The 94777-nt window shown below is 66.5% G+C and carries 90 protein-coding genes, 1 other RNA gene and 1 riboswitch; of the genes, 50 read left to right on the forward strand and 41 right to left on the reverse strand.

The window, feature by feature from the left end; translation table 11 throughout:
- The first annotated feature begins 168 nt into the window (after nt 1-168).
- Complete coding sequence (locus ACQR1D_RS20920; protein ID WP_315802178.1) at nt 169-342, forward strand: DUF1328 domain-containing protein; 174 nt, start codon at nt 169-171, stop codon at nt 340-342.
- Between the two features lie 83 nt (nt 343-425).
- On the opposite strand, the gene ACQR1D_RS20925 is transcribed toward ACQR1D_RS20920, so the two are convergent.
- The 4 genes from ACQR1D_RS20925 to ACQR1D_RS20940 all read right to left on the reverse strand — a co-directional run bounded on the left by ACQR1D_RS20925 (nt 426) and on the right by ACQR1D_RS20940 (nt 3494).
- On the reverse strand, nt 426-1070 hold the full coding sequence (locus tag ACQR1D_RS20925; RefSeq protein ID WP_315713402.1) for a hypothetical protein: 645 nt from the start codon (nt 1068-1070) through the stop codon (nt 426-428).
- The gene (locus tag ACQR1D_RS20930; RefSeq protein ID WP_316181751.1) at nt 1067-1768 is read right to left on the reverse strand and encodes an OmpA family protein; all 702 of its coding nucleotides are present in this window, start codon (nt 1766-1768) and stop codon (nt 1067-1069) included. Before ACQR1D_RS20930 ends, ACQR1D_RS20925 begins: the two co-directional genes overlap by 4 nt.
- 64 nt (nt 1769-1832) lie before the next feature.
- On the reverse strand, nt 1833-2594 hold the full coding sequence (locus ACQR1D_RS20935; protein ID WP_315802147.1) for an MBL fold metallo-hydrolase: 762 nt from the start codon (nt 2592-2594) through the stop codon (nt 1833-1835).
- 60 nt (nt 2595-2654) lie between these two features.
- Nucleotides 2655-3494 carry a roadblock/LC7 domain-containing protein gene (locus ACQR1D_RS20940; protein WP_315802148.1) on the reverse strand — a complete coding sequence of 280 codons (840 nt, stop codon included), beginning with the start codon at nt 3492-3494 and terminating at the stop codon, nt 2655-2657.
- Nucleotides 3495-3754: 260 nt separating this feature from the next.
- Here ACQR1D_RS20940 and ACQR1D_RS20945 point away from each other — a divergent pair, with 260 nt between their 5' ends.
- Nucleotides 3755-5254 carry an amidase gene (locus ACQR1D_RS20945; RefSeq protein WP_434873164.1) on the forward strand — a complete coding sequence of 500 codons (1500 nt, stop codon included), beginning with the start codon at nt 3755-3757 and terminating at the stop codon, nt 5252-5254.
- Nucleotides 5255-5535: 281 nt separating this feature from the next.
- The gene (locus ACQR1D_RS20950; protein ID WP_434839297.1) at nt 5536-6753 is read left to right on the forward strand and encodes an alpha/beta hydrolase; all 1218 of its coding nucleotides are present in this window, start codon (nt 5536-5538) and stop codon (nt 6751-6753) included.
- 37 nt (nt 6754-6790) lie between these two features.
- Here the strand turns inward: ACQR1D_RS20950 and ACQR1D_RS20955 are convergent, their stop codons facing one another.
- Nucleotides 6791-7297, reverse strand: a complete 507-nt coding sequence (locus ACQR1D_RS20955; RefSeq protein ID WP_434839296.1) for a thioesterase family protein — start codon at nt 7295-7297, stop codon at nt 6791-6793.
- Between the two features lie 72 nt (nt 7298-7369).
- Here ACQR1D_RS20955 and ACQR1D_RS20960 point away from each other — a divergent pair, with 72 nt between their 5' ends.
- Nucleotides 7370-8788 carry an FAD-binding oxidoreductase gene (locus tag ACQR1D_RS20960; protein WP_316217705.1) on the forward strand — a complete coding sequence of 473 codons (1419 nt, stop codon included), beginning with the start codon at nt 7370-7372 and terminating at the stop codon, nt 8786-8788.
- A gap of 345 nt (nt 8789-9133) precedes the next feature.
- Here the strand turns inward: ACQR1D_RS20960 and ACQR1D_RS20965 are convergent, their stop codons facing one another.
- The 3 genes from ACQR1D_RS20965 to ACQR1D_RS20975 form a co-directional block, all read right to left on the reverse strand.
- On the reverse strand, nt 9134-9406 hold the full coding sequence (locus ACQR1D_RS20965) for a GCG_CRPN prefix-to-repeats domain-containing protein (protein WP_315802153.1): 273 nt from the start codon (nt 9404-9406) through the stop codon (nt 9134-9136).
- A 267-nt stretch (nt 9407-9673) separates the two neighbouring features.
- The gene (locus tag ACQR1D_RS20970; protein WP_315802154.1) at nt 9674-9904 is read right to left on the reverse strand and encodes a hypothetical protein; all 231 of its coding nucleotides are present in this window, start codon (nt 9902-9904) and stop codon (nt 9674-9676) included.
- A 187-nt stretch (nt 9905-10091) separates the two neighbouring features.
- Nucleotides 10092-11789 carry a SulP family inorganic anion transporter gene (locus ACQR1D_RS20975; RefSeq protein WP_434839295.1) on the reverse strand — a complete coding sequence of 566 codons (1698 nt, stop codon included), beginning with the start codon at nt 11787-11789 and terminating at the stop codon, nt 10092-10094.
- A gap of 253 nt (nt 11790-12042) precedes the next feature.
- On the opposite strand from ACQR1D_RS20975, the gene ACQR1D_RS20980 reads away from it, so the two are divergent.
- From ACQR1D_RS20980 to groL, 3 genes are read left to right on the forward strand one after another with little or no spacing between them, the layout of a single operon-like run.
- On the forward strand, nt 12043-12768 hold the full coding sequence (locus ACQR1D_RS20980) for a hypothetical protein (protein ID WP_315802156.1): 726 nt from the start codon (nt 12043-12045) through the stop codon (nt 12766-12768).
- A 1-nt stretch (nt 12769) separates the two neighbouring features.
- A complete protein-coding gene (locus ACQR1D_RS20985; RefSeq protein ID WP_315802157.1) occupies nt 12770-13306 on the forward strand; it encodes a hypothetical protein in 537 nt (178 codons plus the stop codon).
- 13 nt (nt 13307-13319) lie between these two features.
- Nucleotides 13320-15281 (forward strand): chaperonin GroEL, encoded by a 1962-nt coding sequence (gene groL / locus ACQR1D_RS20990; RefSeq protein ID WP_434839294.1) that lies wholly within the window; start codon nt 13320-13322, stop codon nt 15279-15281.
- 54 nt (nt 15282-15335) lie between these two features.
- Here groL and ACQR1D_RS20995 read toward each other — a convergent pair whose 3' ends face one another.
- Complete coding sequence (locus tag ACQR1D_RS20995; RefSeq protein ID WP_434839293.1) at nt 15336-16253, reverse strand: LysR family transcriptional regulator; 918 nt, start codon at nt 16251-16253, stop codon at nt 15336-15338.
- A gap of 102 nt (nt 16254-16355) precedes the next feature.
- On the opposite strand from ACQR1D_RS20995, the gene ACQR1D_RS21000 reads away from it, so the two are divergent.
- The 13 genes from ACQR1D_RS21000 to ACQR1D_RS21060 all read left to right on the forward strand — a co-directional run bounded on the left by ACQR1D_RS21000 (nt 16356) and on the right by ACQR1D_RS21060 (nt 33843).
- A complete protein-coding gene (locus ACQR1D_RS21000) occupies nt 16356-16790 on the forward strand; it encodes a DoxX family protein (RefSeq protein ID WP_315805528.1) in 435 nt (144 codons plus the stop codon).
- A gap of 220 nt (nt 16791-17010) precedes the next feature.
- The gene (locus ACQR1D_RS21005) at nt 17011-17823 is read left to right on the forward strand and encodes a DODA-type extradiol aromatic ring-opening family dioxygenase (protein ID WP_434839292.1); all 813 of its coding nucleotides are present in this window, start codon (nt 17011-17013) and stop codon (nt 17821-17823) included.
- A gap of 971 nt (nt 17824-18794) precedes the next feature.
- Nucleotides 18795-20096 (forward strand): MFS transporter, encoded by a 1302-nt coding sequence (locus ACQR1D_RS21010; RefSeq protein WP_434839438.1) that lies wholly within the window; start codon nt 18795-18797, stop codon nt 20094-20096.
- A gap of 70 nt (nt 20097-20166) precedes the next feature.
- On the forward strand, nt 20167-21399 hold the full coding sequence (locus ACQR1D_RS21015) for a cytochrome P450 (RefSeq protein WP_315805531.1): 1233 nt from the start codon (nt 20167-20169) through the stop codon (nt 21397-21399).
- A gap of 169 nt (nt 21400-21568) precedes the next feature.
- Nucleotides 21569-25342 carry an AsmA family protein gene (locus tag ACQR1D_RS21020; protein WP_434839291.1) on the forward strand — a complete coding sequence of 1258 codons (3774 nt, stop codon included), beginning with the start codon at nt 21569-21571 and terminating at the stop codon, nt 25340-25342.
- Between the two features lie 31 nt (nt 25343-25373).
- A complete protein-coding gene (locus tag ACQR1D_RS21025; protein ID WP_316183616.1) occupies nt 25374-26315 on the forward strand; it encodes a LysR family transcriptional regulator in 942 nt (313 codons plus the stop codon).
- Between the two features lie 122 nt (nt 26316-26437).
- A complete protein-coding gene (locus tag ACQR1D_RS21030; protein ID WP_316183615.1) occupies nt 26438-27319 on the forward strand; it encodes a shikimate dehydrogenase in 882 nt (293 codons plus the stop codon).
- Between the two features lie 79 nt (nt 27320-27398).
- Nucleotides 27399-28538 (forward strand): ABC transporter substrate-binding protein, encoded by a 1140-nt coding sequence (locus ACQR1D_RS21035; protein WP_315805535.1) that lies wholly within the window; start codon nt 27399-27401, stop codon nt 28536-28538.
- Between the two features lie 74 nt (nt 28539-28612).
- Nucleotides 28613-29488, forward strand: a complete 876-nt coding sequence (locus tag ACQR1D_RS21040; protein ID WP_315805536.1) for a branched-chain amino acid ABC transporter permease — start codon at nt 28613-28615, stop codon at nt 29486-29488.
- Nucleotides 29485-30483, forward strand: coding sequence for a branched-chain amino acid ABC transporter permease (locus ACQR1D_RS21045; protein WP_434839289.1), 999 nt, complete (start codon nt 29485-29487; stop codon nt 30481-30483). The genes ACQR1D_RS21040 and ACQR1D_RS21045 overlap by 4 nt, the downstream gene beginning before the upstream one ends.
- Nucleotides 30480-31223, forward strand: a complete 744-nt coding sequence (locus ACQR1D_RS21050; protein ID WP_315805538.1) for an ABC transporter ATP-binding protein — start codon at nt 30480-30482, stop codon at nt 31221-31223. The genes ACQR1D_RS21045 and ACQR1D_RS21050 overlap by 4 nt, the downstream gene beginning before the upstream one ends.
- An 11-nt stretch (nt 31224-31234) precedes the next feature.
- Nucleotides 31235-31972 carry an ABC transporter ATP-binding protein gene (locus ACQR1D_RS21055; protein ID WP_316183611.1) on the forward strand — a complete coding sequence of 246 codons (738 nt, stop codon included), beginning with the start codon at nt 31235-31237 and terminating at the stop codon, nt 31970-31972.
- On the forward strand, nt 31969-33843 hold the full coding sequence (locus tag ACQR1D_RS21060) for a bifunctional sugar phosphate isomerase/epimerase/4-hydroxyphenylpyruvate dioxygenase family protein (RefSeq protein ID WP_434839288.1): 1875 nt from the start codon (nt 31969-31971) through the stop codon (nt 33841-33843). The genes ACQR1D_RS21055 and ACQR1D_RS21060 overlap by 4 nt, the downstream gene beginning before the upstream one ends.
- A gap of 1 nt (nt 33844) precedes the next feature.
- On the opposite strand, the gene ACQR1D_RS21065 is transcribed toward ACQR1D_RS21060, so the two are convergent.
- Complete coding sequence (locus ACQR1D_RS21065; protein WP_434839287.1) at nt 33845-34768, reverse strand: LysR family transcriptional regulator; 924 nt, start codon at nt 34766-34768, stop codon at nt 33845-33847.
- 89 nt (nt 34769-34857) lie between these two features.
- Between ACQR1D_RS21065 and ACQR1D_RS21070 the strand changes: the two genes are divergently transcribed.
- Nucleotides 34858-35646, forward strand: coding sequence for an NAD(P)H-dependent oxidoreductase (locus tag ACQR1D_RS21070; RefSeq protein WP_434839286.1), 789 nt, complete (start codon nt 34858-34860; stop codon nt 35644-35646).
- 17 nt (nt 35647-35663) lie between these two features.
- On the opposite strand, the gene feoB is transcribed toward ACQR1D_RS21070, so the two are convergent.
- From feoB to ssrA, 7 genes are all read right to left on the reverse strand, one after another.
- Nucleotides 35664-37541 carry a ferrous iron transporter B gene (feoB, locus tag ACQR1D_RS21075; RefSeq protein WP_434839285.1) on the reverse strand — a complete coding sequence of 626 codons (1878 nt, stop codon included), beginning with the start codon at nt 37539-37541 and terminating at the stop codon, nt 35664-35666.
- 20 nt (nt 37542-37561) lie between these two features.
- Nucleotides 37562-37837, reverse strand: coding sequence for a FeoA family protein (locus ACQR1D_RS21080; RefSeq protein ID WP_315713372.1), 276 nt, complete (start codon nt 37835-37837; stop codon nt 37562-37564).
- Nucleotides 37838-37944: 107 nt separating this feature from the next.
- Entirely contained in the window at nt 37945-38232 is a 288-nt protein-coding gene (locus ACQR1D_RS21085) for a ribbon-helix-helix domain-containing protein (protein WP_315713371.1), read from the reverse strand.
- Nucleotides 38232-38417 carry a DUF4169 family protein gene (locus ACQR1D_RS21090; protein ID WP_315805546.1) on the reverse strand — a complete coding sequence of 62 codons (186 nt, stop codon included), beginning with the start codon at nt 38415-38417 and terminating at the stop codon, nt 38232-38234. Before ACQR1D_RS21090 ends, ACQR1D_RS21085 begins: the two co-directional genes overlap by 1 nt.
- 238 nt (nt 38418-38655) lie before the next feature.
- A complete protein-coding gene (fumC, locus tag ACQR1D_RS21095) occupies nt 38656-40080 on the reverse strand; it encodes a class II fumarate hydratase (RefSeq protein ID WP_434839284.1) in 1425 nt (474 codons plus the stop codon).
- A gap of 96 nt (nt 40081-40176) precedes the next feature.
- Entirely contained in the window at nt 40177-40707 is a 531-nt protein-coding gene (locus ACQR1D_RS21100; RefSeq protein WP_315805548.1) for an SspB family protein, read from the reverse strand.
- Nucleotides 40708-40968: 261 nt separating this feature from the next.
- Nucleotides 40969-41323: a transfer-messenger RNA gene (gene ssrA, locus ACQR1D_RS21105) on the reverse strand.
- Nucleotides 41324-41417: 94 nt separating this feature from the next.
- Between ssrA and ACQR1D_RS21110 the strand changes: the two genes are divergently transcribed.
- From ACQR1D_RS21110 to ACQR1D_RS21160, 11 genes are all read left to right on the forward strand, one after another.
- The gene (locus tag ACQR1D_RS21110) at nt 41418-42014 is read left to right on the forward strand and encodes a chromate transporter (RefSeq protein ID WP_315805595.1); all 597 of its coding nucleotides are present in this window, start codon (nt 41418-41420) and stop codon (nt 42012-42014) included.
- Nucleotides 42011-42544 (forward strand): chromate transporter, encoded by a 534-nt coding sequence (locus tag ACQR1D_RS21115; protein ID WP_315805596.1) that lies wholly within the window; start codon nt 42011-42013, stop codon nt 42542-42544. The genes ACQR1D_RS21110 and ACQR1D_RS21115 overlap by 4 nt, the downstream gene beginning before the upstream one ends.
- A gap of 96 nt (nt 42545-42640) precedes the next feature.
- Nucleotides 42641-43420: a tripartite tricarboxylate transporter TctB family protein gene (locus ACQR1D_RS21120; RefSeq protein WP_315805549.1), complete on the forward strand. Its 780-nt coding sequence runs from the start codon at nt 42641-42643 to the stop codon at nt 43418-43420.
- A gap of 7 nt (nt 43421-43427) precedes the next feature.
- A complete protein-coding gene (locus ACQR1D_RS21125) occupies nt 43428-44942 on the forward strand; it encodes a tripartite tricarboxylate transporter permease (protein ID WP_315805550.1) in 1515 nt (504 codons plus the stop codon).
- A 269-nt stretch (nt 44943-45211) separates the two neighbouring features.
- On the forward strand, nt 45212-46006 hold the full coding sequence (locus tag ACQR1D_RS21130) for a thymidylate synthase (protein ID WP_434839283.1): 795 nt from the start codon (nt 45212-45214) through the stop codon (nt 46004-46006).
- 3 nt (nt 46007-46009) lie between these two features.
- Nucleotides 46010-46495 (forward strand): GNAT family N-acetyltransferase, encoded by a 486-nt coding sequence (locus ACQR1D_RS21135; protein ID WP_315805552.1) that lies wholly within the window; start codon nt 46010-46012, stop codon nt 46493-46495.
- Nucleotides 46492-47004: a dihydrofolate reductase gene (locus tag ACQR1D_RS21140; RefSeq protein ID WP_434839282.1), complete on the forward strand. Its 513-nt coding sequence runs from the start codon at nt 46492-46494 to the stop codon at nt 47002-47004. The genes ACQR1D_RS21135 and ACQR1D_RS21140 overlap by 4 nt, the downstream gene beginning before the upstream one ends.
- Before the next feature lie 250 nt (nt 47005-47254).
- The gene (gene hflK / locus ACQR1D_RS21145) at nt 47255-48382 is read left to right on the forward strand and encodes an FtsH protease activity modulator HflK (protein WP_315805554.1); all 1128 of its coding nucleotides are present in this window, start codon (nt 47255-47257) and stop codon (nt 48380-48382) included.
- On the forward strand, nt 48379-49320 hold the full coding sequence (gene hflC, locus ACQR1D_RS21150) for a protease modulator HflC (protein ID WP_316183602.1): 942 nt from the start codon (nt 48379-48381) through the stop codon (nt 49318-49320). Before hflK ends, hflC begins: the two co-directional genes overlap by 4 nt.
- A gap of 120 nt (nt 49321-49440) precedes the next feature.
- A complete protein-coding gene (locus ACQR1D_RS21155) occupies nt 49441-49647 on the forward strand; it encodes a DUF2065 domain-containing protein (protein ID WP_315713359.1) in 207 nt (68 codons plus the stop codon).
- Between the two features lie 231 nt (nt 49648-49878).
- Nucleotides 49879-51381, forward strand: coding sequence for a Do family serine endopeptidase (locus ACQR1D_RS21160; RefSeq protein ID WP_434839281.1), 1503 nt, complete (start codon nt 49879-49881; stop codon nt 51379-51381).
- A 1185-nt stretch (nt 51382-52566) separates the two neighbouring features.
- On the opposite strand, the gene arsH is transcribed toward ACQR1D_RS21160, so the two are convergent.
- The 7 genes from arsH to ACQR1D_RS21195 form a co-directional block, all read right to left on the reverse strand.
- Complete coding sequence (gene arsH / locus ACQR1D_RS21165) at nt 52567-53268, reverse strand: arsenical resistance protein ArsH (protein WP_434839437.1); 702 nt, start codon at nt 53266-53268, stop codon at nt 52567-52569.
- Between the two features lie 111 nt (nt 53269-53379).
- Nucleotides 53380-53892: a GlcG/HbpS family heme-binding protein gene (locus ACQR1D_RS21170; RefSeq protein ID WP_316239569.1), complete on the reverse strand. Its 513-nt coding sequence runs from the start codon at nt 53890-53892 to the stop codon at nt 53380-53382.
- The gene (locus ACQR1D_RS21175; RefSeq protein ID WP_316239570.1) at nt 53877-54113 is read right to left on the reverse strand and encodes a thioredoxin family protein; all 237 of its coding nucleotides are present in this window, start codon (nt 54111-54113) and stop codon (nt 53877-53879) included. Before ACQR1D_RS21175 ends, ACQR1D_RS21170 begins: the two co-directional genes overlap by 16 nt.
- Nucleotides 54114-54129: 16 nt before the next feature.
- Entirely contained in the window at nt 54130-55182 is a 1053-nt protein-coding gene (locus ACQR1D_RS21180; protein WP_316239571.1) for a permease, read from the reverse strand.
- Nucleotides 55179-55475, reverse strand: a complete 297-nt coding sequence (locus ACQR1D_RS21185; protein ID WP_316239572.1) for an ArsR/SmtB family transcription factor — start codon at nt 55473-55475, stop codon at nt 55179-55181. The genes ACQR1D_RS21180 and ACQR1D_RS21185 overlap by 4 nt, the downstream gene beginning before the upstream one ends.
- Before the next feature lie 167 nt (nt 55476-55642).
- On the reverse strand, nt 55643-56173 hold the full coding sequence (locus ACQR1D_RS21190) for a GNAT family N-acetyltransferase (RefSeq protein ID WP_434839280.1): 531 nt from the start codon (nt 56171-56173) through the stop codon (nt 55643-55645).
- A gap of 28 nt (nt 56174-56201) precedes the next feature.
- Nucleotides 56202-57182, reverse strand: a complete 981-nt coding sequence (locus ACQR1D_RS21195) for a LysR substrate-binding domain-containing protein (RefSeq protein WP_434894001.1) — start codon at nt 57180-57182, stop codon at nt 56202-56204.
- Between the two features lie 38 nt (nt 57183-57220).
- Here ACQR1D_RS21195 and ACQR1D_RS21200 point away from each other — a divergent pair, with 38 nt between their 5' ends.
- Nucleotides 57221-58642, forward strand: a complete 1422-nt coding sequence (locus ACQR1D_RS21200) for an MFS transporter (protein WP_434896498.1) — start codon at nt 57221-57223, stop codon at nt 58640-58642.
- A gap of 20 nt (nt 58643-58662) precedes the next feature.
- Here the strand turns inward: ACQR1D_RS21200 and ACQR1D_RS21205 are convergent, their stop codons facing one another.
- Together ACQR1D_RS21205 and serB are read right to left on the reverse strand one after the other, a co-directional pair.
- Nucleotides 58663-58932 carry a hypothetical protein gene (locus tag ACQR1D_RS21205; protein ID WP_316217063.1) on the reverse strand — a complete coding sequence of 90 codons (270 nt, stop codon included), beginning with the start codon at nt 58930-58932 and terminating at the stop codon, nt 58663-58665.
- 392 nt (nt 58933-59324) lie between these two features.
- Nucleotides 59325-60215: a phosphoserine phosphatase SerB gene (gene serB, locus ACQR1D_RS21210; RefSeq protein WP_315805565.1), complete on the reverse strand. Its 891-nt coding sequence runs from the start codon at nt 60213-60215 to the stop codon at nt 59325-59327.
- 3 nt (nt 60216-60218) lie between these two features.
- On the opposite strand from serB, the gene miaA reads away from it, so the two are divergent.
- From miaA to ilvC, 7 genes are all read left to right on the forward strand, one after another.
- A complete protein-coding gene (miaA, locus tag ACQR1D_RS21215; RefSeq protein ID WP_434839278.1) occupies nt 60219-61136 on the forward strand; it encodes a tRNA (adenosine(37)-N6)-dimethylallyltransferase MiaA in 918 nt (305 codons plus the stop codon).
- Nucleotides 61137-61578: 442 nt separating this feature from the next.
- A complete protein-coding gene (locus ACQR1D_RS21220) occupies nt 61579-63348 on the forward strand; it encodes an acetolactate synthase 3 large subunit (RefSeq protein WP_315805567.1) in 1770 nt (589 codons plus the stop codon).
- A gap of 266 nt (nt 63349-63614) precedes the next feature.
- Nucleotides 63615-64598: a threonine dehydratase gene (locus ACQR1D_RS21225; protein WP_434894002.1), complete on the forward strand. Its 984-nt coding sequence runs from the start codon at nt 63615-63617 to the stop codon at nt 64596-64598.
- Nucleotides 64599-64774: 176 nt separating this feature from the next.
- Complete coding sequence (gene ilvN, locus ACQR1D_RS21230) at nt 64775-65317, forward strand: acetolactate synthase small subunit (protein WP_315805569.1); 543 nt, start codon at nt 64775-64777, stop codon at nt 65315-65317.
- 3 nt (nt 65318-65320) lie between these two features.
- Nucleotides 65321-66010 carry a class I SAM-dependent methyltransferase gene (locus tag ACQR1D_RS21235; protein ID WP_315805570.1) on the forward strand — a complete coding sequence of 230 codons (690 nt, stop codon included), beginning with the start codon at nt 65321-65323 and terminating at the stop codon, nt 66008-66010.
- Between the two features lie 271 nt (nt 66011-66281).
- On the forward strand, nt 66282-66884 hold the full coding sequence (locus ACQR1D_RS21240) for a LysE family translocator (protein ID WP_315805571.1): 603 nt from the start codon (nt 66282-66284) through the stop codon (nt 66882-66884).
- Between the two features lie 150 nt (nt 66885-67034).
- Nucleotides 67035-68054 carry a ketol-acid reductoisomerase gene (gene ilvC / locus ACQR1D_RS21245; protein ID WP_315713342.1) on the forward strand — a complete coding sequence of 340 codons (1020 nt, stop codon included), beginning with the start codon at nt 67035-67037 and terminating at the stop codon, nt 68052-68054.
- Between the two features lie 316 nt (nt 68055-68370).
- Here the strand turns inward: ilvC and ACQR1D_RS21250 are convergent, their stop codons facing one another.
- The 3 genes from ACQR1D_RS21250 to ACQR1D_RS21260 all read right to left on the reverse strand — a co-directional run bounded on the left by ACQR1D_RS21250 (nt 68371) and on the right by ACQR1D_RS21260 (nt 72733).
- A complete protein-coding gene (locus ACQR1D_RS21250; protein WP_434894003.1) occupies nt 68371-68949 on the reverse strand; it encodes a hypothetical protein in 579 nt (192 codons plus the stop codon).
- Between the two features lie 75 nt (nt 68950-69024).
- Nucleotides 69025-71085 carry a TonB-dependent receptor domain-containing protein gene (locus ACQR1D_RS21255; RefSeq protein ID WP_434894004.1) on the reverse strand — a complete coding sequence of 687 codons (2061 nt, stop codon included), beginning with the start codon at nt 71083-71085 and terminating at the stop codon, nt 69025-69027.
- Between the two features lie 111 nt (nt 71086-71196).
- A riboswitch (cobalamin riboswitch) is annotated at nt 71197-71414 on the reverse strand.
- Between the two features lie 206 nt (nt 71415-71620).
- Nucleotides 71621-72733, reverse strand: coding sequence for a DUF2336 domain-containing protein (locus tag ACQR1D_RS21260; protein WP_316183560.1), 1113 nt, complete (start codon nt 72731-72733; stop codon nt 71621-71623).
- A gap of 542 nt (nt 72734-73275) precedes the next feature.
- Here ACQR1D_RS21260 and ACQR1D_RS21265 point away from each other — a divergent pair.
- Nucleotides 73276-74133 carry an SDR family oxidoreductase gene (locus ACQR1D_RS21265; protein ID WP_316183559.1) on the forward strand — a complete coding sequence of 286 codons (858 nt, stop codon included), beginning with the start codon at nt 73276-73278 and terminating at the stop codon, nt 74131-74133.
- A complete protein-coding gene (locus ACQR1D_RS21270; protein WP_315805576.1) occupies nt 74133-74426 on the forward strand; it encodes a hypothetical protein in 294 nt (97 codons plus the stop codon). Before ACQR1D_RS21265 ends, ACQR1D_RS21270 begins: the two co-directional genes overlap by 1 nt.
- A gap of 31 nt (nt 74427-74457) precedes the next feature.
- On the opposite strand, the gene ACQR1D_RS21275 is transcribed toward ACQR1D_RS21270, so the two are convergent.
- Together ACQR1D_RS21275 and ACQR1D_RS21280 are read right to left on the reverse strand one after the other, a co-directional pair.
- Nucleotides 74458-75099 (reverse strand): response regulator transcription factor, encoded by a 642-nt coding sequence (locus tag ACQR1D_RS21275; protein WP_316183558.1) that lies wholly within the window; start codon nt 75097-75099, stop codon nt 74458-74460.
- Nucleotides 75096-76511 carry a HAMP domain-containing sensor histidine kinase gene (locus ACQR1D_RS21280; protein WP_434894008.1) on the reverse strand — a complete coding sequence of 472 codons (1416 nt, stop codon included), beginning with the start codon at nt 76509-76511 and terminating at the stop codon, nt 75096-75098. Before ACQR1D_RS21280 ends, ACQR1D_RS21275 begins: the two co-directional genes overlap by 4 nt.
- 189 nt (nt 76512-76700) lie before the next feature.
- On the opposite strand from ACQR1D_RS21280, the gene ACQR1D_RS21285 reads away from it, so the two are divergent.
- Nucleotides 76701-77633: a DUF2380 domain-containing protein gene (locus ACQR1D_RS21285; RefSeq protein WP_315805578.1), complete on the forward strand. Its 933-nt coding sequence runs from the start codon at nt 76701-76703 to the stop codon at nt 77631-77633.
- A 199-nt stretch (nt 77634-77832) separates the two neighbouring features.
- Nucleotides 77833-79542: a sulfatase-like hydrolase/transferase gene (locus ACQR1D_RS21290; RefSeq protein WP_434839273.1), complete on the forward strand. Its 1710-nt coding sequence runs from the start codon at nt 77833-77835 to the stop codon at nt 79540-79542.
- A 45-nt stretch (nt 79543-79587) separates the two neighbouring features.
- On the opposite strand, the gene ACQR1D_RS21295 is transcribed toward ACQR1D_RS21290, so the two are convergent.
- The 4 genes from ACQR1D_RS21295 to ACQR1D_RS21310 all read right to left on the reverse strand — a co-directional run bounded on the left by ACQR1D_RS21295 (nt 79588) and on the right by ACQR1D_RS21310 (nt 84012).
- Nucleotides 79588-80805: an ABC transporter substrate-binding protein gene (locus ACQR1D_RS21295; RefSeq protein ID WP_315805580.1), complete on the reverse strand. Its 1218-nt coding sequence runs from the start codon at nt 80803-80805 to the stop codon at nt 79588-79590.
- A gap of 32 nt (nt 80806-80837) precedes the next feature.
- Nucleotides 80838-81824: a Bug family tripartite tricarboxylate transporter substrate binding protein gene (locus ACQR1D_RS21300; protein ID WP_315805581.1), complete on the reverse strand. Its 987-nt coding sequence runs from the start codon at nt 81822-81824 to the stop codon at nt 80838-80840.
- An 86-nt stretch (nt 81825-81910) separates the two neighbouring features.
- On the reverse strand, nt 81911-83107 hold the full coding sequence (locus tag ACQR1D_RS21305; protein ID WP_316183555.1) for a CaiB/BaiF CoA transferase family protein: 1197 nt from the start codon (nt 83105-83107) through the stop codon (nt 81911-81913).
- 17 nt (nt 83108-83124) lie between these two features.
- Entirely contained in the window at nt 83125-84012 is an 888-nt protein-coding gene (locus ACQR1D_RS21310; protein WP_434839272.1) for an IclR family transcriptional regulator, read from the reverse strand.
- Nucleotides 84013-84202: 190 nt separating this feature from the next.
- Here ACQR1D_RS21310 and ACQR1D_RS21315 point away from each other — a divergent pair, with 190 nt between their 5' ends.
- Entirely contained in the window at nt 84203-84598 is a 396-nt protein-coding gene (locus ACQR1D_RS21315; protein WP_315805584.1) for a rhodanese-like domain-containing protein, read from the forward strand.
- Between the two features lie 2 nt (nt 84599-84600).
- Here ACQR1D_RS21315 and ACQR1D_RS21320 read toward each other — a convergent pair whose 3' ends face one another.
- From ACQR1D_RS21320 to ACQR1D_RS21345, 6 genes are all read right to left on the reverse strand, one after another.
- Entirely contained in the window at nt 84601-85830 is a 1230-nt protein-coding gene (locus tag ACQR1D_RS21320; RefSeq protein WP_316183552.1) for an MFS transporter, read from the reverse strand.
- Entirely contained in the window at nt 85827-86156 is a 330-nt protein-coding gene (locus ACQR1D_RS21325) for a hypothetical protein (protein ID WP_315805586.1), read from the reverse strand. Before ACQR1D_RS21325 ends, ACQR1D_RS21320 begins: the two co-directional genes overlap by 4 nt.
- Nucleotides 86153-86725, reverse strand: a complete 573-nt coding sequence (locus ACQR1D_RS21330) for an isochorismatase family protein (RefSeq protein ID WP_434839271.1) — start codon at nt 86723-86725, stop codon at nt 86153-86155. The genes ACQR1D_RS21325 and ACQR1D_RS21330 overlap by 4 nt, the downstream gene beginning before the upstream one ends.
- Nucleotides 86726-86775: 50 nt before the next feature.
- The gene (locus ACQR1D_RS21335; protein WP_316183550.1) at nt 86776-87231 is read right to left on the reverse strand and encodes a MarR family winged helix-turn-helix transcriptional regulator; all 456 of its coding nucleotides are present in this window, start codon (nt 87229-87231) and stop codon (nt 86776-86778) included.
- A gap of 212 nt (nt 87232-87443) precedes the next feature.
- A complete protein-coding gene (locus tag ACQR1D_RS21340) occupies nt 87444-89000 on the reverse strand; it encodes an ABC transporter permease/substrate-binding protein (protein WP_434839270.1) in 1557 nt (518 codons plus the stop codon).
- On the reverse strand, nt 88997-89791 hold the full coding sequence (locus tag ACQR1D_RS21345; RefSeq protein WP_434894005.1) for an ATP-binding cassette domain-containing protein: 795 nt from the start codon (nt 89789-89791) through the stop codon (nt 88997-88999). Before ACQR1D_RS21345 ends, ACQR1D_RS21340 begins: the two co-directional genes overlap by 4 nt.
- 154 nt (nt 89792-89945) lie before the next feature.
- Here ACQR1D_RS21345 and ACQR1D_RS21350 point away from each other — a divergent pair, with 154 nt between their 5' ends.
- The 5 genes from ACQR1D_RS21350 (at nt 89946) to ACQR1D_RS21370 (ending at nt 94628) form a co-directional block, all read left to right on the forward strand.
- A complete protein-coding gene (locus ACQR1D_RS21350) occupies nt 89946-90752 on the forward strand; it encodes an ABC transporter ATP-binding protein (protein ID WP_434839435.1) in 807 nt (268 codons plus the stop codon).
- A 218-nt stretch (nt 90753-90970) separates the two neighbouring features.
- Complete coding sequence (locus ACQR1D_RS21355; RefSeq protein ID WP_434839268.1) at nt 90971-91756, forward strand: ABC transporter permease; 786 nt, start codon at nt 90971-90973, stop codon at nt 91754-91756.
- 221 nt (nt 91757-91977) lie between these two features.
- A complete protein-coding gene (locus ACQR1D_RS21360) occupies nt 91978-92991 on the forward strand; it encodes an ABC transporter substrate-binding protein (RefSeq protein ID WP_434839267.1) in 1014 nt (337 codons plus the stop codon).
- 3 nt (nt 92992-92994) lie between these two features.
- Nucleotides 92995-93711: an NUDIX hydrolase gene (locus ACQR1D_RS21365; protein WP_315805593.1), complete on the forward strand. Its 717-nt coding sequence runs from the start codon at nt 92995-92997 to the stop codon at nt 93709-93711.
- Nucleotides 93708-94628 (forward strand): polyphosphate kinase 2 family protein, encoded by a 921-nt coding sequence (locus tag ACQR1D_RS21370; RefSeq protein WP_315805594.1) that lies wholly within the window; start codon nt 93708-93710, stop codon nt 94626-94628. The genes ACQR1D_RS21365 and ACQR1D_RS21370 overlap by 4 nt, the downstream gene beginning before the upstream one ends.
- Nucleotides 94629-94777: the final 149 nt, after the last annotated feature.

Genomic DNA, 94777 nt, shown 5'->3' on the forward strand with positions numbered 1-94777 from the left:
ATCGGGGCAGACGGACGCCGCTCCAGCCTCGGTGGGCATTTGTTCCGGCAGATCGCGAAATTTTAGCGGCCCGCGCGGCCGGAACCTTTGTTCCGAGCCACGATTGTCCTGGCAACGGCGCAAGCTCCGCGTCGCTTTGAACCGCAATCGAGAGACAGAGGTCGTGTCATGTTAGGCTGGGTTGTCACCTTCCTGGTTATCGCATTGATCGCCGGCATTCTCGGCTTCGGCGGCGTCGCCGGTGCCTCCATCGAGATCGCCAAGATCATCTTCTTCATCGCCGTCGTGCTGTTTCTGGTTTCGGCCGTCGTGGGCCTCGCCCGCGGCCGCAGCCGCGTGTAGTCGGCCTCATCCCTGACAATGAGGTCGGCGAAGGGCGCAGTGCCTCGCAAGAGGTGCTGCGCTCTTTGCGTTTTGAGGAGGTGTCAGGCCGGCGCCGTCAGCGCGACCTGCACCTTGGCGAGCGCCGGATCGAGCGCCACGGAGGCGAGGCGCGTATCGTTGGAGAGCGCGGTCAGAGTGAGCGTCTGGTCCTGCACGCGGAAGATCCGGCACAGCGTCGTCGCCTCGGAGGCGTCGCGCAGCATCACCGACAACGGCGCGATGTGGGTCTCGTCGGCGATCTTCTCCGCCACCAGCGCAAGCCGCGTCGCCGCTGCCGCAAGCTGCTCGGTGCGGTGGGCGGTCGTATTGGCCGCGAGCGGCAGGCCTTCTTCGTTGGTGAGCAGCACGGTCTGGAAGCGGCCGACCTCGGCGATGCGGTCGAGCAGCGGCACCAGCTCGCGGCGCCGGCCCGGCCGGCTCGCGAGCTGCGCCAGATCCAGCGAGATGCGCTCACGCTCGACCAGCGGCGCCAGCACGTCCTCGATCGCGCTGCGCAGGCTGGTCTCGCGCTCGATGGCGTCGTGGCTGCTCTGCTCCTGCAACTGGTCGAGGCTGGCCGCCTGCATCTGCACCTGGCGCCGCAGCAGCTCGCGGGACAGCGCGCCCTGGCGGGCGCCGAACAGATAGCCCGAGGTCAGCAGCAGGATGGCGGCGCCGAGGCCGCTCACGATGGCATAGATCGTCATGGTCGCTTCGTCGCTGTGAGTTGACTGCAATCATCGACGCCCGCAATGCGCAGCACGGCCTTGCGGTCGCCCGCGACCGCCAGGGCATCGCCGCGCGCCTCGCCGGCGCCGGCGGCGCGCACCGACATCCGCTGCGCCGGGAGACCCTCGCGCTTCAATTGGGCCGCGATCTCCTTGGCGCGCGAATAGCTGAGCAGCACGTTCAGATCCTCGGTGCCGCTGGCGTCGGTATGGCCCTCGATGATGATGGTCGCATCGCCGTGGCGCGCGAGCGTGCGTTGCAGGATCGCCAGCGACCGCTTCATGTCGGCAGGGTTCGGTCGGGCGCTGCCGCGCTCGAAGCCGACCGCCAGCGGGGCGAAGCACTCGGCGGAAGGCTTCGCGGGGCTCTGGGGCTCCGGGGGCGCTGCCGGGGCGACCGGCGGAGTCGGTGGCGCGATTACGACGGGAGCGGGCGCGGGCGGCGTCGGCGGCGCCGCGACCGGTGCCGGGTCGACGATCCGCGCCTCCCGTCGCTTGGGCGCCGCGTCGGCAACGCGGTCGTCGCGCTGCGGCACGGCCATCACCGGCATTGCGGCCGTCGCGACCGGCGGCGTAGCGCTGCCTTGCTGCCAGAGCGCTGCCGACATGACGGCGATCAGGGTGCCGGCGACGGCGAAGGCCGCGGCGAGCCAGATCGGCGCCTCCTCGCCGGCCACGGTGCACGCATCGACGCGCATCGCGGGCGAGGGCGGAACGGAGTTCGGGGAAGGCGCCAGCATCTCAGCCCACGGGTACCTTGAACTTCGGCGTGATCAGGTCGATGCCGCATTCGAGCCCCGCGCACCATGCGATGAACTGGCGCGACATTGCAGCATCCGGAAACAGCGCGCCGTGCTGTGGGGCGATGATCTCGATGTCGAGCGTGCTCACCATCTGCGCCCACGCCTTCATGACGCGGTTGGAGACCATGTAGCGGCGGTGAAAGCCTTCCATGAAGCGCGTATGCGCCTTGAAGTCGCGCACGACGGTGTAGTCGACGCCGATCGAAGCGCCGAGGTCGCCGCTGTAGAGGATCTTCGAGATCGGATCGTAGAGCTGGAAATTGCCCTCGCTGTGCAGGAAGTGCGCCGGCAGCGCATACAGCCTGCTGCCGGCGAGATCGAACACCATGCCTTCATCGGGGATCGGCTTCAGCCGGTCGGCGACGATGTGGTCGAAGCCGAAATGCGGCACGAAGCGGGTCCACAGCTCCGAGATGTAGGCGTCGGCGTCGGTCGTCATCAGCCAGCCGTTGATCGCCGCGACGATGTCGGGATCCTGGTGCGACAGGAACAGATATTTCAGCCGCCCGCCCGCGAGCTCGCTGAAGGTCTCGCTGAGCACCCTGGAATAGACCTTGTGGCCGCCCGGATCGAGCAGCATGCCGATGCGGTCGTGGATGATCAGATGCTGGTTCGCCTGCACCGCGAGGTCGCCGGCGCCGAAATCCTCCAGCAGGATGTTCTTGTGAACGCCGTCGTCATAGAGGACGGTATTGGCCATGAAATGACTCCCCGCCGGCGCCGCGCGATCGCCGCGCGCCGGCTCATTGACGACGATGCGCTACAGCACCTTCTGCAGCGACCGGACGGCTTCGCGCATGTCGAAGAAGGTTAAGCCCAGCTTGCTGTTCTCGTTGGTGAGCGCGAGCAGCAGCGCGCCGCGGCCGGCGCTGACCAGCACGGCGTAGCCGGACTCGCCGCGGATGATGACCTCCTGCAGATGGCTGCGGCCGAGCTCCATGGCGGCGCGGCCGCCCAGCGACAGCAAGGTCGCGGTCATGCCGGCGACCCGCGTCTCCTCCATGTCGGCCGCGAGCACGCTCGCGATCATCAGCCCGTCCTCCGAGATCAGCGCGCAGGCCTCGACCCCGAACGAGTCGCTCTGCAGCTTGCGCAGGACGCGGTTGATTTCATCGAGTCGTGACATCGGCTTCTCCTCGACGGCGCGCGGGGCAAACTTGGAATGAAACTGACTTTGAGCCATGGCGGGGTCCTGGTCATCATCTTGAGCTGTTGAAACGGAAGCGGCGGGAATGTCGATCTGTGCAGTAACGGCGGAGGGATACAGCGGGTCATCCGGGACCAGCGTCGTCGTCTGTTCCGGACTGCCGTCCGGTGTCGTCAGCGCGCGCGTCTCGATCGTATCAACCGCGTCGTCGAGCGCGCGCTGCTCGGCCTTGATGCGTGATCGCGAGACCGGCGGATCCATCGCCTGCAACTGGGTCACCAGCGCCTGGCGGGCCGACTGGTAGACTTCGGCTCGGCGTTCGGGGGATGAGTCCGGCAGGTTCTCCATCGCGCGCGACAGCAGGATGAAGTAGTCGGCGGTGGTCACGGGCAGGGCCGCCGCATCCTCATGCGGACCGTGCGCTCGGCTCAGCAGGCTTGCGAGGCGTCCCATCGCTCTCTCGTCAACTCTACGCAACTAACGATGCGTAAGGTTAGGTCGGCACAAGAGACGCGACGAATGATCTGAATCAAATTAACTAAAATCGGGACCAAGCTGCGCAATCCGGCCCTCGAGTCGACCGGGGTTGATCATCATGTCGCCATGATCGCCCCGATGAGGCCGCATTGACGCCGCGTTCGGCGCAACTGCGCCTCGGTTGCAGCCAGAATCAGCTACGATCACGGCAACGAATGCGGTGCGGGGAGGGCGGCGTGAACTTCGGGGACTATGTGCAGCGAGATGCAACGGCGCTTGCCGCCGCGGTGAAGGGCGGCGAGACCCATGCGGCGGAGCTGCTGCAGCTCGCGCTGGTACAGAACGAGCGGGCCCAGCCGCGGACCAACGCCGTCTGCAGGCTGATGGAGGGCGAGGCCCGTGCGCAGCTTGCCAAGCCCGCCGCCGGCCCGTTCACCGGCGTACCGTTCCTGATCAAGGATTGTGCCCAGGACTATGCGGGCCTGCCGACGGCCTATGGCAGCAAGGCGCTGTCCGGCTTCGCGGCCGCCGAGCATGCCTCGGTCGTCAGGCGGTATCTCGAAGCCGGCCTCGTGATCTTCGGCAAGACCAACCTGCCGGAGCTCGCGCTGAAGGGCGTCAGCGACTCCCGCGCTTTCGGCCGCGTCGGCAACCCCTGGAATCCCGCGCATACGCCGGGTGGCTCCAGCGGCGGCGCTGCAGCGGCGGTCGCCTCGGGCGTCGTGCCGATGGCCGCCGGCAATGATGGCGGCGGCTCGATCCGCATTCCCGCCGCCTGCTGCGGCCTGTTCGGGCTGAAGCCGTCGCGCGGCCTGATCTCGTCGGGCCCGGGCTTCGGTGAGTATTGGTTCGGCGCCTCGAGCGAGGGCGTGCTGTCGCGCAGCGTTCGCGACACCGCGCTCGCGCTCGACGTCATCGCGGGCAGCGAGCCCGGCGATCCCTTTCTCACCGCCGAGCCCGGCGTGGTCTATGCCAATGCGGTCGCCCGCGATCCCGGCCGCTTGCGCATCGGCTACACGGCGGCGTCGCCGATCGGGACCGAGGTGCATGCCGAGGCGAAGCTTGCGGTCGACAACGCCGTGAAGCTGCTGCGGGGCCTCGGTCACGAGGTCGAGGAGGCCACCCCCGACATCGACGGCGCCGCGCTCGCGACCTCGTTCCTGCACATCTATTTCGGCCAGGTCGCGGCGCTGGTCGCCGACGCGCGCGGCAAGGGCGCCAGGCGCGAGGAGTTCGAGCTGCTGACGCGGGTGCTGTCGACGCTCGGCGGCGCGATCTCGGCCGGCGCGCTGACGACGCAGCTGCTCAAATGGAACGAGTTCGCTCGCGCGCTCGCGCGCTTCCATGCGCGCTACGACCTGCTGCTGACACCGACGCTCGCACACCCTCCGATCCGGCACGGCGAGGGCGATCCGAGCACGGCCGAACAGACCCTGCTCGACATGCTCGACCGCATCGGCCTGCTCGGGCTGCTGACGCGCTGGGGCCTGCTCGACGGCATGATCGACAAGATCGCCCGCGACAGCCTGCAATATGTCCCGTTCACGCAGCTCGCCAATCTGACGGGAACGCCGGCGATGAGCGTGCCGCTGCACTGGACCGCCGACGGCCTGCCGCTCGGCGTGCAGTTCACAGGCCGGCTCGGCGACGAGACGAGACTGTTGCAGCTCGCCCGCCAGCTCGAGCAGGCGCAGCCCTGGTTCGCGCGCTTGCCCGACTGGGTGATGCAGGGCTGACCAGACGAGATGGGCCGGTTTGCGCAGCGCGGTCGTGCGTCGCAAGACGCCGTGCGCATCCATCGCGATTGCGTGCGCGCTGTTTGTGGTGTTCTATCTGAGGTGGAGCGCGGTTGCGGAAGCCGCGCCGGTTCGGCGACGTTGTTCAGACGGCGACGTTGTTCGGATCCGGCCCATCGCGCGTGACTGCCGTGGTGCGGAAGCCATTTCGCGCCGCTTCCGACGATCCGCTCGTCCGGTGCCGTGCCATGCTTGTGGCGATATTCTCAGAGGGCGGGATCATGAACGTCACGGTCTATTTCGCGACCAACAGGCAACCGATCACGGCTGAAGGCACGAATCAGATTACCGGGTTCAGCTCCGAGCTCGGTCCCGTCAACGGCTTGAACATCAGGTATGGCCGGGCCGAGATCGCCGTCGATCTGCAGGCATCGAGCTATGGCCTGGTGCCTGGATCGCTTCATGTCGAGGACGAGCAACTGATCTTTCCGCAAGGCTCCCGAGCCGTCCTCGGCAGCAATACGATCTTCGGCGCCCTGCGTACCGACATGCTGGCGAAGGCGCGGCCGACGATCGCGTTCATTCACGGCTTCAGCAACAGCTTCGTCGACTCGATCGAACGCGCCGGGTGGATATCGGCGTTCTACGGGATCGACGCCAACATGTTCGTGTTCAGTTGGCCGTCGGTGGCCTCGCCGGTCGGCGTGCCGCTGCCCTTTGTGGACTACCAGCACGATCGCAAGACGGCGGCGGCATCCGGCCCGGCCGTGGCACGCACGCTGCGGCGTCTCTATGATTTCGTCGACGGGCTGCCGGAGAGCGAGCGCTGCAACCAGAGCATTCATCTCATCTGTCACAGCATGGGCGTCTATGTCCTGCGCGGCGCGCTGCAGGCCTTGATGCAGATGCCGGATCCCGCGGCCGGCGCGGCCATGGCTGGCAGCGTGCCGGCGATGGTGCGGATGGACGGCACGCAGCCGGCGCTGACCGGACTGCGCAGGACGTTCGACAAGATCGTGCTCGCGGCAGCCGACGAGGACGCGGATGCGTTCGACGACCCGGCGAAGCTGAAATATCTGCCGCGCACCGCGAGCAGCGTCACGGTCTATCACTCGACCAAGGATTGGGTGCTGAACACGCTGAGCGCGGGCACGAAATTCAACGGTCCGCGGCTCGGCAATGACGGCCCCGACAACATGGGCAGCATCAGCGACAAGGTCACCGCGGTGGATTGCTCTGACGTCACGTCGTTCGCGCAGGACCCGCAGGAGCACCAGTATTATCGCATCTTTCCAGTCGTCCGTGACGACATCGTCCAGGTCCTGAGCGGCGTGCCGCAGAACCAGGTCGGCAACCGCGATCCGACCGGGTCGGGGCGCTACCGCATCCGGCCGCAGGCCCGCTTGCCGGTCAGGGCCACCAGTCCCAAGCCGCGCGCCGCGAAGGCGCGCGTCGCCAAGTCAGGTGCTGCGAAGAAGAGGGCGGCCGGCGGGAGCTGAGCGCGGGACGCCGGCGCGCCCGCATGGCCCGTTGGTCCTACTTGCGCGGCATGCCGATGGCGCGGCCGAGCCCGTTGGGCTGCGGCAGCGCGGCATGCGCCTGCAGCACGCGGGCGATGTTGGCCTGGATGTCCGGCGGAAACGGCGAGACCTTGCGCTTGGTCATGTCGATGTGCACCGACATGTTCTCCGAGGTCGCCGAGACCCAGCCTTCCCCGGCATGGCGCAGTTCCTCGAAGGTGTGCAGCCGCTTCTCGTCGGCTGCGATCAGCCAGACCGCGACCTGGACGGGATCGCCGAGATGGATCTCGCGCAAATAGCGCACGTGGCATTCGGCGGTGAAGGTCGAGCCCTGGCGCTCCGTCATGTAGGCAGGGCCGATGCCGAGCTCGGCCCAGATCTGGTCGATCGCGCGGTCGAACATCACGTTGTAATAGGCCATGTTGAGATGGCCATTGTAGTCGATCCATTGCGGCTCGATCTGCATGACCTGTGACAGGAACGGCCCGGCCTCTTGCGTCGTGGGCACTGCATTATCGCTCATCGGCTCTTCCGTTTGCTCCCTTGACCCCTGTTGCGTCCTTTGCCACGGTCCGCCCAACTTTCGGAGGAAGCAGTGGCGACGACGATCCCCCATCACGATTTGAAGCGGCCCGCGCCGGAGGCGCTGAAAAGCGCGCTCGACGCGCTCGCAGCCCGCTTCGGCAACCGGCTCATCACCTCGCAGGCCGTGCGCGAGCAGCATGGCCATACCACGACCTGGCTGCCGACGCAGCCGCCGGATGGCGTGGTGCTGGCGCAGGAGACCGCCGACATCCAGGACGTCGTCCGCATCTGCGCCCCCCGAGGCGTGCCGATCATTCCGTTCGGCACCGGCACCTCGCTGGAGGGCCAGGTCAACGCCCCCGCGGGCGGCATCTGCATCGACATGCGCGACATGAACAAGGTGCTGGAGGTGCATGCCGAGGACCTCGACTGCGTGATCCAGCCCGGCATCACCCGCAAGACCCTCAACGAATATCTGCGCGACCAGGGTCTGTTCTTCCCGATCGATCCCGGCGCCGACGCTTCGCTCGGCGGGATGGCCTCGACCCGGGCCTCCGGCACCAACGCGGTGCGCTATGGCACCATCCGCGAGAACGTGCTGGCGCTGAAGGTGGTGCGCGGCGACGGCGAGATCATCAAGACCGGCACCCGCGCCAAGAAGTCCGCAGCTGGCTACGATTTGACGCACCTGTTCATCGGCGCCGAGGGCACGCTCGGCATCATCTGCGAGATGACGATCCGTCTGCGCGGCATTCCCGAGACCATCGCGGCGGCGTCGTGCTCGTTCGAGACGGTGCGCGGCGCCTGCCAAGCGACGATCCTCGCGATTCAGACCGGCATTCCGATGGCGCGCATCGAGCTGCTCAATGCGGCGCAGGTGAAGGCCTGCAACGCCTATTCCAAGCTGACCCTGCCGGAGACGCCGCTGCTGCTCCTGGAATTTCATGGCAGTGAGGCCGAGGTCGCCGAGCAGTCGAAGAACTTTGCCGAGATTGCCAGGGAGTGCGGCGGCGGCGACTTCGCCTGGACCACCAAGCCGGAGGACCGCACCAAGCTGTGGCAGGCGCGTCACGACGCCTATTGGTCGGTGAAGGCGATCCGGCCCGGCGTCGGCGTGGTCGCGACCGATGTCTGCGTGCCGATCTCGCGGCTGGCGGACTGCGTCACCGAGACCGAGGAGGATCTCGCGCGTCTGCGGCTGACATCGCCGATCGTCGGCCATGTCGGCGACGGCAACTTCCACTGCTCCTTGATGTGCGACGTCGACGATGCCGACGAGATGGCGCGCGGCGACGAGTTCATGCACCGCCTGGTCGAGCGCGCCCAGGCCATGGACGGCACCTGCACCGGCGAGCACGGCATCGGCCAGGGCAAGCAGAAATACCTCAAGTCCGAGCTCGGCGAGGAAGCGCTGGACGCGATGCGCGCGGTGAAGGCCGCGCTCGATCCGCACAACATCTTCAACCCCGGCAAGATCATCCCGGCCTGAAGCCGCATCAGGCCTCAACTCTCTCCTCGATCACGCTGCGCTCCCTCTCCCCGTTCTTACGGGGAGAGGGTGGGGATGAGTGGCAGCGGCATGGGAAGTATTGGAGAGGGAGCTTGACCGTCTTTCTCGGAACGCACCGACTGCTGCAACGAGGATGAGCGAATTCGAAGGCTCGTCATTGGGACCGCACGCGCGGCTGCGCCTCACCCCAACCCACTACCCGTAAGAACGGGGAGAGGGAGCGCACTACCTGCGCGGCGACACGTCCGATCCAACCTCGTCAGGAGAGCACCAAACAAAAACGCCGCCGCGTTCGACACGCGGCGGCGTTGTAGTCCATTCAAATCAACGGCAGACGCGGCGCGGTCCCCACGGGGTCGGCCGGACCCAGCAGGTGCGCGGGCCGAAGCCGCCATAACCGTAGGGGCGATAGACGCGCGGGGCGGGTCGGCAACGGCCCCAACGGTCGGGGAACCAGCCGGGACCGCAGCCGCCGGCGACGCGCTCGACATTGCCGTCCGGAGCAGCCGGCTGGGCCGGCAGCGTGAAGGCCTGCGCGGCCGACGCGCCCAGCATGACGGTCGCGGCGAGCAGGGCGGAGGTGAACAGATTGCGCATTGCAGTGCGGTCCTCTCGTTGGTTTCGAAGCAGTGCAGTCCTTAGACGTCCTCGGACAGGATTTGGTTTCGCAATTTTTTCGACGCCGCGAAACCTCTTCCTAGTACCATAGAGACCTCCACGACACCGATCGCGCGATGCAGCTCTGCTGATCATGGAGCGCATCGCTACGGCATCGTCGCCATCTTAGGATATTCTAGCAGACATTCGCTGCAAGGAACATGAACGACGAGCGACGTCTGCCGCCGGCTTTCGTCGCAGCCGGCATCATTTGCCGCCCGGCTGCGCCTTCGCGTCCTTCAGCGCCGTCTTGCAGCCGTCGGAGAGCTTATCGAACTTCTCGATCATGCATTGCTTGATGCGGCCGCCGCCCGGCATGATTCCCGTACAAAGCGTGCGCACGTCGTCGCCGCACGCCTGGCGCATCGCGCTCCTGTCCTGAGCCTGGGCGGCAGCGCTGAAGATGACTATCAACAGCAGCGGAAACAGCTTGTGCATGATCGATGATTCCTCTCTTGCCGCGGCCGACGCGCCGGGCCTTGTGAGGCTGCTGTCTCAATTTAGCAGGCATATGTCGAGCGTCGCCGCAACGTGTAACGGTTTGTATCACGAGGTCACCGCGCGCAAGCGTCCGCTTGGTCCCGGAGACGTCGTCGACCACGGCGGTGCTCGTGCCGCCATTCCCTCAAGCGTGCATATCCGAGGCACTGCCGCGCAGCTTCTGCAGCGCGTGATCGACGCTGTGGAACACGCGCTCCCGCGGCAGCACGTCGTACAGGCCGAACCGTTCGAAGGCCGCCTGGGCCCGCAGCGACTCCAGCCGCGCCACCGCGAACACGATGCCGGTCTCGTTGCAGATATGGATCATGTCGCGCAGGGTCTGCGCGGCGGTGAAATCGATCTCGACGATGGCACTGGCCTCGAACACCACCAGCCGCGGCTTGCGGCTGCGCAGCAGGCGCTGCATGTCGGCGCGGAACGTCGCCGCATTGAGGAAGCTGAGCGGGGCCTGGAAGCCGACCACGGCGATGTCGGACAGCTCCTCGCCTCTGATCTGCGGATGCGCCGGCCACCAGATCGTCGTGTCCGGCACGCGTTCGAAGGCGATGAGGTGGGCGCGCGTCGTGCTCCAGATGCCGTGCAGCAGCGACAGCGCGATGCCGATCGCGACGCCCTGCTCGATCGGCAGCGCGATGATCGCCACCGCGGTGGCGAGGATGAGCAGGAACTCGCCCTTCGACGCACGATAGACGCTGGTGATCTGCGCGACGCGGATGATGCGCAGCGCGACGAACAGCAGCACGCCGCCGAGCGCCGCCTCCGGCACATTCGCAAGCAGCCGGGCGCCGAACAGCACGAGCAGCAGCACGATCGCGGCGGCGAGCAGGCCCGCGACCTGCGACCGGCCGCCGGTCTCGACCACGATGCCGGTGCGCGGCGGACTGGCATTGACGGGGAAGGCGCCGAACAATCCGGCCAGCAGGCTGCCGGCGCCGGCGCCGAGGAAGTCGCGGTCGACGTCGGCCGGCCGGTCGGGATCGGAGGGGAACGAGCGCGTCGTCGCCGAGGTCTGCACCATCACCACGACGGCGATCAGGAAGGCGAGGGGGACCAGCTTCGCCCATTGTTCCGGTCCGATCAGCGGCACGGACGGCATCGGCACCGTGCCGGCGATCTCGCCGATGACGGGCACGCCACCGCCCTGCAGCCCGGCCGACATCACGAACAGGGTCGCGGCCGTCAGCGCGATCAGCGCGCCGGGTATGCGGGCGCTGATCCGCTCGCAGACCGTGATGGTCGCGAGCACGCCGAAGCCGATGAGCATCGTGTATGCGTTGGACTTGCCGAGCTCGCCCGCGAGGGTCGCGATCCGCGCCAGCGTCGGCCCGCTCGGTGACGGCAGGCCGAGCACGCCCGGCCATTGTGAGACGATGATATGCACGGCAATGCCGGCGAGGAAGCCCACGGTGACCGGCACCGACAGCAGGTTGGCGATGCCGCCGAGCTTGAAGCCGCCGGCCAGCACCAGCATGACCCCGACCAGCAGCGCCAGCGCCGCGGCCAGGCTGCCGTATTCGGGCGTGCCGCCGGCCGCAAGCAGCGCCAGGCCGCCGGCGAAGATCGGCGTGATCGTGGAATCGGCGCCGCAGGACAGGAAGCGGTTGGCGCCGAACAGCGCAAATCCCAGCGATCCCGCCATGAAGGCGAAGAAGCCGATCTCGGGCGCGAAGCCGCCGAGCTTGGCGGTCGCCATCTGCTCGGGGATCGCGATCGCCGCCAGCGTCAGTCCGGCGGCGAGATCGGCGGGCAGGGCGCTCAACCGGTAGGATTGCAGGGAGCGGAGCAGCGTCCATGGACGCCCGGCCGCAGTCTGGTCTGTCATGAGTTTCTACGTCTCCGGACGTCGCTGCAGGCGGCAGAGCCACAGCCCGATCATCCTCGATGGCACGGCTGGATCGGGCAGCGCAACAGCGCAGGTGCAATTGCCCGCACGGCAGGACGGACTTGCAAGAACGTTGGAGTTGGCATCATTATTCTCTAATTCGGATTGGTTTGGATACTCGATTTGAGGCCCCCGAGGTCTCCATTGCCTGCAGCCTGCGAGACAGGGCTTCGTCTCACGACGGGATACGCCATTGTACAAGGTCGTCTTCCACCGGCTGATCTGGTTTCCGTATCGCCCCGAGCATGCGCTGGTGGGGCCGCTGCTGATGGCGCTGCTGTTCTTGGTGGCCGCAACCGGAGCAATCAAGGCCATCGATATTTTCACCTCGCTCGGCACGCAGGCCGCGGGGCACGAAGCGCGCATCACGGTCGTCGTCTTGCTCCTGTGCCTGGTCGTATGCATCAACGCCGCAAGAGCGGACTACATCTCGGTCGTCGCGGCGATCATTCCCTGCCTCGTCACGGTCTTGGTGGTCACTGTGCTGAGCTTGCTCGGAACCTGGCCCAGATCGGACATGAACGCCGCGCTGATGCAGGCCAGCGTATCAGCATTCGCCGCCCTGTCGCTGATCGGCCGGCTCGTGCAGTCGGGCGGACCGGACCTCGGAAAAATCGGGGTGCTCTGGCGACGGGCAAAGGCCCATGTCCGCCGTCTCAAGGATACGGACGTCCAAAAGACGGATTTCAAGGTGAAGCGGGCGGAGCTGGTCGAAGACGTGGAGTCGCTCGCCAAGGAGCTGAAGGAGGCCGCCTCGCAGCTTGTCGAGCCGGGGTTGCCCAGGGGGGTGGAAAAGAAGCTCCGATCCTTCATTGCCTACAGCAAGATGGCCAGCCATGCCGACTTCATGGCGGCTGCGACGCAAGGTCAGGAGTCGCTCGTCGAAACTCTGACGGTGTTGAATCAGGGGCTTAGATAAGATGCGCGAAGTCATTCCTCTCTATTTCGCCACGCTCGACGGCGAGCAGCCATGTGCCTGGTCCCCCTTCGGCGTTCCGATGCGGCAGATGCAGGATTGCAAGAAGGAGATCATGCAGTCGAAGTACTCCAATTCGAAGCATTTCAGCGTCTCCATCTTGTGCGAGAAGCACGAAGCCATCCCGGACGAAGCGCTGTCGCAGACCATCGGGTGTCTGATCGACGCAAAATACCTGAAGCCGGAGAACAGGCGCTACATCGACGGCCAGTTCGTCGAGTTCAGCAACCGCCTGGACAGGGAGAAAATCGCGATATTGGGATTCGAGATCTACATCGTGGCCTCCGACCAGGAGCCGGAATGCGATCTCGATCGTGCCATGGAGTTCAAGGACAGGCTGATCCTGGCAGGCTTCGATCCTGACCGGCTCAGGGTCGATGTCGTCAGCGACCAGGCTTGCCTGACCAAGATATCCAAGCTGCGTCTCGTCAACATCAGGCATATGCAGAAAGCGATCAGTCTGCCGATGTTGAAGCCCTAGGAGGTCGTCGAGAATGGCAGCCAAGGACATCAAATTCGCCGGTGAAGCCCGCGACCGCATGCTGCGCGGCGTGGACATCCTCGCCAATGCCGTGAAGGTCACGCTCGGTCCGAAGGGCCGCAACGTCGTCCTCGACAAGTCGTTCGGCGCGCCGCGCATCACCAAGGACGGCGTCACCGTCGCCAAGGAGATCGAGCTCGACGACAAGTTCGAGAACATGGGCGCGCAGATGGTGCGCGAGGTCGCCTCGAAGTCCGCTGATGCGGCTGGCGACGGCACCACCACCGCGACCGTGCTGGCCCAGGCCATCGTGCGCGAAGGCGCCAAGGCGGTTGCCGCCGGCATGAACCCGATGGATCTGAAGCGCGGCATCGACCTCGCGGTCGAGGCGGTTGTCGCCGATCTCGTCAAGAACTCCAAGAAGGTCACGTCGAACGACGAGATCGCCCAGGTCGGCACCATCTCCGCCAACGGCGACTCCGAGATCGGCAAGTTCCTCGCCGACGCCATGAAGAAGGTCGGCAACGAGGGCGTCATCACCGTCGAGGAAGCCAAGTCGCTCGAGACCGAGCTCGACGTCGTCGAGGGCATGCAGTTCGACCGCGGCTACATTTCTCCGTACTTCGTGACCAATGCCGACAAGATGCGCGTCGAGATGGACGACGCCTACATCCTCATCAACGAGAAGAAGCTGTCGTCGCTGAACGAGCTGCTGCCGCTGCTCGAGGCCGTGGTGCAGACCGGCAAGCCGCTGGTGATCGTCGCCGAGGACGTCGAGGGCGAGGCTCTGGCTACGCTCGTCGTCAACCGTCTGCGTGGCGGCCTGAAGGTCGCGGCCGTCAAGGCGCCGGGCTTCGGCGACCGCCGCAAGGCCATGCTGCAGGACATCGCGATCCTGACTGGCGGCCAGGCGATCTCGGAAGACCTCGGCATCAAGCTCGAGAACGTCAACCTCTCCATGCTCGGCCGCGCCAAGAAGGTGATGATCGACAAGGAGAACACTACGATCGTCAACGGCGCCGGCAAGAAGGCCGACATCGAGGCGCGCGTTCAGCAGATCAAGGCGCAGATCGAGGAGACCACCTCGGACTACGACCGTGAGAAGCTGCAGGAGCGTCTGGCCAAGCTCGCGGGCGGCGTCGCGGTGATCCGCGTCGGCGGCGCGACCGAGGTCGAGGTCAAGGAGCGCAAGGATCGCGTGGATGACGCGATGCATGCGACGCGTGCGGCCGTCGAGGAAGGCATCCTGCCGGGCGGCGGCATTGCGCTGTTGCGCGCCAGGCAGGCCCTGAGCCGGGTGTTCAGGAGCAAGAGCGAGCCGGACAGCATTTCCGACCTCGCGATGTCTGACACGCACGATCTGGGACGCTTGCTTCGTAAGCAGTCCTTGTTGAACAACAGGCTCTTGAACGAGATCTTCGCATCCATCGAGAAGCTGCTGAATTCCGACAGTCCGTTCGTCTATCCGGATTTCTTCTTTCAGCGTGTCCATCGTTTGCAGCTTCCCGATTCGCTCGAAGCCGAATTGATCGACTATCTGACAGAAATGATTCTCAACCTCAGAGAAAGGCGCGAATCCGCTCGCCGTCATTCGCGGACGCGGGGAGCGGGCTGGCAATCTGCTCGGCAAAATCCGGACATCATGCATGGCTTTGGTATCGTCATGAAGGCGTTGGAAGCACCGGTGCGCCAGATTGCGGCAAATGCCGGAGCCGACGGCTCCGTCATCGTCGGCAGATTGTTGGAGCGGGATCAATATGCTTACGGGTATGACGCACAGTCCGACGACTACGGGAACATGATCAGCAAGGGAATCATCGATCCGACCAAGGTCGTGCGGACCGCCCTGCAGAACGCTGCCTCCGTTGCGGGCCTGCTGATTACGACCGAGGCGATGGTCGCCGAACTCCCCAGAGAGCAGGCGGCGGCTCCGGCCACGCCGTCCGGCGGCAGGATGAGCGGAATGGATTTCTGAGGCTCGCCCGAAACTCAGTTCGTTCGCGACGACGTCACGAAGAACTGACGCCGCTTACGCAAGATCGCGATCCCAGGGCGGCTCCGGCGCGAAGGCCGCCGCGAGGTGGTCGATGAAGGCGCGCACCTTGGCCGAGGGCGTGCGATCCGGCAGGTAGACGGCATGCACCGCCAGCAGGTCCGATGGCGGCACCTCGAGCGTCAGCGGCACCAGCCGTCCCGCGCGGATCTCGTCGCCGACGATGAAGGTCGGCTGGTAGATCACGCCTTGCCCGGCGAGCGCTGCCGCGAGCAGCGCATCGCCATTGTTGGCGCGCAGATTGCCGCTCACGGTGACATCGACCGCGGCCTTGCCACCCATGCGCCAGCGCGACGGGCCGGCCGCCGCCAGCGTGTAGCCGAGGCAGTTATGGCGGCCGAGATCGGCCGTGGTGCGCGGTGTCCCATGCGCGGCGAGATAGGACGGCGCGGCGCAGACCATCATCCGGCACGGCGCCAGCCGCCGCGCCACCAGACTGGAGTCCTTGAGCGTGCCGATCCGGATCGCGAGATCCCAGCCTTCCTCGATCAGGTCGACCAGCCGGTCATTGAGCCCAAGCTCGACGCTGACGCCGGGATAGAGCGCGGCGAAGCCGGCGAGCAGCGGCGCGATCTGGCGCGTGCCGAAGGCGAGCGGGACATTGAGCCGCAACAGCCCGCGCGGCTCGACGCGGTCGGCCGCGATCGCGCTTTCGGCCGCCTCGAAGTCGCCGAGCACGCGCTCGGCGAGGTCGAGATAGCGGCGTCCGGCCTCGGTGATGGTCAGCCGGCGCGTGGTGCGGTGAAACAGCTTGGTGCCGAGCCGCGTCTCCAGCGCCGCGAGGTGCTTTGTCACCATGGTCGGCGACATGCCGAGCAGGCGGGCCGCGCCCGACAGGCTTCCGGAACCGGCCACCTTCGAGAGCACCTCCAGTCCGGTCAGCCGGTCCAACACTGGATCATCTCACTCTTATGGTGTGAACTGAATTTCCATTGTATCGGATTATCGTCTTTCGGGAAATGATCCATATGCTGGGGGTCCCCACCGGAGGTTCCGATGATCGATTCCCGTACCGCGCCCTATGCCGCGCTCCTGCTCCGCCTCACCCTGGGCGGGCTGTTTCTGGCCCATGCCAGCCTCAAGCTGTTCGTGTTCACCCCGGCCGGCACTGCCAAGTTCTTCGGCAGCATCGGCCTGCCGCCCGAGCTGGCCTATCTGGTGATCACGGCCGAGATCCTGGCCGGCATCGCGCTGATCCTCGGCATCTACACCCGCTGGGTGGCGCTCGCCGCCGTGCCGATCCTGCTCGGCGCCATCTTCACCGTGCATGGCTCCGCCGGGTTCTTCTTCAACAATCCGAAGGGCGGCTGGGAGTATCCGGCGTTCTGGGCGGTGACGCTGGTGATCCAGGCGCTGCTTGGCGACGGCGCCTACGCGCTGGGCGGCCTGCGCAGCAGCCTCGCCGGCGGGCAGTTGCGCAGCGCGCATTGACGCTGGCAGTTGGGTTCGCTGACTGTCGCCACACTTCGCTGTCATCCCCGCGAACGCGGGGATCGATAACCACAGGCGGAACTGGTCTGAGCACGACGGTCGATACTCAGCCTGCCTCAAACGTCGATCCCGCGGTATGGGTCCCTGCGTTCGCGGGGACGACAGCTGTGGTTTTGGCGCGCTATCTTGACGACGTGTCAGCAGCCCGAGGAGAGATGACATGACCCTGCCCAGCATCTTCCTGTCGCATGGCTCGCCGATGCTGCCGCTCACGGACTCGGCGGCCCGTGACTTCCTCGTCGGCCTCGGCGGCAGCCTGCCGCGGCCGAAGGCGATCCTGGTGATCTCGGCGCATTGGGAGACCGACATCCCCGCCGTCAATGCGGTCGCCACCAACGAGACCATCTACGATTTCTACGGCTTTCCCCGTGAGCTCTATCAGTTGCGCTATCCCGCGCCGGGGGCGCCCGATCTCGCGCAGGCCGTCGCGGCGCGGTTGCAGGCGGCCGGCTTGCCGGTCGGCATCGACCGCGGGCGCGGGCTCGATCACGGCGCCTGGGTGCCGCTGCTCCTGATGTATCCGCAGGCCGACATTCCGGTGCTGCAGCTCTCGATCCAGACCGAGCGCGGGCCGGCACATCATCTCGCACTCGGCCGCGCGCTGGCGCCACTGCGCGACGAGGGCGTGCTGATCATCGGCAGCGGCAGCTTCACCCATAATCTCGGCGAATTCCGCAAGCGCCGGCTCGATATCGACGACCCCGCGCCGTCCTGGGTGGTCGACTTCGCCGACTGGGTGCACAAGGCCGCGATCGAAGGCCGCGTCGACGACCTCGTCGACTACCGCCGTCTCGCCCCGCATGCGCGCGACAATCATCCGACCGACGAGCACTTCCTGCCGCTGTTCGCTGCACTCGGCGCCGCGGGAGAGGGCGCCCGCGTCGAACGGCTGCACAACAGCGCCAATTACGGCGTGCTGCGCATGGACGTGTATGCGTTCCATGGCGCCGACGAGGCCAAGGCCGCGGCGTAGAACGCAACTTATTAGTTCGCCGTCGCCCCACGACGTCATTCCGGGGCAAGGCCGCAGGCCTTGAACCCGGAATCTCGACATTGGCTTGCATCCGTCTTTCAACAATCTCGAGATTCCGGGTTCGATCGTCCAGACGCAGACGCGGTTGGACGATCGCCCCGGAATGACGACGGAACGCTGTTTGCCCGTCGGGTTACTTTGTCGCAGATCATTTCGCTTGCGTCGTCGGGCAAATCACCGCGATCTTTCCGCGCATCCCGCCTCATCATGGAGGGGCGTTGCGCGCGATCGTCACGACACGCGAGGCGGGGAGCGGTGGCCGCGAGAGCTCGCAGCATGTCCTTGGCAGCATGTCCTGGATGTGCGGACGAACGACGTTCTTGCGGACGTGAAGTTGCAGGGTTCTGATACCTCGACGCTGGTATCACCGCGCAACGCGTGAAAGGCGTTGTCGCGCATGGCGGCCAACAAGCCGAGCGCCAGGAAGCCTGCATATAAGCGTGAAGACCATCGCGCAGGGAGGGCCGGGCGATCTCGGCTGAACCTGTGGTACCTGCCGCCTGCATTTTTTTGAGCAGGCGGGCCACGGGCGCGGCCGGCGCCCGGCCTTCCCTGCGCCCTCCTGTTCGAGGAGGGTGAGTGAGCAAGCAAAGCTCGGGCGCAGATCGCGCTGCGGGGACGTGCAGCCATGATCCGGCGAAGCTCGCCACATACGCGGTGTCGTCCCGGCCTTGAGCCGGGACCCATAACCACCGGCGGGAATGAGACGCGCAACTGTCAGCCATGTCCCTCGTGAGATCGCGCGGTATGGGTCCCGGCGTTCGCCGGGACGACAGCGGGGGGCAGAGGAACAGTGCACCGCACACATGACCTCGGAGGTAACTGACACCGCCGTCGCCCGCGCAGAAAATCCTTGACCCCTTCGCACGCAGATGATGCGAAGGATGCACCAGGGAGTGAAAACAACAACAATGCGCCTGCCGTTCTATTATGGCTGGGTCATCGTCGCCGTGACCTTCGTGACGATGGCGATCGGGGTCAATGCGCGCACCGCGTTCTCGCTGTTCTATCCGCCTGTTCTCGCCGAATTCGGCTGGGACCGCGGCGTCACCGCCGGGGCGTTCTCGTTCGGCTTCGTTGCCTCTGGAATCGTCAGTCCGCTGATCGGACGGCTGATGGACCGCACCGGTCCGCGCGCGGTGATGGAACTCGGCGTCGCCCTGATGGCCGGCGGTCTGCTGCTGGCGCCGCTGACCTCGCAGCCCTGGCATCTCTACGTCACGATTGGCGTGATGGTCGGTGCCGGCAGCGTCTGCCTCGGCTATTCCGGCCAGTCGCTGTTCCTGCCGAACTGGTTCATCCGCCGCCGCGGGCTGGCGATCGGCATCGCCTTCGCGGGCGTCGGCATCGGCTCGATGACGCTGCTCCCGTGGGTGCAGCACATGATCGCACAGACCAACTGGCGCACGGCGTGCACAGCGATGGGGATCGTGGTGCTGGTCGTGCTGGCGCCGATCAATCTGTTGCTGCGCAAGAGGCCGGAGGAGATCGGCCTGCGTCCCGACGGCGACGCCGCGCCGCTCGCCAATGCGGCCAAGCCGGTCTCCAACGTCGTCGACGCCGCCTGGGCCGGCACCGACTGGACGCTCTCGCGCGCGCTGCGCACGGGCCGGTTCTGGTGGCTCGCGCTCGGCTATTTCTTCGGCCTCTACGTCTGGTACGCGGTGCAGGTGCACCAGACGAAATACCTGCTCGAGATCGGTTTCAGCTCGAGCGTCGCGGTGTGGGCGCTCGGCGCGGTCAGCCTGCTCGGGATCCCGGGCCAGATCGCGCTCGGCCATCTGTCGGACCGCCTGGGGCGCGAGGCGGTGTGGGGATTGGGCTGTCTCGGCTTCGCGATCTGCTTCGCCGCGCTGATCGCGCTCAAGGCCGCGCCGTCGCTCATGCTGATCTACATCATGGTGGCGACGCAGGGCGCGCTCGGCTACGGCCTGACCTCGGTGATGGGCGCGGTCGCGCTGGAGATATTCCAGGGCGCGCATTTCGGTAGCATCTTCGGAACGCTGATGCTGATCGGGCTATGCGGCGGCGCAGCAGGGCCGTGGGTGACCGGCGTGCTGTATGACTACACCCTGAGTTATACGCCGGGCTTCGTGATCGCCTTCCTCGGCGCCTTCGTCTCGGCGGCGGCGATCTGGATCGCGGCCCCGCGCCGGGTCCGCCTCGTTGCCGGCCAGTTGCACAGGTTAAAGACGGCGGGGGCTGCGGCATGATGTGTGAACTAGCCGGTTGCCATCGCGGCGCGGGCGTGAGCTAATCGGCCAATCCAGGGAGAGGGACCCCATGAACGAGCATGTTCAGGCCGCCAAGGCCGCGCCGCTGTTCAATCCGCTGTCGCCGGAGTTCATCCGCGATCCCTATCCCTTCTATGCGCAGCTGCGCGACAACGACCCGATGCATGTGACGCCGTTCGGGGCGTTCCTCGCCAGCCGGCATGCGGAATCGAGCCTGGTGCTGCGCGACAAGCGCTTCGGCAAGGACTTCGTCGCGCGTTCGATCCGGCGCTACGGCCCTGACATCATGAACGAGCCGATCTTCCGCAGCATGAGCCATTGGATGCTGCAGCAGGATCCGCCGGATCACACGCGCTTGCGCGGCCTCGTGGTGAAGGCATTCACGGCCCGCCGCGTCGAGGACATGCGGCCACGGATCCAGGCGATCGTCGATTCGACGCTCGACGAGATCATCCCGCGCGGCCGGATGGACCTGATCGAGGACTTCGCGTTCAAGCTGCCGGTCACCGTGATCTGCGACATGCTCGGAATTCCCGAGGAGCACCGCGAAGCGTTCTACAAGAGCTCGCGCGAGGGCGGCCGGCTGCTCGAGCCGGTGCCGCTGTCGAAGGCCGAGATCGCCGAGGGCAATGCCGGCAACGCGGTATCGAAGGCGTATTTCCAGCACCTGTTCGAGCTGCGCCGGAAACATCCCGGCGACGACCTGACGACGCAGCTGCTGCAGGCCGAGGAGGACGGCGCCAAGCTCAGCAATGAGGAGCTCACCGCCAACATCATCCTGCTGTTCGGCGCCGGGCACGAGACCACGGTCAACCTGATCGGCAACGGCCTGCTGGCGCTGCACCGCAATCCGGACCAGCTGGCGCTGTTGAAGGCGCGGCCGGAGCTGATCACCAACGCGATCGAGGAGTTCCTGCGCTACGATTCCTCGGTGCAGCTCACCGGACGGGTGGCGCTCGAGGACATCGAGGATCTCGGCGGCCGCCGGATCCCCGCGGGCGAGAGCGTGCTGTGCCTGCTGGGCTCCGCCAACCGCGATCCTGCGGTCTATCCGGATCATCCGGAGCAGCTCGACATCACCAGGGCCAACGTGAAGCCGCTGTCGTTCGGTGGTGGCATCCACCATTGCCTGGGGGCGCAGCTCGCCCGCATCGAGGCCGAGATCGCGATCGGAACCCTGCTGCGCCGGCTGCCGGAGTTGAAGCTGGACGATCCCGACAACCCGGAATGGCGGCCGACCTTCGTGCTGCGCGGCCTGAAGCGGCTGCCGGCGCACTGGTAACCATCTTCGTTAACGGAATTGTGCAACGCCCCCGGAAATACCGACAGCGCTGTGACTTCGCCATACTTAATCCTATATGATGCAGCGCTCCGGTATCGATGCCAGTGGGCCGCGGCCGTATTGGCTTTAAGGTTGGGACGCCGGAGCGTTGTCCTTTGAGGGAGACCCCGTGCAGACGACCCTGCTCGGCTTGGCGATTGCCTTCATCCTTGCGCTCCTTGCTGCGCTGATCGGCCCGTACTTCGTCGACTGGAACCAGTTCCGGCCGCAGTTCGAGGCTGAGGCGGGCAAGATCATTGGCGTGCCCGTGCGGGTCGCCGGTGCGCTGGACGCACGGCTGTTGCCGACGCCGACCTTGCGGCTGCGCCAGGTCACCTTTGGCGGCGCCAACGACCTCGGCAAGCTGCGCGCCGACAAGCTCGACGTCGAGCTCAGCCTCGGCGATCTGATGCGCGGCGAGTGGCGGGCGAACGAGCTCACCATCGGCGGCATGGCGGCCGATCTCGGGCTGGATGCCAAGGGCCAGGTCGACCTGCCGGCCGCGTCGGGCCGGTTCAATCTGGCGGCGCTCGCGATCGACCGGCTCAACCTCACCGGCCGCGTCGCCCTGCACGACGCCGCCAGCCGCTCGACGCTGGAGCTGACCGACATCGTCTTCTCCGGCGACGTGCGTTCGCTGGCCGGCTCGCTGCGCGGCGACGGCGCGGTGTCGATCCGCGGCGGCCGCTACCCCTTCCGGGTGTCGTCGAGCCAGGACAAGGACTCCAACGGCCTGCGCGTCCACCTCAACATCGACCCGGGCGAGCGTCCCGTGATGGCCGACATCGAAGGCCTCATCAGCTTTCCCAACCGCTCGCCGAAGTTCGAGGGCGCGCTGACCCTGTCGTCGCCCCCGAAGGAGCAGGGCGCCGACAACGACAAGCCCGCCCAGTCTGCGAAGGAGCCATCGGCGAAGCAGGCCCAACAAGCCAAGGCCCGTCCGCTGAGCCAGGCTGGCGCGACGCCTTGGCGCATCGCCACCAAGGTCGTCGGCGACCAGGCGTCGGCCAAGCTCGACCAGATCGAGGTCAGCTTTGGCCAGGAGGATCGCTCGCTGAAATTCGCGGGCAGCGGCGACATCCGTTTCGGCGCCGCCCCCGTGCTGAAAGCCTCACTGTCCGCACGCCAGCTCGATGCCGACAAGCTCCTGGCCGGCGAGGACGACATCAAGGACCGGCGGGCGATCGCGCCCGCGCTGGTGCTGCCGGCGCTGCGCAACTGGATCGCACAACTGCCGACCTTGCCGATGCCGGCCAACGTGCAGTTCGCGACCGAGCAGATCATGCTCTCCGGCCGTCCGGTACAGAACTTCACCGCCGACCTGCACAACGAACCTTCGGCATGGAGTCTCGAGAAGGTCGACCTGCGCGCGCCCGGCTCGACGCGGCTGACGTTCCGGACCATCGGCATCTCGACCTCGGTGACATCGGGCTTCACCGGCGCGCTCGATCTCGAATCGTCGGAGCCCGACACGCTGGTGGCCTGGCTGCAGGGCCGCAGCGACGGCAGCTATCGCACCCAGCGCCCGCTGCGGCTGCGCGGCGACCTCAACGTGGCGCCGGAGCGGGTCGCGATCGACAGCCTCAAGGCCGATATCGACGGCGGCTCCGTCGACGGACGCGTCGCTCTCGTCAACCGGCCAGCGGGGCCGGGCTCGCGTTTCGAGGCGGTGCTGAAGGGCGATCGGCTCGATCTCGACGCCGCGATGGCCGTGACCCGCTCGCTGGTCGGCGTCACCGGCGAGTGGCCGGCGGAGGCCAGCGTGGCGCTCGACGTCGCCCGCGCCAAGCTCAGCGGCCAGGAGCTGCGTCCGCTCACCGCGCGCTTTTCCTATGATCCCAAGACCATCGCCATCGACCAGATCAAGTTCGGCCAGAGCAGCGGCGTGACGAGCGAGGGCTCCGGCCGGTTCGATCGCGCCGACGCAACCGGGCGGCTGGTGGTGACCTCGATGGCCGGCTCGCTCAAGGAGATCACGGCGCTGGTGCAGCCGCTCGCGCCGCAGATCGCCGCCCGCTTCGATGCGCTCAGTATGCCGCCCGGCGCCGCCCGGCTGAAGCTCACGCTCGATCTCGCCAAGGACCCAGCCAACGCCGATCGGAGCCAGGCCAAGGCGGTGCTCGATCTCGACGCGCCACAATTGAAGGGCTCGGCGACGCTGACGGCCAAACCCTCGGCCGCGGCGCTGCGCAGCTTCGAGGTCGATGCGATCGATCGAACGGAGCTTGGAATCGAGAGCCGGGTGTCGTCGGAGCAGGGCAGCGCCGTGCTGGCGCTGCTCGGGCTCGATCGCGTGGCGGCGGCGGGCACAGGTCCGGCCCAGTTCGATGCCAGCGTGACCGGCGGCTGGCGGGCGCCGCTGCGGGTGAATGCCAAGCTCTCCGGCGCCGGTCTCGATGGCGATGCGCAAGGCACTGTCGATCCCTGGGGCGACACCGCAAAGGCCAACGTCAATCTGCGCCTGCGCAGCGCCAACCTGTCGCCCTTGTTTGGATTGAAGCCGCAGGATCCGGGCGCGCAGAACGTCCGCCTGTTCAGCCGTCTCGGTCTTTCCAACAATCGCCTGACGCTCGACGACATCGACAGCACGGTGGGTGGATCGCGGCTGCGCGGCCGGCTCGCGCTGGTGCTCGACGACGACAAGCAGATCGAGGGCGAGCTCGGGCTGGATGCGCTCGACGTGCCGCAAGTGGTATCGGTGCTGATCGGAGCGGCCGGGCGTGAGCCCGCCGAGCCTCTCGGCGCAGGTCTCTTGAAGGGGTGGCGCGGGCGTGTCTCGTTCCAGGCCCTCAGCGGCGCCATTCTGAATGGCATTGATCTGCATCCGCTGGGCGGCGCCATCAAGAGCGACGGCCAGTCGCTGACCATCGAGAACCTCAAGGGCAAGCTCGGCGGCGGCGACGTCGCCGCGACCATCGATGCGCGCTCCAACGCGAATGGTCTCGTCCTGAACGGCCGCGTCGAGCTCGCCGGCATCGACGGCAACGCGCTGCGCTATCACAGCCTGAAGATGCCGGCCGGCAAGGTCTCGGCCCAGATGACGCTCGCCGCCGAAGGACGCAGCGTGCAGGCACTGGTCAATGCGCTCTCGGGCAATGGCACGGTGACGCTCGACAATGCGGCGCTCCCCAATCTCGACCCGCGGGCGTTCGATGCGGCGTTGCGCGCGGCCGACGCCGGCCAGGTGAGCGACGACGGCAAGTTGCGGCAGGTGATCGAGCCGGTGCTGACGTCGGCGACGTTGCCGGTCGCGTCTGCTCAGATCCCCTTCATCATCCGCGACGGCCGGCTGCGGGTCGGCGCCACCACGCTCGACGCGCAAGGCGCCCGCGTCATCGTGTCCGGCGGCTTCGACATTCCGGCGGACAATGCCGACATTCGCGCCAGCCTGAGCGCCAATACGGTCGGCAATGCCAACAGCCGTCCGGAGATCCAGTTGTTCGTGGTCGGGACGTCCGAGGCGCTGACGCGCGCGGTCGACGTCACCTCCCTGTCGTCGTGGCTGGCGGTGCGCGCGATCGATCGCGAAACGCGGCGTCTGGATGCGATCGCGCGCGGCGAGGTGCCGCCGGCCTATCCATCGTCGACGGCGTCGCTGCCCGGTGCACCCGAGGCTGGCCCGGCGGCACCGAGCGCGGCCGACGTGCCGCTGCCCGGTCGTGATCCACGGCGCGAGCCGCGCGCCAAGCTGGGTGGTCCGCGCGCCGTCGTGTCGCCGCTGACACCGCCGCTCTCCGCTCCCGCCCCTGCGCCTCAGCCGGCGGCACCGATGGCATCGAGCCAGCCGCAAGTCGCGCCCTTGCCGCCGCCGGTCGAGATCAAGCCCGCGCCGGGGGCGCTGCCGCCGCGCCCACGGCCGGTGCCGCGCCCGCCGGTCGTGCTGACGCCGCCGGGCAGTCCGTGATTCCGGCCGAAGGCGTGCGGGGACCGCGCCGATGATGACCTTGCGACAGGTCGAGGTCATTCGCGCGGTCATGGTGACGGGCACCATCAACGGCGCCGCGCGCCTGCTGAAAGTGTCGGCGCCGGGTGTCAGCCGTCTGGTGAAATACACCGAGCGCTCGCTCGGCATCCGCTTCTTCCAGCGCCAGAACGGCCGCTACTTTCCGACGCCCGAGGCGCAGAACATCTTCGAGCAGATCAACAGCGTCTACGAGAAGGTCGACGATCTCAGCTACATCATCTCCAACATCGGCCGTGGCGCGCTGTCGGAACTGCGCGTCGGCTCGGTGCCCAGCATCTCCCAGGTGATGGTGCCGCGCGCGATCGAGCGCGTCCGCCGCCGCTATCCTGATTTGGGCATCGACATCAACATCCTCAAGATCGAGGAGGCGATCGACTATCTGATGCTGGGCAAGGGCGAGTGCGTGGCGATGAGCTATCGGCTCGATCATTCCGGGCTCGAATTCCTTCCTCTCGCCTCAGGCGAACTGTTCTGCATCGTCCCGCCCGGCCACGAGCTCGCCGGCCGCAAGCAGGTCTCCGCCGCGGAGATGACTCGCTATCCGTTGATCGGTATCGATCCCAACGACCCCTACGGCCGGATCATGGCCGAGATCTTCGCGCGCAACAAACTCAGCTACAACATCTCGATCAAGGCGCGCTTCGGCACCACGGTCTGCGCGCTGGTGAAGGCGGGGCTCGGCATCGCGGTGATTGACCAGTTCACGGTCGCGCATGGCGGCTATCCCGGCATCGAGCTGCTGAAGATCGCCGAGCCGACGCGGTTCGACACCTACATCGCGGTCAAGCGCGGCACGCCGCTGTCGCTTTACGCGGAGCACTTCATCGACTGTCTGCGTGCCGAGATGCGCGCACTGGAGCCGGGCCGGCGGCAGGTTGCGAGGCCGGGGAAGGCGGCGCTCGTAAAAAAATAACATGATGTTAGGTTCAGCGGATATTTGGGTAATTGTGTTAGCTGGCGGACGCGCTATCGTCCGCGACGCCATTCATCGCTCGTGCGGCGATCGCGCGAGCGGCAGCAGAGACTGAAGCCAACGTGCCCGATCTTTCCGCGCTCAAAGCCCGCAAATTCCTGACCGGCCTGATCGGTGCGCCGATCGCGCATTCGGCCTCTCCTGCCATGCACGAACATGCCGCGGCGGCGCTCGGCGTGCGCTGCCACTACCAGCTCATCGAGGTGGCCGGCGCCGACCGGGCCGGTCTGTCCGCGCTGCTGGAAGGCGTGCGCCGGCTCGGCTTTGCCGGGGTCAACGTGACCTATCCTTACAAGGAAGCCGTGGTCGAGCTGCTCGACGAGCTCGCGCCGAGGGCGGCGGCGATGGGCGCGGTGAATACCGTCGTCGTTCGCGACGGCCGGCTGATCGGCCACAACACCGACACCACCGGGTTCGAGCGAGCCGTCGCGCCGCTCATCAGCCAGACCGATCGCGGCGTCGTCGCGTTGGTCGGGGCCGGCGGGGTTGGCAAGGCGATCGCCTTCGCACTTGCAAACCTCGGAGTCGCCGGCCTGCGCATCTACGACACTGAGCGCACGCGCGCCGAGAAGCTGGCGAGCCTGCTGCCGGTCGGCAACACGGTGACGGTCGCGGACAGCGTCGAAGCGGCACTGCACGGCGCAGTTGGCGTCGTCAACGGCACGCCGATCGGGATGTTGCCGAACCGCGGTACGCCGGTGCCTGATCATTTGTTGCGCGCCGACCTCTGGGTCGCCGACGCGGTCTATTCGCCGCTCTGGACGCCGCTGCTGAAAGCCGCCAAAGCCAGGGGAGCCCGGGTCCTGCTCGGCCGCGAGCTCGCGATCTACCAGGCCGCGGACGCGTTCGAATTGTTCACCGGCCTGGCGCCCTCGACCGAGGCGATGGGGGCTGCGTTCGACAACCACATGGCGGAGAGATATCCGGCGGTTGACGCCGCCTGAGCCGACGGCCAATACGCGCCGGAACAAGTCGTTCAAGCAAGAAACGCAAACAAGCGTTTAAGTCAGAGGAGGAAACAACGTGAGATCGATCATCCTGGCTGGCCTGTGCTCAGCCACGCTGCTGTCCGGTGCCGCCTACGCGCAATCCGGCGCCCCCATCAAGATCGCCGATGTCGCCGAGCTCTCCGGCGGCGGCGCGACCGTCGGCAACAACTGGAAGAACGGCATCGACCTCGCCGTCGAGGAAATCAACGCCAAGGGCGGCATCCTCGGTCGCAAGATCGAGGTGAGCCACGCCGACTCGCAGTCGAACCCCGGCGTTGCGCGTGCGCAGGTGCAGAAGGCGCTCGATGGCGAGCCCTACGTGCTGCTCGGGCCGGGCTATTCCGGCTCGGTGAAGGTGACGGCGCCGCTGGCGGCCGAGGCCGGCATCACCCAGATCATGGGCGGCGAGGCGGCCGAGCTCACGCAGGCTGGCAACAAGTTCCTTTTCCGCACGTCGTTCGGCCAGCAGTCCTCGATGCCGAAGGTCGCCAAGTACATCAACGACGAGCTGAAGGCGAAGTCGGTCGCGGTGGTCTGGGTCAACAATGATTTCGGCCGCGGCGGCCGCGACGTCATCACCAAGGAGTTCAACCGTCTCGGCATCAAGGTCGCGGCCGATCTGTCGACCGAAGCCGGCCAGGCGGATTTCGCGGCCGACGTCAGCAAGATCAAGGCGGCGGCGCCGGATGCCGTTTTCATCTACGTCAACGAGGAAGAGAGCGCGCGCATCCTTAAGGAGATCAAGCGCCAGGGCGTGACTGTGCCGCTGATCGGCGAGACCACGCTGGTCGGCCAGAAGGTGATCGAGCTCGCCGGCGATGCCGCCAACGGCGCTCGCGGCCACGTGGGTCTCACCACCGACGCACCGATCGAGGCCATCAAGGCGTTCCGCGACCGCTTCGTGAAGAAGTACAACTACGTGCCCGATCACAACGGCATCAAGGGCTATCTCGCGATCTACATGGTCAAGGCCACGACCGAGAAGATGGGCAAGGTCGACTCCAAGGCGTTCGCCGACACGCTGCACGGCCTGACCATCAAGACCTCGGCCGAACCGAACATCCTGATGGATGTGACCTTCGACCAGAACGGCGACATCGATCGCCAGGGCTTCCTGGTCGAGGTCGTGGAAGGCAAGCAGGTCGTGAAGCAGGTGTTGCCGAAGCTCAACTGAGGACAACGGTCGATCGGCGGCGCCGGTGTGGTGATGTCCGGCGCCGCCGTCACCCAAGGGCTCACGGGGAAACCATGTCCAATCTGCTCGACCTTATCGTGGCGGGACTCGCCACCGGCGCCATCTACGCGCTGGTCGCCGTCGGCTTCACCTTGCTGTGGCAGACCTCGCAGACCATCAACTTCGCCCAGGGCGAGTTCGTGATGCTGCCCGCCTTCCTGATGCTCGCGGTCATGCATCTCGGCGCGCCGTTCTGGCTCGCGGTGCTCGCCGGCGTGCTACTGTCGGCGCTGCTGCTCGGTCTCGCCTTCAAGATGCTGCTGGTCGATCCGATGCTGCGGCACGGCGTGCTGCCGCTGGCGATCGCCACCATGGCGCTGGCGATCGGGATCAAGGAGGCCGTGAAGCAGTTCTTCAGCGCCGAGGCCTCGCCGTTTCCGTCGATCGTTCCCGCGGGCGATATCAGCGTGCTTGGCCGTGTCATCTCGCTGCAGAGTCTCGGCGTGCTCGCCGTTGCAATCCTGGCCGTCGTCGGCCTGACCACGCTGCTCAATCGCACCTCGCTCGGCCACCAGATGCAGGCGGCGGCACAGAATCCGACGGTGGCGCGCATCATCGGCGTTCCCGTCGAGCGCATGATCCTGCTGACCTTCCTGATCAATGCCGTGCTGGTCGCGCTGGCCTCGCTGCTGATCACGCCGATCTATCTTGCCAAATTCTCGAGCGGCGAAGTGCTCGGGCAGGCGGCGTTCATCGCCGCGATCGTCGGCGGCTTCAACCAGGTGCGCGGCGCGATCGCCGGCGGTCTCCTGATCGGCGTCGTCGACAACCTCGCCGCGGCCTACGTCTCCACCCAGTATCGCGCGGCTGTTCCGATGGTGCTGCTGATCCTTGTCATCCTGTTCCGGCCGCAGGGCCTGCTCGGACGAGCCGAGGAGCGCACGGTATGACCCGCAACGGCAGACTGCTCCTCGCCGCGCTGGCGATCGTCGTCATCGCCGGCCTGATCATCATCCCGATGAACTTCAACCGCTACGGCCTCTATATCCTCAGCCAGTGGGCGGTGATGACCATCGCGGCGATGGGGCTCAACCTCACGCTCGGCTATGCCGGGCAGGTGTCGCTTGCGCAGGGCGCTTTCGTCGGCATCGGCGCCTACGGTGCCGCGATCCTCACTACCCATGGCTGGCCGCTGATATCGGCGCTTGGGCTCGTCATCGTCGTCTGCTTCGTCGTCGGCTGGCTGTTGGGCTATCCGGCGCTGCGCGTGCAGCATCACTATCTCGCCTTCGTCACGCTCGCGTTTTCGACCCTGGCGTTCCTGGTGTTCCGCAACGAGAGCTGGCTCACCAACGGCATCTACGGCATCAGCAACATTCCGCGCCCCGGGATCTTCGGCTTCCCGACCCGCAAGCCGTTGCCGTTCTACTATCTCTGTCTCGGCTCGCTCGGCCTCGTGACGCTGGCGATGTGGTGGCTGATCCGCTCGCCCTGGGGCCGCGCCTTCATGGCGCTACGCGAAAATCCGATCAGGGCGCAATCGCTCGGCATCGACACCAGACGCTACACGCTGATGGCGTTCGCGATCGGCTCGGTGCTCGGCGGCATCGCCGGCGTGCTCTATGCGCCGCTGACGCAATATGTCGATCCCGTGCCGTTCAACCTGCAGCTCTCGCTCGATCTCCTGATGATGGTGATCGTCGGCGGTGCCGGCTTCATGCTCGGGCCGTTCCTCGGCGCCATGATCGCGGTGCTGCTGCCGGAGTGGCTGCGCTTCGCCGAGGGCTATTATCTGATGCTCTACGCGGCCGCCGTGATCGGGCTGCTGATCTATTCGCCGAGCGGCATTCTCGGCATCCTCGACCGCTATCTCAGCTCACGGCGCACCCAGGCCGCATCCGCATTGCGGGCGGCGGCTCAATCCAAGCTGGAGGCCGCGCGATGACCGCAGTCCTCGACGTTCGCGACGTCAAGAAGAGTTTTGGCGGCATCACCGCCGTCAACGGCGTCAGCTTCGACGTGCAGGAGGGCGAGATCCTCGGCCTGATCGGCCCCAACGGCTGTGGCAAGTCGACGCTGTTCAACTGCATTCTCGGCCAGCTCGTGCCGAGCGGGGGCGAGGTGAGGGTGGACGGCAAGCTCGTCACCGGCCAGCGTCCGTCCGAACTGAACCGCCTCGGCGTCAGCCGCACGTTTCAGCTCTTGCAGGTCTTCCCGAAGCTGTCGGTGCGCGACAACCTGATCCTCGCCGGCCAGGAGCATCGCGGCAGCATGCTGTCGCGCCTGTTTGGTCCGTCGGATGCAGGGCTCACCGAGACCGCCGATCAGATGATCGGCTTCTTCAAGCTGGAGCATCTCGCCAACGAGCCGGCCGGCGGCCTGTCCTACGGGCAGCAGAAGCTGCTCGATGCCGCGATGGCGTTCATGGGCGGTCCACGGCTGGTGCTGCTCGACGAGCCCGCCGGCGGCGTCAATCCGACCATGCTCGGCGATCTCAAGGACCGGCTGATCGCGATCAACCGCGAGCGCCGCGCCACTTTCGTCGTGATCGAGCACAACATGGAGTTCGTGATGTCGCTGTGCTCGCGCGTGATGGTGATGGCGGAGGGCAAGGTGCTGGCGATCGGCAAGCCCGACGAGATCAGGGCCAATCCGGCCGTGATCGAAGCCTATCTCGGACACTGACGGAGCCGACGATGAGCGATCCCATTCTCGACGTCCAGAACCTCGTCGGCGGCTACGGCAAGATGACGATCCTCAACGGCACGACGTTCTCGGTGCCGGCGGGATCGATCACCACCGTGATCGGTCCGAACGGTGCCGGCAAGTCGACGGTGTTCAAGGCGATCTTCGGTCTGTTGAAGCTGCGCGAAGGCAAGGTCATCTTCAAGGGCCGCGACGTCACCGGCTTCAGCCAGCGCGCGCTGCTCGGCGCGGGCGTCTGCTACATCCCACAGGGCCGCAACATCTTCGGCGAGCTGTCGGTGCGCCACAATATCGAGCTCGGCGGCGTTGCCGCGCCGCGTGAGATCGATCTTGCTGCGCGCGTCGAGGCGGCGCTCGACGTGTTTCCGGTGCTGCGCAAGAAGGCGGATCGGCAGGCCTCGACGCTGTCCGGCGGCGAGCAGAAGCAGCTCGAGATCGCGCGCGGGCTGCTGCTCGAGCCGCAGCTCGTGCTGATCGACGAGCCGTCGATCGGGCTGTCGCCGTTGATGGTGCAGCAGACCTTCGACATGCTGAAGCAATTGCGCGACCGCGGCGTCTCGGTGCTCCTGATCGAGCAGAATGCACGCTCGGCGCTGGAGATCTCGGACTACGGCATCGTGCTCGAGCTCGGTCGCACCCGCATCATCGACAAGGCCGATCGCGTGCTGGCCGATCCGCGCATCGGCCAGCTGTTCCTGGGCGGCGCGATGGAGGAGACGGCGGCATGAACCAGCGCTCGATCGCAACGGTCTCCATCTCTGGCGCGCTCGACGAGAAGCTCAAGGCGATCGCTGCCGCCGGCTTCGACACGGTCGAGATCTTCGAGAACGATCTGGTCGCGTTCGGGATGCGGCCGCGCGAGATCGGGCAGATGTGCCGCGACCTCGGCCTATCGATCTGCGCCTATCAGCCGTTCCGCGATTTCGAGGGCATGCCGGAGCCGCAGCGCGCGCGCAACTTCATCCGCGCCGAGCGCAAGTTCGACCTGATGCAGGAGCTCGGCACCGACCTGCTGCTGATCTGCAGCAGCGTGTCGCCGGCCGCGCTCGGCGGCATCGACCGCGCCGCCGCGGATTTCCAGGAGCTCGGCGAGCGCGCCGCGAGGCGCGGCTTGCGCGTCGGCTACGAGGCGCTGGCCTGGGGCCGCCATGTGCACGACTATCGCGATGTCTGGGAGATCGTGCGCCGCGCCGATCACAAGGCGATCGGCGTCATCCTCGACAGTTTTCATGCGCTGGCGCCGGCGCTGCCGACCAATGCGATCCGCGCCATTCCCGCCGACAAGATCTTCCTGGTCCAGTTGGCCGACGCACCCAAGCTCGAACTGGACGTGCTGTCCTGGAGCCGGCACTTCCGCAGCTTTCCCGGGCAGGGCGACCTCCCGGTCGGCGAGTTCATGGAGGCGGTCGCCGCGACCGGCTATTCCGGGCCGCTGTCGCTGGAGATCTTCAACGATCAGTTCCGTGCCGGCTCGGCGCCACGCACGGCGCTCGACGGCATGCGTTCGCTGCTGCTGTTGCAGGATGACCTCGCCGGAAAAATCCCCGCGGCGTCGGCAGAGCCCCGCTTCGCGCCTCGCGTGAAGAGCCACGGCATCGGCTTTGTGGAATTCGCGGTCAGCGAGGACAAGGCGGAGTCGCTCGCCGCATTGTTCGGGCAGCTCGGCTTCCGCAAAACCGGGCGGCATCGCAGCAAGGCGGTGCAGCGCTGGTCGCAGGGCGCGATCGAGCTGGTGATCAATTGCGAGCCGGCGAGCTTCGCGCATTCGCACTATATCACGCACGGTTCCGGCGTTTGCGCGTTGGCGTTGGATGTCGACAGTGCGGACCGTGCCATGGCGCGGGCGCAGTCCTTGAAGACGCGCACCTTCACCCAGCCGGTCGGGCCGGGCGAGCTGGAGATCCCGGCGATCCATGGTGTCGGCGGCAGCCTGCTGTATTTCCTCGATACCCACGGCCGTCACTGGGATGTCGACTTCGAACCGGTCGCCAGCGACAAGACGACTGATCGGCTCTTGGCCGTCGATCACATCGCACAGTCGATGCCGCATGAGGAGATGCTGTCCTGGCTGTTGTTCTATGCCGGGATCATCGACTTCTCGCGGCTGCCGCAGATGGAGATCGCCGATCCCAGAGGCCTCGTGCAGAGCCAGGCGATCGTCAACGGCGATCGCAGCCTGCGCTTCATCCTCAACGGCTCGACGGCGACGCGCACGCTGTCGTCGCGTTTCATCTCCGAGTTCTTCGGCTCGGGCGTCCAGCACATCGCCTTCGCCTGCGACGACATCTTTGCAGCCGTGGCCGAAATGCGCGCCCGCGGCGCCGGCTTCCTCGACATTCCCGACAACTACTACGACGATCTCGAAGCGAAATACGATCTAGCGCCCGAGACCATCGCGGCGCTCCGCGCCAACGAGATCCTGTACGACCGCGACGGCGACGCGGAGTTCTTCCAGGTCTACACCCACATTTTCGAGGAGCGCTTCTTCTTCGAGATCGTGCAGCGCCGCAACTACCAGGGCTTCGGCGCCGTGAATGCCCCGATCCGGTTGGCGGCGCAGTCGCGCGAGGTTCGGCCGAATACGATGCCGCGGCTGTAGCTCACGGCTCCGGGCGGATGCCCGGCAGCCGGGCGATCTCCTCGGCAAGATAATCGATCAGCAGCCGCACGCGCGCGATGCCGGCGCGCTCCGGCACGATCAGCATATTGAGCGGCGTCGACGGCAGGCGGTGGTCGGGCAGGATCACCGTCAGCCTGCCGGCCGCGATGAGGTCGTCGACCAGCCAGGCATGGCTGCCGCCGATGCCGCGCCCGGCCAGCACGGCTTCGCGAACCCCGAGCCCGTGATTGGTGCGGAAGCAGCCCCTGAAGGGCACCTCATGGCGCTCGCCGTCGGGTCCGATGACAACGAGCACCTCGCTCCCCGCGACATTGGTCATGCGGATGCCGTCGTGGCCGATCAGCTCCTCCGGCGTCCGCGGCGTGCCGCGTCTTGCCAAATAGTGGGCAGATGCGACCAGCAGCCGGTGCGAGTAGCCGAGCGACCGCAGCTTCAGAGAGCTGTCGGTGAGCGGAGCGAGACGCAGCGCGATGTCCACACCCTCGCGTACGAGGTCGATGCGCTCGTCTGTCAAATTGAGATCGATCGCGATGTCCGGGTAGCGATCCTGGAAGGCGAACACGAGCCGTGTGATGTGGAGGATGCCAAACGCCGCCGTGCAGGAGATCCGGATCGTACCGGCCGCGGCGCCCCGCGCGCCACGCGCCTCGTCGCCAGCCTGCTCGATCAGTCGCAGGATCTGCACGCAGTTCGCGTAATAGCGGCTGCCTTCGTCGGTCAGGGTCACGCGCCGCGTGGTGCGGCTGAGCAGCGGGACACCGATGGCGTCCTCCAGCTCCTGCAGGTGTCTCGAGACGGTGGACTGTCCAATCCCAAGCTCGCGCGCAACCGCAGACAGGCTGCCGCGCTCCGCCACCCGGACGAAGCTGCGCATGTTGGCCAGACTGACGTCAGATTTATCCATTAATCGGCATAATGTTATCAATAATGGCCATATAGTGGATGAGTGAGCAGACGTCTATGTCTTGGCGAGTTCCAGCAGAGGATCCAGCCATGAACATCCTGCTCGTCTTTGCCCATCCCGAACCGCGCTCGCTCAACGGTGCCCTACGGGATGTCGCCGTTGCCGAACTCCAGGCCCAAGGCCATCAGGTGAAGGTCTCGGACCTCTACGCCACGGGTTGGAAGCCGGCCGCCGACCGTGCCGACTTCCCGCAACTGCCGGCGGAAACGCGCCTGAATGTCGCCAGCGCATCGGGAGACGCCTTCAAGACGCACACGCTCACCGACGACGTCCGAGTCGAGCAGGACAAGCTGCTCTGGGCCGACGCGGTCATTCTGCAATTTCCGCTGTGGTGGTTCACGATGCCAGCGATCCTCAAGGGCTGGGTCGACCGGGTCTATTCCTACGGCTTCACCTACGGCGTCGGCGAGCACAGCGACAAGCGCTGGGGCAATCGCTACGGAGAGGGCGTCTTTGCCGGCAAGCGTGCGATGCTGGTCGTGACGACGGGCGGCTGGGAGGAGCATTATTCGGCGCGCGGCATCAACGGGCCGATCGACGACCTGTTGTTTCCGATCAACCACGGCATCCTGTTCTATCCCGGCTTCGACGTGCTGCCGGCTTTCGTGGTGCATAAGGCGAGCCGGATCGACGAGGCCGGTTTCGCTGAGATCGCGGAGCGTCTACGCGGTCGGATGCGGACGCTGTTCACGGATCAGCCGATCCCGTACCGGCGGCAGAACCACGGCGACTATCTGATCCCGTCGATGCAGTTGCGGGCAGAACTCGGCAATCCCGATGCGCGCGGTTTCGCGCTGCACGTCGATGATCAACGCTAACGCCGGTGGGCGTGGGCTCAGCCCGCGCCCATCGCGACCGCGATGTGGTAGGTCGCGAACGCCGCCGCATAGGCGAGCGCGAACATGTAGAAGAACGTCACGGCCATCCAGCGCCAGCTGCCGGTTTCTCGGCGGATGACGGCGAGCGTCGAGGCGCATTGCGGGGCGAAGATGTACCAGGCGAGCAGCGCCAGCGCCGTGGCGAGGCTCCATTTGCTGGCCAGCACCTGGCCGATCTGCTCGGCCGCCTCCTTGCCGCCTTCGATCGCATAGACGGTGCCGAGCGCGGCGACTGCGACCTCGCGGGCGGCCATGCCGGGCACCAGCGCCACCGCGATCTGCCAGTTGAAGCCGACCGGCGAGAGCAGGGGGGCGATCGCCTGGCCGATCATCGCCGCAAGGCTGTAGTTGATCGCCGGCTCGGTCGCGCCTTCCGGCGGTTGCGGGAACGACGCCAGGAACCAGATCAGCACCATCATCGCGAAGATCGTGGTGCCGGCGCGCTGCAGGAACATCTTGGCGCGGGTGTAGACGCCGATCGCGATGCTGCGCAACCGCGGCATCTTGTAGTCCGGCAGCTCCAGCATGAACGGCGCCGGCTGGTAGTCGCGCATCAGGAAGAATTTCACCAGGAACGACACCAGCAGCGCGCTGATGATGCCGGCGGCGTAGAGCCCGAACATTACCAGGCCCTGCAGGTTGACCAGGCCCCACACCTTGGTAGGCGGGATGAAGGCCGAAATGATCAGCGTATAGACCGGGATCCGCGCCGAGCAGGTCATCAGCGGCGCGATCAGGATCGTGGTGAGCCGGTCGCGCCGGTTGTCGATCACGCGCGTCGCCATGATGCCGGGGATGGCGCAGGCAAAGCTCGATAGCAACGGAATGAAGGCGCGGCCATGCAGCCCGGCGCCGCCCATGATGCGGTCCATCAGGAACGCTGCGCGCGCCATATAGCCGAAATCTTCCAAAAGCAGGATGAACAGGAAGATGATGATGATCTGCGGCAGGAAGACGATGACGCTGCCGACGCCGGAGATCACCCCGTTCTGCAGGAAGCTCTGCAGCAGGCCTTCGGGAAGCTCGTCGTGAACGAGCTGGCCGAGCGCATCGAAGGCCGCCGACAGCACCTGCATCAGCGGCTGGGCCCAGGCGAACACCCCCTGAAACATCACGAACAGGATCGCCAGCAGGATCAGCAGGCCGCCGACCGGATGCAGCGCAATGGCATCGATCCGGGCGGTCCAGGTATCGGGCCGCTCGGGCAGGCTGACCGTCTCCGCGATGATACGGTCGGCCTCGCGCTGGGTGGCGCGCAGCTCCGGGACCGTGAGAGGACGCCAGGTATTGGCGCGCTCTCCGGTGGCCGCGGCCGCCTGGGCCAGGAGCTCGTCGGTCAGCCGAAGCAGGTCGTCGGTGCCGCCCTTGCGCACGGCGATCGACGTCACCACCGGCACGCCCAGCGCCTGCGACAGCGCGGGGACGTCGACCGTCACGCCGCGCCGCTTGGCGATGTCGAACATGTTGAGCACGAGCGCCAGTGGCCGGCCGGTGCTCTTGAGCTCGAGCAGCAGCCGGATCGTCAACCTGAGGTTGGTGGAGTCGGCAACGCACAACACCAGATCGGGCAGGACCTCGCCGGTGGCACGTCCCAGCACGAAATCCCTGGTGATTTCCTCGTCAGGGCTGCGACCGCGCAAGGAATACGTGCCGGGCAGGTCGACCAGCGAGACCTGGCGGCCCTGCGGGGTGACGAAGGCGCCCTCTTTGCGCTCCACCGTGACCCCGGGATAGTTCGCGACCTTCTGGCGGCTTCCCGTGAGCGCGTTGAACAGCGAGGTCTTGCCGCTGTTGGGCGTACCCACCAGGGCCAGATGCAGCAGAGGGCTTTCCATGACGACGCTTTCCGCGCGGCCTATGCCACGATGACGGCCATGGCCTCGCGCCGGCGGACCGCGACGGTGATGTTGTCGACACGCACGGCGATCGGGTCGCGCCCGACGATCCCCTCATGCAGGATTTCGACCCGGGCGCCCTCGACGAAGCCCAGTTCGATCAGCCGGCTCTCCAATTCGACGTCCGGCAGGGACGAGCTCGCGCCGCCCGCCGCCAGATGCTGGATCGTTCCGGTATAGCCCCGCCGGGCGAGACCGAGCGGCTGAGGCGGCCGTGTATCGCAGATTTCGCTCATAGCCTGTATTTTCAATCGCGTGCCAAGAGGTCAAGCGCGGCATGTTAAATGCCGCGGCATCTTAGAGCGATTTTAAACAGACCGGGCGGGCCGCCGTCTGATCTGCCTCAAGGAGCGGCAGCGGCTGCCGTGTGCCGGGTGTCCACCGCCGCCTTCGGCTCGAGGCCTGAAGACGCTGCGGCGCGGCTCTTGAAGTGGTCGAGCACGAACAGCCGGATCGCCGACGACAGGTTGCCCTGCTGGCGATTGTTGTCGATCTCCCCGACCAGTTCGGACAGGGTCATGTTACGGAGACCCGAAATCTCCTTCATGCCGTTCCAGAAGGCCTCTTCGAGGCTGACGCTGGTCTTGTGACCTGCGACCACGATAGAACGTTTTACGACGGGCGACTTCATCACGCGTCCTCGCCATTGATACGATGTTGATCGAGTAATTCGTTCGCGCGCTTGTCGCGTTGGGCGTCAGTTGCGCGTTCGGACTTCGTCCTGCCGAAGCGAGCGCGGTTGCCTTCGGCGACCTTTGCTGCCTGATCGCGCTCCACGCGCTTTCTGAAACGCTTCAAGTTGATGATGTCACCCATGCTTGCTCCAATCATCTAAGGCATCGAACATCACGACGAGAGCATGCGCATTGCGCGGATGAGCTCAGGCGTTCTCCAGACAATCACGTCATCGCTCCCTGATAGTTCGATGGCCATTCGCGTCGTTGCGAGCTGGATTTGTTTACTCACCAAACGCAGCAGAACTTGTAGTCGAGAGTATCCTTTAGGGGTTAACAGCGAGAATTGCATCACCCCCCGTAGTACTACGGGACTACCGCTAGGCTCGCCCCGGCCTCGTCATCCTCTCGGGTTGAACGAGGCGGTCGAATTCCTCTTCGGAGACGAGACCGAGCCGCAAAGCTTCCTGTTTCAGCGTGGTGCCGCGCTGATGCGCTGATTTCGCGACTTTGGCGGCGTTGTCGTAGCCGATCTTCGGCGCAAGCGCCGTCACCAGCATCAGCGAGCGCTCCATCAGCTCGCGAATGCGAGCAGTGTCGGCCTGGATTCCGGTCACGCAATGTTCGCTGAATGAACGTGCTGAATCACCTAGTAATTGTATGGACTGCATCATGCAATGTGAGAGCAATGGCTTGTAGACGTTCAGTTCGAAATGACCCTGGCTGCCGGCCATGGTGATCGCCGTGTGATTGCCGAACACCTGGCAGCACACCATCGTGAGCGCTTCGCATTGCGTCGGGTTCACCTTGCCCGGCATGATCGAGGAGCCCGGCTCGTTCTCCGGCAGGATCAGTTCTCCCAATCCGGAGCGGGGGCCTGATCCGAGGAAGCGGATGTCGTTGGCGATCTTGAACAGGCCGGTGGCCGCCGCATTGAGCGCGCCATGGGCGTAAACATAGGCGTCGTTGGACGCAAGCGCCTCGAATTTGTTGGCGGCACTGGTGAAGGGCAGGCCGGTGGCGTCGGCAACATGCTTGGCGAACAGCTTCGCGAACTTCGGATCCGCGTTCAGGCCAGTGCCCACGGCGGTGCCGCCCTGCGCCAGCGGCAACAGATCCCGCGCCGCGATCTCGATTCGTGCGATCGCGTTCTCGACCTGCGTGGCGTAGCCGGAGAACTCCTGGCCGAGCGTGAGCGGCGTGGCGTCCTGGGTGTGGGTGCGGCCGATCTTGACGATGTCCGCGAACGCGTCCTGCTTGGCACGCAGCGCCGCCAGCAGCTCCGACAGCGCCGGCACCAGATGGCCCGAGATCGCGCGCGCCGCGGCGATGTGCATCGCGGTGGGGAACGAGTCGTTGGACGACTGGCTCATGTTGACGTGGTCGTTCGGATGAACGGGCTTCTTGGTGCCGCGCTCGCCGCCGAGCAGCTCGCTGGCGCGATTGGCGATCACCTCGTTGAGGTTCATGTTGCTCTGGGTGCCCGAGCCGGTCTGCCAAACGACCAGCGGGAAATGGTCGTCGAGCTTGCCGTCGATGACCTCCTGCGCCGCCTGGACGATGGCGTCCGCCATGCGTGGCTCGAGCAGGCCGAGCTCGCGGTTGGCCTGGGCCGCGGCCAACTTCACCAGCGCGAGCGCGCGCACGATGCCGATCGGCATGCGGTCGTGGCCGATGCGGAAATTCTGCCGGCTGCGCTCGGTCTGCGCGCCCCAATAGCGGTCGGCGGCGACCTCGATCGGGCCGAAGCTGTCGGTCTCCGTGCGCGTCGATCCGTGCGATGATGAATCAGCTGAATGTGCCATGAAGCATGCCCATGATTGATGGTGAACCGGCGTCGACCGGTTCAAGCATGCTTCAATCTAGTGGTCCAACCGCCGTTCCGCGCGCGGCGAATGGGCCTATTTCTTGCGGAAACGGTCCAGGCGCACGACCTCGGCGCCTTCCCCCGGCGAGGTCGGCGGGAGCGGCTTGTCGTCGCTGGTCTCGGCCGGCGTCGCAGGCAGCGGCCCGGCGATGGCCGATGGCGTCGGTGCGGCCGGCAGCTTCGGCGCGGCCGGCGTCTCGGCAATCGCCTCCGACGGCTCGAACTGCAGTCCGAATTGCACGGACGGATCGAAGAAGCTCTTGATCGCGTGGAACGGCACCACGAGGCGCTCAGGGATGCCGCCGAACGACAGGCCGACCTCGAACCGGTCCTCCGAAACCACCAGATCCCAGAACTGGTGTTGCAGGATGATCGTCATCTCCTCCGGATATTGCGCGAGCAGCCGCGGCGACAGCTTGACGCCCTCGGCCTTGGAGATGAACGTGATGAAGAAATGGTGCTCGCCCGGGAGCCCGTGGGCGGCAGCGTCGGTCAGCACCCGGCGCAGCACCCCGCGCAACGCGTCGCGCGCCAGCACATCGTATCGAATATGATCCGTCGCCATGATCGGTCCTGTGTCGTGAGGGCTGCGCCCGACGTGTCGAGCCGCCGCGCCCGGCAGGCAGCAGCATTCCCGACTCGCGTCAGTCACATCGTACCCGGCATCGGCGCCGAGGTCAGCAGCCATGCCGGTCGATCGCCAGATATGGGAACGGGTAGAAGCTGGCGGAAGTCCGGTCAACGGCGGAATGAACGGGTGCCGCGCCAAAAAACTGGGGACGGCACAGCCCGTGGAAGGAAACCGGTTAACGTGGAGGCAGGTGAAAGTGGAGGCTTCTGTTGCCAGGTGCCTCCGAACCCCGCCTAACGGAGCTTAACCCGTTAGGACTTTAAGGTGGTCTTTCAAACTGCGTTACGCAGCCTGAGCAACCGGAGCAAAGTTGTCGTTGGCAACTATTGCAGTAGCCCGATAACGGCGGAACAATACCGGGAAAAAGCTCGCCCTTTACGCCCTCGTCGATCCTATTTCGCCCCCGCCAAAACCCATCTGTCGGTGGGTTTTGGTGGAGGCGCCGGGTACCGCCCCCGGGTCCGAATGGTTTATTTCGACGGCGATTTATTTCCATAGCCGGCAAGCCGGCCTCCCCTATATAGGCCGCCGGCCGGCGGATGCACAGGGCCGAAACGCCGCGGCGCGCGACAAAAATGTGGGCGGCTGCCGGGAACCTCTGGTTCGACCTTGGCAGCCTGGTTTTCGTCCTCCTACAGTGCGGCATGCCTCCCGAAGTTGCGCAGGTTGCCTCTCCCGCGGCCGACATCGCCAGACACCCGCCCAGCCTCCGCACGCTCTTCTTCGCATTCGCGAAAATGTCGCTGTCGGGCTTCGGCGGCGTGCTGGTGTTCGCGCGGCGTGCGATCGTCGACGAGCATCGCTGGATGACGGCGGAGGAGTTCAACGCGACCTTCGCGCTCTGTCATTTCCTGCCCGGACCGAACATCGTGAATTTCTCCGTGGTGTTCGGCGCGCGATTGCGCGGTGTCGCCGGCGGAATCGCTGCGTTTGCCGGCCTGCTCGGACCCCCGATGCTGCTGATCACCTCTCTCGGCGCCATTTACGGTCATTTTGGACAAGCCGACACGTGGCGACGGGCGCTTGCAGGCGTGTCCTGCGTGGCCGTTGGCCTGCTGGCGTCGGTGGTGTTTCGCATGATCTCGCCGCTCCTCAAGAAGAGCGACGTGGCGGGCGTTGTCGTCGTCGCTGGCGTGTTCGTGGCGATCGGGCTGGCGCGCCTGCCGCTTCAGGAGGTTCTGCTGGTGGCCGTGCCGCTCAGCCTTGCCGTCACCTATGCCAAGACGCGGTGGGCACGATGAGCGGGGACGACAATCCGTTGTTCCAGCTGTTCTGGACCTTTGCGTTGATCTCGCTGTTTGCGGTTGGCGGCGCCGTGGCGGCGATTCCCGAACTGCAACGTGTTGCAGTCGAGGCCCGGCACTGGATGACAGACAAACAGTTCGCCGACCTGTTCGCACTGTCGCAATTGTCGCCCGGGCCCAACGTTCTGATCGTCACCCTGATCGGCTATTCGGTCGCAGGCGTGGCAGGTGCGGCGGTCGCGACGATCGCGATGTGCGGTCCCACTGCCGTGCTCTCCTATTTCGTCAGCCGTTGGCTCTCGAATGCGCGGGATGCGCGCTGGCCCGCCATGCTGCAGGCGGCGCTGGTGCCGTTGTCGATCGGCTTGATGGCGGCGAGCGCATGGATTCTCGGTCAGGCTTCCGACCAGACGTGGCGGGCGTTCGCGCTGACGGTCCTTGCCGCACTCGTTGCATCTATGACGCGACTCAATCCGCTCTGGCTGCTCGCCGCAGGCGGCTGCCTTGGTTTCGCTGGCCTTCTCTAGGGAAAGCCGCTAGCAAAACAGAAGCGCGACCGGTTTGCTCCGGGCCGCCGAACGAAAACAGTGCCGGCCATCAAGGCCGATCGGGGAGGGCGAGGCATGGCCGAGACCACGGGCCAATTGTCGGGCGAAACGGCGGGCATGCCGGCCGCCCGCAGCGTGACCGCCGCATCGATCATTCTGGTCCTTGCCTTCGCGCCACAGATCATCGAGCTGCTGATTGCCTTGGCCGGTCTTGTCGGTCCACTATCCGGACGCGGTCCGCTACAGGTCATTGCGGCCCATGCGTCGGCCTTGTCGATGGCGATCCCGAGCCTGGCGCAGCAATATGCCGCAAGCGGCAAGACCTCGCTGTCTTCCGATGTTCTGCTGGCTCTCATCTACACCTATCCGCTGATCGCGGTCGCAGTGTTCACATTCATGGTCCGTCCGCGCGCGGCGCAGGACTATTTCGGCGGCGTCGTGCTGATGGCGATCGCGCTGTTCGCGTTGTGGGCCTCCAGCGACCTGCAAGGCATGCGCGGCTTCTCGTTCGGTGCCGGAACTGCGCCGCGGATGTTCGGTCTGCTGCTGCTAGGGCTCGGAGCCGCCGTGGCCGTGATCGGCGTCGTGAGTGAAGGCGCGCAGCTTGCGACCTATCACTGGCGCGGACCGCTGTTCGTCTCGCTCGCGATCCTGACCTTCGCCGTCTCCATTCGCCCGCTCGGACTCTTGATCACGGGGCTTGCAAGCTTCCTGATCGCGGCGATCGGCAGCCCGGAGACGCGCTGGCGCGAGGCCCTGATCGTCGGCATCTGCCTGACCGGCGGCTGCGCGCTGCTGTTCCCCTACGTGCTGGGGTTGCCGATGCCGCTGTTGCCGCGTTTCCTTTTGCAGTGAGGGCGTGATGGATCTGTTTGCAAATCTCGCCCACGGTTTCGTCGTCGCGTTGTCGCCAATCAATCTGCTGATGTGCCTGATCGGCGCGCTGGTCGGCACGCTGGTCGGGGTTCTCCCGGGCATCGGGACCATCGCCACGGTGGCGATGTTGCTGCCGATCACCTTCGGCCTGCCGCCGGTCGGCGCGCTGATCATGCTGGCCGGTATCTATTACGGCGCGCAGTATGGCGGCTCGACCACGTCGATCCTGGTCAACATTCCCGGCGAGGCGACGTCGGTGGTGACCGCGCTCGACGGCTTCCAGATGGCGAAGCAGGGCCGTGCCGGTCCGGCGCTGGCGATCGCCGCGATCGGCTCGTTCTTCGCCGGCTGCGTTGCCACCGTGCTGATTGCGATCCTCGGCGCGCCGTTGACCAAGCTCGCGCTGGCGTTCGGCCCGGCCGAGTATTTCTCGCTGATGGTGCTGGGCCTGATCTTCGCGGTCGTGCTGGCGAAGGGCTCGGTGCTGAAGGCGATCGCGATGATCGTGCTCGGCCTGCTGCTGTCGATGGTCGGCTCGGACATCGAGACCGGTGTGTCGCGCATGGCCTTCAACATTCCCGAACTCGCCGACGGCCTCGGCTTCGCCACCGTCGCGATGGGCGTGTTCGGCTTCGCCGAGATCATCCGCAATCTCGATGCCGGCGCGGAGATGGACCGCGACCTCGTGCAGAAGAAGATCACCGGCCTGATGCCGACCAGGAAGGATCTGAAAGACTCCACGCCGGCGATCCTGCGCGGCACGCTGCTCGGTTCGATCCTCGGCATCCTGCCGGGCGGAGGTGCGGTGATCGCCTCGTTCGCGGCCTATACGCTGGAGAAGAAACTCGCGCGAGATCCGTCGCGGTTCGGTCGCGGTGCGATCGAGGGCGTCGCGGCGCCGGAGAGCGCCAACAACGCGGCGGCGCAGACCTCCTTCATTCCGCTGCTGACGCTCGGCATTCCGCCGAATGCGGTGATGGCGCTGATGGTCGGCGCGATGACCATCCACGGCATCGTGCCGGGCCCCCAGGTGATGCAGAAGCAGCCTGATCTGGTCTGGGGCATGATCGCCTCGATGTGGATCGGCAATCTCATGCTGATCATCATCAACCTGCCGCTGGTCGGCATCTGGGTGCGGCTCTTGCGCGTGCCATACCGGCTGATGTTCCCGTCAATCGTGATCTTCTGCGCGATCGGCATCTATTCGGTGAACAACGCGCCGGTCGACGTGGTCCTGGCGGGCGCGTTCGGCCTCGTCGGCTACTGGCTGATCAAGCATGATTTCGAGCCGGCGCCGCTGCTGCTCGGCATGGTGCTGGGCCCGCTGATGGAGGAGAACCTGCGCCGGGCGCTGCTGATCTCGCGCGGCGACTGGTCGGTGTTCCTAACGCGGCCGCTGTCGGCCGTGCTGCTCGCGATCGCGGCGGGGCTGCTCGTGCTGGCGGTGCTGCCGACGCTGCGCCGCAAGCGCGATGAGGTCTTCGTGGAAAGCGAAGGCTGACCAGCGTCGGCGGACCGGACGCCGGAGGCGCTCGGGACCCTGGTCAAGGGCGAGATCGTCAAATGGTCCGCGGTCCTCAAGCCGGCGAGCTGGTACGGAACAGCCATGGATCGGGAGGAGGGCGGAACGTGCGGTCCCGCCCTTGTCAATTGCGGCTGCGGCCGACATTTTTCGGGGTATAATTGGCGACCGGGCCGAGTCGAGGCTAGGGCCGGGCGATCCCTGCCGTTACATTCGCCGCCTTCCGCGAAAGGCCGCCAGCGCGCACCATGCACCAGTATCACGACCTGCTCGAACGCATCCTGTCCGACGGCGCCGAGAAGCACGACCGCACCGGCACCGGCACGCTGTCGGTGTTCGGCCACCAGATGCGCTTCAACCTTGCGGCCGGCTTTCCGCTGGTGACCACCAAGCGGCTGCCGCTGAAGGCGATCGTGCATGAGCTCTTGTGGTTCCTCAAGGGCGACACGAACATCAAATATCTGCACGATCACGGCGTGACGATCTGGGACGAGTGGGCCGATGCCAATGGCGATCTCGGCCCCGTCTACGGCTATCAGTGGCGCTCGTGGCCGACGCCGGACGGCGGCCATATCGACCAGATCGGAGGCGTGATCGACATGATCAGGCGCAATCCGGATTCGCGCCGGCTGATCGTGACGGCCTGGAACCCGGCCGACGTCGAAAAGATGGCGCTGCCGCCGTGCCACTGCCTGTTCCAGTTCTATGTCGTGAACGGCAAATTGTCGTGCCAGCTCTACCAGCGCTCGGCCGACGTCTTTCTCGGCGTGCCCTTCAACATCGCATCCTATGCGCTGCTGACGATGATGGTGGCGCAGGTGACGGATTTGAAGCCCGGTGAATTCGTGCACTCCTTCGGCGACGTGCATCTCTATTCCAATCACATCGAGCAGGCCCGCCTGCAGCTCACCCGTGCGCCCCGTCCGCTGCCGACCATGACGCTCAATCCGGACGTCAAGGACATCTTCGGCTTCCACTACGAGGACTTCGCGCTCGCCGGCTACGATCCGCATCCGCATATCAAGGCCGAGGTCGCGGTCTGACGCATGCCGGTTTCGATCCGTAGCGCCGGGCCTGACGACATCGGAAGCGTATTCGCGCTGATCCGGGAGCTCGCCGACTACGAGAAGCTCTCGCACGAGGTCGGCGCGAGCGAGGCTGACATCGCCGCCGCGCTGTTCTGCGAGCATCCGACGCTGTTCTGCGATCTCGCCGAATGGAACGGCGCGGTGGCGGGCTTCGCGGTCTGGTTCGTCAACTTCTCGACGTTTGCCGGCAAGCCAGGGATCTATCTCGAAGACCTGTTCGTGCGGCCGGCGTTTCGCCGCAACGGCATCGGCCAGGCCTTGCTCGGCCATCTCGCGCGCACCTGCATCGAAAAGGGCTGGGCGCGGCTGCAATGGTCGGTGCTCGACTGGAATGCTCCTTCCATCACTTTCTACAAATCGCTCGGCGCCGAGCTCATGGACGAGTGGACGCTGTGCAAGGTGACCGGCGAGGCTCTGGCTCAGCTGGCGGAGAGGGCGCCGTGATCGAGATCGTGCTGATCGTCGCAGTCGCCGACAACGGCATCATCGGCGCCGCCGGTGCGATCCCGTGGCGGCAGAAGAGCGACATGCAGCGCTTCAAGGCGATGACCATGGGGCGCCCGATCGTGATGGGCCGCAAGACCTTCATCTCGTTTCCGCGCCGGCCGCTGCCGGGCCGCACCAACATCGTCGTCACCCGCAATGCCGAGTTTCGCGCTGATGGCGCGATCGTGACCCATACCGTCGATGAAGCGCTCGTCATCGCGCGTGGTGATGCGCTGCGGCGTTCAGCCGCGGAGATCGCGGTCATCGGAGGCACCGAGCTCTTTGTTGCAACGATGCCGATCGCCGACCGGCTGGAGATCACCGAGGTGCATGCGAGCCCGCCTGGCGATACCGTGTTTCCGGCGATCGACCCGGCCCGATGGGAGGAGGTGGCGCGGCAGCGCCATGCCTCGGGGCCTGACGATCAGGCCGAATTCTCCTACGTCACCTATCGCCGGCGGCGGTGAGCGTTTCGCCGGTGGGATCTGTGCGACCGCCCGTCCAAGACCATCCGTTAATGATGAAGTCGCGCAGTTTGGCCGTGTGGCGGAGCTGAGGCCGCGGCAAACCGGCGCTTCCGGCCCTGTTTACATTGACAAAACCCGGTTCGGGCTTAGCTGGAGCGCTACGTTGTAAGGGGCGGGGCCGTCCCTTATAACCCGGCGACCGTCGGGGCCGGCGTTGGTGTACACTCAGCCTCTCGGAGGAGATCGATCGATGGCGTGGAAGAATCAGGGCGGAGGCCCGTGGGGTCAGGGTCCGAAGGGGCCCTGGGGCTCGGGACCGCAACCGGTCGGTCCAAGGCCGCCCGACCTGGAAGATCTTCTGCGGCGCGGCCAGGACCGGCTGCAGCAGTTCGTGCCGGGCGGCGGCTTCGGCACCGCGGGCGTGCTCCTGATCGTGCTCGGCGCCATCATCATCTGGCTCGCCTCCGGCATCTACCGCGTGCAGTCCGAGGAGCTCGGCGTCGTGCTGCGCTTCGGCAAATATGTCCGCGATGAGCAGCCGGGCCTGCGCTATCACCTGCCTTATCCGATCGAGACCGTGCTGCTGCCCAAGGCGCTGCGCGTCAACTCGATCTCGATCGGCATCACCGCCAATGATGATCCCGGCCGGCGCGGCCGCAGCGGTCGCGATGTCCCGGAGGAGAGCCTGATGCTGACCGGCGACGAGAACATCGTCGACGTCGACGTCACCGTGCTCTGGCGCATCAAGCCGAAGGGCGCGGCCGACTTCCTGTTCAACATCCAGAACCCCGAGGGCACCGTGAAGGCGGTGGCCGAGAGCGCGATGCGCGAGGTGATCGGCCGCTCCAACATCCAGCCGATCCTCACCGGCGCCCGCACCGTGATCGAGCAGAACGTGCAGGAGCTGATGCAGAAGACGCTCGACAATTACGGCTCCGGCATCCAGATCACCCAGGTGCAGATGCAGAAGGTCGATCCGCCGGCCCAGGTGATCGAGGCGTTCCGCGACGTCCAGGCGGCGCGTGCCGACCTCGAGCGTCTCCAGAACGAAGCCCAGACCTACGCCAACAAGGTGGTGCCGGATGCGCGCGGTCGTGCCGCGCAGATCCTGCAGGTCGCCGAAGGCTACAAGGAGCAGGCGATCGCCGAGGCCAAGGGCCAGAGCGCGCGCTTCCTCAAGGTCTATGACGAGTACAAGAAGGCGCCCGACGTGACCCGCGAACGGATCTATCTCGAGACCATGGAGCGCGTGCTCGGTGGCTCGGAGAAGCTCGTGCTCGACTCTGGCGCCACCGGCGGCCCTGTGCCGCTGCTGCCGCTCGGCGATCTCTTGCCGCGCCGTCCGGCGCCGGCCGCTCAGCAGGGAGGCGTCCGATGAGGTCCCCCGTTGCAGGCATCGTCGCGCTCGTCGCCGTGCTCGTGCTCGTCGTCATCGGCTACAGCTCGCTGTTCACCGTGAACCAGACCGAGCAGGCGCTGGTGGTGCGGTTCGGCAAGCCGGTCGACGTCGTCACCGAGCCCGGCCTGAACTTCAAGGCACCGTTCATCGACAACGTGATCTCGATCGACAAGCGCATCCTCGACCTCGAGAACCCCTCGCAGGAGGTGATCGCGTTCGACCAGAAGCGGCTCGTGGTCGACGCCTTCGCGCGCTACAAGATCAAGAACGCGCTGCAGTTCTACCAGAGCGTCGGCTCGATCCAGACCGCCAACGTCCAGCTCGGCACGCTGCTGAACGCCGCGCTGCGCCGCGTGCTCGGCGAGGTCACCTTCACGCAAGTCGTGCGCGACGAGCGCGAGGCGCTGATGCGCAAGATCCGCGATCAGCTCGACAAGGAGGCCGACGCCTATGGCATCCAGGTGGTGGACGTCCGCATCCGCCGCGCCGACCTGCCGGAGGCCAACAGCCAGGCGGTGTACAACCGGATGAAGACCGAGCGGCAGCGTGAGGCCGAGGAGTTCCGGGCGCTCGGCGGCCAGAAGGCCCAGGAGATCAGGTCCAAGGCCGATCGCGAGGCGACCGTGATCGTCGCCGAGGCCAACTCGCAGGCGGAGCAGACCCGCGGCGCCGGCGATGCCGAACGCAACCGGCTGTTCGCCGAGGCCTACAGCAAGGACCGCGACTTCTTCGCCTTCTACCGCTCGATGACGGCGTATGAGAACGGCCTCAAGTCCGGCGACACCCGCTTCCTGCTGCGGCCCGATTCGGAGTTCTTCCGCTACTTCGCCAACCCCTCGGGGAAGCCGGCGGGGGAGACGCCGTCCACCGCCAGCAGCTCGACCGCGGCGGCCGCGGTGCCGGCGCCCAAGCCCTGATGCATCGGCCCCGATGACCAGGGCGGTTGATCCGGGTGAATAAGAGTTGACATGAACGGGGCGAAGCCGTTGCTTCGCCCCGTTACATATCAAGAAGGTCGAACGGGAGGTCCGGGTCCGATGAGGTCCATTGCGTTTTCCGATTTCCTCATCGGATTAGGTATCCTGTTCGTGCTCGAAGGCCTGTTGTTCGCGGCCAGTCCGGAGTGGATGCGGCGGGCCATGAAGACCGCGATGACCACGCCCGACAACGTGCTGCGCGCGGTCGGCATCGGCTCTGCTGTCGCCGGCCTGGTCCTGATCTGGGTGATCCGGCGGCCGATCTGAGGGGCGCATCGGCATCTGCCCGCGCGGCCGCCGCACAGGAACGAGGCCCGGCCGCGGCAATGACCGTCAACCGCCCGGCCAACGCCATTGTGAGGCGATGGCTGCGCCATTTTGCCGTATTAGGTCGCCCTCAATGATGAATCTGCCGTCCGATCCGGCGTGCTTGCGTCGCCCGCCGGTTCCGGCGCACTGTACCGGTTGAATTTGCCGACTTTTCTGGAGATCCGCCCGATGACCGCGACCCTTGCTTTCCGCCGTCCACTGCGTCCGATCCTGACCGCGGCGGTTCTTGCCGCGGGCTGGGCGCTCGCGCCGGTCCCGGCCTCGGCGCGGGGGCCGGAGGGGATCGCCGATGTCGCCGAAAAGGTGATCGACGCCGTCGTCAACATCTCGACCTCGCAGACCGTCGAGCCCAAGGGCGGCTCGTCCGAGAACCGCAACGCCAATCCGCAGGTGCCGCCGGGATCGCCGTTCGAGGAGTTCTTCGACGATTTCTTCAAGAACCGCCGCGGCGGTCCGGGCGGCCGGGGTGGGGCCGACAACTCGCCGCGCCGCACCAACTCGCTGGGCTCCGGCTTCATCGTCGACGAGTCCGGGGTCGTGGTCACCAACAATCACGTCATCGCCGATGCCGACGAGATCAACGTGATCATGAACGACGGCACCAAGATCAAGGCCGAGCTGGTCGGCGTCGACAAGAAGACCGACCTTGCGGTGCTCAAGTTCAAGCCGCCGCGGCCGCTGACGGTGGTCAAGTTCGGCGATTCGGACAAGCTGCGGCTGGGCGACTGGGTGGTCGCGATCGGCAACCCGTTCAGCCTCGGCGGCACCGTGACCGCCGGCATCGTCTCGGCCAAGAACCGCGACATCTCGTCGGGCCCCTATGACAGCTACATCCAGACCGACGCCGCCATCAACCGCGGCAATTCCGGCGGCCCGCTGTTCAACCTCGATGGCGAGGTCATCGGCGTCAACACGCTGATCATCTCGCCGTCCGGCGGCTCGATCGGCATCGGCTTCGCCGTGCCCTCGAAGACCGTGGCCGGCGTCGTCGACCAGTTGCGCCAGTTCGGCGAGCTGCGCCGCGGCTGGCTCGGCGTCCGCATCCAGGGCGTGACCGACGAGATCGCCGAGAGCCTCAACATCAAGCCGGCGCGCGGCGCGCTGGTCGCCGGCGTCGACGACAAGGGACCGGCGAAGCCGGCCGGCATCGAGCCCGGCGACGTCGTCGTCAAGTTCGACGGCCATGACATCAAGGAGCCGAAGGACCTGTCGCGCATCGTCGCCGACACCGCCGTCGGCAAGGAGGTCGACGTCATCGTCATCCGCAAGGGCCAGGAGCAGACGCTCAAGGTCAAGCTCGGTCGGCTCGAGGACAACGAGAAGGTGCAGCAGGCGGCGATCAAGAAGGACGAGCCCGCCGAGAAGCCGGTGACCCAGAAGGCGCTCGGGCTCGATCTTGCCGCGCTGTCGAAGGACCTGCGTACCCGCTACAAGATTAAGGACAGCGTCAAGGGCGTCGTCGTCACCGGCGTCGACCAGGCCTCCGACGCCGCCGAGAAGCGGCTGTCGGCCGGCGACGTCATCGTCGAGGTCGCCCAGGAGGCGGTGACCTCGGGCGCCGACATCAAGAAGCGCGTCGACCAGCTCAAGAAGGACGGCAAGAAGTCGGTGCTGCTGCTGGTGTCGAACGCCGACGGCGAGCTGCGGTTCGTGGCGTTGAGCTTGCAGTAGGGACCTGCTGCGGTCGCAATCGTCAGGCTCCGCACCGTAGCCATGAGCAAGAGCGCGGTGCGCATGAATGCGCCCTCTCCCCTTGTGGGAGAGGGCATGTACGCTGGTGCGTCAAGCTCGGTCGGGTGAGGGGTCTCTTTCAACGAGCGACGTCCGCGGAGAGAGACCCCTCACCCGAGTGCGCACGTGGATAGGACGGCGATGCCCTCTCCCGCAAGGGGAGAGGGCGCTGTATCTGACAGCGCCGATGACCTCGCGTAGTAGCTGTAGGGTGGGCAAAGGCGCGCCCCACCTCGCGCTAGAGATGACGCTCCATCGCGCGCCGTGCCCACCACATCTGGCTCCGAGCTCGCGGCACGACGGTGGGCACGCGACCGCCCTGCGGGCGGCTGCTTTGCCCACCCTGCGGCAGCTACAAACTCCGCTGTCGTCCCGGCCTTGCGCCGGGACCCATAGCCACAGGGAGTGGTTTGAGGCAGGCGAGCCGTTATCAGCTCGCCCATGACCTCCGCCGCGGAGTATAGGTCCCGGATCGGCGCCGTGCCGCGCTGGAGCGCGTCACGGCTTGTCCGGGACGACGGTGGAGAAACATCCGATTTACATCTCAAACAGCGCAGGCGACGCTATCGGCATGAGGACGTAAGATCACATTCCCGCGGCGCATGGCGCCCGAGGTCTGCGATCAGTTCGTCCCTCTCGAAATGCAGAGGGCGCAGGGAATGCCGGGTGAAGGCCTCACCCATGGCCCGCCTGCGAAAAAAATGCAGGCGGCAGGTACCACAGGTGGTGCCGAACACTCCGGCATTCCCTGCGCGACGGTCTTCACGCTTATACGCAGTCTCCCTGGTGCGCCGGGCTTGTTGGCCACCATCACCACGCGGCACATCAGCGCCATCGCGGCTTGATACCAGCGTCGGGGTATCAGGACGCTGCGATTTCACGTCCGCAGCAAAGCCGTTCGTCGGCGTGCCCGAAGACACGCTGCGGCTTCACCGCGGCCATCGCATCCCCACCTCGCGTGTCGTGACGATCGCGCGCAACGCCCCTCCGCAGTGAGGCGGGATGCGGGGAGATAATCATGATTTCAGATAAAGCGCAAGAAGATTATTTTTTTCAGAATCTGCTGCAGCGCCCCCGCCGGCCGGCGACGACGTTCCGGGCAGGGTGGAGCGCGCGGCCGGAGCCTCACAGCGATCGCTGGTTGACCCGCGTCGACAGCGCCTCGGCATTCTCCTTGCGCTCGGAATAGCGGTCGACCAGATACTCAGCCCGGTCGCGCGTCAGCAGCGTGAACTTGACGAGCTCTTCCATCACGTCGACGACGCGATCGTAATAGGGCGACGGCTTCATGTGGTCGGCGTCGTCGAACTCCGCGAAGGCCTTCGGCACCGAGGACTGGTTTGGAATGGTGATCAGGCGCATCCAGCGGCCGAGGACGCGCAGCTGATTGACGGCGTTGAACGACTGCGAGCCGCCGCTGACCTGCATCACGGCCAACGTCTTGCCCTGCGTCGGCCGGACGGCCCCGAGCGACAGTGGGATCCAGTCGATCTGGGTCTTCATCACGCCGGTCATCGCGCCGTGCCGCTCGGGCGAGCACCACACCATGCCTTCGCACCAGGTCACGAGATCGCGCAGCTCGCGGACCTTCGGATGATCCGGCTCGGCGTCGTCGACCAGCGGCAGTCCGCGCGGATCAAAGGTGCGTGTCTCCGCGCCATAGCGCGCGAGGACGCGCGCCGCTTCCTCCGTGAGCAGCCGGCTGAACGAGCGCTGCCGGAGCGATCCGTAGAGCAGCAGGATTCGCGGAGGGTGGGAGGAGAGAGCGGGCTCCAGCAGCTTCGCGCGGTCGATGGGATGGAAGGAGGTTTCGTCCAATTGAGGCATCGTGTCAGACAACGCGGTATCCTCCGGCAAAATGATCGGCGTCGGCCGTCCTCGTTCGAGATCCGCCGGCAGAAGCGCTCGGAACGCCAAGCCGCCCAGAACGCCAAGAGCTCAGAACGCGATGTCCGCGGCGACCGCTTCGATGCCGGCCTTCGCGCAGATGTCGTCGTTGTCGCCTCCGGGCGCGCCGGATACGCCGATCGCTCCGACCTGCTGGCCAGCGGCCTCTATTGGCATGCCGCCGCCGACCATGACAACGCCGGGAACGTTGACGATGGCCCGCTCCGCGGCGTCCGGTCGAGCCAGCCGGGCTGCGAGCGTGCTCGTCGCCTCGCGCCAGCTCGCCGCCGTCCGCGCCTTGCCCGTCGCGGCCTCCAGCGTATGCCAGCCAGCGAAACGGTCGCGCAGGGTGACCAGCGCAAGCCCCGACGGATCGCTCACGGTCACGGCGGCCTGCCAGCCGCGTTTGCGGCACTCGGCGAGCGCCGCCTGTGCCGCCTTGAGCGCCGTGTCCGGCGCGATGATCCGCCGCGTCCATGTGGGCTCGTCGGCGCGCGCAACGACAGCCGGGCCGAGCAGGAGGACGGCTGCGAGCAGCAGACGCAACATCACGTCGACAGCCATTTCGCTATGTCCTCGGCCTTCGGCAGGCCGCCCGCATGAACGACCTTGCCGTCGATCACCACGCCCGGCGTCGAGGCGATGCCGAACCTGGCGATGTCGGCGAAGTCCGTGATCTTTTCCAGCTCGATCTCGATGCCGAGCTTGCTTGCTTCCGCGGAGACCATTGCTGCGGTCTGAACACATCGCTTGCAGCCGGAGCCGAGAATCTTGACGTTCTTCATGGGGCTTGTCCTTTCATCAGAACAGGGCGTTGAAGAGATAGCCGACGGCGACGATGCCGGCGGCGACGACGCCCGCGAAGACGGCGATCAGCCGGAGCGTCAGCACCTTGCGCAGAATGAGCATCTCGGGAAACGAAAGCGCGATGACGCTCATCATGAAGGCGAGCACCGTTCCCAGCGCCGCGCCCTTGCCGAGCAGCGCCTCGACGATCGGAATGATGCCCGCGGCATTGGCGTACATCGGCACGCCGATCAGCACCACGGCCGGCACGGACCACCATTGGTCCTTGCCCATGATCGAGGCGAGCAGGTCGTTCGGGACATAGCCGTGAATGAATGCGCCCGCCGCGATGCCCACGATGATCCAGGCCCAGACGCGGCCGACGATGTCGCGCACCGCCTCGATTCCGGCCCGGATGCGATCGGCCACGTTCTGTGAATCCGGCTGCAGATCCGCCTGTCCGGCGCGCACGTTGCGAACCCATGCCTCGAGCCACCCTTCGAGATGAAGGCGTCCGATGATCCATCCCGCCACGATCGCGACCGCCAGGCCGAAGGCCAGATAGATCGCGGCGATCTTCCAGCCGACCAGTGCGAACAGCAGGCCGAGCGCGACCTCGTTCACCATTGGCGCCGCGATCAGGAACGAGAAGGTCACGCCGAGCGGGACACCAGCGGAGACGAAGCCGACGAACAGCGGCACCGCCGAGCACGAGCAGAAGGGCGTGAATACGCCGAGGATTGCAGCCGCGACATTGCCGAGGCCCTCGCGCCTGCCGGCGAGCAATGCGCGAGTTCGCTCGGCTGAAAAGAAGCTGCGCACGACGCCCATGCCGAACACGACCAGCGTCATCAGCATCAGGACCTTGGGCGCGTCGAACACGAAGAACCGCGCGGCTTCTTCCAGATGGCTGTCGCGGGGCACCGGCAGCGACGACACCAGCCATGCCGAGAACGCTTCCAGCTGCCAGTAGACCGCAAACCACATCGCGACCGCAGCGGCCGTCGCGACGATCCAGATCACAGCCGATGCCGACCCGTCAGGATAGGTTGAAGTTTCGGTTTTCATGCTGCGTTCCTGTTCGGCTCAGCCATGGCCGCCATGACGGTCTCGAGAATGGCGCGCCGGTCAGGCGCCAGGTCGGGGCTCAGCCGATACCGCACCCACTGGGCGTCGCGTCGGTCGATGACAAGACCTGCGGCCTTGAGGGCCGCCATGTGCCGGCTCATGCGCGACGCGCTTGCGCCCAGCTGCCGCATGAGTTCGCAGACGCAATGCTCGCCGCCATCCCACAGGATGCGCAGGGCTGCGAGGCGGGTCGGCTCGGCCAGGGCGGCGAGCAGCGGAACAGGATCGGACATGACGGAGATATATTCGTATTTGCGTATTTGCGCAATAGCGCATATGATATCCTTTGTCTTGGCACGCCGCTGCCGGCGATGACAATTCCCGGACCCGTCGAGGGGATGATGCAAACTGGGCTCAGCGGCTTGCGGGCTGTATGTCTGCGCGCACCGGCGATGCCGGATCAGGCGAGCTGAGTGATGTCAGGCCAATGCACGCGCAGGACGGTCTTTCCGTCAGCCGCGGGAATGCCGGAGGGCTTGGTGTCGACGATGCGGCCGCCAAGCCGCCTGTAGAACCGGAGGCCGGCGACATTGGCCTCGAAGACCCAGAGGTGCAATCCAGAGTGTGACGCGCCTGCCGAAAGCAGGCGAGCCGCGCCGCGAAGCAGCCGCTCTCCAAGCCCCGAGCCTCTGGTCTCGGCCGCGACGTGAAGATTGTCGACCAGATGTCCCCACACCGGGTCGGCGTCGCGATAGCAGCAGATGAAGCCGCGCATCAACCCGGCCGGGTCGCGTGCGACGTTGACGAGTTGATCCACGGCCGGCGTGCCGAGCCGCTGCGTCCAGACCGCGCGCCGGTCGGCGTCGATGGCGCTGCTGAGAAACTCCGGCGCGAGGATGTTGGCATAGGCGTCGCGCCAGCTCGCCGCATGGAGCGCCGCGACGGCCGGCGCGTCTTCGCTGGTCGCGGCGCGGATGATGATGTCACTCAAGAAATCTTCTCCATATCCTGTCTACGCATCACTCACTATCGGAGAGCAGCGCTGCTTCGCTCGCGAGCCAGTTCGTGAAAAACCGGACGCGCGTATCGCTGCTGAGCACGGCCGGCCAGCGCACGACATGCACCTTGCTGGACGGCACGTCCCATTCGGCCGAAACGACGCGCGTCAGGCGGCGCTCGGCCAGTGCGTCATGCACGAGCAGCGATCGTCCCAGCGCCACGCCGGCGCCCTCGATCGCTGCGGCGAGCGCCAGGCTGATCGTATCGACCCGAATGCCGACGGGAGCCTCCGCGCCGAGGCCGAGCCTCTCGAACCATGCGGGCCATGACCATTCAGCGCCGTCGTCGCGGCCGGCGCGCCCCTTGTGAATGATGGGGTAGTTCGCGAGATTGCGGACATCGTGCAAGGCGCGGCCGCGCGGCAACAGGCGCGGCATGGCGACCGGAAAGACGCGCTCTCTGAACAGCAGCCGTTGCGTCGAGCTCGCGCGCGCCGCAGCCTTCGGCAACCACAGCACCTGGAGATCGACATCAGCTGCGCGCGCCTGAGCCTCGCTCTCGGCGACGACGAGTTCGACGCCGACGTCGCCGTGTCTGGACAGAAAGCCGGGCAACCGACGCACCAGCCAGTAGTGCGACAAGGCTGCGCTCACGCCGACCTTCAACACCGCGGGCTGCGCGGCGGCGCGGTAGCGCGCGCGCAGCAGCGCCATCTCGTCGAGCAGACCAACGATCTCCGTGAGCAGCGAGGTGCCGGCCGTCGTCGGCGACAGTCCGGTCCCGCTGCGGTGGTTGAACAGCTTGGCGCCGAGATAAGTCTCGAGCTTGCGCAGCCGGTGGCTGACAGCACTCTGCGTCAGCCCGAGCTCCGTCGCTGCCAAGGTCATGCTACGGTGGCGGGCGGTTGCCTCGAAGGCAACGAGACCGTCGAATGGCGGAAGAGATCGCATCGGCCAAGTATGAACGAGATTCATGCTGACGTGAATGGGTGCGCCGGCCATATCTTTGGCCCGTCCCTCTCCATGACGAAGGCCGCCAAATGCCGACAGCCCGTTCCACGTCATCGTCGGCCGACGTCGCAACGGCGCCGTCCATGTGGCCGGCGCTCGCCCTGAGCCTGGCGGCTTTCCTCACCAATTTCGATGTGACCGCCGTGGTGGTGGCCTTGCCCACCATCGCGGACGAGCTTGGGCTTGGGATCGCCGGCCAGGCCTGGATGATGGACGGCTACAGCCTCGCCTTCACGGCGGCGCTTCTGGTCGCGGGCGCTCTCGCCGACAGCCTGGGCCGTCGCCGAGCGATACTCGGCGGCAACCTCGTTTTTGCCGCCGCATCGGTCGTGTGCGCGCTGTCGGCCGACGGCCTGACCCTCGGGCTCGCGCGGGTGTTGCAGGGACTGGGCGCGGCTTTCGTGATGACCGGCGGTATTGCGTTGATTGCCGCTCTCTATCCGCAGGCCGCCTTGCGCACGCGCGTGTTGGGGGGGCTCGGCGTCGTCTCGGGCGTTGCGATGGCGGTCGGACCGAGCATCGGCGGCGGCATTTCCGCGTGGATCGGTTGGCGCTGGATCTTCGCCGCCAATCTGCCGGCGTGCCTGCTGGCGGCCTGGAGCATTCCCCGGCTCGTTCCCGAAATGCGCAGTTCGGCGCGGCGTCCGCTCGATTATCTCGGGATGGGTCTTCTTAGCGCGGCGCTCTGCATGCTGATTGCAACCCTGCTGCACGGTCACGGCGGACCGGAACTGATCCTGGGGGTCGTGCTGGCGGCGCTTTTTTGGGCGACCTTCCTCTGGCAGCAGCGGCGCCGCACGCAGCCGATCTTCGATCCAGCGATCTTCCTCAACCGCGCGATGGTTGCCGTCGCGCTGCTGTTGAATGCCGTATCGCTCGGCTACTGGGCCGTGCTGGTCTTCCTGCCGGGTTTTCTCCGTGCGACGTTCGGCTGGACTGCCTCCGAATGCGGGTTTGCGATGCTCGCGGCGACGTTGCCGATGCTGGTCTTGCCGCCGCTCGGTGCAAGACTGGTCGTCCGGTGGGGATGGCGGCGGCACTTCACGGTCGCGCTGGCTATCATCGCCCTGGGCAATCTTGTCTTCGTCGGCGCGCTGGCCATGCCCGATCCGGCGCTCCGGTCGTGGCTCGTGCACATCGCAATGGCCGTGATCGGAAGCGGAGCCGCGCTGGCCCATCCGCAATTGTCGGGGGCCGTGGTTGCGCTGGTCCCGGCCGATCAGGCTGGGATGGCCGCGGCTGTGACGGTCGTCATGCGCCAAGCCGGCTTTGCGATCGGCATCGCGGTGCTCGGCGCGGTGTTGGGGAGATCAGGCGAAGTACCGAACTACGCGTGGGTATTCTGGGTCGCTGCGCCGGTCTGCGCGGCGGCGAGCGCATCGGCATTCCTGCTGCTGCCCTCGGCCACGGTCGCGCCGACCTGCGGGGAGAAGCAGCAGCAAGTTGCCTGATGGCGGAGACGGCCTGTCGATCAGTTGCGAACGCTGCCCACGGTCGCCGGCACGGCGAGAGCGGCGCTGCGACGATGCTGGGTGAGCACAGAGAGCTGGACCGGGGTGGCGGTGCTGTCCGCATTGATCGCAACGGTCTGCTGCGCGGCGGATGCACCGACGACGGAGAGCTGGTGCGGGGTGGCCGGCAGCGCGCCGACTTCGTAGCTCGGCAGCTCGCCGGCAACAGCCGCGCCGCTCAGCAGCGCGAGGGCAAGAAGAGAGCCGGGAATGATGTGCTTGATGGTCATCGGGAGGTCCTTCTGTGACGATGATCGATTGCATCACCTGCAATCGCTTTCGCTTCCTTGGACACTCCCTAGCGTTGTCAGCTTTATATGCGCTGCAGCATGATTTGACAATTCATGGATTGGTGATGCGGTTAAAATGGCAGTTCGCGTGCCGCCTTGATGCGGAAGGTGAATGATGTGATTTGCGATCTGAAATGAGATTGGAATGGAGTTGCGTGCGAGTGCGCTGGATTGAAACAAAATCCTGATGATGCGCTGATCGAGAGCCGATGAAGGCAGGGCTTTGGTAACGGCTTTGCTTGGGCGGCGATTCGCCCATGGACAATACGACTGCAATCTTCGAGCGTTCGCAAAACCATTGATTAATGGCCTGCCGCGCGGCCGCAGTCTCGTCAGTCCACGAACTGATCGCGCGTGTAGCCCTGGGCATAGAGCAGGGCGGTGAGGTCGCCGTGGTCGATGCGGGCCGAGGCGGCGGCAGAGACCGCCGGCTTGGCGTGATAGGCGACGCCGAGACCGGCCGCCTCGATCATGCCGAGGTCGTTGGCGCCGTCGCCGACCGCGAGCGTGTCGATCGCGTCGAGATCGAACGACTCGCGCAGCTCGATCAGGGTGGCGAGCTTGGCGTCGCGGCCGATGATCGGCTCGCGCACCTCGCCGGTGAGCTTGCCGCCGTCGACGACGAGCTCGTTGGCGCGGTTCTCCTGGAAGCCGATCTTGGCCGCGATGGCGCTGGTGAACAGCGTGAAGCCGCCGGAGATCAGGCAGGTATAGGCGCCGTTGGCGCGCATGGTCATCACCAGGTGACGGCCGCCCGGCGTCAGCTTGATGCGCTTGGTCAGGACTTCGTCGACGACGCTCACCGGCAGGTCCTTCAGCAATGCGACGCGTTCGCGCAACGCCGGCTCGAATGCGATCTCGCCGCGCATGGCGCGCTCGGTGATGGCGGCGACGCGCGGCTTCAGCCCGGCGAAGTCGGCGAGCTCGTCGATACATTCCTGGCCGATCATGGTCGAGTCCATGTCGGCGAGAAAAAGCTTCTTGCGCCGGACCGCTTCCGCCTGCACGACGATGTCGATCGGCATGTCGCCGCGCAGGTCGCGCAGGCGCGCCTCGAGCTTGTGGACCTCGCCGTCATGGGCGAACGGGATGTCGATCGCGACCTCGTCGAACAGCCAGCGCGGCGTGCCCGGCGACGGCAGCACGGCCAGGAAGGCCTCCACGATCGTGGTATCAAGCGCGGGATCGGCGGGATTGCAGATGAAGGTGGCGACGAGAGACATCGGGTGACTTTGCCAGGGATCAACAAAGCGGTGCTTATCGCAGGGCCGACCGCCAGCGGCAAGTCGGCGCTGGCGATGGAACTTGCGCAAAAAGCGGGCGGGGTCGTCATCAATACCGATTCCATGCAGGTCTACGGCGATCTGAGGGTGCTGACGGCAAGGCCGACCTGCGACGAGGAGGCCGCCGTGCCGCACCGGCTCTACGGCCATGTTGATGCCAGCGTGAACTACTCGGCCGGCCATTTTGTCCGGGATGCCGCCGAGATCCTGGGCGAGGTGCAGCGGGCCGGGCGGCTGCCGATCTTCATCGGCGGCACCGGCTTGTATTTCAAGGCGCTGACATCAGGGCTGTCCGCGGTGCCGCCCGTGCCGGATGAGGTGCGCGACGCGGTGCGCCTCAGGCTCGATCGCGACGGCGTCGAGGCCTTGCATGCCGAGCTGGCGCGACGCGATCCGGCGGCGGCCGCGCGGCTGAACGTCCGCGACCGCACCCGCGTGGCCCGCGCGCTGGAGGTGATCGAGGCCACCGGTCGGCCATTGGCCGACTGGCACGCAGAGACGACGCCACCGCTGCTGCCGGCGGGCAGCACTCGGGCGCTGTTCATCGCTCCCGAGCGCGAGGCGCTATATCAGCGGATCGACGCGCGGTTCGATCTGATGCTGGACCGCGGCGCGTTGGAAGAGGTCGAGCGGCTGGCCGCGCGCGGCCTGGACCCGCTGCTGCCGGCGATGAAGGCCCACGGCGTGCCGGCGCTGATGCGCTATATCAGAGGGGAGATCACGCGGGAGCAGGCGGCCACCATCGGCAAGGCCGACACCCGCCATTACGCCAAGCGGCAGTTCACCTGGTTCCGGCACCAGTTGCCGGAGTTCGAGTGGATGAGCCCCGAGGCGGCGCGGGCGTGGGTGGCATCCCTCTGATCGTCATCGCGAGGAGCGCAGCGACGAAGCGATCCCGAGTTGTCGAGTGGGGCCCCTGGATTGCTTCGCTTCGCTCGCAATGACGGCGTGATGGCCAAATTACCGCTCGCCGAACGGAAAATTCCGCGTTAACATCCATAAATCGCGCAGCAGAGCCGGCTTTGCCTTGACATCGAGGCAACCATGGCTATGTTTCGCGCAACCTTTGGGAAGCTTGCTCGGCATCATGCGCAACTTTATTGCCCTCCTTATCGTAGTCGTACCCAGGCGCATCGCCGGGGATGGCTAGCGGCCATCCATGATCCGAGCGGTGCGCAGGGCCTTCCAGGGCCCTTTTTTATTGCCCGAAGCGACCCGACCACGCTGAACCAACAGAAAACCAGCCGACCGAACCGACCGACCAAAACGACAAGCCGCTGAGATCAGCGATCCGGAGCCCACCATGACCGACAAGAGCCACGATCCGAACCAGATGACCGGCGCCGCGATGATCGTGCGCGCGCTCATCGACCACGGCGTGCAGCACATCTTCGGCTATCCGGGCGGCGCGGTGCTTCCGATCTATGACGAGATTTTCCAGCAGAGCGAGGTCCAGCACATCCTGGTCCGCCACGAGCAGGGCGCCGGCCACGCCGCCGAAGGCTATGCGCGCTCGACCGGCAAGCCGGGCGTCGTGCTGGTGACCTCGGGGCCCGGTGCGACCAACATGGTGACGCCGCTGGCGGACGCACTGATGGATTCGATTCCCCTGGTCTGCATCACCGGCCAGGTGCCGACGCACCTGATCGGCAACGATGCGTTCCAGGAATGCGACACGGTCGGCATCACCCGGCCCTGCACCAAGCACAATTGGCTGGTCCGCGATGTCAACGACCTCGCCAAGGTGCTGCACGAGGCGTTCTACGTCGCCACCACGGGCCGGCCGGGGCCGGTCGTGGTCGACGTGCCGAAGGACGTGCAGTTCGCGACCGGCACCTATCATCCGCCGCGCAAGTCGGACGTCCACGTGTCCTATTCGCCGCGCGTCAAGGGCGACGCGATGCAGATCCGCAAGGCCGTGGCGCTGCTGGCTTCGGCCAAGCGGCCGGTGATCTATTCCGGCGGCGGCGTCGTCAATTCGGGCCCGGAAGCCTCGAAGCTGCTGCGCGAGCTGGTCGAGGTCACGGGCTTTCCGATCACCTCGACCCTGATGGGGCTGGGCGCCTATCCGGCGTCGGGCAAGAACTGGCTGGGCATGCTCGGCATGCACGGCACCTACGAGGCCAACATGGCGATGCATGATTGCGACGTCATGCTGTGCGTCGGCGCGCGCTTCGATGACCGCATCACCGGGCGCACCGATGCGTTCTCGCCCGGCTCGAAGAAGATCCACATCGACATCGATCCGTCCTCGATCAACAAGAACATCCGCGTCGACGTGCCGATCATCGGCGATTGCGGCGATGTGCTCGCCGACATCCTGCAGGTGTTCAGGGCCGAGGCGAAGAAGCCGGACATCAAGTCGTGGTGGCAGGAGATCGCCGTCTGGCGCGCGCGCAACTCGCTGGCCTACAAGCCGAACCGCGACGTGATCATGCCGCAATATGCGATCCAGCGGCTGTTCGAGCTGACGCGCGGGCGCGATACCTACATCACGACCGAGGTCGGCCAGCACCAGATGTGGGCGGCGCAGTTCTACGGCTTCGAGGAGCCGCACCGCTGGATGACCTCGGGCGGCCTCGGCACCATGGGCTACGGCCTGCCGGCGGCGATCGGCGTGCAGGTGGCGCATCCCGACAGCCTGGTCATCGACATCGGCGGCGACGCCTCGGTGCAGATGACGATGCAGGAGATGTCGACGGCCGTGCAGTACGAGCTGCCGGTCAAGATCTTCATCCTCAACAACCAGTACATGGGCATGGTGCGGCAGTGGCAGCAGCTGCTGCACGGCAACCGCCTGTCGCATTCCTACTCGGAGGCGCTGCCGGACTTCGTCAAGCTCGCCGAAGCCTATGGCGGCGTTGGTCTGCAGGTCAGCAAGCCCGGCGACCTCGACGGCGCGATCAAGGAGATGATCTCGGTCAAGAAGCCGGTGCTGTTCGACTGCCGCGTCGCCGCGCTCGAAAACTGTTTCCCGATGATCCCCTCGGGTAAGGCGCACAACGAGATGATCCTGCCGGCCGAGGCATCCGATCCGGCCGCGGCGTTCGCGGGTGGCAAGGCGCTGGTGTGAGTTCGACAGGAGTGATGGTGCGGTGATGGCACGCGCGTTCGGCAGTCTGGCTCTCAACCTCTCCCCGCTTGCGGGGGCGCGACGAGCTTCGCTCGCGCTGAGAGGTCGGATCGCATCGCCAGATGCGATCCGGGTGAGGGGGTACAGGTCTCACCACGCGCAAGTCCCGTGCGTCTGCCCCTCACCCCGACCCTCTCCCCGTAAGAACGGGGAGAGGGAGCGCAGCGGCGCCTGGAGCTGTCCGCTTCTGACAAATGAGCAATTCCATGTTCACGCTCGCTGAGCTCGAAGCCGCCCACGCCATCGTCGCCGCCGCGGTGCCGGCGACGCCCGCGCATGCGTGGCCGTTGCTGGCGCAGCGGCTGGGGACGCACGTCGTCGTCAAGCACGAGAACCACACCCCAGCCGGGGCCTTCAAGGTGCGCGGCGGGCTGGTCTATGTCGACAGCCTCAAGCGCACGCAGCCCGATGTCCGCGGCCTGATCACCGCGACGCGCGGCAATCATGGCCAGAGCATCGCCTTCGCCGGCCGCCGCAACGGCCTGCCGGTGACGATCTACGTGCCCCGGGGCAACTCGGTCGAGAAGAACCGCGCGATGGCGGCGTTCGGCGCTGCGCTGATCGAGCATGGCAGCGACTTCCAGGAGGCGCGCGAGGAAGCCGGGCGTCACGCTGCGCGCGACGGCCTGCACATGGTGCCGTCGTTCCATCGCGATCTCGTGCGCGGTGTCGCCACCTACGCGCTGGAGCTGTTGCGCAGCGCCCCCGATCTCGACGTGCTTTACGTCTCGATCGGGCAGGGCTCCGGCATCTGCGGCTGCATCCTCGCGCGCGATCTCCTGGGCCTGAAGACCGAGATCGTCGGCGTGCAGTCGACCGAGGCGCCGTCCTACGCGCTGTCGTTCGCCGCGCGGACGGTGGTGACGACCAACAGCGCCGACACCCACGCCGATGGTCTCGCCACGCGCAGCCCGGATGCGGATGCGCTCGCGATCATCCTGAAAGGCGCCTCGCGGATCGTGCAGGTCAGCGACGCCGAGATCGCCGAGGCCGTGCGCATCCTGTGGACCGACACGCATAATCTCGCCGAAGGCGCTGGTGCGGCGTCGCTCGCAGCCGCCTTGCAGGAAAAGGGCAGGCTGGCCGGCAAGCGCGTCGGTCTGGTGCTGACCGGCGGCAACATCGATCTCGATTTGTTCAGGCGCTGGGTGCTGCCGGCAGCAACCGAAGAAATGGCGGAGTTGTCGTAATGGGCACTCCGCTCACTCCACATACCGCCGTCATGCCCGGGCTTGACCCGCCTGCGCGGCCGAAGCCGCTTCGGCGCGGCGAAGGCCCGGGCATCCACGATGCCGCACGCGCGACGCTCGACGTGGATGGCCGGGACAAGCCCGGCCATGACGGATGAAATTCTAAGGGGACACCAATGAACCAGCCAGCCTCCGCCTATTTCATCGAAGACCGCCACGATCCGAACGAAACGCACACGCTTGCCGTGCTGGTGCAGAACGAGCCCGGCGTGCTGGCGCGGGTCATCGGCCTGTTCTCGGGGCGCGGCTACAACATCGAGAGCCTCACCGTCTCCGAGACCGAGAGCCAGAAGCACCTGTCGCGCATCACCATCGTCACGACCGGCACGCCGATGGTGATCCAGCAGATCAAGCATCAGCTCGACCGCATGATCCCGGTCTATCGCGTCGTCGACATGACGCTGACGAAACGCGCGATCGAGCGCGAGCTGGCGATGGTCAAGGTGCGCGGCATCGGCGAGCCGCGCGTCGAGGCGCTGCGGCTGGCGGATGCGTTCCGCGCCCGCGTGATCGACGCCACGACCGAGAGCTTCGTGTTCGAGATCACAGGCAACACCGACAAGATCACGCAATTCATCGATCTGATGCGTCCGCTGGGCCTGGTGGAAGTCGCCAGGACCGGCATTGCGGCGATCGGGCGGGGACCGGAAGGGATGTGAGCCATGCTGGCGCGCGACTGGTACTACAACGAACGCAACCGGATCGGTCTCGATCATGCCGTGGCCTCGATCTACGGTTCGGGCGACGATGCCGACGAGCGTGCGCGCGCCGCGTTGAAGATGCTCGGTGTCAAGCCGGGCTGGCGGGTGGCCGACATCGGCTGCGGCAATGGCGTGCTGGCGACGGAAGCGGCGCTGATGGGGGCCGTGGTAGACGCCATCGACATCTCGCCGGCGATGCTGGCGCTGACCAAGATCTACACCCGCGACCGCCGTACCGCGGTGCGGATGCATTCGGCGGGGCTGCTGTCGTTCGCCTATGAGCCTGCCACCTATGACCTGATCGCCAGCGAGTTCACGCTGCACCACCTGCCGGATTTCTGGAAGGCGGTGGCGCTGGCACGGATCTTCGCGGCGCTGAAGCCGGGCGCGCAGTTCTTCCTGCGCGACATCGTCTATGTCTCCATGCCCGACGGCGCGGAGCGCTCGGTTGAGCAATGGGCGGATTTCAACATCAAGAACCACGACCTCGCCCGCGACAGCGTCATCACCCACATGCGCGACGAGAACTCCACCTTCGCCTGGGTGATGGAGCGCATGCTGACCGAGGTCGGCTTCGTCACGGTGTCCGCCGACTATCACGCCCCGATGCACGCGACCTACGTGCTGCAGAAGCCGGCGGGGCAGGGCTAGCTATGAGCGGCAGATTGGTGAGTCTCACTTTCGCGCAGGCGACGGTGCGCTCCCTCTCCCCGTTCTTACGGGGAGAGGGTCGGGGTGAGGGGCAGCCGCACGGGGAGCGTTCGCCGTTAGACCTGTACCCCCTCACCCGGATTGCACCTGGCGATGCAATCCGACCTCTCCCCGCAAGCGGGGCGAGGTTGCACTGCCCGCGCCGCGACAGGCGCGGCCGCCATGCGCAGGTGACCGCAAGTCAGTGCTTGCTTGCGGCGAGAACGTCCTGATGTCCCAGCAGCTCCTCATCGCCTTCGTCACCTTCGCCTTCGTGATGGCGTTCACGCCGGGGCCGAACAACATCATGCTGCTGTCGTCGGGCGTGACCCATGGCTTCCGCCGCACGGTGCCGCACATGATGGGCGTCAGCTTCGGCTTCGCCTTCATGGTCGGCGCGGTCGGCTTCGGGCTGGCCACGGTGTTCATCCGCTACCCGGTCCTGCAAGACGTTCTGAAATATCTCGGCGCGGCCTATCTGATCTACCTGGCGGTTGCGATCGCCTTGTCCGGATCGACCAAGCCTGAGGACACCACGCCGCGCGGCCCGATGTCGTTCTGGGGCGCGGCGCTGTTCCAGTGGGTCAACGCCAAGGGCTGGGTGATGGTGATCAGCACCATCACCGCCTATGCCGCGATTGCCAGCTTTCCGGCCAATGTCGGGCTGCAGGTCGCGATCAGCTTCGTGATGGCGATCGGCTCGACCATCACCTGGACCCTGTTCGGCACCGCACTGCGGCCGCTGCTGAGCTCCGACCGTGCGGTCCGCGCCTTCAACATCCTGATGGCCGCGCTGCTGCTCGCCTCGCTCTATCCCGTCTTCATGGACGCATGAAGGACGCCGCCGCCATGCGAGATCGGGGTTTCCAACGGGACCCAAAATGCTCTAGACACGGGCCGGATTTCGTCCGGGCGCAGCCGCCCGTGCCTCACCCAAGCGTCTGACTTTTCAGCCAATTCCGGCCATCTCAAAGAGGAAACGACAATGCGTGTCTACTACGATCGCGACGCCGATCTGAACCTGATCAAGGGCAAGAAGGTCGTCATCGTCGGCTATGGCAGCCAGGGCCACGCCCACGCGCTCAACCTGAAGGATTCCGGCGTCAAGGACGTCGCGATCGCGCTGCGCAAGGGCTCGGCCTCGGCCAAGAAGGCCGAAGGCGCCGGCTTCAAGGTGATGGAAGTCGCCGAGGCCGCGAAGTGGGCCGACCTCGTGATGATGCTGACCCCGGACGAGCTGCAGGGCGACATCTACCGCGAGCACCTGCACGACAACATGAAGCAGGGCGCCGCACTGGTGTTCGCCCACGGCCTGAACGTCCACTTCAACCTGCTCGACCCGCGCGCCGATCTCGACGTGCTGATGATCGCGCCGAAAGGCCCCGGCCACACCGTCCGCTCCGAGTACCAGCGCGGCGGCGGCGTGCCCTGCCTGATCGCGATCGCCAAGGATTCCTCGGGCAACGCCCATGACCTCGGCCTGTCCTACGCCTCGGCGATCGGCGGCGGCCGCGCCGGCATCATCGAGACCACCTTCAAGGAAGAGTGCGAGACCGACCTGTTCGGCGAGCAGGCGGTGCTGTGCGGCGGCCTGGTCGAACTGATCAAGGCCGGCTACGAGACGCTGACCGAGGCCGGCTACGCGCCGGAGATGGCCTATTTCGAGTGCCTCCACGAGGTCAAGCTGATCGTCGACCTGATCTATGAAGGCGGGATCGCCAACATGAACTACTCGATCTCCAACACCGCCGAGTACGGCGAGTACGTCACCGGCCCGCGCATCATCACGCCGGAGACCAAGGCCGAGATGAAGCGCGTGCTCGACGACATCCAGTCCGGCCGCTTCGCGCGCGACTGGATGCTGGAGAACAAGGTCAACCAGACCTCGTTCAAGGCGACCCGCGCCAAGCTTGCCCAGCACCCGATCGAGGAAGTCGGTGCCCGCCTGCGCGACATGATGCCCTGGATCAAGAAGGGCGCGCTGGTCGACAAGAGCAAGAACTGAGCTGTCATATTCGACGGTTGGGACCGCGGTAGCGCGGTCCCCGCCATCGGCTCAATCAAAAGCCTCCGTCCTTGTCGGGCGGAGGCTTTTTCGTGGCTGCGACGGCGAAGCGTGGTTCAGCCCGGCCGTTTGCAACACCCACAGCTGTCGTCCCTGCGAACGCAGGGACCCATAACCACCGGCTTTTGTTTTGCGAAGGACGATGATCCAGACCGTTTCCGCCAACTCACATCACGCGGTATGGGTCCCCGCGTTCGCGGGGACGACGGCAGTGGGCGGGAAGACGACGAGCGCCTAACCGCTGATGCTGGTTCGGTCAGGACGCCGTGTGCCGCGAAGCCAGCGGCGTGAGCAGGCGGACGATCTCACTGACCGCGACGAGGCCGACCAGCCAGGCGGCGCTGGTCAGGCCGAGGCGGGCGACGATCGGGAGCGTAAAGCTCGCGGCCCCGCCGAGTGCGGGCGTGGCGGCCAGCAGCACCAGCTCATAGGCGGCGTAGGCACTGAGGAGCGCGACGGCAAACGCGAGCGGCGCTGGTGCCGTGCGCAAAGCCGCCAGCGCCATGCGGGCCACGACGGTGGCGCTGAGCGCCGCGACACCGATCATGGCGCCCCAGGCCAGCGTGTTGGCATCGACCGGATAGTGCAGCGCGCCGAAGCCGACGCCCTGGTTGACCAGCCAGGCGCCGAGCATCACCGGCAGCGCCATGCGCAGCGGCAGCATGGCGGCGGCGATCACGGCGAAGGCCGCAAACGGCGTCGCGCAGGCGAACACGAAGCTCGCCAGCGCGCAGGCCGCTGTCAGCAGCGCGAAGCAGAACGCAGCGGCATGCCGTTGCGGAACGGGCGCGAGGCGAGCCCCGGAACCAGATCGGGCGAGAACGTCGAGAGTCATGGAACATCTCCTTCTATTGCGATTGTAGTCCATTTCGGCAGCTTCTGTCAGCCGCCGGGAGGTTGGTCGGCAGCGTCACTGCACACCGGAGCTCGCCACCCGGAGGCCGCCGAACACGCCGAAGCCCGGCGCGAGGAATCCGGTCGGGTTCTGGTAGTGACGGTTGAACAGGTTATCGATCCGGCCGAACAGCTTGACCTGGTCGGACAGCGCGTAGTCGCCGCGCAGGTTGACGATCGTGTAGCCGGGCGCGACGAGGCCCGTGGTCATGCCGTCGCGGCTGACATCGAGCCAGTCGCTGATCCGCAGCACGGTGGCCGACAGGCTCAGCGCGTCGGTCGGCAGCCAGGTCGCGGTGGCGCTCCATTTTTCCTTCGGCCGCCGCAATAGCTGCTGGCCGGTGGCCGCATCGACCGCGCGGGTGAAGGTGTAGTCTGCACGCAGCGAGATCCGGTCGGTGAGATCAGCCGTCACGAAGCTCTCGGTGCCTTCGGTGGTGGCGAGGCCGACATTGGCGTAGGAGGTGAAGGTGGCGTTGAAATTGATCAGGTTGGTGATGCTGTTGTGGAAGTAGGTCGCGCCGAAGCGGATGCGATCCGAAAACAGCGGCTGTTCGAAGCCGGCGTCGTAGCCGGTGCTCTGCTCCGGCTTCAGGTTGGGATTGGCGAAGAAGTTGAAGGCCAGAAAATCCTGGTGCAGCTGGCTCAAGGTCGGCGCCTTGAAGCCGGTGCCGTAGCTCGCCTTCAGCTTGGTCCCGGTGACCGGCAGGATCACCGCCGGCGCGATCCGGAAGGTGCCATGGCCGCCGAATTGCTCGTTGACGTCGTTGCGCAGGCTCGCCACCACGAACCAGCTTTTGGCGAACTCCGTCTGCAACTCGATGAAGCCGGCCTTGTTGCCGTTCTCGGCGGAAAGATCAGTTGTTTTCAGCCGCTCGGTCTGCTGCTCCAGCCCGACGACGAGATTGTTGTGCGGCGCCAGTTCGGTCACCGCGTGCCAGTCATATTTGATGCGTTCCCCCGTGGCGACCGCGGCCACGGGATTGCCGGCCGTCAGATCCGACGACCAGTTGTTCACGTAGTTGACGCCGAAGTAGTTCCTGATGCGGCCGCCGAGCAGCGACCACACGGCCTCTTCGCGTGTTGCCAGCTGGTGGACGGTGTGATTGCTCCTGATAGCATCGGGAACGCTGGGAAAGCCGCTGTCGCCGGTGAACAGCAGTGTGGCGTCGGTGTATCGAATCACCGAGTTCAACGTCCAGGCCTCGTTGAGATCGACGCCGAGCTTGGACGAGGCGGTCACGTTGTCGTAGGCGTTGCCGATCGCCTTCTGCCCGGCCGGGAGCAGTTGCCATGGTGTCACCGGCACGTCACCGGCGTGCAGGTGCGCGACATTGACCGCGTAGTTGACATTGTTTTGTGAGCCGCTGACGCCGGCCGACTGGTTGAAGGTCTTGAACGACCCGCTCTCGACCGAGGCGGTCGCCCGCGCCGGGCCGTCGCCCTTGCGCGTGATCACCGAGATCACGCCGCCGATCGCATCGGAGCCGTACAGCCCGCTCTGCGGCCCGCGCAGCACCTCGAGCTGCTGGATGTCGGCGGCGAGCAGATGCGCGAAATCGAACGCACCGTTGCTGTTGGTGACGTCGCCGACGTCGATGCCGTCGATGATGAGCTTGGTGTGGTTGGCATTGGTGCCGCGCATGAAGACGTTGGTCTGGCCGCCCGGGCCGCCGGCCTGCACGACGTTCAATCCGGGGACGGTGCTCAGGATGTCCGGCACCGTGCGGGCCTGCTGCGCGGCGATGTCCTTGTCGGTCACCACCGTGATCGCATTCGCGACGTTGGCGACCGGCGTCACGATGCCGGCCGGGCTGACCGCGACGGGCGGGCTGGCCGGCGATTCCGGCTTTGCCGCCGGCATCTGTTGATGCGCGGCGTTGCCGGCTCTGCGGGGGATGGCCGGTTTCGGAGCGATCGGCCGGTGCGGCGGGTCGACCTCGACCGGCGGCAGCAGATCGGGCGAGGCGGATTGCTGCGCCGTTGCGGGGGAGGGACCGAGCAGCGCGAACGACGAGAGGAGGCAGAACGACGACAGAAGGGCGCGACGGCGCCTGGCATGGGGAACGGGAGACACGAGTGACCTCGGCATGACGTCAGTGGCACGTCACCGCGAACGAGGTCTCATGCACGCCTTTGCAGGCCTGCCTGAAAACGATGCCAATAACGCCCCGACCGGCATCCTCGCGTGTGACCACGGCTGACGGCAGGTCTCCTGGCTCGCGGGTCGTCACCTCCACGTCGCCTTCCCGGGACCGAGATTTCCCAGTGGCCTCTGACGCGAGATTCGCCGCTTACAGTTGCGGGGGCAGCTGCGGCCTTCGGTCACGTCCCTTGCGAGACGCATCCGGCACCGCATTCCCTATTGAGCCCCGGTCGAGGGGCACCGTCGCCGTCACCGTAGGAGTGCGGGCGCACCAAAGTCAATCCAGCGCCCGGTGATCTCCTGGCGATAACGCGCTGGAGTGGATTGCGTGTGGCGAACTCTCTCGGCCGCCGCGTTCGGCGTGAGATACCCGGCGCCCGCGACGCCCCACAGCTGTCGTTCGCAGGGACGACAGCGGGATGTGAGGCGCGAATCAATTCCGGCGCGGATCGCTTGCGAGCGCCGCTTACTTCTCGACCTTGTTGTGCACCATCCAGAACCGCAGGGTGCGCTGGGCGGTGTCGAGGGACAGGCGGGAATAGTCGCGTTCCGCGAGCTTCAGCGTGTCGCTGTCGATGGCGTGCTTGATCGGCCGGTGGGTCAGGATCTTCGCCACCACCGACCAGGCCAGCCCGGCGGCACGGCAGGGGATCAGCACGATGTCGGTGCGCGGGCCCTCCAGCACCTTGGCCATCATCTCGGTCGGGACGTTGTTGAGCAGGCCGAGTGCGGCGGACACCTCGCCGAAGCGGCGGGTCTCGGCGAAGAAGGCGATGGCGGCATCGTTGAGCTCGTTCAGCCCCTTCATGCGCTTGACGGCCTCTTCGGCCAGCGTGAAGTCGCGCCCGATCAGGCCGCCGTCGCTGCGCGCAACGTCGGCGATCGCCTTGAGGATTTTCTTGATCTCCTGCTGCAACGCCGGCGGCGCCGAGGCCATCAACTTGGCGCGCACGGCTTCGGTTGCGCGGCGCAGGAGGTCGCGCAGATGCTTGGTAGGCAGGTCGATGCGCAGCCCGATGATCTCGGACAATTCGTCGTCGTCCTCGGCATGCGCCATCATCCCGGAATAGCCGGTCTCGGAGAAGCGCGCGGTCTGGTTGTTGGCAAGCTTGCGGATGACCCGGCGCTCGCCGCGGTCGACGATGATGTCGGTCACCGCCTCGGTCAGATGCGGGCGGCTGGAGATCGCCATCAGGTGATCCTGGCCCTTGGTCGCCGCGACCTCCACCAGCGTATGCTCGGTGAGCCGGCTCGAGTGCATCAGCACGTTCTCGGCCACCGAGATTTCGTCGTCGCGGGCGAGCTGCTGGATCAATTCGACGGGCGCATAGTCGACCGGCGCGAGATGCTTGCTGAGCTCGGCCCGCGCGCGGGTCTCGACCCGCGAGACCAGCATGCACAGCACGTTGTCGAACACCTTGATCTGGTCCTCGCTGAGGCGTTCGCCGTCATGCAGGAACAGGTTGGTGACCTGGCGCAGCGTGTTGACGCGCTTCGCCGAGGAGCCGCTGCGGACGGCTTCTTCGAGTTCGGTGATGATGGAGTTTTCTGAAAGCGGAAGCTGTTCTGGCTGTGACACGATCGCGCTCGTTGGTCCGGATTGCCGGAGCGACAGCAACGCGTGTGGGATCCGCTGCAAGGCTTTCGGCCGGGGCAGTTTTCGGCACGGGCGATAACAATGCGTTAGGGGCGGAGGGCGTAGTACTCCGGGGAAACACGGATACGGAAAATTAAGACGATACGCATAGAGGGGAAGACGGGTCGGAGCCCGGCCTTTCGGAGATTCGCCGGACAATCGATGGAATGAGGTGCGATCACCTCCTTGCAGACCCGGCGAAGACAGGCGAGCGAGGCGGAAAGGTTAACGATCTCATAAGGTCACAAACCTTCCTTCATCCAGTTTGGTCGCTGCCCTCGATCTCACGTCAGCTCTCATCCTCTCAAGCATTGAAACTTAAATCCCATTCTTGCCGCGGCCGTTTTGCCGACGCGCCGTGCGTTGCGTGCCGTATTCCGTTGTTCCGGGGCAGGCTCGGCGGGTGATGACCTCACGCGAAAAATCAGCGCCAGCATCTTGCCGCATCCCGTGCGATAATCGCCGCGCAAATCGTTGAGGTCCCCATGAAATCCGTCGTCATCACCGGCGCATCCACCGGCATCGGGTTCGCCTGTTCGAAGCACCTGCTCGCGCGCGGCTTTCGCGTGTTCGGCAGCGTTCGCAAGCAGGCCGATGCAGACCGTCTGCGCAGCGAGCTCGGCGCCAACTTCACGCCGCTGCTGTTCGACGTGACCGACGAGGCGGCGGTGAAGGCGGCCGCGCAGGAGGTGCGGGCGGCTCTCGCCGGCGAGGCGCTCGCCGGCCTGGTCAACAATGCCGGCATCGCCGTCGCGGGGCCGGTGACGGAGCTGCCGATCGCGCAGTTCCGGCATCAGATGGAGGTCAACGTCATCGGCCCGGTGATCGCGACCCAGGCGTTCGCGCCGCTGCTCGGAGCGGATCCCGCCATAAAAGGGGAGCGGGGCCGGATCGTGATGGTCAGCTCGGTGGCCGGGCGCAATGGCAACCCGCTGTTGGCGCCGTATTCGACCTCGAAGCACGCGATCGAAGGGCTGTCCGAGAGCCTGCGCCGTGAGCTGATGCTGTTCGGCATCGACGTGATCGTCATCGCGCCGGGCGCGGTGAAGACGCCGATCTGGGCCAAGGCCGACGAGGTCGACCTGTCGCCGTATCAGGCCTCGCCGTTCTTCCCGGCGTTGCAGAAGATCCGCGCCTTCATGCTGAATCTCGGCAAGTCCGGGCTGCCGGCCGAGACCATCGCCGCGCGGGTCGCCGACGCCTTGACCTTGCCGGCGCCCAAGGTGCGCTACGAGATCGCGCCCGATGCCATGAGGCAATGGATCGTGCGGGTGCTTCCGAAACGGACCGTCGATCGCATCATCGCCAAGCGGCTCGGCCTGATGCCCGCGACCAGGCCCTGATGCCGGCGATGACGACCATCGGCAAGACCCAGGCGGAGCTGACCCGCCTGGTCGAGGAGGACCTTCGCGCGCAGCCGGGCTGCGAGACCGCGCGCGTGCCGGCGGTTCATGCGCTCGACGTGCGCAGCGGCCGCAACTGGGAGATCCCGCACGTCGTTCTCGGCGACAGCCTGATCAGCGACGTCGACCGCGCCGTGATGAGCGTGCAGCGCCGGCTCGGGCGCGCGTTTCACCTGATCGACGATCCGGTCACGGCGTCGGACGCGGCAGCAACGCCGCAGGGCGACTCCTGAGCTTTCTCGCGGGGATGTAAGCCCCGCCGGCTCAGCTCAGCAGGCCCTGCCGCAGCGCCAGCCGCACCAGCTCGATGTCGGTGGCGACGCCGAGCTTGTCCTTGATCAGCGAGTGCAGGTTGGCAACCGTCTTCGGGCTGAGATGCAGTGCCGACGCGATCTCGTCGGTGGTCCGTTCGGCCAGCAGCATCTGCATCACCTCGAACTCGCGCGCGGACAGGATTTCGGCGGCGGCCCGCTCGCCGGAGAGGCGGCTGAGCGCGAGCTCGTGATCGATGTCGGGGCTGATCGCGATGCGGCCTGCCAGCACGTCCATGACGGCGCGCACGAGAGCCTCCGGCGGGCTGCTCTTGGTGACATAGCCGCGGGCGCCGGCGCGGATCGCCTGCACCGCGAAGCCGGCATTCTCATGCATGGTGAACACGAGGATGCGCGCGCCGCGATCCCATTGCCGGATGCGGCGGATGCCCTCGATGCCGCCGACGCCCGGCATCGTCAGGTCCATGATGACGAGATCGGGCCTGACCTCCTTGAACAGCCGGTAGGCTTCGGCGCCATCGGCGGCTTCGGCGACCACGCGCAGCCCCGGCTGCTTCTGCAGCATCGACCTGTAGCCCTCGCGGACCACGGCATGGTCGTCGACCAGCAGGATGGTGCCGGCGGGCGTCGTCATGCCGCGTAGGCCGTTTCCGGCTGCGCAGGCGAGAGGCCGGGCAGGGCCGGGAGCGGAATCTCGACGCGGAGGCGCGCGCCGCCGGACGTGGCCGCAAAACTCATCTGGCCCCCCATGGAGGCGACGCGCTCGCGCATGCCGAGCAGGCCCATGCCCGGCTTGTCGGGCGCATCGCCGGCAGGACCGTCATCTTCGACGGTGAGCACGGTCGTGCTCTCGGGCGCCGACTGGGCCGGCCCGTCCTGAAGCGTCAACTGCAATCGCACGCGCGTCGCGCCGGCGTGCTTGACGGCGTTGGTGAGCGCCTCCTGCGCGATGCGGTAGACGTTGCTGGCGACGATGCCGGGCAGCCGGTCGACGTCGCCCGACAGGCTGATCTCGAACACGGTGCGGCCGTGCTGCCGCCGGTTCCAGCCGGCCACGAGGCCTTCGAGGCTGCCGGCGAGGCCGAGCTCGTCGACATCAGGCGGACGCAGCCGCATCAGCGCGCCGCGCAACTGCTCCATCATGTCGCTCGCGATGCGCGCGATGCCGTCGCATTCGCCGACCAGAGCGGGGCAATCCTGCGCCGCGCTGTGACGGATCGACGCTGCGAGCGCCCGGATCGCCGCCAGCGACTGGCCGAATTCGTCATGCAGCTCGCGGGCGAGGTGGCGGCGTTCGTCGTCTTCCAGGGCAATCAGGCGCCGGGTCAATTCGCCGCGCTGCGCCAGCGCCGTCTCCAGCCCCTCGGCGAGCTGATTGAAGGCATCGCGGATCGCCGAGAGCTCGGCGAGGTCGAACGGTGGCAGCCGCGCCGACAGATCGTTGGCGGCGATCCGCTCCAGCCCGGCGCGGATCAGCCGGGTCGGGCGCAGCGCGCGGGCCAATGCGGCGTAGGCCAGCACGCACAGCAGCAGCAGCGCCGTCCCGAGTACCGGCAGCAGCCGGCCGAGCTCGCGCCAGGCGTCCGCGGTCATGACGCCGGCATCGATCCAGACGACCGCATCGCCGGTCCTCTCGCCGCGAAACCTGACCGGCCGTGCCGCTTCCCGGCCCGGCTCGAACAGCCGCCGATACGGCATCGCGAAGGCGCGGGGCGGATCGTCCGCCTGCGCGTCCGCGCCGCCGCAGATCCGCTGCACGATCACGCCGTCGACGCCGCGATAGGCGATGCACAGCCCCGGTCCCATCGCCGCGGCCGCGACCGCGTCGAGGTCGGGAAAGCCGGCCGGCGGGCTGTTGACCCAATGCATCTTGCTCTGCTGCAGTTGCAGCGTCCGGGCCGTGATCTCGGCGATCCGCGCGTTGCGCGCATGCGCCGAGCGGTCGGTGTCGAACAGCACATAGGCGCAGATCGCCGCGAAGCAGAGCGCCGAGACCGCCGCGATGCGCAGCGTCAGGCGGTATTTGAGGTCGTAGCGGCTCCACATCTTCGGCGCGTCCATGGCAGCCCAGCCCGCCGGCATTTAACGGCAGAACCGCCCGGGCCAAAAGCGCCGCGGCCCGGTGGACAATGCGGTCGTGAAATTTTCCCGTGCCTCGCCGGGATCCTCGCCGCTGCAGCCATGCCGCGCCGGCATCTAGCTTCGGAGCGCCAGACATCGTTGCAGGGGAATCTCATGTCGAACCGCCGCCTCGTCCGTTGCCTCGTTTTCGCGCTTGCTCTCGCGGCCGGCCCGGTCCGCGCCGCCTCTGGTGATGTCCCGGCCGTGCTGGTCGATGATTTCAGCTATCTCGACACGTCCGGCGAGCCGGTCGATCAGACCGCGGCGCATCAGCGGCGGCTGGATGCGTTCATCGCCGCGCTCCGCCGCGATGTCGCCGCGGATGCGCGGCTGCGTCCGGTCAGCCCGTCCTGCGCTCCGTCCTGTCCGACCGATGCGTCGCCGGAGGCACGGTTGCAGATGGCGGCCGCGGCCGGCGCCACCGTCGTGGTCACCGGTGGTGTCCAGAAGCTCTCGACCCTGGTGCAGTGGGCGCGGGCGTCGGCCATCGACGTCACGTCCCATCGGGTGCTGTTCGACAAGGTCTTCACCTTCCGCGGCGACAGCGACGAGGCCTGGCAGCGCGCCGAGATGTTCGTCTCGCGCCAGGTCCGTGACGCGCTGGCGCCGCCGGAGCCGATCCGGCTGGCGCTCTTGCCATTCGAGCTCGACGACACCAGCGCAGGCGCTGCGCTCGGCGCGACGGAGTCCGACCAGAAGGGGCTGCAGGAGGCGACCGACGCGGTGCGGCAGCTGCTGGCGCAGTCCGGGCGTTATCGCCTCGTGGACGCCGCCGGCGAGATCAAGCCGGGGCAGCCGGTGCGTGAGTGCGACGATTGCGAGGCGCGAGTGGCGCGCGCGGTCGGCGCCCAGCAGTCGCTGCTCGGCATCGTCAGGCGGATCGGCCGCACCGAATACATCATCGGTTTTCGCGTCCGCCAGGCCGACAGTGGCGCACTCGTCGTCGCCGGCGACAGCGGGCTGCGCCTCGGCGCCAATTATTCCTGGAGTCGCGGCGCGGTGCGTCTGGTGCGCGAGCGGCTGCTCGAGACCGGCTCGGAGCACTGATCGCGGCCCGGCCATCGCTCCGGTCCCGGAGCCGTCGCCGGGAGCTGCGCCGGTCCGCCATGCCGGACGATCGGCGCGCGGCTCCGTGCAAATCCGGGCTGTTGTGATTTGTGACGATTTCATTACGGTCGAATGACAGGATCGGCTTCCTTGATCTGTCGGCATGCGCCGGCGAAGGGCGCCTGCTTTCGACCGGCTGATGTCACTGACCCCGAACGACCAACCGATCACCACGCTCGCCGCGGCGAGCGCAACACGCTCTGCCGCCGTCCGGCTGTCCGCCGTCGCCGCGCCGCATGTGGCGGCGCTCGCTCTGATGCTGCACACCGAGACCGATTTCGGCTCGCGGCTCGGCTTCGTGCTGGCCTGGGGCATCCTGAACGGCTTCTGGCTGGTGCTGCTGCGGCGGCCCGCGGTGTCGGGCGCGCTGGCGCTGACCATGGTCGTGGTGCTGGTGCTGCTGTCGCAGCTCAAGCACGCCGTGGTCCAGATGACCGCGAACTTCGTCGACGTGATGCTGATCGACCACGACAGCGCGGCATTCCTGTTCACGATCTTTCCGAATCTGAAGTTGTCGGTGCTGGTGGCGGCGGCCGTGGTGCTGCCGTTGATGGGCCTGTTGTGGTGGGCCGACCCGTTCCGCGTCGCCCGGTTGCCGGCGCTCGCCGGCAAGCTCGCCTGCCTCGCGGCGCTGACGCTGTATTCGCTCAACTGGCGCGACGAGGCCTGGCGCGGCTACTATGACGACGGCTATCTGTCGAAATTCGCGCGCTCCGGCGTCACGGCGGTGTCCGACTTCCTCGCCAACGGCTTCATGGAATCCGACGCCACGGCTGATCGAAGTCTGGCTGCCTTCGTCCCGGATTCCTGTCATCCGGCCGCGCGCCGGCCGAACATCGTGCTGATCCACGACGAATCCAGTTTCGACATCCGCTCGGCTGAGGGCATCAAGGTGCCCGATGGCTATGGCAGCCACTTCAAGTCGTTCGACGGCAAGGCGCGGCAGTTCATGGCCGAGAGCAATGGCGGCCCGAGCTGGTTCACCGAGTACAACGTGCTCGCCGGCCTGTCGTCGCGCTCGTTCGGCCGTTTCGCCTATTTCGTGACGCGGATTGCGTCCGGCCGGGTCGAGCGCGGCCTGCCGCTGGCGCTGCGCAATTGCGGCTACGACACGGTGTCGCTGTATCCCGCGCAGGGCGCCTTCATGAGCGCGCGCAGCTTTCAGACCACTGTCGGTGTCGATCGTTTCCTCGACGCGCGCGATCTCGGCGCCAAGGGCGTCGAGCCCGACGGCTTCTTCTACGACGCCGCGCTCGACCTGATGCAGCACCGGCCGCGCGGCAAGCCGCTGTTCATGTTCGTCTATCTCGCCGCCAACCATTTCCCGTGGGAGACGACGTTCCGGCCCGATTTGACGCCGTCCTGGCGTGCGCCCGGCAATCTGCCTTCGATCGACGAATATCTGCGCCGGCAGATGATGAGCGCAGCGGACTATCAGCGCTTTCTTGCGAGCCTGAAGAAGAGGTTCGGCGACCAGCCGTTCCTGATCGTCCGCTATGGCGATCACCAGCCGGAGTTCTCGCCGCACATTCTCGATCCCAAGCTCGACGAGGCCGGCATCGGCGAGAAGCTCGAAAGCTACGATCCGCGCTATTATCGGACGTATTACGCGATCGATGCCGTCAATTTCGAGCCGCGCCAGAGCGCGGTCGTGATGGACCGGATCGACGCCGCCTATCTGCCGCTGGTCACGCTCGAGGCCGCCGGAATTCCGCTCGATCCGTCCTTTGCCGAGCAGAAGGAGATCATGCTCCGCTGCAAGGGCGTGTTCTATGCCTGCGGCGACGGCGCCGAGGCGCGCCGCTTCAACCGCATGCTGATCGACGCCGAGCTGATCCGCGGGCTGTGACCGGCCGACGCCAAGGTCGGCCGGTCTGGGGCGCAGCCGCCGCTGCTAATCCGCGGCCGCGTCGGTGACGATGCCGCCGATGTTCTGCCAGTGGGCGCCGTCGAACTGGATCATCTGCAACTGCTTGTTGACGCGATAATCGGTCGGCGAGGTCGTGATGCTGATGCCCGGCAGCAGCATGCCGAGCTCGACATGGTCGAGATGGGTGGCCTGCTTCAGCACGTTCTCCCGCGTCAGCTCGTCGCCGCACTGCTTCAGCACCTGGACCAGGAGCTCGGCGGTGATGTAGCCATAGACGTTGAAGTTCGAGCCCTTGTCGCCGTCGGGATAGTATTTCTCCATGAAGGCGAGATAGCGCTGCACGCCGGGGTCGTTCTTGAAGCCCTCCTCGAGCGGGTCCTTGACGTAGCCGACGCTGATCAGGCCCTTGGCATTCTCGAGCCCGGCGGGCTTCAGGGTGGCGCCCAGCGAATTGGCATTGATGTCGACGATGTGGACCGGCTTCCAGCCGAGCTCGGCGACCTTCTTGATGGCCTGCGCCGCCTGCTTCGGCGTGGAGGCGCTGAACAGCAGATCGGCGCCGGCGTCCTTCAGCTTCAGGATGTGCGAATCGATCGTCGGCTCGGTGATCTCGTAGGACGATTCGGCCACGATCATCTTGGCGGCCTTGTCGCCCAGCCCGGCCTTGAGGCCGGCGAGATAGTCGCGGCCGAGATCGTCGTTCTGGTAGAGCACGCCGATCTTGGCGTCGGGATGGGTCTTGAGAATGTACTGGCCGTAGATGCGGCCTTCGACGACGTAGCTCGGGTTGAAGCCCATCGTCCAAGGAAAGTTCTTGGGATCGGTGAAGCGCGAGGCGCCGGTGGCCGCGAACAGTTGCGGCACCTTCTTCGAGTTGAGATATTTCTGCACGGCGACGTTCGGCGCGGTGCCGATGATCTGGAACGTCAGGAGCACCTCGTCGCTCTCGACCAGCTTGCGCACCTGCTCGACCGTCTTCGGCGGCGAGTAGGCGTCGTCATACTGGATCAGGTTGATCTTGCGGCCGTTCACGCCGCCCTGGTCGTTGATCATCTTCATATAGGCGGCCTGCGCCTTGCCGATCGTGGCATAGGCCGAGGCCGGGCCGCTCAGCGGCACGGTCTGGCCGACCTTGATCTCGCTGTCGCTGGCCCCGGTGTCGTACTTCTTCTCGGCCGCCGAAGCCGTCGCGGCGAGCGACAGCAGAGCAAGCGCGGCCAGCGCGGTGGTCCCAATCCTCATCACATCCACTCCCTGATCATTTTTTGTGAAGCTCATTCGGCCTTGATGGCGGCGTCGCGGATGACCGCGCTCCATTTTTTGGTTTCGTCGGCGATGAACTGGCCGAACGCCGTGGGGTCGCGCGGCTGCACGTCGAGCCCTTGTGCGAACAGCTTCTGCTTCACCTCGGGAGCGGCGAGATCGGCGATGATCTCGCGCGACAGCCGGTCGACGATGGCTTGCGGCGTCGCGCCCGGCGCCATGAAGCCGTACCAGCCCGACGCGACCACGTTCGGCAGGCCCTGCTCGCGCAGCGTCGGCGCCTGCGGATAGATCGCGCTCGGCTCGGTGGCGGCGACGCCGAGCACGCGAAACTGGCCGGCCTGGATATAGGGCAGCGCCGTGCTGATCGCGGTCAGCGTCGCGTCGACGCGGCCGGCGAGCAGCTCGGTGTAGGCCATCGAGTCACCGCGGAAGGGAATGTTGAGGCCGGTCACCTTGGCGTCGCGGAACAGCAGCTCGGCGGCGAGATGCGGCTGCGAGCCGGCGCCCGGCGAGGCGAAGGTCAGGCCTTCGGGCTTGGACTTGCCGTAGGCGATCAGCTCGGCCAGCGTCTTGTACGGCGCGTTGGCGCTGATCATCAGGAAGATCGGCGCGACGACGGTGCCGGCGACGGGGCGCAGATCCTTGATCGGGTCGTAGGTCAGCTTGCCGAACAGCGCTTCGGCGGTGACGTAGGGCGCAGCGGCGTAGAGCAGGGTGTAGCCGTCGGGTGCGGCGCGGGCGACGACGTCGTTGGCGATGCGGCTGCCGGCGCCCGGCTTGTTCTCGATGATGAACTGCTGACCGAGGTGATGTTCGAACTCCGTCGCCAGAAGGCGCAGTGAGATGTCGCTGGCGCCTCCGGCGCCATAGGGACAGATCAGCCGCACCATGCGGGTCGGCCACTCGCCCTCGGCGCGTGCGGGATGGCTGCGGCCCAGGGCCAGCGCGGCCCCGGCACCGAGCAGGCCACGGCGCGTCATCGTCAACGGTCTCATCGCGCATCTCCCTGTCTGCTGCATCCCTTGTCCGGGCTGCTCCGGCGCGTTCTTCGCTGCGCCTGGTCGTATCTGCTCGCGCCGCGTCAGATCACCTTCCTGCGCGCGAGATCGTCCATCTCCTGGTCTGACAGTCCAAGCCAGCCCTGATAGATCTCCAGGTTGTCCTGGCCGACGTCGCCCGCGGCATGGCGCAGCGCCGCGGGATCGTTGCCAAAGCGCGGTACGACGTTCGACATTGCCACCGAGCCGAAATCGCGGTCGGGCACGCGCGTGATCATCTCGCGCGCGATCGCCTGCGGATCGGCCGCGATCTGGTCGATCGCGTAGATCGGCGCGATCGTTCCCTTGGCCGCGGTGAAGCGCGCGACGACATCATCGAGGTCATGCGCGGCGCACCAGGCGGCAAAGATCGCGTTGAGCTCGGCCGAATGCTTCACCCGCGAGGCATTGTTCGCGAAGCGCGGATCCTCGATCAGGTCAGGACGATCGATCGCGCGACAATTGGCGGCGTAGAGCGCGTTGGTCGAGCCGGCGAGCGTCACCCAGCGATCGTCGCGGGTGCGATAGACTGCGGCCGGCGCCGAGTAGCCGTTGGCATTGCCGATCCGGCTGCGGCTGAAGCCGAGCTGGTCGTGCTCGACGGGCAACACGTCGAGCAAGCGGAAGACAGCCTCGGTCAGCGCCAGATCGATCTCCTCGCCCGGCGCCTCGGGATCGCGCGCCCGCTTCCACAACGCCGCGAGCACGCCGAGTGCGCCGAAGGTGCCGCCGATGGCATCGCCGATCGGATAGCCCGGATGGGTCGGCTCGCCCTCGGCCTCGCCGGTGATGTAGGTGAGCCCGCCCATTGCCTCGAAGATGCGGGCAAAGCCCGGACGGTCCTTGTACGGCCCGTCCTGCCCGAACGCGGTGGCGCGCAGGATGACGAGGCGCGGCTGGATCGACCACAGCACCTCTTTCGTCAGCCCCCAGCGATCGAGCGTGCCGGGGCGGAAGTTCTCGATCAACACGTCGAAGCGCGGCAGCAGCCGCTTGAACAGCGCGAGCCCGTCGGGCGTGCGCAAATCGAGCGTCGCGAAGCTCTTGTTGCGATTGGCGGTCTTCCACCACAGCGGCTTGCCGTCCTTGAACGGCGGAAAGGTGCGGACACCGTCGCCTTGGCCCGGCATCTCGATCTTCAGGACGTCGGCGCCGTAATCGGCGAGCAGCGTGGCCGCGAACGGCGCCGCGATGATCGTGGCGATGTCGAGAACGCGCAAACCCTGGAGTGGCCCGGCCATGTCGTGATGCACCTGTCTCAGCCGGCTTCGGCCGCAAGCGCCGGCTCCGGCGCGCGCCTGATGATCTCGGGCTCGGCTTCGTTGATGAGCGCCCGGATGCTGGCGGCGAGCGCCGTGATGCGCGGGCCGATCTCGGCCTCGAGCTGGCCCGGCTGCAGCCGGAAGGCGGGAATGCCGCAATTGATCGCGAAGGCGCGGCCGGAGCTGGCCGCGTAATGCAGCGGCGCGGCGACGGCGTGAATCGCGGGCATGTATTCGCCGATGCAGGTGCAGAACCCGCGATCGGCACATTGCGTGATGCCGCCGAAATAGAGTGCGGAAAAATTGCTCCATTGTTCGGCGTCGCCGGCGGCGAGCTGCGCGTCGAAACGCGCGGCCGCTCCGGGCGGAAGGATCGCCGACGCGGCGCGCCCCATCGCGGTCGCGACCACCGAGATCGGCATGCCGATGTCCGGTACATGGGGGCCGACGTCGCCGGAGCGCGCGGTCTCGACATAGACCACGGCGCTGCCGTCGAGCAGGCCGATCGACACGGTGCCGCGGACGCTCGCGGCGAGATCCTGCATCAGCGGCCGCGCGATCTGCCGGAACGGCATGTCGGCGAGCAGCGGATGCGCCATCCGCAACGCGCGGATGCCGAGGCGATACTTCGCGAGCGCCTGATCGAACGAGAGATAGCCGAGCTCGGTGAGGGTGTGGGTCAGCCGGGCCACGGTCGGCCGCGGAATCCCGGTCCGGACCGAGATGTCCATGTTGCCGAGCACCGCCGATCCGGTCCCGAACGCCTCCAGCACGAACAGGCCCTTGGCCAGGGTTGTGGCAAAGGCGGCATCGCTGGCGCTGTCCGCCAGCATGGTTTCGACAGCGCGGTCGCGGTTGATCGGGAGGGAGCGGGAAGCGGACATGGTCGAAGAATGACCGATGATAGCCGTAGAGTCCATATGCTTGTTATTTTGATGCATAATCGTCCACTATGTGGACATTGCGGGCGAGCGCAGTTTCCTTTGCTGCGCCCCGCGCCGGTCCCCTGATCGAGGGTTGTGAACCGGCCGGCGGACCGCTACCGCTGTCTCGTCAACGTCCGGGAGGAAATCGATGTCGACCTCAGTCAAGCAGATGCTGGAAGCCGCCAACGCCGCGGTGCCGAAGATCACGCCGGCCGAGGCGCAGGCGATGATCGCCAAGGGCAACACGCTGGTGCTCGACGTGCGCGATGCGCCGGAGGTCGAGAAGAGCGGCAAGATCGAAGGCGCGCATCACGTCTCGCGCGGCATGCTCGAATTCCGCGCCGATCCGGACTCGCCCTATCACGACAAGAATTTCAGCAAGGACAAGAGCGTCATTCTGTATTGCGCCTCCGGCGGCCGCTCGGCGCTGGCAGGGAAGACGCTGAAGGACCTCGGCTACGACAAGGTCTTCAATGTCGGCGCGTTCAAGGATTGGGCCGAGAGCGGCGGCGCGGTCGAGAAGCCGATCGAGCCGGGGATGTGAGATCACGTTCGATGCGGCGTTCGCATCGCTGCGATGGCAACGAGCGCGGCAGCGAGACCTGACGCCGCGCCGACGCCGAGTGCCCAGCGCGGGCCGAGGCTGTCGGCCACCCAGCCCACGATCGGCGCGCCGATCGGCGTGCCGCCGAGTGCGACGCCGACGCGCAGCGCCATCACCCGGCCGCGCATGGAGGGCTCGGTCGCAAGCTGCATCAGGCTGTTGGTGGTGTTGGTGAACATGAGCGCCGCGACGCCGATGACGACGAGCGCGGCGCCGAACAGCCAGATGGTCGGGGCGAGCGCGGCCAGCGTGCAGCCTAGTCCGAACAGGCCGCTGCCTGCGAGCAGCGCGCCAAATCTCGGCCTGCGCCGGCTGGCGTTGAACAGGGCGCCGGCAACCGTGCCGACGGCCATGACCGAGGACAGCAGGCCGTAGCCGCGTGCATCGCTGTGAAAGACCTTGATCGCCATCGTCGAGACGAAGATCTGGAAGTTGAGCCCGAACGTTCCGATCAGGGCGAGCATGATCAAAGTGGCCCGGAGCTCCGGGTGGGACCATGCGTAGTGAAAGCCGGCGGTGACGCTCGCCAGGACGTTTCCCTTGGCGTGCTGCGCCCGCGGGTTCGGACGCAGATCGGCGATGCGGAGCAGGTTCAACGACGCCAGCACGGCCATGAACGACGCGCCGTTGATCAGGAAGGCCCAGCCGGTGCCGAACGCGGCGATCACCATGCCGGCGATTGCCGGGCCGATCATCCGCGCGGCGTTGAACGATGTCGAGTTGAGCGCGATCGCGTTGGGCAAATCGTCGTTCCCGACCAACTCGGCGACGAACGTCTGGCGCACCGGAGCGTCGAAGGCTGCCGCGCAGCCGAACAGGAATGCGAACACGTCGACTTGCCAGAGCTGGACGACGCCGGTCACGGTGAGAAGGCCGAGGATGAGCGCGAACGCTCCCATCGTCGCCTGGGTGGCGATCAAGACCCGTCGCTGATTGAAATGGTCGGCCACGTAGCCGGTCAGAGGTAACAGCAGGAGCTGCGGCCCGTACTGCAGCGCCATCACCGTGCCGACGGCGGACGCGTTATGCGAGGTGAGCTGGATCAGCACCAGCCAAGTCTGGGCGGTGCGTTGCATCCAGGTGCCGATATTGGAGACGAGCGCGCCGGCCGCCCAGACCCGGTAGTTGAACTTGTGCAGCGACCGGAACATGCCCGGCGCCTTGCCCGTCATGATCGCTTCCGCAGATCGCCACCATGGAGCGCGCCGAAGTGTCGCGCGAGCATCAGGCCGATGGCGAGCGAGCCGAGGCCGAGAGCCACGACATCGCTTGTGTTTCTCAGTTCGAAATCGCCGACGCGGCAGACCAGCAGATAGCCGACGGCGACGTTGAACAGGCCCCAGAGCACGTTCACCGTCGACGAGGAGAGGCCGCGTCCCGAAGGTTTCGCGAACGGGCTCTGGAACGGCTGACCCATCAGGCCGGCCACGACATGCGGAACGGCGTTGGCCAGGAAGGCGCCGCCGAAGAAATAGGAAAAGAGATCAAGCCAGGTCATGTCAGGGGGGTCCTCGCGTCGAGCAGTCGGATGATGTCCGCAGACGTGCCGGTTTCGCCCAGTCGCGGAAAGACATGGGTGAGGCTGTACTGGTGCGCCTCGGGGCGCGTGTCGGTCATGGCGTCGACGGCGAGCGTGACGTTGAAGCCCTGCTCATACGCTTGCCGCGCCGTGGACTCGACGCCGGTGCCGGTGGCCACGCCGGCAACGACCACCTGCGTCACGTCGCGCGCCTTCAATCGTGTCTCCAGATCGGTGCTGGCGAAGGCGCCCCAGGTCCGCTTGGTCACCACGATGTCGTGCGGTTGCCGGTTCAGCTCGGGGATGAGATCGGCCCAGTCCGCAGGGAACGGCGCGGTGAGACGTGGCGGCCGCTCGGTCCGTCCCGGGGCGGTGCCGGCGACATTGACCAGCACGACCGGAAGCCTGAGCGCGCGGAAACGTTCCGCCAAGGCGGAAGCGCATGCGATGACCCCGCCGATCGGATGCAGCAAGGATGCGCCGACGATGCCTTTCTGCAGATCGACAACGATGAGCGCGGTATGCAGATCGAGCTGCGTGAGCGCCATTGATGATCTCCTCTTGCACGCGGCGCGCGTTTGCGCGCGGCCGTCACGCGTCAGTCGTCGACCAGGCGCCTGAGCAGCACGATGGCTGAAGCGAGTTGCTGCTGCTCCGCTGGCGAGAGCCGCGCCGCGATGGTGCGCGACAGCCAGTCCTGCCGCGCGGCGCGTCCTTCGTCGATCCGGACGCGGCATGCCTCTGTCAGCGAAAGGATGGTCTGCCGGCCGTCCCCCGGGTCCGGCGATCCGCGCACCAGGCCGGCGCTTTCCAGCGCTGCAATGATTGGCCCCATCGATTGCGGCCGCATCCCCTCGATCCGCGCGAGATGCGAGGCCGTCGTGGGCCCGTCTTTTTCGAGGCGAAGCAGCACCGATACCTGAGACGGCGGCAGATCGCCCGCGTCAGCCTGCTCGCGCAGCCGGCGCTTCAGCTTGCCGGCGACCGCCCGCAGCTCGCCAGCCAGGGCATGGGTAGCGGGCGGGGGGACCTTCCGGGGTGACTGTCGGCTCATGCCGCAAGGCTATGGCAGGTCAGTTATGAAGTCAATCTTATAAGTTTAACTGATGATATGCGCGGTCCCCGGGGCGTTGTGGCTCGAACACGTTCGTTCGCTCTGCAAGAGCCCTTATCGGGCTCGCGCGCGCGAGATGATTGCGATTGAATTGGCCGGACAAGCAGTCGTGACGTCGGGAGCGATCAGGCAGAACTCGGAAAGCGGATGATCTACTTCCCGATCTTCGCCCACAGCCAGCGCGCCACCGCCTGCGGCGAGGACTCCGCGTCGCTGCCCGAGGCGCGCAGATTGGCCTGCTGCATCGTCGCGATGTCGATGCGGCCGAGCAGCGGTCGTAACGCATCCTGCAACGCGCGGTCCTGGGCACGCTTCGGCGACAGCAGCAGGATCGCGTCGTAAGGCGGGATCGCCTGCTTGGGGTCGTCGAGCACGACGAGATCGTATTTCGCGATCAGGCCGTCGCTGGTGTAGCCGGCGATGACGTCGACCTCGCCGGAGGCGGCCGCGGCATACATGAAGTCGGGCTGCATCTGGCGCTGGGCGCGGAAGGCGAGGCCATAGGCGTCGCGCAAGGCCGCCCATTCCGGGCGCGAGAAGAACTCGTAGTCGCCGGCGATCGACATGTCGCTGGTGTGACGCGCGAGGTCGGCGATCGAGCGGATGCCGAGCGCCTCGGCCGTCTTGCGCGGCATCACCAGCGCGTAGGCGTTCTCGAAGCCGAGCTCGCCGAGCAGGCTCACCTTGTCCTTGGCGAGATCCTGCTTCAGTGCACCGAGCAGCGCAGCGCGCGGCAACGGCTCCTTGTGGTGAAACTGGTTGGCCCACAGCGTGCCGGAATAGTCGACATAGGCGTCGATGTCGCCGTTCTTCAGCGCCTCGTAGATCACGCTGGAGCCAAGCCCGGCGCGCGTCGTCGCCGAGAGGCCGGATGCCTGCAGCCGCTCGCTGATCAAGGCCGACAGCACATATTGCTCGGTAAAGGTCTTGGCGCCGATCACGTAGCCTGCCGAGCCGCCGGCCAGCGAGGGCAGGAGACTCGCGCCGACCATGAGCGCGATGGTTGCGGTGCCAAGCCCGACACGGGCACGGCTGCGCCTGCGCAGGCCATCCTCGATCAGCGCCAGCAACTGATCGATGGCAAGCGCCAGCACGGCGGCGGCGACGCAGCCGAACACGACCAACACCCAGTTCTGGGTCTGCAATCCGGCAAAGATGTAGTTGCCGAGCGAGGTCTGGCCGATCGGCGTCGACAAGGTCGCGGTGCCGATCACCCACACCGCGGCGGTGCGGATGCCGGCCATGATCACCGGCAGCGCCAGCGGCAGCTCCACCATCGTCAGCGCCTGGCGCTCGGTCATGCCGACGCCTTTGGCGGCCTCGATCAGGCTTGCGTCGACGCCGTTCAGCCCGGTGATGGTGTTGCGCAGCACCGGCAGCATCGAATACAGCGCCAGCGCCAGCACCGCGGGCAGGAAGCCGAAGGCCGAGAACGAGAGCCCGAACCAGCGCAAGGTGAGTGCCGTCAGCGCCAGCAGCAGCGGATAGAACAGCGCCAGCAGCGCCAGTCCCGGCACCGTCTGCACCACGCTGGCGACGCCGAGCAGCAGATTGCGCAGGGCAGGGCGATTGCGCGCGAGCAGCGCCAGCGGAAAGCTCACGGCGAGGCCGAGCGCCAGCGCGGCGAGGCTCACGCGCAGATGGCTGCCGAGATAGTCAGGGAGATGCGACAGCGCCTCGGTGAAGCGTGGATCGGACAGGGCGCTCATGCTGCGCCGCTTTCGGGCAGCAGCGCGGCCAGCCGCGCCGCCTGCCGGCGCGGCGTCGTCATCAGCTCCGTCACATAGGGGTCGCGGCTGGCCGCGAGCTCGGCCGGCGTGCCGATCTCGATCAGGCGTCCGCCGCGCATCACTGCGATGCGGTCGGCGAGCAGCAGGGCCTCGGTGATGTCGTGCGTGATCATGATCGTGGTCAGCGCGAACTGCTCATGCAGGGCGCGGTAGTCGCTGCCGAGCGCATCACGCGTCAGCGGATCGAGCGCGCCGAACGGCTCGTCCATCAGCACGATCTTCGGCCGCGCCGCGAGCGCGCGGGCGACGCCGACGCGCTGGCGCTGGCCGCCCGAGAGCTCGTGCGGCAGCCGGTCGCGATGCGCCTTGCGGTCGAGCCGCACGAGGTCGAGCAGCTCGCCGACGCGCGTGGCGATCTCGGCCGGCGGGGTCGCCAGCAGCCTGGGGGTGATGCCGATGTTGGCGGCAACCGTCATGTGCGGAAACAGCGCCCCGTTCTGGAACACGGTGCTAATCCGGCGACGCAGGCTGACAGGATCGAGGCCGGCGATATCCTCACCGGCAATCCGGATCGCGCCGCCGTCCAGCTCGATCAGGCGGTTGGTCAGCCGCAGCAGCGTGGTCTTGCCCGAGCCGGAGCCGCCCACGATCGCCAGGAACTCACCCTCGGCGACCTCCATCGATACGCCGTCGACCGCGGTCACGGCGACCGACGGACCAGGAAAGCCCTTGCGGACGTTGGCGTAGACGATGAACGGCGTGCGCGGCATGCGGCCTTGCGGAACGGTTGGCCGAGGTGTTGGCGGAGGTGTTGGCCTTGGGCTCAGTCAGATGACCTAGCACGTCCGGGCCGCGCGTTGAACTTCGCCGCGCAAGCGGCTAAGCCGTCCCGGCCATTCTCCGGGGAGGAACTTGGACGTGACGATGCCCACGGCCGCCGCGGTCGCGCTGGAGCGAACGACGGTGGCATTCCGTCTCGCCGGCGGACGCACCTACACCGCCGTCGAGACGGCGGATCTGGCCGTCGCCGACGGCGAGTTCGTCGCCATCGTCGGGCCGACCGGCTGCGGCAAATCCACCCTTCTCAACGTGGCGGCGGGACTGCTGAAGCCGGCCGCCGGCCAGGTGCGGATCTTCGGCCAGCCGCTGGCCGGCCTCAATCGCGACGCCGGCTACCTGTTCCAGGCCGATGCGTTGTTCCCATGGAAGACCGCGCTGGAGAACGTCGCGATCGGGCTCGAGGTCGCGGGCACGCCGTCGAAGGATGCGGCCGCCAAGGCGCAGCAATGGCTGACCTCGGTCGGCCTCGGCGCCTTCGGCAACCGCTATCCGCACATGCTGTCGGGCGGCCAGCGCAAGCGCGTCGGGCTCGCCCAGGTGCTGATCCGCAATCCCCGCATCATCCTGATGGACGAGCCGTTCGGGCCGCTCGACGCGCAGACGCGGCAGATCATGGGCAATTTGCTGCTCGATCTCTGGAATGCCGACCGCAAGGCGGTGCTGTTCGTCACTCACGATCTCGAGGAGGCGATCGCGCTCGCCGACCGCGTCGTCATCATGTCGGCCGGCCCGGCCTCGCGCATCATCGGCGACTGGCGCGTGACCCTGCCGCGTCCGCGCGACATCTTCGAGGTGCGCATGAAGCACGAGTTCCACGAGCTGCATCGCGAGATCTGGCAGACGCTGAAGGCGGAGGTCGAGAAGACCTACAAGCAGGCGGAGGCGGTGTGATGGGAGCAGTGACTCGTTCGATCATGAGAGCCTCGATGTTTCCACTTGGACAGTGCACTCCCTCCCCCCTTGTGGGGGAGGGTCGGGGAGGGGGGGGCCTCGGAAACACTGTTGGTTGGAGTACCCCCCTCCCCAGCCCTCCCCCACAAGGGGGGAGGGAGCGGAGCGGTGCGTGTGGCTTAGACACGGCGTCCGTCTCGTACAGCGAGGCCGCCTGAATGTCGCGTCTCGGTCTGCTCGCGCTGCAGCTGCTGGTCGCCATCGTCGCGATTGCGCTGTGGCAGTTCTTTGCCACCGTGCCGGTGTTCGGGCGCATCTGGCTGCCGCCGTTCTTCTTCTCCAATCCGGTCGACGTGTTTGCCCAGGTCGTCAAGTGGTTCTCGACCGGCGCGATCTGGAAGCACCTCGCGATCACCCTGTGGGAGTCGATCCTGGCGTTCGCGATCGGCTCGCTCGGCGGCGTGCTGGTCGGCTTCTGGTTCGCGCGCAAGCCGCTGGTCGCCGCCGTGTTCGACCCCTACGTCAAGATGGCCAACGCGCTGCCGCGCGTGGTGCTGGCGCCGATCTTCACGCTGTGGCTGGGGCTCGGCATCTGGTCCAAGGTCGCGCTCGGCGTGACGCTCGTCTTCTTCATCGTGTTCTTCAACGTCTATCAGGGCGTGAAGGAGGTCTCGACCGTGGTGCGCGACAATGCCCGCATGCTCGGCATGAGCGAGCGGCAGTTGATGCGCCACGTCTATTGGCCGTCGGCGCTGTCCTGGATGTTCTCGTCGCTGCACACCTCGGTGGGCTTCGCCGTCGTCGGCGCTGTCGTCGGCGAATATCTCGGCTCGGCCGCCGGCCTCGGCTATCTGATCCAGCAGGCCGAAGGCATCTTCGACGTCGCCGGCGTGTTCGCCGGCATGTTCGTGCTGTCGGCGTTCGTCATCCTGATCGACATCTGCGTCACGCTGGTGGAGCGGCGGCTCCTGGTGTGGCGGCCTGACGCGGCGGATGGACGGTGAGTGCCGCCGTGCTCCCACATCCTCCGCCGTCGTCCCGGCGAACGCCGGGACCCATACCGCGTGATATCGCGGTTGGAAAAGACGGGTCGTCCCGTGTGCCCCAAACCACTCCCTGGGGTTATGGGTCCCGGCGTTCGCCGGGACGACGGCGGTGGGTGGCGCAGCTTTCTAAAGCCACATCAACACGCCTAATCTGACCAACGACAGAACGGAGGAAACACATGAACAAGATGTTGAGCCGGGTCACCGGCGCGCTGCTGGCGCTGACGCTGAGCACCGGTCTCGCCACCGCGGCCACCAAGGTCACCATCGCAATCGGCGGCGGTGCCTGCCTGTGCTATCTGCCGACCGTGCTGGCCAAGCAGCTCGGCGAATACGAGAAGGCCGGGCTCGACGTCGAGCTGGTCGACCTCAAGGGCGGCTCGGATGCGCTGAAGGCGGTGCTCGGCGGCAGCGCCGACGTCGTCTCCGGCTATTTCGATCACTGCGTCAATCTCGCGGCCAAGAAGCAGGAGATGCAGTCCTTCGTGGTCTACGACCGCTATCCCGGCCTCGTGCTGGTGGTGGCGCCGTCGCACAACAAGGAGATCAGCTCGATCAAGGATCTCGCCGGCAAGAAGGTCGGCGTCAGCGCGCCGGGCTCCTCGACCGACTTCTTCCTGAAGTACATGCTGAAGAAGAACGGCCTCGATCCGTCGGGCACCGCCGTGATCGGCGTCGGCCTGGGCGCAACCGCGGTGGCGGCAATGGAGCAGGGCCAGATCGACGCGGCCGTCATGCTCGATCCCTCGGTCACCGTGCTGCAGGGCAAGCATCCGGACCTCAAGATCCTCAGCGACACCCGCACCCAGCATGACACGCTGGAGGTGTTCGGCGGCGAATATCCCGGCGGCGCGCTGTACTCGACGGCGGCCTGGATCGCCGGCCACGATAAGGAGGCGCAGGCGCTGACCAACGCCATCGTGGCGACGCTGGGCTGGATCCATTCGCATACGCCGGAGGAGATCATGGCGAAGATGCCGGAGGAGCTGGTCGGCAAGGACAAGGCGCTGTATCTCGCGGCGCTCAAGAACACCATCCCGATGTACTCCCAGACCGGCAAGATGGATCCGAAGGGCGCCGACGCCGTGCTCGCGGTGTTCTCGACCGGCTCGCCCGACGTCGCCAAGGCCAATGTCGACGTCAGCAAGACGTTCACCAACAAGTTCGTCGAGCAGGCGAAGGGCGCGAAATAGCGGATGACGGACGTCGTCATCCAGCGCGTCACCACGCTCGACCTCAAGGTCGAGCCGTGGGACTGGCCGTTCGCGAACCAGCGCCGCGACGACATCGCGGCGCATTTCGCCGAATGCCGGCGCGCGAGGCCCGGCCTGTGGAACGGCCGTGTGCTGCTCGGGCGCAATCCGCGCATCGCGGATGGACGTTTTTCGGCGAGCTATTTCGAGACCGATTTCGCCAGCCTGCTGGCGTGGCGCGACTGGGGCTTTCCGGATCGCACCGCCTTCAACGGCTTCGGCATGGGGGCGCTGCGCTCCGCGGATGGCGCCTTCGTGCTCGGCGAGATGGGCGCGCATACCGCCAATGCCGGCCGGCTGTACTTTCCCGCCGGCACGCCGGATCTCGACGACGTCAGCGACGGCGTGCTCGATCTCGCCGCCAACGTCGCGCGCGAGGTCGAGGAGGAGACGGGACTCGCGCCATCGGACTATCAGGCTGCGGCGCATTGGGACTGTGTCGTGACCGGCGCGTCGATCGCGCTGATGCGCGTGCTCGACGCCTCTGACATGGGCGAGGCTCTGCAGCGCCGCATCGAGGCCAACCTCGCGGCCCAGGACGAGCCGGAACTCTGCTCGATACGGCTGGTTCGAAGCAGGAATGATCTGACTGCGGCGATGCCGCGCTTCGTGACCGCCTTCCTCGAAACGCAATTCAGCCCCGGAGAGCCGTCCTCATGAGCAAGAAACCGCGCACGCTGGCCGATGAGCTCGATGGTTTCATCTCGCCGTTCCGGATCGATGGCGGGCACAAGTTTCATCTCAAGTCGCACAAGACCAAGGTCAAGGGCGGCCTCGCCAAGGAAGAGGGCGAGGCGATCATCGAGCAGAACCGCCAGCGGCTCGCCGACTTCCAGGAGAAGCTCTACGCGCAGGACCGCTGGTCGGTGCTGGTGCTGCTGCAGGGCATGGACGCCTCCGGCAAGGACAGCGCGATCAAGAGCATCTTCGAGGGCGTCAATCCGCAGGGCTGCGAGGTCACCTCGTTCAAGCAGCCGACCTCCAAGGAGCTCGACCACGACTTCATGTGGCGCAGCGCCATCGCGCTCCCCGAGCGCGGCCGCATCGGCATCTTCAACCGCTCCTACTACGAGGAATGCCTGGTCACGCGCGTGCATCCGGAGATCCTGAAAGCGGAGAAGCTGCCGCCGAGGCTCGTCACCAAGAACATCTGGCACGAGCGCTTCGAGGACATCTCCGCGTTCGAGCGCTACCTCACGCGCAACGGCACCGTGATCCTGAAGTTCTTCCTCAACATCTCCAAGGAGGAGCAGCGCGAGCGCTTTCTCGACCGGCTGGAGGAGCCGGCGAAGAACTGGAAGTTCTCGATGGGCGACGTCACCGAGCGCGCGAGGTGGAATCGCTACCAGGCGGTCTATCAGGACATCGTGCGCCACACCTCGACGCCCTATGCGCCGTGGCATGTCGTTCCGGCCGACCACAAATGGTTCGCCCGTGTCGTCATCGGCTCGACCATCGTCGCCGCGCTGGATGGCCTGGACCTGCATTTTCCGCGCGTCGACGCCGGCTCGCGCGAGGAGTTCAAGGCGGTGCGCAAGGCGCTCGAGAGCGAAGGCAAGGGCGGCAAGAAGGGCTGAGCGCGAAGCGCTCATCGCACTCTCTCGTTCGTCCGTGGCACCCGCTCGTCAGCTCGTCATGGCCGGGCTTGACCCACGGCTGTCCGGTTCAGCTTCCGCATATTGCGAGGCTCAACTGTTGTGGGTTTTTGGCAAGTTGGGGTGGCCCC

Source organism: Bradyrhizobium sp. HKCCYLRH2047 (genome assembly GCF_051168175.1).
Classification (GTDB): domain Bacteria; phylum Pseudomonadota; class Alphaproteobacteria; order Rhizobiales; family Xanthobacteraceae; genus Bradyrhizobium.

Coding starts and splice junctions, on each gene's coding strand:
- ACQR1D_RS21050 (WP_315805538.1), top strand. CDS start 30,480: ATGACCGCAGTCCTCGACGTTCGCGACGTCAAGAAGAGTTTTGGCGGC.
- ACQR1D_RS21325 (WP_315805586.1), bottom strand. CDS start 86,156: ATGACCTGGCTTGATCTCTTTTCCTATTTCTTCGGCGGCGCCTTCCTG.
- ACQR1D_RS21120 (WP_315805549.1), top strand. CDS start 42,641: ATGGCCGAGACCACGGGCCAATTGTCGGGCGAAACGGCGGGCATGCCG.
- ACQR1D_RS21155 (WP_315713359.1), top strand. CDS start 49,441: ATGAGGTCCATTGCGTTTTCCGATTTCCTCATCGGATTAGGTATCCTG.
- ACQR1D_RS21370 (WP_315805594.1), top strand. CDS start 93,708: ATGAGCAAGAAACCGCGCACGCTGGCCGATGAGCTCGATGGTTTCATC.
- ACQR1D_RS21065 (WP_434839287.1), bottom strand. CDS start 34,768: ATGGATAAATCTGACGTCAGTCTGGCCAACATGCGCAGCTTCGTCCGG.
- ACQR1D_RS21195 (WP_434894001.1), bottom strand. CDS start 57,182: ATGGCCGGCGCACCCATTCACGTCAGCATGAATCTCGTTCATACTTGG.
- ACQR1D_RS21345 (WP_434894005.1), bottom strand. CDS start 89,791: ATGCCGCGCACGCCGTTCATCGTCTACGCCAACGTCCGCAAGGGCTTT.
- ACQR1D_RS21250 (WP_434894003.1), bottom strand. CDS start 68,949: ATGACTCTCGACGTTCTCGCCCGATCTGGTTCCGGGGCTCGCCTCGCG.
- ACQR1D_RS21115 (WP_315805596.1), top strand. CDS start 42,011: ATGAGCGGGGACGACAATCCGTTGTTCCAGCTGTTCTGGACCTTTGCG.
- ACQR1D_RS21060 (WP_434839288.1), top strand. CDS start 31,969: ATGAACCAGCGCTCGATCGCAACGGTCTCCATCTCTGGCGCGCTCGAC.
- ACQR1D_RS21340 (WP_434839270.1), bottom strand. CDS start 89,000: ATGAGCGCCCTGTCCGATCCACGCTTCACCGAGGCGCTGTCGCATCTC.
- ACQR1D_RS21305 (WP_316183555.1), bottom strand. CDS start 83,107: ATGGCCGGGCCACTCCAGGGTTTGCGCGTTCTCGACATCGCCACGATC.
- ACQR1D_RS20975 (WP_434839295.1), bottom strand. CDS start 11,789: ATGACAGACCAGACTGCGGCCGGGCGTCCATGGACGCTGCTCCGCTCC.
- ACQR1D_RS20920 (WP_315802178.1), top strand. CDS start 169: ATGTTAGGCTGGGTTGTCACCTTCCTGGTTATCGCATTGATCGCCGGC.
- hflK (WP_315805554.1), top strand. CDS start 47,255: ATGGCGTGGAAGAATCAGGGCGGAGGCCCGTGGGGTCAGGGTCCGAAG.
- serB (WP_315805565.1), bottom strand. CDS start 60,215: ATGTCTCTCGTCGCCACCTTCATCTGCAATCCCGCCGATCCCGCGCTT.
- ACQR1D_RS21135 (WP_315805552.1), top strand. CDS start 46,010: ATGCCGGTTTCGATCCGTAGCGCCGGGCCTGACGACATCGGAAGCGTA.
- ACQR1D_RS21265 (WP_316183559.1), top strand. CDS start 73,276: ATGAAATCCGTCGTCATCACCGGCGCATCCACCGGCATCGGGTTCGCC.
- ACQR1D_RS21040 (WP_315805536.1), top strand. CDS start 28,613: ATGTCCAATCTGCTCGACCTTATCGTGGCGGGACTCGCCACCGGCGCC.
- ACQR1D_RS21125 (WP_315805550.1), top strand. CDS start 43,428: ATGGATCTGTTTGCAAATCTCGCCCACGGTTTCGTCGTCGCGTTGTCG.
- ACQR1D_RS21110 (WP_315805595.1), top strand. CDS start 41,418: ATGCCTCCCGAAGTTGCGCAGGTTGCCTCTCCCGCGGCCGACATCGCC.
- ACQR1D_RS21180 (WP_316239571.1), bottom strand. CDS start 55,182: ATGAAAACCGAAACTTCAACCTATCCTGACGGGTCGGCATCGGCTGTG.
- ACQR1D_RS21090 (WP_315805546.1), bottom strand. CDS start 38,417: ATGGGTGACATCATCAACTTGAAGCGTTTCAGAAAGCGCGTGGAGCGC.
- ACQR1D_RS21285 (WP_315805578.1), top strand. CDS start 76,701: ATGTCGAACCGCCGCCTCGTCCGTTGCCTCGTTTTCGCGCTTGCTCTC.
- ACQR1D_RS20940 (WP_315802148.1), bottom strand. CDS start 3,494: ATGGGACGCCTCGCAAGCCTGCTGAGCCGAGCGCACGGTCCGCATGAG.
- ACQR1D_RS21275 (WP_316183558.1), bottom strand. CDS start 75,099: ATGACGACGCCCGCCGGCACCATCCTGCTGGTCGACGACCATGCCGTG.
- ACQR1D_RS21280 (WP_434894008.1), bottom strand. CDS start 76,511: ATGTGGAGCCGCTACGACCTCAAATACCGCCTGACGCTGCGCATCGCG.
- fumC (WP_434839284.1), bottom strand. CDS start 40,080: ATGGCACATTCAGCTGATTCATCATCGCACGGATCGACGCGCACGGAG.
- ilvC (WP_315713342.1), top strand. CDS start 67,035: ATGCGTGTCTACTACGATCGCGACGCCGATCTGAACCTGATCAAGGGC.
- ACQR1D_RS21170 (WP_316239569.1), bottom strand. CDS start 53,892: ATGGCTGTCGACGTGATGTTGCGTCTGCTGCTCGCAGCCGTCCTCCTG.
- ACQR1D_RS21055 (WP_316183611.1), top strand. CDS start 31,235: ATGAGCGATCCCATTCTCGACGTCCAGAACCTCGTCGGCGGCTACGGC.
- ACQR1D_RS21220 (WP_315805567.1), top strand. CDS start 61,579: ATGACCGACAAGAGCCACGATCCGAACCAGATGACCGGCGCCGCGATG.
- ACQR1D_RS21225 (WP_434894002.1), top strand. CDS start 63,615: ATGTTCACGCTCGCTGAGCTCGAAGCCGCCCACGCCATCGTCGCCGCC.
- ACQR1D_RS21185 (WP_316239572.1), bottom strand. CDS start 55,475: ATGTCCGATCCTGTTCCGCTGCTCGCCGCCCTGGCCGAGCCGACCCGC.
- ACQR1D_RS21235 (WP_315805570.1), top strand. CDS start 65,321: ATGCTGGCGCGCGACTGGTACTACAACGAACGCAACCGGATCGGTCTC.
- groL (WP_434839294.1), top strand. CDS start 13,320: ATGGCAGCCAAGGACATCAAATTCGCCGGTGAAGCCCGCGACCGCATG.
- ACQR1D_RS20935 (WP_315802147.1), bottom strand. CDS start 2,594: ATGGCCAATACCGTCCTCTATGACGACGGCGTTCACAAGAACATCCTG.
- arsH (WP_434839437.1), bottom strand. CDS start 53,268: ATGCCTCAATTGGACGAAACCTCCTTCCATCCCATCGACCGCGCGAAG.
- ACQR1D_RS21025 (WP_316183616.1), top strand. CDS start 25,374: ATGATGACCTTGCGACAGGTCGAGGTCATTCGCGCGGTCATGGTGACG.
- ACQR1D_RS21130 (WP_434839283.1), top strand. CDS start 45,212: ATGCACCAGTATCACGACCTGCTCGAACGCATCCTGTCCGACGGCGCC.
- ilvN (WP_315805569.1), top strand. CDS start 64,775: ATGAACCAGCCAGCCTCCGCCTATTTCATCGAAGACCGCCACGATCCG.
- ACQR1D_RS21100 (WP_315805548.1), bottom strand. CDS start 40,707: ATGGCGACGGATCATATTCGATACGATGTGCTGGCGCGCGACGCGTTG.
- ACQR1D_RS21335 (WP_316183550.1), bottom strand. CDS start 87,231: ATGAGCCGACAGTCACCCCGGAAGGTCCCCCCGCCCGCTACCCATGCC.
- ACQR1D_RS21360 (WP_434839267.1), top strand. CDS start 91,978: ATGAACAAGATGTTGAGCCGGGTCACCGGCGCGCTGCTGGCGCTGACG.
- ACQR1D_RS21010 (WP_434839438.1), top strand. CDS start 18,795: ATGCGCCTGCCGTTCTATTATGGCTGGGTCATCGTCGCCGTGACCTTC.
- ACQR1D_RS21365 (WP_315805593.1), top strand. CDS start 92,995: ATGACGGACGTCGTCATCCAGCGCGTCACCACGCTCGACCTCAAGGTC.
- ACQR1D_RS21330 (WP_434839271.1), bottom strand. CDS start 86,725: ATGGCGCTCACGCAGCTCGATCTGCATACCGCGCTCATCGTTGTCGAT.
- ACQR1D_RS21295 (WP_315805580.1), bottom strand. CDS start 80,805: ATGAGGATTGGGACCACCGCGCTGGCCGCGCTTGCTCTGCTGTCGCTC.
- feoB (WP_434839285.1), bottom strand. CDS start 37,541: ATGGAAAGCCCTCTGCTGCATCTGGCCCTGGTGGGTACGCCCAACAGC.
- ACQR1D_RS21005 (WP_434839292.1), top strand. CDS start 17,011: ATGACCCTGCCCAGCATCTTCCTGTCGCATGGCTCGCCGATGCTGCCG.
- ACQR1D_RS21080 (WP_315713372.1), bottom strand. CDS start 37,837: ATGAGCGAAATCTGCGATACACGGCCGCCTCAGCCGCTCGGTCTCGCC.
- ACQR1D_RS21085 (WP_315713371.1), bottom strand. CDS start 38,232: ATGAAGTCGCCCGTCGTAAAACGTTCTATCGTGGTCGCAGGTCACAAG.
- ACQR1D_RS21270 (WP_315805576.1), top strand. CDS start 74,133: ATGCCGGCGATGACGACCATCGGCAAGACCCAGGCGGAGCTGACCCGC.
- ACQR1D_RS20955 (WP_434839296.1), bottom strand. CDS start 7,297: ATGAGCGATAATGCAGTGCCCACGACGCAAGAGGCCGGGCCGTTCCTG.
- ACQR1D_RS21175 (WP_316239570.1), bottom strand. CDS start 54,113: ATGAAGAACGTCAAGATTCTCGGCTCCGGCTGCAAGCGATGTGTTCAG.
- ACQR1D_RS20925 (WP_315713402.1), bottom strand. CDS start 1,070: ATGACGATCTATGCCATCGTGAGCGGCCTCGGCGCCGCCATCCTGCTG.
- ACQR1D_RS21310 (WP_434839272.1), bottom strand. CDS start 84,012: ATGTCCGCTTCCCGCTCCCTCCCGATCAACCGCGACCGCGCTGTCGAA.
- ACQR1D_RS20965 (WP_315802153.1), bottom strand. CDS start 9,406: ATGCGCAATCTGTTCACCTCCGCCCTGCTCGCCGCGACCGTCATGCTG.
- ACQR1D_RS21070 (WP_434839286.1), top strand. CDS start 34,858: ATGAACATCCTGCTCGTCTTTGCCCATCCCGAACCGCGCTCGCTCAAC.
- hflC (WP_316183602.1), top strand. CDS start 48,379: ATGAGGTCCCCCGTTGCAGGCATCGTCGCGCTCGTCGCCGTGCTCGTG.
- ACQR1D_RS21290 (WP_434839273.1), top strand. CDS start 77,833: ATGTCACTGACCCCGAACGACCAACCGATCACCACGCTCGCCGCGGCG.
- ACQR1D_RS21350 (WP_434839435.1), top strand. CDS start 89,946: ATGCCCACGGCCGCCGCGGTCGCGCTGGAGCGAACGACGGTGGCATTC.
- ACQR1D_RS20950 (WP_434839297.1), top strand. CDS start 5,536: ATGAACGTCACGGTCTATTTCGCGACCAACAGGCAACCGATCACGGCT.
- ACQR1D_RS21045 (WP_434839289.1), top strand. CDS start 29,485: ATGACCCGCAACGGCAGACTGCTCCTCGCCGCGCTGGCGATCGTCGTC.
- ACQR1D_RS21315 (WP_315805584.1), top strand. CDS start 84,203: ATGTCGACCTCAGTCAAGCAGATGCTGGAAGCCGCCAACGCCGCGGTG.
- ACQR1D_RS21320 (WP_316183552.1), bottom strand. CDS start 85,830: ATGACGGGCAAGGCGCCGGGCATGTTCCGGTCGCTGCACAAGTTCAAC.
- ACQR1D_RS21000 (WP_315805528.1), top strand. CDS start 16,356: ATGATCGATTCCCGTACCGCGCCCTATGCCGCGCTCCTGCTCCGCCTC.
- ACQR1D_RS21300 (WP_315805581.1), bottom strand. CDS start 81,824: ATGAGACCGTTGACGATGACGCGCCGTGGCCTGCTCGGTGCCGGGGCC.
- ACQR1D_RS20985 (WP_315802157.1), top strand. CDS start 12,770: ATGCGCGAAGTCATTCCTCTCTATTTCGCCACGCTCGACGGCGAGCAG.
- ACQR1D_RS21355 (WP_434839268.1), top strand. CDS start 90,971: ATGTCGCGTCTCGGTCTGCTCGCGCTGCAGCTGCTGGTCGCCATCGTC.
- ACQR1D_RS20970 (WP_315802154.1), bottom strand. CDS start 9,904: ATGCACAAGCTGTTTCCGCTGCTGTTGATAGTCATCTTCAGCGCTGCC.
- ACQR1D_RS21160 (WP_434839281.1), top strand. CDS start 49,879: ATGACCGCGACCCTTGCTTTCCGCCGTCCACTGCGTCCGATCCTGACC.
- ACQR1D_RS21240 (WP_315805571.1), top strand. CDS start 66,282: ATGTCCCAGCAGCTCCTCATCGCCTTCGTCACCTTCGCCTTCGTGATG.
- ACQR1D_RS21200 (WP_434896498.1), top strand. CDS start 57,221: ATGCCGACAGCCCGTTCCACGTCATCGTCGGCCGACGTCGCAACGGCG.
- ACQR1D_RS21015 (WP_315805531.1), top strand. CDS start 20,167: ATGAACGAGCATGTTCAGGCCGCCAAGGCCGCGCCGCTGTTCAATCCG.
- ACQR1D_RS21205 (WP_316217063.1), bottom strand. CDS start 58,932: ATGACCATCAAGCACATCATTCCCGGCTCTCTTCTTGCCCTCGCGCTG.